Raw genomic sequence first — 97,670 nt, 5'->3', positions numbered from 1 at the left:
TTTGGAAACTGACGTTGACGGCCGATCTGCGATTCTCAGAAAAAACACCCTAAAAGTACAGTTTGTTTTGCGTCTTTTTCGGCAACTTCATCTGGAAAACGGTCTAACGAGTCACCGACACGTATTCCAAGAAATCCCACATCGCTCAAGCTACCGAAAACCGGCTTAATGCAGTGCCATTCGGGTCAGTCCACGCATCCGAACAGTTTTAGATATTCTTAGATTCTTCGGCTCCCGTAACCAAGGTTTTGGGAGTGGTGACGGACGACGGTGACTTTGAATTGGGGCGGCTCGGTGCAGCACAAGAGGAGGTCAGGAAAGTGGGTAAGTTGTCTTGGTTTGGTGTGTGGACGGCTTGCCTCCGCTTTCGTCTTTCGCGTCTTGGAATAGGGTGGGGGCTAGCCCGCCTGACGAACTTTCCACTTAGCCTTGTCTCGGTTTTAGGATGTTTCAGTAGTGCTGAAGAATTTCTTAGATTTGAGGGGGTCATGGGGAGGGAAGGTCTTTTGACCAGCTCCTAAATATTTGAGGCCTTGAGGTTGTGTTGACGAATCGGTGGGGCGGGCTGAAGACCCGCGCTCCGGTCCTTGTGAGAGGTTGCTTTGGAAGAAAAAAAACGGCGGACTCTTTCGAGGCCGCCGTTTTGGGTGTAAAAGGTTGTTTGGTGCTTACTTGCCCCAGGCTTCCATGAGCGAGCGGCCCATGTCGGCGGGGGTTTCGGCGACGACGAGTCCGCACTCGGCGAGGATACGCTTCTTGGCTTGCGCGGTGTCGTCTTCGCCACCAACGATGGCTCCGGCGTGACCCATGCGGCGTCCGGGAGGCGCGGTCGCTCCGGCGATGAAGGCGGCTACGGGCTTTTTGCAGTTGTCCTTGATCCAACGTCCGGCTTCGACCTCGGCGTCGCCGCCGATTTCGCCAATCAAGATGATGGCTTCGGTCTCTTCGTCGTCGTTAAACATCTTGACGATGTCGAGGTGGGAAGTGCCGTTGATGGGGTCGCCACCGATGCCGACGCAGGTGCTCTGTCCTTCGCCAACCTGGCTGACCTGCCAGACGGCTTCGTAGGTGAGAGTTCCGGAGCGGGAGACGATGCCCACTTTACCGCGCTTGTGAATGTGTCCGGGGGCGATGCCGATGCGGCAACCACCGTGGGAACCTTCGCCGTGACCGGGAGTGACCAGGCCGGGGCAGTTGGGTCCGATGAGGCGGGTCTTGCAGCCCTCGGCCATGATGGACTTGACCTTCATCATGTCCATGACGGGGATGCCTTCGGTGATGGCGACGGCGAGCTCGAGCTCGGCATCGACGGCCTCCAGAATCGCGTCTGCCGCGAAGGGTGGGGGAACGAAGATGGCGCTGGCGGTGGCTCCGGTCTCCTTGGCGGCCTCGGCCACAGTGTCGAAGATGGGCACTTTGGCTCCGTTGTGTTCAAAGAATTGTCCGCCCTTACCAGGAGTGACGCCCGCGACGAGCTGGGTGCCGTAGTCGAGGCTGAGTCCCGCGTGACGGCCTCCGAAGCCGCCCGTGATTCCCTGCACCAGGACCTTTGTGTTTTCGTCTACTAGAATAGCCATTACTTTAAGAAATTAGAGATTTGGAAATTGAGTGATTAGGTTTGTTAGGCGGCTTGGGTGGCGGCGACGACTTTCTTGGCGGCGTCGAGGATGTCGTCGCCGGTGATGAGGTTGAGCCCGCTTTCCTGCAGGGTCTTCTTGCCCGCTTCCACGTTGTTGCCTTCGAGGCGCACGACGAGGGGGATGTTGAGGCCGACTTCCTTGGAAGCCGCAACCACGCCTTCGGCGATGACGTTGCAGTCCATGATGCCACCGAAGATGTTGATCAGGATGGCTTCCACGTTCGGGTCGCCGGTGATGATCTTGAAGGCTGCTGCCACCTGCTCCTTGGTCGCGCCACCTCCTACGTCGAGGAAGTTGGCCGGGTCACCGCCCGCGTGCTTGATGATGTCCATGGTGGCCATGGCGAGACCGGCACCGTTGACGAGACAAGCGATGTTGCCATCGAGGCCGATGTAGTTGAGGTCGTATTCGCCGGCCGCCACTTCGCGGGGGTCTTCCTCATCCTTGTCACGGTAGGCCATGATGTCGGGGTGGCGGTAGAGGGCGTTGTCGTCGAAGCCGAACTTGGCATCGAGGGCGAGGATGCGTCCGTCGGTGGTCTCCACCAGCGGGTTGATCTCGACCATCGCGCAATCGCTTTCGATGAAGAGCTTGTAGAGATTGGTGAGGAGCTTGGCGAATTGCTTGCCGGCGTCCTTGCTGAGGCCGAGGCCTTTGATGAGCTTGCGCACCTCGTAGCCTTGCAGGCCGGCGAGGGGGTGGATGAACTGCTTGAGGATTTTCTCGGGGCGGTTCTCAGCCACTTCCTCGATGTCCATGCCGCCTTCCACTGAAGCCACGATGACGGGGCGGGAAGTGGCGCGGTCCATGAGGATGGAGAGGTAGTATTCGTGCACGATGTCGACGGACTCGGCGACCATGACCTTGCGGACGAGCTTGCCTTCCTCACCGGTTTGCTTGGTGACGAGGGTTTCGCCAATCATCTGACCAGCGATTTCGCCGATTTTCACCGGATCGCTGTCGAGGTGGACGCCTCCCTGGAAGCCGTTTTTGAAGGTTCCCTTGCCGCGACCGCCGGCGTGAACCTGCGCTTTGACGACGTAGTTGCCTCCCCCGATTTCCTCGGCGACGGCCTGGGCTTCAGCCGCGCTTCCGGCTACTTTTCCATTTGGGCTCGGCACGCCGAACTTTTCGAACAACTCTTTCGCTTGGTATTCGTGAATATTCATTTCTCTCGCGGACGCGGGAGGCTAACCTGTGAGCGCCTAGGCGCAACCTCGAAAAGGTTCGGAAAATGGGGTATTTGTCGGATCTGAGAAGTCTCCTTCATCCTCGCGATGAATTCTGGGCAAAATGCTGCCGCTTTGCGGAACTCAATGATGAACAAACAACTGGGATATCTCGGGATCAGTGGCCTGGCGGTGGCGGCCGGGGCGGTCGCCGTGCTGCTAGTGATGATGAAAAAGACGCAACCCTTGAAAATCGATGAAGCGCTGTCCCCCACGGGAGTTCCGGCGCGCGAAGGACAGTCCAGCGCTCCCGCCATCCGCATTGCGGCTCCGGTCTTCTTGCAAAAGGATCCGAGTTGGGGCGTCAAACCGTTGGGGCCGAGTGGCGACAGCATCGCGAGTCACGGCTGCACCTTGTGCTCGATGGCGATGGCTCTCGGGTCGCAGGGCTTTGCGATTGCACCCGACGAGTTGAATGACCGGCTGGAGGAGAATGGCGGCTTCACGGAGTCGAGCCTGCTCATCTGGGGAGCGATCGAAAGGGTCACCGGCGGGAAGTTCACGGTCGAAATTCACAACGGGCCTTCCCACGACCTCATCGACCGCGAGCTCGCGCAAGGCAATCCGGTCATCGCGAAAGTCCTCTACGACAATCGCATCTACCACTGGGTGCTCGTGACCGGCAAAGATTCCTCCGGCTACCTCATCGCCGACCCCCTTGGCAACGGCGATGCCCACCAGCCCATGACCAACTACCCCAGCGGGATTTACGCGGTGCGGTTCCTGCGGGCGAAGGGGTAGGTTTTTCCAAGGAAGAGGGGGCCGCCTGAAGTGGTCGGGTTACGGCTCAATGGAAACACTCACCCGGAAGAAGCGCGCGGTCTCGCCCTCAAGCAAAGGGGCGTAAGGAAGGCTCAAGACCTCATAGTTGCCTTCCTCGACCAAAACCGTTGGCGGGGTGTCGTCATCTTCCCACGTGACCAAATCATGGCTGAACTGGGGAGTGTAGGTGAGGCCGGCGGTGAGGTGGTCCTTGCGCCGGACAAAAAGCGCCGCGATTTCGCCGGGTTCAACGACTGCGATTGGTGAACCCGTGCTGTTGAGCGAACCACCACCGGACAAGGTGCCGGCATATTCCAAACCTGTCACACCGCTTCCGCTGAGGGTCGGGTCGGTGCCGAAGGCGAACTCCAGGAGGTTCGCGATGCCGTCGCCGTCGAAGTCAGCGAGGTCGGCCTGGCTGGAGTCGCCAGTGGGATTGCCAAAGAATTCAGAACGCCAGTCTTCCAAGAGGCTTTGTAGGGTGAGGCGCTCGCTATAGAGTTCGAAGACCTCATCCACGTCTCCGTCAGCAATATAGACAGCTCGTCGTGAATCGGGGCTGATATCGAACTCTCCAACATTTCCACCCTCCGGCAGGCTGGGATTGAGCTTCAGCTGCGCATCGCTCCCGTCAATGGCTCTACTGTAAAGTTCAAAGACCTCATCGGTATCTCCGTCCGCCCTCCAAACGACTCGGCTGGAATCCGAGCTGACCAAAAACCGATATAAAACGTTCCCGCCTGCAGGCAGGGTATCGTTGAGCTTTACCTGTGGGCCACTTCCATCAATGGCTCGACTATAGACCTCCTCAACACCATCGAGGTCGCCATCTGCCAACCACACAACTCGGCTAGAATCGGGGCTGATCTGAACGCTTAAATATCGTTGATTAACATTACCCCCAGCGGGGAGAGTCTCGTTGAGCTTCACCTGAGCGCTGCTGCCGTCGATGGGGCGGCTGTAAAGTTCAAAGACCCCATCGGAATCACCATCTGCGCGCCAAACGACCCACTGTGAATCAGGACTTACCTGAAAGAAGGTGATGCTTCTGTTAGAGGGGAGCGGGTTGTTGATTTTGGTCTGAATACTGTCGTCGCCGACCGGTCGAGTATAGAGTTCGACTACCCCTTCCACGTCTCCGACAGCTCTCCAGAGGATGTGGTTGGAATCTGGCGTCGTTGCAAAGTTTATCACTCCTCCGCCAGCGGGAAGAGCATTATTGACTTTTGTTTGGAGGCTACTTCGGTCCAGCGCACGCTGGTATAGCTCAAACATCCCATCGGTTTCTGCGTCTGCAGTCCAGAGAACCAAGCTAGAATCCGCGCTGATTGCGTGTGCCACCACGTCTCCATTGGGAGGTAGGGGCTCATTGAGTTTTACTGTGCCATATCCATCAATCGCCCATCTGTAGAGCTCAAATTTTTCATGGACGTCTTTATCTGCTATTGCCACCACCCAGTTGGAATCTGAGCTAATTTGAGGAATCCCCTTCACCTCCCGACTGGTTCCTTGCCAACTGGTGATTCGGTTCGGAAATCGGCTGTCGGCTACCTTTGCGCTGTATACTTGATTGTCCAAGGAGCCCGCAACCATCCATGTAGAATCAGGGCTAAACTGGAATACCGAATCGCGGCTAAACCGGATATAATCTCTTCCGTAACGATGTCCCATCTGGCTGGAGTTTCCATCGATCGCTTGGCTGAACAAAATTTGCTCGCCATAGTTGTTGACCCGTTGAGTCCAATATACCCGGCTGGAATCCGGGGTAATATTGATGGACCCTGAGGCCACCTGTCGGCTATAGGGCAGATTAATTTTGATTTGAGCATTGCTGCCGTCAAGAGCCCGACCGTAGAGATCTGCGAAACCTTCCTGATTCCCATCAGCAACCCACACCACCCGCTGTGAATTCGGGCTGATTTTGAATGCAGAGACATCACCGGTGAGGGCTAGAATATCATTGTTCAGGTTGAATTCTTCACCGCTGCCATCAATCGTTCTGGTAAAGAGCTTGAAGGCCCCGTCGATTTCTGAATAAGCGTTCCACACGACTCTGCTCGAATCCGGACTAATTTTGAAAGATGAAACATAATCGGTAGGATGAAGTGAGTTGTTGAGTTTGACTTCTACTCCGCTGCCGTCGATCGGCCGAGCGTAGAGCTCTCTTACTCCATCGATATCTCCATCCCCGTTCCATACCACTTGATTGGAGTCAGGGCTGATTTGAAATACCGACACATCTCCCGACGGAGTCAAAGAGTCATTGAGTTTGGCTTCCAACCCGCTGCCGTCAATTGCTCGACTGTAGAGTTCGTAGACTCCATCCTCATCGCCATCCGCGCGCCATACCACTCGGCTCGAGTCTGGACTAATTGAGAAGTAAGCAATTTGCCCATTGGCTGGAAGGTCAGAGTTAATCCGAACTTGGAGGCCGCTTTCGTCAATCTGACTGCTGTAGAGCCCCGCCTGTTGCCCGCCGTGTATACTCCACACCACACGGCTAGAGTCAGGACTGCAGGAAAAGGCCCACCATGTATCTCCGTCAATGGGGACCGTGTCACTGATTAGGACCGAAGCGCTACTGCCGTCAACCGCCCGAGAATAGAGTTTGAATGTTCCGCCTTTGTTGCTGACCCAAATCACCCAGCTGGAATCTCCACTAATTAAAAATCTTTCGTAGACATCACTACGGACTTCTTGTTCTTGGGTGAGCTTTGCCTGGTCTCCACTGCCGTCAATGTTCCTGCTATAAATTTCACTTGGGTATTTCGTAGGTCCAAGATCTCCTTTCGCTCGCCAAACGACCCGACTCGAATCTGGAGTGATGGAATAAAGAGCTGTAACCTCACCATAGTCGGGAAGAAGATCATTCAGGACTGTGGCAACACCCGTGCCGTCGATTGATTGACTATACAAATTTGTTTGGGTTGAACCGCCATTCATTCGCCACACCACTCGGCTCGAGTCGGGGCTGATCTGGAAGTCATATACATCTTGGGAGAGAGAGCCATCGATAGTTTTCACCTCTCCGCTGCCGTCAATCGCTCTACTATAGAGATCCAATTTGCCTTGCGTTGTAGCGTCGGAACGCCAAACAACCCTGTTTGAGTCGGAGCTGATATGAAAGTCTTCTATCTCTGCTCCATTGGGTGGAGCCTCATAGAGCAGTGTTGCAGATTCGCTCCCGTCAATTGGTCTGCTATAAAGCTGATAAGAACGGAACGCATATCCGTTTCCAGAATAACCTCGCAGTCCAACTGTCCAAACGACATGACTCGAATCTGGACTAATAGACAACGGCCCAACGATGTAGGGGCTATCGACAGAGCCGGCAGGCAAAGTGTCATTGAGCTTCAGGGTGGAATCGCTGCCATCCAATGCTCGGCAATAGAGTTCGGTAACTTCGTTCTCTCCTACTGCGGTCCAAACTACACGGCTTGAATCAGGACTAATTTGGAAAATCGAAACGCTCGGAGCGTGGGCCAAGGAATCATTGAGTTTGATGAATGCTTCTTCCTTAATGCTTCCGGGCAAGGCATGGGCCGCTTGGTTCAGTCTCGGCAGGCGCCGCTCGCTGGGTGCAAGCTGCCCGAACATCAGTCCCTCATTGATGTTCGTGCTATCTGGCATTCCCAAAACATGTCCCTGCTCGTGCAGAATGACTGTTAATAGATCGATGCCGCCCCAAGCTGGGCCTTGCTGCCGTGCCACTTGGTTGTATTGTCTCTCTAAAGATAGAAATTCGGAGTTTTCATCTGGAGTCAAGTCGATGAACCAATGGGAGCCTGCGGCATTGTCGTCAATCGTGACGATTGTGTCTTTGGCCGAACCCAAGTTTTCTCCGCCCAAATCTGAAATGCGGTAGGAAATTTCATCGAGGGCGGCGATTTGCTCTTCATTCAGTCCGCTCTTCTTCCAAAGGCCTTTGGCGATTTCGCCGATCGCTTTTAAGTTTTGCTGGGATAAGTCAGCAACGTTCTTAGACCGCTGGCTCTCCATGGATGTAGGAGTGACTTTGTTGAGCGTTGTCGGGTTAAGTTTCGAAATCGTCGGAGCGGAGGACAGGGTCGCCAGCGCGGTGAGGGAGAATAACGAGAGCGTAAGGTTCATGCTGAAACTGAAAGTATTGTCTCTATGTAGATGTTAGTAACCATCCTTAAGATACAAAAAGTGACGATTCGGAGCTTTTCTGTGGGCCTAGTGTTCAGAATTGGAGTATTCGTCTCACTGGGAGTCGGTTAGATCGATTCCTGCGGGATAAGGGGTAGGAGTTTGCAGGCATCGCTCGGGGAGGTTTGCTTGTGAGTGATTTTGCAAGGGTTGCCCCAGAATCTTAACGGAATGCGGCAAAGCCTGGCTGAAGGGCTTCTGCTTTTTGACGAAAAGCGACTATCGGGCGTTTCGATAGGCGTGGAGATGAGGGTGATGGCTTGGTCGCAGACTCTTTGAAAAATCAGGGGTTTGAGCGGACTGGAACCACTTGGAGAGGTGGGGGTAGGGGGCTCTGGAGTCGCCGTGATTTGAGGGGCCGGGAGTCGGTTTCTCCTGTTCTAGTGCGAAAGCTAAGGGCTTGACCTCCAACAGCGGCTGAGGCTTTTTCTTATCTCCTAAGCTGGTGCATTTTGCCGTTGCTCTGGTTGTTCAGAGGAGGCTGGCCATCCAGTGAACCCGCCCGAGCTGCATATCAGGCTTCTTTCCCCCAACTCCTCCCGAACCCTATAGAAAAATGACCCTTCAGACTTCGATTGTTTCCACAATCGCCCGGCGACTGATCCTTTCGCTAGGAATTCTAACCGTGGCAAATGCCGACCCAATCGACCTGACCGTGGGGACTGCCGCGCAAAGCACGACTTTGGATTCTTTTTCCGCAGATCTTGGCATTGATGGGCAATCCAACTTCACCCACACCTTGGGCACGGATTCCGATCCGACTTGGCAGGTGCTTTTGCCCGCGAGCAAGAGGTTCCAGACCATCACCATTGTGAACCGCACGGGCAGCACGGGGCATCGCCTCCGCGACATCACGGTGCAGGTGGTGGATTTCAGCGGCAATGTGAACTCGGACTTCAATGGCGGCACCATTGTCCATACCTCCGAGCTGTTGAACCCGGGCAATGTCCTTTCCAGCCCTTCGAGCATTACGGTGGACGTGGGGGGAGTGACGGGGAACATGATCCGGATCAAGCGCACGCCGGAAGCTCCCCTCGATAACAATTCGCGCACGCTCTCCATCAATGAGGTGACCGCCGAGGGGCCGGAAAAGATTGCCTCCTTTTATTCACCCCGGCCGACGGTGACTCCGGGGGACGAGGTGCAGCTCGCTTGGGAAGTGACGGACGATTTGCTCTCCCTGCAAATCAACAACGGGGTGGGCAATGTGCTGCCGTTGACCAGTGATGGGACTGGCAGCATCACCTTTTCTCCCGGGCCGGTCGCGACCACGGATTACCAATTGACTGCGGTGGACGTGAATGGATCCGCGAGTACCCTGACCACGATTGAGGTGGTCAATGATCCTCTCATCTATTCGTTTACCACCGGGAGTGGGTTTGTCGAGGCGGGCACCAGTGCGGTCTTGGCTTGGGAAGTGGGAGGGAATGCGACTACTCTGACTTTGAATGGTACGAGTGTGTTAGGGAGTAGCTCGCTCACGGTCACGCCAACGGAGACTACCGAGTATCTGTTAGAGGCTGCCAATGCCAATGGTTCGGTGAGCCGTCTGGTGGTATTGCGCCCGGTGGAAGCGGCGGTGCCGGTGTTGACTGAGTTCCTGGCCTCCAGTGATGAGGGCTTGCTCGATGCGGATGGCGATGTTTCCGATTGGATCGAGCTACACAATCCGGGTTCCAGTCCCCTGGCAGTGGGCGGATTTTATCTCACGGATGAGGTAACCAACCTCGCGAAATGGGCGCTGCCCGACGTCACCATTGCACCCGGTGGTTATCTGGTGATTTTTGCTTCGGGAAAAAATCGGGTCGCTCCGGCGGGTGAGCTCCACACCAACTTTTCGCTTTCCACCGAAGGGGAGTATCTCGCGTTGGTGAAGCCCGATGGCGTGTCGGTTGTCTTCGAATACAGTCCGGCGTATCCCGAGCAGCGGACGGATGTGGCCTATGGTTATGATGGGGGCCGGACGACCGAGGGCTATCTGCAGTCGCCGACTCCGGGGGCGGGCAACGGGTCTTCGGTGGACGGCTTCGTGGCGGATACGGACTTTACTCTCGACCGGGGCTTTTACTCGGCCCCGATTCAGGTGGGGATTTCCTCGCTCACGCCGGATGCTGAGATTCGCTATACTCTCGATGGCACGAAACCGACCGCGACCACTGGTCTGGTCTACTCCGCGCCCATCGCGATTGCGCAAACCACCGTGCTGCGGGCGGCGGCTTACAAGGAGGGCTTTCAGCCCACGAATGTGGACACGCACACCTACATTTTCCCCGCGGATGTGATCAGCGATCCGCTGATGGACACGGACATCACGCAGGCCCCCGAGTATGCTTCGCAGATGGAGGCTGCTTTGACCTCGGTACCGAGCATTTCGGTCAACTTTGCGGAAGATCTGGACTATACCGAGCAGGAGGTGTCGGTGGAGATGATCAACTTTGAGGCGGGCGACAAGCAAGTGGACGCCGGGGTCGAGCGCTTCGGGGGGCATGTCACCAACTTCGCCAAGCGCAGCATGAGATTTACCTTCCGCAGCGAGTATGGCCCCGGGAAGTTGGATTTTCCTCTTTTCGCAGATCAGGACTACGCGAGCTTTCAGCCTGCAGGGAAATACAACTCCTTCGACCTGCGAGCTGGCAACCACGACATGCAGCAGCGGGGGGCCTACCTTTCCAATCGCTACGCTGACGATGCCCTGTTAGATATGGGGCAGATCGCTCCGCACGGGCGCTTTGTTCATGTCTATATGAACGGAAAATACTGGGGCCAGTATCACCTGCGCGAGGGCTGGGACGCGTCCATGTTTTCGGAATACTTTGGAGGAAGCAAAGAGGACTACGAGGCGGTGGATGCCAACGACCGCTTCGAGCAAGACCTCTCGGTCTACGACGGGAGTGGCGACTTCTGGGCGGAAGCGACGGCATTGGCGGCAGGCCCCGCGCCCTTTACAAATGTCCGGAGTCACGTCGATATCATCAACGAGATCGACTTCATCCTTCTCTATGTGAACGGCAATTGCGAAAGCGAGTTTCGCGCCGGAGGCTCGGCCAGCCAAGAGGTGCCATTTAAGTTTTTCCTGAAGGATGCCGATGGATATCTGAGGGATCCGGGCGGGCGTAGTGTGCTCGATGATGGTCCGCTGGACTTGATGAAGGCGCTTCGCGAGGAGGGCGATCCAGACTTCGCCATGCTGGTGGCGGACCGGATTCATAGGCACTTTTTCAACGACGGGGCCCTCTCGCCGAATGGAAGTATCGAGCGGTTGCAGAGTCGGGTGGATGAGACCACCTTGTCAATTTTGACCGAGTGCGCGCGTTGGGGATATCGCTCTCCGGCCTCGTTCTTTTCTTATCACGAAAATCTCACTGAAAACTTCCTGCCCTTCCAGGCCTCTACCATGATTGGCAAGTTTCAGTCCGCTGGCATGTATCCCAACCAGGAGGCTCCGGTCTATAGTGAGCACGGTGGAGTGGTGGCGAGTGGCGGTGGGCCCACCCTCTCGGTGAACGACCCGAGTCTGAAGGTCTATTACCTTTTTGATTCTGCGGATACGAATTCGGATGATTATGTCCATTCGCTTGATCCCCGACTACCGGGAGGTGCCATCAATCCGGTGGCCACGGAATTGACTTTTGATGGCGAAGGAAGTGTTCCGGTGACCTTTGTGGCGACGGGGGATATTTGGTCTTATCTGGATGATGGATCCGACCAGGGAACCGCTTGGAGGGAGGAGGGGTTCAACGCCGCTTCGTGGAGCAGTGGCCCTTCCCAACTGGGATACGGCGATGGGGATGAAGCCACCGTGGTGGGGTCGGTTGACACCGATCCGGGGACGGGTGGCAATCAAAAGAATGCCACCACCTACTTCCGAAAGTCCGGCATTTCGATCCCGAATCCCCTGGCCTTTGAGAACTTCACCCTCAACTACATCTTCGATGACGGGGTCGTGATTTACGTCAACGGGCAGGAAGTGGTTCGGCAGAATGTGGCGGCGAATGCGGGCCACGATGATTTCTCTTCGGCTACTAGCTCTGACAATCAGTTTGGGTCCATCACCTTGTCCTCTTCTCTCTTTTCGGCCGGGAGCAATACCATCGCGGCTGAGATCCACAATCGTTCGGCAACCAGCACTGACATCAGCTTTGACCTCCAGCTGATCGGGAATCCGATGGGAGGCAGCTCGACCTCGCCCATTGTGCCGGTGACCTTTCCCGGATGGCTGCTTTCGCGCACTTACAATTCCGCCACTGGAGAATGGAGTGCTCTCAACATGGCCTTCTTCACCCCCGAGCCCATTCCGGCGGATGCGGACAATCTGGTGGTTTCGGAGTTTCACTACAATCCGGTGGGACCTGCGACTCCGGCAGAGTTGGCGGCCGCAGCCGATGGAGATGAGTTTGAGTTCATGGAGTTCCTCAACGTGGGCGGTCAGCCGGTGGACCTGGAAGGGGTCACGGTTTCGGAGGGGATTAGCTTCACCTTCGGGCCTAACAACATTCTGCCCGCAGGCGGGAGAATGGTCATTGTTGAAAATCAAGAGGCCTTCGTGGCGAGATATGGCGGCTTGAACGGGGGCGCAATCTTCGGAACCGATAGCGCGGGGAGTAGTCAGTATGGGGGCAAGCTGTCCAACGGGGGCGAGCGGATCCTGATTCAGGATGCTTCGGGTGGATTGATTCAGGACTTTACCTACGACGACTTGTTACCGTGGCCTCCGGCTTCGGATGGTCCGGGGTTCTCGCTGGTCTTGATTTCGCCCACCACGCTACCGGACCACAGTGTGGCGTCCAACTGGGCCGCGAGCAGTCAATCGGGAGGCAGTCCGGGGGCGGTGGATTCCTTCGGCTATGCTGGTGACCCCAACGAAGACGCGGATGGCGACGGGCTTTCAGCTCTGCTGGAATACGCGCTCAGTTCGAGTGACTCGGTTGCGGGCGACTCCACCATCGACGCGAGTATCGAACCGTTTGTGGTGGAAGGCGCGACAGAACAGTATCTGAAGGTGAGCTATCGACGGAATCTTCATTCGGTCAATTCTCTTTCCATCATTGCGGAAGTCTCCGAAGACTTGGAGAACTGGACCAGCACCCCCGACGTGGTTCTCGTTTCCGAAATCGACAATGAAGACGGCACCAGCACGGTGACCTATCGCAGTGCTCTGCCAGTGGGAGCGGCCGAATTCGGTAAAGAGTTTATCCGGCTTAAGGTTGTCCCTTAGCATCTGCGTGTGGACGCGTTCCCTCGCTTATAGCCGCTCTGCTGAGCGGCGAGCTAGCGACGGCGGCGGAGCAGGAAGCTACTTCCAAGGGAGGCGAGCAAGGCGACCGATGGCTCGGGGACGATGGTGACGGAGAAAGGGGTATGTGCTCCGGGGAAAGTCGCTGTTCCTTGATCGGCGAACTGCTGGGTGGGGGTGAAGAAGTCCACCTCTTCGCTGCCAGTAACTGCATAGGTCCCCGGGGTGGCATCCAAGGGGACGGTCCAGTCGATTTGAAAAACCCAATCGGCATCCCAAGTGGTGACGCCTGCTTCGGGTCGATCGAGGGTATCGTCAGCTCGCAGGATTCCGAAGTCTTTATCCGAGGTTGACGGGATGAACTCGTTGTCGGCATCAGCGGCATCAACCATGAAGCCTGAGATCGAGCCGTTGGTGCTGGTCAGCCCTTGCAAGAAGGAGCCATCCGCGTTCACTCCTTCGAAAGCAATGGTCGAGATTCCCAAGTCGAAACTGTAATCAATATTTCCAAACCCCAGACTGGTGTTTCCGCCGGCACCAAGTCGGGTGATGACCTCAAAGGAAAAGATGTCACCTGGTTCCAGCGTGGTGCTGGTAAGCGGGATGATGTCGATGTTGAATAGGGGAGTTTGAGAGTCGACAAGGTTCTGAGCTTCGAGGAGAGCGCCCGAAGAAAGAAGAAGGAGGGGGATCGTCTTCATAAATTACGTTAGGCGGATATTTGAGCGAACTGAACTTGTTGGGCGACTCTCTATTGTGACTGCGGAAGCTTAGGTCTGTCAGTGGACTGAAGGTTGATGGCTGTTAAGCTTTCCACGAGGCGTTGTAGCCTCGGGTGTCGATGTGGATGAAGCCGGAATAGAGGCCCACTCCCCCCCGGAAGAAGCCTTCTTTGCGCAATTGCATAGCCACCTTGTGCGCGGCCTCCGGTCCGGCTTCGTAAACCAGATCGAGGGCATTGTTGCGGGTGTGATGGGAGCGGCTTGCTCCCCCGCACATCGAGTTGTAAGCTGGGGTGCGGTAGGCGGAGGTGATGTAGCTCAGGGGTGTTCCCAAGCGATGGCGAATCTCGTCTGCGACCTTCAACGTGGCAGGCAGGTTGTGCCAGAGTGAGGAGGGCGGAAGTCCGTTGGTGACCCCGCCGCGCGTGCGCAGATGAGGAGTGATGACCTCATGGGCTTGGATGTAGCGGAAAGAATGTTGGGCGAGAAAGTGGGCATAGTCGCCCTCGTAGAGTTCGGGATGGAGCTCGCGCAGAGTCGGTCTCGGTGGGGGTGGCGGAGACGGTTGGGGGGAGAATTCTTCTGCCTGTTCGGCAAGGTTCTCCTGCAGTGAAGACCAGCCTTTTTCCAACTGAGCCAATCTGTTGTCGAAATCCTCGCGCTCAAAATTTTCCAAAGCTTTCGCCGAAACCAGACCCGCACCACACCAACGTCCCAAGTTCCAGAGCCAACGACGGCGAGTGAGGGAGGGTGGCTTTGACATGGGGGAGTGGGAAGACGCGGGGGACAACAACCCATTAGCGTAGCGCACCTTTGCCAGTTGTGCAGAAATTTTTTTCCGCAGCGGTCAGCCGCGAGGTTGGATGAACTTGGCTTAAACAGTGAGTGAACGAGTTGTTCGGCTCAAAGGTGGCTGATGATGGCTTGCCCGGCGGTGGCGATGTCCTCGGCGAGGAGGAGGTCGGAGACTACGACGACGCGTTGGGCTCCGGCGGCTTTGACTTCGGGCAAATTGTCGCGCCGGATTCCGCCGATGCAGAAGACTGGGATCTTGCTGCCGACCGTTTCTTGCACGCCCACGATGTTCTCGAGGCCGATTCCGGGACGGCCCTTTTTGGTGGGAGTGGGAAAGAGCGGGCCGAAACCGATGTAATCCGCCCCTTCTGCCAGGGCGGCTTGCGCTTGCTCGGGGGAGTGGGTCGAACGACCGACGATTTTGGGTTCGTTGAATTGTTCGCGGGCGGCGGAGAGCGGTCCGTCGTCCTGCCCGAGGTGAACCCCGTCCGCATCGACCGCGACCGCGATGTCGATGAAGTCGTTCACGATGAAGGGCACGTCCGCTTCGCGACAGATGGGCAAAAGCTCTTTCGCCCAAGCGAGAATCTCATCCTTGGTGCGATCTTTCGCTCGCAGTTGGATGATTCCCGCGCCGCCAGCGATGAGGGCGCGGGTGACTTCCGGCAAGCGGTCTTCCGGAGCATAGCCGAGGTCGACGATGCCGTAGAGGGTTGCCTCCAGCCAGTTGTTTGACATCTGTTAGAGTCCCTTTTCTTCCAAAAAGCGACCGACCCAACCGATGTCGTAGGTGCCCTTGATGAAGTCGGGGTGGTCGATGATTTCCTGTTGGAAAGGAATCGTGGTTTTGATTCCGGAGATCATGAACTCGCCCAAGGCTCGCTTCATGCGTGCGATGGCCACGGTGCGGGAGGCGCCCGTGACGATCAGCTTGGCAATCATGGAGTCATAGTGGGGAGGGACGGTGTAGCCGGAGTAGACGTGGGTATCGACGCGGACGCCTTTGCCACCTGGGGCATACCACAAGTCGATGGTGCCGGGGCTGGGGCGGAAACCGTTGTAGGGATCCTCCGCATTGATGCGGCACTCGATGGAATGGCCACGGGGCTCGGCGTTGCGGACATGGTCGGAAAGGGCTTCACCCGCGGCGATGCGGATTTGCTCCTTGATGAGCTCGCAGCCCATCACTTCCTCGGTTACGGGATGCTCCACCTGAATCCGGGTGTTCATTTCCATGAAGTAGAAGTTCTCGTCCTCATCGACGAGATACTCGATGGTGCCCGCGTTCTCATAACCGATGGCGGAGATGAGATCGACGGAGGCTTTGCCCATCTTTTCCCGCAATTTGGGGGTCAGAAGGGGGCTGGGGCACTCCTCGATGATCTTCTGGTTGCGGCGCTGCATGGAGCAATCGCGCTCGCCAAGATGGATGTAATTGCCGTGGCTGTCGCCCATCACCTGGAATTCCACGTGGTGGGGATTGAGCACGAGCTTTTCCAGGTAGCAGGCTCCGTTTCCGAAGCAGGCGACGGCCTCATTGCTGGCCGCTTGGAACTGGCTGATGAATTCTTCTTCTTTAAAGACCGGGCGCATGCCGCGACCTCCTCCACCGGCGGTGGCCTTGACCATCACGGGGAAACCGATCTTCTTGGCCGCTGCCAATCCTTCTTCCGGTGTAGCGAGCAGTCCGGTGCCGGGGGTCACGGGGACTCCGTTGGCGAGAGCGGTGTTGCGGGCGGTGTCCTTGTCACCCATTTGGCGGATGACGTCGGCCGAGGGCCCGATGAACTTGACGTTGCAGCTGGCGCAGATCTCGGCAAAGCGAGGATTCTCCGACAAAAAGCCGTAGCCGGGGTGAATGGCGTCCGCTTCGGTGATCTCAGCGGCCGCGAGGATGCGGTCGGGCTTGAGGTAGCTGTCTTTACTGGAAGCGCCACCGATGCAGACCGCTTCGTCGGCGAGCTGGACGTGCATGGAATCCACGTCGGCCTCCGAGTAAACTGCGACTGAGGCGACCCCCAACTCACGACAAGCGCGGATGATGCGGAGCGCGATTTCCCCACGGTTCGCGACGAGAACTTTCGAAAACATGATGGCTTTTTAAATTACTGGATGCGGAAAAGGGCGTCTCCATATTGCACCGGGCTGGCGTCCGCGACGCAAACTTCGGTGATGGTGCCGGAGCGTTCGGCCTTGATTTCGTTCATCACCTTCATGGCCTCGATGATGCAGAGGGTCTGGCCTTCGCTGACGGTGCTGCCGACCTCAACAAAGGAGGGGGAGTCCGGAGAAGGCTTGGTGTAGAAGGTGCCGACCATGGGCGAGGTGATCTCGTCGCCCGCCGAGACGGGAGCCGCGCTTTCCGCCGGGGCGGCTGCAGGAGCCGCAGGGGCAGGTGCTGCCATCTGGTATCCCCCTCCGCCGCTTGGCATGCTGCCAAAGGCTTCGCGAATGGCCTCGGCATCGAGTCCTTTCTTCAATTTCACGTTCACCCCTTCTTCTTCGAGGTGAAAATAACTCAGTCCATGCTCATTCATGAGCTCTACGATTTTACGAATTTCTTGCAGGTCCACAGCGTCCTCCCGAGGGTTAGATTGATTGGGGAGAATAAAGGACCGCGCCGACTGGTCAAGCTTGGTAAACGACCTCTCTTATTCAGGCTCAAACTGTGCCGTCTTGTTCGGAGAGGCGGTCTGTCCCACTATTATAGAAGGAAATTCGCCTGGTAGCGTGGCCTCGGGGTTGGCCGTTTTTCAGACTTTTATGAAAAGATGTTGGCAGACGAGCTTTCCCGCCGGGTGCGCTGTGGAGGAGGGCGGCAAAGGGGTTAGGGAAGCCTTCGTTGAAAGAATTGTCCGCTTTTGACCATCGAGTGTCCGGTGGTCACCTTTCCGGAAAGGGAAAAAAGTGTAGGGTGGAGAAGTCTGCCGGAGAAAGTCTGGCCGACCGCAACCTTCGCCTCAATCCACATGAAAAAAACAAAAGACATCGCCATTTTGGGAGCCACTGGACAAGTGGGGACGCCTCTAACCCGCAGCCTCCTTCGCGAGGGACACCGCGTGCGGGCGCTGGTGCGGAGTCGCTCGGAGCGGAATGAAAAGTTACTGGCCGAATACGAGGAGGCGGGCGCGGAGATTCGGCTGTGTCCCGAGATGGACGATGTTTCGGCCATGGCCCGGGAGCTCGAGGGGAGTGAGACCCTGATTGCTTCGGTTTCGGCCACCGAGGATGTCATCACGCGGCTGGAGCCAATTTGGTTGCAGGCGGCGATGGCGGCAGGGCTGCAGCGCTTTGTGCCCAACGAGTTTGGGGCTCATACCCAAAACCTGTCCTACGGCGACGGGGTGCTTTTTGACCACAAAAAGCGCCTTCATGAGAAAATTTTCGAGTCCGGTATCGGTTGGACCTTCTTCTACAACGGCGGTATTTTTGACTACCTCCTGCCGAACCTGCGTTTCTTTGAAGAAGTGACTACTTTCGGGAATCTCGATCTTCCAATCTACACCCATCAGATCGAGGACATCGGGCGCTTTGCAGCCCTGGCGCTGACTGATGACCGAACCCTGAACCGTTGTGTGCAGATGGACTTCAACCATCTCACCCAGCGCGAGATGCTGGACTTGGTTGGAAAGTTCTGGCCGGAGGAGCCACTCGTCTACAAGCACTACTCCTCGCCCTACATCATCAAGATGAAGTCCGAGGCCGGAGACGAAGTGAGCGCCAAGAAGGGAGCGGAGACCGACCAAGAGCGATGGGGAATCAACTACGTGATCTATGTCGCCGGCAAACTGGCGGCCTTCACCGACGAAACGCTACGCGGAAGCGAACTCTACCCCGACTTCCAATGTCTGTCTCCCGTAGACGCTCTCCGCGACCCGGCCTTTTTCCTCGAAGCGAAATAGGCTTCATCTCAAGAGAGCTACTCAAAATACCCGAGAGATGGCGCGATTCTCATCCTCGCCGCACTTTCTTTGTCCCATAATTCGGAGCTTGTTAGACGATGGGGTAACCCTCGGTCTCTGTTAGATTCTGATAGAGGGCGGCGAGGCGCTGGGTGACGGGGCCGGGTTGGCCTTCGTTGTAGATGGTGTCGTCGATTCGATTGACCGCGACGATTTCACCCATGGTGCCGGTGCAGAAGACCTCGTCGGCGGTGTGGATTTCGGCTTCGGGAATGCCTCGGATATCGAGGGGAATTTCATTTTCCTCACAAAGGCTGAAGACGGTGGCGCGGGTGATGCCGGTGGGGCAGGCCTTGGTGGTGGAGGTGAGGACGGTGCCGTCCTTTACCAGAAAGACGTGGGTGGCGTTGGTCTCCGCGAGGTTGCCTTCCGTATCCAGCATCAGCGCGTCGTCAGCTCCCGCGTCGGTGGCTTCCAGCTTGGCCAGGATGGAGGTCAGTTGGTTGCACGAGTGGATGCGTTGATCGAGGACGTCGGCAAAGGGGCGCCGCTGTTTGGTGGTGGCGAGGAAGAGTCCGCTGGTGTCGTAGACCGGCGCCTTGTGTTCGGCGAGGACGAAGAGGGAGCAGCCCTTGGTATTGATTCGGGGATCGAGTCCGGAGGTGTATTTGACTCCGCGCGAAACGGTAAGGCGGATGTGCACGTTGTCGAACATCTCGTTGGCAGCGAGGGTCTCCTTGATGGCGGAAATGATTTCCTCGCGAGTGGGCAGGCCCTCATAGCGCAGCATTTCCATGCTCTTGAAAAGACGGTCGAGATGCTCCTCGAGCTTGAAGATTTTTCCCTTGTAGACGCGCAGGCCTTCCCAGCAGGCGTCGCCATTTTGCACCGAGGAATCGAAAGGGCTCACCCCGGCTTCGTCGCGGTGAACCAATTTGCCGTTGATGAAGACGATGAGGTTTTCGTTCTTGGGATTGTATTGTTGCAGCATGGGGTGTGGTTAGAAGTTGAGCTCGAGCAGGTCTTTGCTCTGACGGGTGATGTTTTTGGGGCTTTCTTCGCCGATGATGAGGACGTCCTCGGTGCGGACTCCGAATTCGTTCTCCAGATAGATGCCGGGCTCGACGGTGAATGCCATGCCGGCTGTAAGAACTTCGTTGGGAGTGAAGGGGGAAAGATTGAGGCCCGGGTCGTGGGTCTCCAGTCCGATGCTGTGTCCCAGTCCGTGGGTAAAGCCCCGGGCATGACCGGCGCGGGTGATGACCTCGCGGGCTGTTTGATCGATATCGTGGGTCTGGGCCCCCGGCTGCATCAGGGCGATGGCTGCGTCTTGGGCTTCTCTCACGGTGTCGTAGACCTCCCGCATTCGGGCGGTGGCCTTTCCCATGCAAAGGGTGCGGGTCATGTCGGAGGCGTAGCCCTGATAGACGATGCCGAGATCGAGGAGCACTATGGAGTCCTTCTGAATCCGGGTGTTGTCTGGCAGGTGATGGATTTCCCAAGCATTGCCATCGACCGCCACAATGGGATTGAAGGAGTAGCCGTCGATCTCTTCTCGCTTGGCCATTTCCGCGAGCATCAGTCCCTGCACCGCTCGTTCGCTCAGGGCCGGTTGAATCTGGGGGATGACGGCGGCGAAAACTTCTTCGTTGAGGCGTTGGGACGCTTCCAAGAGTGAGATCTCGGCGGGAGATTTTTCCCTGCGGGCGTGCTCGATTGGATCGGCGGGTTGCAGGGTGTGCGAGGCAAATTGTTGGCTGAGCTTGAGAAAGGCCGAGTGACTGAGTCCTTGCTCCACACCGATAGTGAGCGACTGACCGGCAAGCCGTTGCTGGATATTTTCCAAGGGCGGGGCTTGGGTGCTGAGCTCGAGTGAGGTTTGAAGACTAGCGGTTTGTTCTGTCGCCCAAGGCAGGGTGCGAAAGGAGGTGTAGAGCACCGCGTCGCTGGCTGTTAGAAGGAGAGTGTGGGGCTCCCCACGGAAGCCGGTGGCGTAGCGGACGTTGGCCTGATTGGTGGCGATGTAAGCGTCAAGATGGCGGGCGGCCATCTCCGAGCGAATACGTGCAAGACGGCCCTGCATTTCTTGCGGGCTGAACGGGGAGGAGTGGGACATGGTGGATGCGGCGCGCTGCACTTAGTGTTCCAAAGCGTCCCACTCGGCCTCAGTTCCGCGCGATTTTTGGTATTCCATCAGCATCAGCCACTGACCCTCTTTTTTAATCAGCAAGCCCTCGAAGTGAATGAACTCGTGCTTCGCTTCTTCGCCGGGATTTTGCGAGGTGTAGAGAAACATCCCCGACTCATGGGCGGTGCTTTCGTCTCCATAGCGGTGGCCGAAGCGGAACTCCACACTGGCCTTCACCTTGCCTGCCCGGGTGTTGTCGAACTCCTCTTTCCAGCGCACAAGGGCTTGGGCGAGGGGGTAACTTGTTTCTTTGGTGCCACTCACGAGCACGGCTTCGGGATGACAGGTCTCGCTATAACTCTCGAAGTCCCCCTCCTTCACCGCCAGCGAGACTTTGGCCCAAAAGGCATCGAGCTCAGTGAATCGCGGGTCTTCTTTTTCGGCAAAAAGCGGGATAGCGAGCAGGAGAATGGTGAGAAGGGAAAGAAGTCGGTTCATCATTGTGGGCGTCAGAGTAAATTTCGAAGAGCAAGCGGTCTTGTGACCCAGTTCGGTCGTGGAACAACTTGAGGGAGGAAAGAGACGAAAATCTCGCCTTTTTTGCAACAAATACGAAATATCCAGTCCAATTTCGATTCAGCGGAAGTATATCTCTTTACCCTGGTTTCGAAGGCGATGGAATTGCTCTCTATCGTTTCTGAATAAAGGGATTAGAAGCTTTTTTGGGTGAAAGGGTCCACTCTAATTTTTCGTTTGATCGGCTCGTGGATATTCAACGTTCCATTGCTCTTTTTCTGGGGTCGGCTTCTTTCGTTTTGGGGTCGGCTTCGGACCGTGATCAGTTCTTTATCGAGACCATCGCCCCCATCTTGCAAACGGCCTGCTACGATTGCCACTCGCATGTGGGCGAGGAGGCCAAGGGCGGCTTGGTGGTCGACTCTCTGGCGGGACTTTTGAAAGGCGGAGATAGTGGCACGGCCATTGTCCCGGGCGACCCCAAGGCCAGCGGACTGATCAAAGCGGTCTCCCGCAAGGACAAGGAGACGCAGATGCCGCCCAAGGACTCATCCGCTCTTTCCAAGGAAGAGGTGGCCCATCTCACCAAGTGGGTGGCGGATGGTGCCCATTGGCCGGAGAGCGCGCGCACGGCGCCGGAACCTCTCAGCGAGGCCGAAAAAGGAGCCTCGCATTGGGCCTATCAGCCCCTTGCCAAAGTGGAGGTTCCCAAGCTGAAGTCACCGGTGTGGGAGCAGTGGGCCCGCACTGATATCGACCGGTTCATTGCCTCGAAACTGGAGGAATATTCGGTCGATCCGGGACAGAAAGCGAAGCCGCATGAATTGGTGCGTCGCCTGAGCTACGGACTCACCGGCCTGCCTCCAACTGAGGCTGAGATGGAGTTGGGCCAGCAAAATCAAGAGGCCGCACTCATCGAGCAATATCTGGCCTCGCCCGAGTATGGACGCAAGTGGGGACGGCACTGGTTGGATGTGGCGCGCTACTCCGATACCGCGGGAGACAATGCCGACTTTCCCATTCCCCAAATGTCGCTCTATCGCGATTATGTCATTCGGGCTTTCAATGAGGATCTGCCCTTCGACGAGTTTATCAAAGAGCAGTTGGCGGGGGACTTGATGGACTCCGGAGAGGACGAAGACCTCTATCGGCGGAGGGTGATCGCCACGAGCTTCATCGCCAATTCGGTGCGCTTTTGTGACGATCTGAAAAACGATATCCCGCTGGTGATTGGGGATACCATCGACGCGATGGGGCAGGCGTTTCTCGGGATGCAAATGTCCTGCGCCAAGTGCCACAACCACAAGTTCGATCCTATCCCAGCCTCGGACTACTATGGCTTCTACGGATACTTCGACTCCATCCGCTATCCCTACGCGGGGCGGGAGGGGCGGCAGGTTCCTTTCAACCTGGTCCCGACGACTTCCGACCCCGCGATCAATGAACGGGTTGATGAGATTAACAAGTCGGTGTATGAAAGGATTCTGGAAGCGGGTCGCATCAGTTTGACCAAGGGGGTGGGGAAAGAGATCGTGGAGGATCTGAAGGAGCAAGAGAGTCTGGCCGAACTGGCCTTTGGGGTGCGCGAGACTGGCAAGGGGCACGACGTGCCAATCCATCTGAAGGGCAATCCCAAGCGCCGGGGACCGGTCGTTCCGCGAGGCTTTCTCACTGTCATTTCTGGAGGAAAAACACCGCAAATCCCCGAGGGCGAGAGCGGGCGCTTGCAGCTTGCGGAGTGGATTGCTTCCGACGAAAATCCTCTCACTGCGCGGGTGATCGTGAACCGGGTCTGGGGCTGGCACTTTGGTCCGGCGCTGGCTGCCACTCCGAACAATGTCGGGATGTCGGGAGCGTTGCCGACTCACCCCGAGCTGTTGGATTACCTTACGGGGGTCTTCATTGAGTCGGGTTGGTCGATCAAGGCGCTGAACCGAATGATTCTGCAATCCGCGACCTACCAACAGGCATGGCGTCCCGATGAAGAGGGGCCGGTGACCGATACCGCAAACACTCTGTGGTGGCGCTTCGACCGTCGTCGTCTCACTGCCGAAGAGTTGCGCGATTCGGCCCTCACCGTCGCTGGCCAGCTGGACCTCAAGAATCCGGGACGCCATCCTTTCCCGAAATTAGGTGAGGCGAACTTTACCCAGCACAAGCCATTCGAAGACAGCTTCGAGCACAATTTCCGCAGTATCTTCCTGATGACCTCGCGCATCCGGCAGCAGGAATTTCTTTCCTTGTTCGATGCTGCTGATCCCACTCAATCGACCGGGATGCGGCGCACCAGCACGGTGCCAGTGCAAGCGCTCTATCTCCTCAATAATCCCCGCATGCACAGCTTTGCCGATGACTTTGCGAAGCGCATCATGGCGGCGGGGGAGAACGACTCCGAGCGAGTCGCTGCCGCCTACCGCCTCGCCTATTTGCGCGACCCGAATGAAGACGAGCGCAATTTTTTAACAAAGAGTCTTCAAGAGCTCGAGGGAGAGAGTGAAGCCGCAAAGTGGCAGACGGTCGCGCAGGCCCTTCTGCTCAGTAACGAGTTTGCTTACCTCGAATAAAATCAATTTCATCTCATGAAACATCTCCAAGCCAGTCCTCACTTTTCCCGTCGTTCCTTCCTCCGTTCCGGTGGTGCCGCTGCTGCGGCCATGGGTTTCGGAGGGCATGCCTTCGCGCGTATGGGGCCGAAGCCCGAGCTCGTTCCGCACTTTGCGCCCCGGGCGAAGAATGTGATTATGATCTTTCTCTCAGGAGGAGTTTCGCATGTGGATTCCTTCGATCCCAAGCCCGACTTGGACAAGTTGGAGGGCAAGTATTTGCCGAGTCCTTGGGAAGCTTCGCGCAAAGGAAAGAACGGCACCCTCACCACCGACCTGTTTCCCGAGGTCTCCAATTGTATTGACGATATCACCTTGATTCGTTCCATGCACGGGGACCACAACAACCACACTGCTGCGACCCTCGGGATGCACACGGGATCGGTGACTTCGCCTCGGCCGAGTTTAGGTTCATGGATTAGTTATGCCTTGGGGACCTCCAATCCCAACTTGCCCGGGCACATCGTGCTGTCGAAGGAGCCTTCCTATGCGGGGTCGCTGGCGTGGGACTCCAACTTTCTGCCCGCCAGTCACCAGGGCGTGCATGCCCGCCCCGGGGTGGAGCCTATTCGCAATCTCAAGCCCATCCGGGGGGCGACCCAACCGGCCTTGTTGAACATGCTGGCGGGTCTCAATGCCAGCCATGCCGCCACCCGTCCGGACAATGATCTGCTGGCCCGGCAACAATCCTTCGAGACTGCGGCCAGCATGGAGTTGGCGGCTCCCACTATTTTCGACTTTGCCCGCGAGAGTCAGGCCACCAAGGAGCTCTACGGATTAACCAACTCCGCGACCGAAACCTTTGCCTGGCAGTGCCTCGCCGCGCGGCGTCTGGTTGAATCGGGGGTGCGTTTTGTGGAGCTTTTCGATACCGGATCCCACAACAACTGGGATGGGGCTCATGGCAATATCCTGAGCCACCAACCTTTGGCCAATGCCATCGATCGACCCATTGCCGGTCTCTTGAAGGATCTAAAGCAGCGTGGTCTGTTAGATGAGACGCTGGTGATTTGGTGCTCGGAATTCGGCCGCACTCCGCGCGCCGAAGGGAGCAAGGGGCGCAATCACCACAGCAAGGCCTTCACCACTTGGCTGGCTGGCGGTGGAACCAAGCGCGGCTATGTCCATGGGGCCACTGACGAGAGTGGTAGCAAGGTCATCGAAGGACATGTTCACACCCACGACTTTCACGCGACTATTCTGCATGCACTCGGTCTGGATCACAAACGCCTGACCTATCGTCACAATGGTCGCGACTTCCGGCTGACTGATGTGGCTGGCAATGTGGCGCACGAGGTGTTTGCTTAGGGGTCGCATGACTCTACCTGATCGTCTCCAGCTTCAACTTCAGTTTTCGCCCGCAAAGCTTCTTGAGGATTTGCAGCGGTTGGAGGCCTCGGATTGGATCGCCCATTTTGTCACGCAGAACTACGAGGGCTCGTGGGATGTGCTTCCGCTGCGCGGTCCGGCCCATGCGGAGCATCCCGTGATGATGGCCTACTCCGATCCGACGTGTGAGGACTGGGCGGATACTCCCTTTCTTGCATCTTGTCCCTACATCCAATCGGTGCTCGCGGAGTTTCCCTTTGAGCTCTCGGCAGTCCGCCTGATGTCTCTTTCGCCCGGTTCGAAAATTAAGGAGCATTGCGATCATGACCTTTCCTTGGAAGACGGAACCATCCGGTTGCACATCCCGGTTCGCACCAGCGAGTTGGTGGAATTCCGTCTCAATGGTTCTCTCGTGAGGATGAAGGCTGGCGAATGCTGGTATCTTCGCCTGAGCGAACCTCACTCCGTTTTCAATGGCAGCGACATTTCACGAGTCCACCTCGTCATCGATGCCTTGGTAACGCCAGCGGTGGTGCAATTCTTGGCGAAACAGGGAAGTGATGGGGTGCAAGCGGTGATCAATCACTAAGGTTGCCGTCCGGTGGACGAGAGAGTCCGTTGATGCCGCTGATAGCGTGTGATTTGCACGGCGCAGAATTCAGAACGCACGGTAAGAGGGTATTATAGGAGGTTGAGGAAAGCGATTGGTTGATGCCATTCGCCTCCGTTTTCGTTGAAACGACAAGGGTTGGCGCGCCTTGGAACGAGGGTTGGCACTATTCAGGCTAAAAGAGTTGATATGAAAATCGCAGCATATCTCATTGGCTCTCTTCTTGTTATCGTCGGAATTCTTTATGGAGCAATGGCTCTGGGAGTTCCTCAGATCTGGCTAGTCGTGATCGGTCTCATCACCACCGGAATCGCCATCACTTCAGTCGCGGGAAAGGTCGTCCAAACCCGCAAGACCGAAGCGTCCGGTGGCGAAAGCACCACCGAGACCGAAACGGTAGTGCAATAGCCTCAACTCTTTCTGCTGCATGAAACACAAAAGCCGTCCCCTTCGCGGGGGGCGGCTTTGTCATAGATAGTGAGCAAAGGCTGAGCCAACGACCACAAGGGGTGCGGAGTCATTTGGCATGGGGGACGCTAGAGTCAATTTCGTCACGGTGGGAATGGCTCTTTGCCAAAACTGCCCTAGCCCGTTAGAACACCTCTATGACTTCACACCCCGCACTTGCCAATTGGATCCAGAAGATGACCGACCTTTGCCAACCCGCCAACGTCGAGTGGTGCGATGGCTCGCAGGAAGAGTGGGATCGGCTGACCAATCTCTTGGTTAAAAAAGGCACTTTCACCCGGCTCAATCCCGAGTTGCGGCCGAACTCATTCCTAGCTCGTTCCAGTCCCGGTGACGTTGCCCGGGTCGAGGACCGGACCTTCATCTGCACGCGTCGTCCGGTGCAGGCAGGACCTACGAACAACTGGGCGGAGTCCCGGGAGATGCTGGCCAAGATGCATGAAAAGTTCGCGGGCAGCATGGAAGGGCGCACCATGTATGTGATTCCGTTTTGCATGGGTCCACCGAGCTCGCCCCTCGCCAAGATTGGAGTGCAGGTGACCGACTCGCCTTACGTGGTGACCAACATGCGCATCATGACCCATATGGGCAGCCATATCCTGAAGCAGTTGGAGGATGAAAAGGCCGGCACCGCTCCGGAAGTTCGTCACGGGCATGGCATGTTCATCCCCTGTGCACACTCCAGTGGGATGCCGCTGACCGAGGGCGTGGAGGACATTCCCTGGCCCTGCAACGACGACAAATACATCTGTCACTTCCCCGAAACCCGCGAGATTTGGTCTTATGGTTCAGGCTATGGCGGGAATGCGCTGTTAGGGAAAAAGTGCCTCGCGCTTCGCATTGCTTCAGTCATCGCGCAGGAGCACAACTGGATGGCCGAGCACATGTTGATTCTGGGACTGGAGTCTCCCGAGGGAGAAAAGACTTATGTCACGGGTGCTTTCCCAAGTGCCTGCGGAAAGACCAATTTGGCCATGCTCGTTCCACCCGAAAGTTACGCCAAGAAGGGTTGGAAGACCACCATCGTGGGCGACGACATTGCCTGGCTTTGGCCGCATGAGGACGGTTCCTTGCATGCCATCAATCCCGAGACCGGGTACTTCGGCGTGGCCCCCGGCACTTCCTATCAAACGAATCCCATCGCGATGGACTCGATGAAGGAGAACTGCATCTTTACCAACGTGGCGCTCACTGATGACGGTGACGTCTGGTGGGAAGGGTTGACCAAGGAGAAGCCGGCGCATCTCATCGACTGGAAAGGCAATGACTGGACGCCCGAGAGCGAAACTCCGGCCGCCCACCCGAACTCACGTTTCACCGCCCCCGCCGAGCAATGTCCCACCATTGATCCCAAGTGGCAGGATCCGGATGGGGTTCCGGTTTCCGCCATCATCTTCGGTGGCCGCCGTCCCTCGACCATGCCGCTCGTTTTCCAAGCCTTCAACTGGTCGCACGGCGTCTATCTCGGCGCCACCATGGGATCGGAAACCACCGCAGCAGCCATTGGCCTGAAAAAGCAGGTGCGCCGCGACCCGATGGCGATGCTTCCTTTCATCGGTTACAACGCCGGGGAGTATCTCCATCACTGGCTCGACATGCGCGGACAGATGAAAAATGTTCCCCGCCTCTTCCACGTCAACTGGTTCCGTCTCGATGACGAGGGCAATTTCCTTTGGCCCGGGTTTGGTGAAAACATGCGGGTCCTGGAGTGGATTACGGAGCGTTGCCACGGTCGCATCCCAGGCCACGAGACCCAGATTGGGTGGACTCCTCGCTTTGCGGATTTCAATACCGAAGACCTCGATGGTTTCTCCGAGGAACAATTTGAGGCCGTGATGCGCTACGACTCGGAAGAGTGGAAATCGGAACTCGCTTCCCAGGCGGAGCACTACCTCAATCTCTACGATCACCTCCCGAAAGAACTCGTCTTCCAGAAGGAGTTGGCCACCGCGCGTTTGGCGTAATTGGAGGCAAAGTTCCGGAGCGCAGAGAGCTTGCGAAAGCTCTCTCGCCTTGGCCTTCCCTCAGCTCTTTTGAGTGAGGCCTTTCACGAGGTTCTTCAACTCGTTGTAGGCGCTGATGGCGCGGCGGGGATGATTTTCGCGCGCGGTGATGAGAAGCGCTCGGCAACCGTTTTCCGACACTGCTTTGGCGTGGAGGGTGTTGGGGTCGTGGCGCAGATAATCTCCTGCTACCAGCCGGCGTCCCAGAGTATCCAAGTCGCCACTCAGCAGCACGATTTCCTCCATCCCTTCGTGGGCGTGGGGGAGAAAGACGGCGCCGGGATCGGCTTCTAACAGAATGGTAGTGTGGCTGGCCTCGGGGAGGTCGGAGAGGGTCTTGAGACGAATCTTGCCACCCGGGAGGGTTTTCCATTCGCCTTCTTCGTTGCCAATGAAGTGATAGCCGCCGCCTTCCTGCTTCTTGGGCGCTTCGGGTTCGGTGCCGGGTTCTTGTTCGCCGATGGCGGCAAAGATTTGACTCTTAAGACTGGGGGAGGGTTGAACGGGGGGGTAGTAGGTTGCAGTCATAGTAGCTACGCATTCATCGAAACCTTGCGAAGCGAGGATGGCCTGGCCGAGGGGGCATTGATGGCAATTCGCCAACGCTGCGGAGTCGGTCCCATCGAGGGCATTGAGCCCGGTCAGCGCAGAGAGCTCTGCGGCGTGATCGCTTGGGGGGGTGGGGTTTGTTTCGTTTGTGCTCATCAGATTGTTAGGCTTCGGTGCGGTAATCGGAGATATCGGTTAAAGTGGTGCGAACCCGTTCCATCGCCCGGCGGATGCGCGATTTGACCGTGCCGAGGGGTTGGTTCAGGTATTCGGAGATTTCGCTCTGGGTGAGACTGTGGAAGAAGGCGAGCTCCAGTACGGTGCGCATGTCTTCAGGGAGGGTTTTCAGGCTTTGGCGAACCCGCTCGCTCAATTCGGCTGCGATGAGAGGGGTCTCGGGGGATTCCTCATCGATGTTCTTAAAGCCTTCCTCACTGACTGCTTCCACCAGCTTGTCGCGTCGTTTCCGGCTTCGCAGCCGATCGATGGCGCGGTTGCGGGTGAGGCTGATGAGCCAGGTGCTCGCTTTGCCCAGTTCGGGACGATATTTGTCCGCGCTTTTCCAAATCGTCACGAAGATGTCTTGGAGGGCTTCTTCAGCCTCAGCCCGATTTTTCAGGATACCGAGAGTGATTCCCAGAAGGGCGCTCGAGAACTCGTCATAGAGCTGGGAGAAGGCCTCGGTCGAGCCCCCTGCAACGGCAGCAAGGAGGTCTTCGGGCGTGGATGGGTTGCTCATCGGTGATGGGGCGGTGGAAGTTTACGACTTCGAAGCCATCTTGGAAAGGATGACTCGCGCGGCGGGAGCGTGGCGGGGGTGAAAGGAAGGACTGAGAGTCAGGGCGTGGGAGAGGTGCTTGCGGGCGGCAGCCTCGTTACCGAGTCCTTTTTCAATCATGCCGGCGTGAAAGTGGAAGAGAGGCTCGGAGGTGCCGAGTCGCAAGGCCAATTGCGAGTAACGCTGGGCTTCGGAAAGCTTTCCTTGTTGAAAATAGCACCAAGCGAGAGAATCAGCCGCGTGCAGGTTGGGGAAAGCTTTGTAGGCCGCCTCGCCCTGCTCGGTTGCGAGGTTCAAGCTTTGTTGGTGGTCGGCCAGGAAGAGGGCCAGCTGACTGCTGGCCTCGTGATGATGACCGTGGTCGTGATGATGATGGTGATGCCCGCCTTCGTGGCCGTGATGATGCGCGCCGGGGAGATGGAATTTGACCACGCCTTCGATTTGGGCTTTGGCTTTTTCGGTTTCTCCGGTTTGTAGAAACAGTTCAGCCAAGGGGGCCAGCGCATCGTGGGTGGGGGTGATGGCAGCGGATTGCTGAAAGCTCTCGATCGCTTTTTCATACTTTTCGTCAGCTTGATAGACGCGACCTCTTGCGATGAGAGCCCGGGGATTCTGGGGGGCGAGTTTGACGGCGGCTTCGGCCTCCCTGCGGGCGTGGGGCAGGTCATTCACCTTCAGGAGCATCATGGCCAATTCAGCTCGGCACCACGCGACATTCTCGAGGTGAGGTCCCCCGGATTTGATGGCTTGCCGCATTAGCGTGTGGGCTTGGTCATCATCGCCATTGAGCCAAAGAAGGTGGGCGGCGCGGCTGTAGGTGGAAAGGTCGCCGCGAATGTCGAGAGCAGCCTGAAAATGGTCGAAGGCTTCTTCGTAGTCACCCAGCTCAACTGCTCCATCGCCCATCAGGGCATAGGCTTCCAAGGCGCGCGGGTCTTCGGCGAGGGCTTTTTGCGCCCAGACTTTTCCCGCAGGAAAATCGTGATTGGAGTTCGATACCCACGCCATGCCCACGAGGGCCTCGGGGTTCTTTTCATCTATGGCAAGAGCCCGGCGATAGGCCTCCTCGGCGGCATCGAAATCGTGGCTCAGGGTATTGCGCGCTTCCTGCATCAAGGCATCGCCTTGGCGAATGAGGTCACGGGCGGAAAGGGATTGTTGGGGTTGCGCAGAGGCTTGATTGAGAGCCCAAACTGCGATCGCGGCAACCGTTGGGACAATGAGGGAACGTGTGGTCATGGTGGAAAGAAGGATGGGGTTGGGGTAGTTGAAAAAAGAAAGCCAACCGAAGAGTGACCTCAAGATGAGGGGGAGGTGACTCTCCGGTTGGTTGGGTCTCCCGAATGCTCTCCTAGCGAGAACGAGTCGCTCTTTTGGTGCGGGCGTTTTGTTTAGCTGGAGAACGCTCGGGGGTGGCCGCGGGGGCTGGCTCGGTCGATGAAGCTTCATCTTCAGGAGCCGCAGCACTTCGGGCCGGTGGGGGGGAGGAAAGAGCTGCTTGGCGCTGGCTCACCGTGGTGCCTGCATGAGGGGTTCCCAGATAAGGGAATACCGTGTTGTAAGCCTGATCGTTGTTCGCAACATTGTCACCAACGAGGGTGATGGTCTCGAAAGTCGGACCGCTGGCAATCGCGGACAGGGCGATGTCGACGACGTCATCACCGATGCGGCGACCGTTGGGCCAACCCGCAGCGTCACCACCCACCACGCTCAGGCGATTGAAGCCTTCTTGTCCGGGGAGAGGGACGGGGCCCGTGGTGGTATCAACCCGAACAACATCAGGGATGAAAATGGCAGCCAAGTCGGCGCGCCCAGTTGTCGGCAAGGGACCGTCTCCTTCCGCATCGCCAAAGACGACGACGTTGATGAGAAATGCGAGGTGTGAATTCTCGGCATAGGTCGAGAAAGCGGCATCTCCAGAGGGGGACTTCAAGTTGTAGTTGTCCTTGTCCTTGTTGTGAACGAGCACCTCGTTGAAGAGAGGGTTACCCAAGCGATTGACCTGAATCCAAGGACCCGAGCCCCGAGGCTTTCTACCTGTTGAACGCAAAGTGTATCGCTGGCGACTCACCGAGGCATAGACGCCGACTCCGGTTTGCGCTCCAAGAAGAGGATTGCTGAAACCTGAGGCGGGAAGGGTATTGATGGGAATCTGAAGGGCGTAAGTCAGGACATTGAATCCCTTAAAGCCATCAATGCCATTGCCATCCTGGCCGAAGCCGTCTTCGAGATCATCGTCATTGTCGAGAATGCGGGGATTGAGGAAGTCGAAGATTCCCGGGGTATCCGCGTAGAAGCCGTCTTCACGTGGACCTGCCCAAGCGACCACGCCGGAGGGAAGGGGCGAGATGCCTTGTGCGGTGAGAGGGTCGAGACTGGCGAAGTCTGCCGCGCCCGAGATCGCAAAACCATTGGCATCATTGTAGCCCGGGGTCGTTCGCGCGCCAGCATTGGGAGGCGGCACCGGAAGATCACTTCCGATTACGATTCCGTTTTTCCTAACAGTATAGGTTTGGGTGAAGTTCTGCTGGCTGTCTCCAATCATCTCAATGAGACCAGCGGCGGTGCCGAGACCGTAGGAGAGAATCGTGTTGGGATTCTTAACGGCAGTGACGTCAGAAAACTCGAAGTCGTAGCTGTCGATAACGCTCCCAGTGACGGGGTTGGTGATGTGGATGCTGTATTGCGCGTCGTCTGCGAAGCGTTCGTAGATCACGCCGTCGCCGGGCTCGGAAAAGGGGCGGACACTCACGAGAACGTTGAGGACATTTTGATTGGGATCATCATACTTCGTCCCCACGAATGCGTAGACGTCTGTCAGGTTGGCCTGGGGGTCTTGTTTGATGAGGGGGGCGTCACTGTGGCTGGAGGCGAAGGTGACGCCGGAGCTGAGGATGAGAGCTGCGGAAGCAACTGCGGTGGATCGATATTTCATGATGGATTGGTTTTTTGAGGTTAGGCTTGGCGGCGACGGCGAAGACCGAAGAGGCCAAGAGAGAGGATGGAAAGAAGGGCGGCAGTCGGCTCGGGAATCGCAACCTGATTGACTGACCCCGTAGCGAAGTCCGTATCAGTGAGTCCCTCAAAAAGGGTGAAAGCGGTGCCGGGGGCAGCTGAACTGACGAAGCTGAATCCGTCGTAACTTTGCCCTGCGGCAAAGACTTCCGTATCTCCAAAGAAGCCGAGCGCGGGTGCACTGGCATCGTAGTCTCCGTCGAACCCAGGCCGAATCGTCAGCGAAGGTCCGAGCAGGGAATCGTCTGTGGGAGCGTCGACGAAGTCGAAGGTGAAGAGATCCTCGGGGCAGTTGTTAGTAATCGTGAGCTCGTAAAGATACGTGCCATCGCCTTGGTCGGTGTAGAACAGATCAGCGATGATGGTGGTCGCGAAAGAGTGGGGGACAGCGAGCAGGGTCGCGAGGAGTGCAATTCGCAATGGTCGGGTTGGGGTTCGTTTCATGGCTTTCGAAGGTTGGCGACACGCAACACATTGCGTCTCTCTCCTTCAGCAACGCTGGGTCCCCTTTGATTGGATTCATGAAATTCAATTTTTTCCTCCCCACCTATTCTCGACACTGCCCCGGAATGTCTTTAGTCAGTCAAACATGATTTCAGTTTCCTCTATCCCAAGAGCTATGGTGCTGGGGACCTGGGCCTTTGGGTTGGGGGTCCTCACTGTCTCCGGCAATGGAGTCTTGCGGTGGGGATTCGGCGCGGCGGATTCTGGAGCGGCAGGGGTTTTTGGCGGAACGGGAGGAGATTCTCTTTCGACCATGCAGTTGAATCCGGCGGCTTTGACGAGCTTGCAATCATCGGAGTGGTCCTTGACGGGGCGGGCTCTCATTGGACAAGGAGACTTCGAGAGGAGCGCGGGCGGCAGTTCCCTGGACCGCAGCCTGGGCGCTTTTCCGGAGGCTGCCATCGTCTGGCGCTTGCCCGAGCAGCCCTTGTGGTTCGGTGTTTCCTTTGCTCCCACTTCCGCGCTCCAGGCCGAGTGGAACTATCTGGATATCCCGGCCGAAGGCAGTGGGGTGAGCTATGGCGCGGTGGGGCACGAGAGTGGCTTTCTCGCCCTCAAGACGAATGCGGCTTTGGCTTGGAAAATCAATTCCCAGTGGTCGGTGGGTGCCAGTTTGGGGGCGGTCTACAGTCGGGTCGACTTCGATGCTCCCTTTATCTTCCAAACCAATCCTGCATTGGCGGGGGCCAAGGTGGACCTGGACCTGGAGACTGATGGCTGGGCACTCAGCTGGGATGTTGGGGTGCTCTATGAGCCGACTGAGAGCTTGTCCTTTGGCCTGCGGCTTCGGCCTGAGGTGGAGCTGGATAACGAGGGTTCAGCCTACGCTGACTTTTCAGCGCAGGCGCCCGGGCTCACCGACCCGTTCAACAACTACGATGCTTCTAGTAGAAACGTGCTGCCCCTGATGGTAGGAGTTGGCTTTTCCTGGCAAGCCACCGAGCGCTTGCGCGTGGGTGGCTGGGGGGAATGGTTCCATTGGAAAGATTCCTTCAATGAGTTTGCGGTTGCGCTATCCGATGGCAGCAATGACGAGATCAACGGCGCCATTGGGACCGACTCCCCCGACGACGGGGTTCCGCTGGAGTGGGAGGACCGCATTGTGGTGGCCTTTGGTGCGGAGTATCGTCTTAACGAGCAATGGCTGTTGCGCGGAGGCTGGCGCTATGGGGCCTCTCCGATTCCGAGCAATCTGGTGACTCCGCTCAATGCTTCCATCAATGAGCACGCGGTGACCCTGGGCCTTGGCTGGCAGCGGGAAGACTGGCGCATCGATGCCAGTTACGCAGTCGAGTTTGGCTCCAAGCAAAAGGTCGGAACGAGTGGTTACCGTGCGGCGGAATACTCGAACAGCTCGGTGGACCTAACCGTATATAGCATAGGAGTCGGGGTGACCCGATCGTTCTGATTCGTTCAGGACCGCAGGCGAATCAGGTTGCGGATGCGCTGATGGTCACCCTTTGGAATGGCCTGCGAGAAAGAGACCGAGCCATCTTTCTTGATGACGATGGAGCCTTTTTCACAGGCGCTACTGGCGAGGACCTCTTGAATCTCCCGCAAGGTTGCGGCGCTCATCTTGTCTCCCTTCCAGCGTAGTTCTTTCCCCGCCACCGTGAGCTTGGTGGAGTAGTTGCGAGGGAAGACCCTGTTCCAAAAGCCTTCCATCACGGTGCGGGGTTCGGAGTGGGGGTCTACTGTCCGAGTTCGTCCGCAGTGTAGACCCGACCATTGCGGTCTTTGGTCTGGGCGCGGATTTCGCTCACTGTTTTTTCCAGAACGAGAGGAGCAGAGTTGGACCACTCGGCCCGGAGGTAGGTCATGATATCGGCGATCTTCTTGTCGTCGATGGTGGGGTTCATCCCGAGGCCCGGCATTGCGGCGAGGGGAGTGTATTTCTTGCCATTGACGGTGATGGGACCCTGAAGACCGTGTAGGAGAATCTTGGCGAGACGCTCGGAGTCAGCTGTGACCCACTCGGATTCATCCAAGGGAGGTCCCAAGTTGGGAAGACCCTGACCATCGGCTCCGTGGCAGCCCACACAAGCCGCTTCACCCAAATAGAGTTCTTTCCCGCGAAGGAAAGAGGCGAGGTGCTCGCCATGGAGACGCTTTTCAGCAGGGATGTTTTTTGAGTTCTTGGCAAAGGTGGCCAAGTAGCTGTCCACCTTGGTCTTCGTCTTGGGGAAGGTGGTGACGCTTTGCTTGAGCAGGCCGGTGGTAACGGCCTCGGTAGCGAAGCGGGCTTTGCCAGCCTTTTTCAAGGATTCAACGAGCAAAGGATATTGCTTGGCAGGCAGGGAGCTGAGCAGGCGCAGGGCGTAGGGGCTGGTTGCCAAGTCTGGGCCAACCAAATGGGATGCCGCTTGGGCGAGCTCCGTGCGGTTGACTGCCGGCAGGGTGAGGGCGGCAGCGAGAGCGTGGCTTTGCAAATCGGCGCTCACTCCTTTTTGCAAGAGGGGTAGAAGGTCGGTGGTCTCCAATTGACGGAGGCCGGACAAGGTCCAGAGAATGTGGATGCGGGCGATCTCGTTCTCGTGTTTGGCCAAGCCGTTCTTGAGGGCATCGAAGGTTTCGGGATCGGCGCGTTCGATGAGGAGACGTTGGGCGGTGTCGCGCCACCAACCGTTGGGGTGGGCGAGGGTTCGGAGGAGCTCCTGGGAGCTCGCCTCCGCAAGTTTGGGCTGCGGCCCGCGGGGAGTGTCGGTGTGACGGATGCGATAGATACGACCGAGCTCATAGGATGGAGCCTGCAAACCACGCGACTCATATTGCGCGCGGAGGTAGGACGTCATGTAGGTCTTGTGCTGAATGATACCGTGGTAGTAGTCGACCAGATAGAGGCAGCCGTCGGGGGCGGTGTAGATGTTGACGGGGCGGAAGCGTTCGTCGGTGGAAGCGAGAAATTCGGTGTCCTTGAGAAGATGTTCGCCTTTGAGATCCAGACCGGTGGCTTCAACGCGGGTGGCTTTCACAAGATTGACCACGGACTCGGTGGTGAAACCGACTCCCCGATAGCTTTCGGGAAAGTTGTCGCCGCGATAGATGGCGGGGCCGGCAGCGGCGGTGGTGTTGATGAGCTTGTGAGTCTTGGGATCGATGGTGTCCTGATCGTAGCCATTGGCTTTGGAAATATATCCCCGGTTCACCCCGGGCGTGACGCGGGTGGGGTAGACTCTGTTAGAGCCCAGTTGGGTCGAGCTGTCGGGCTTGAACTTGGCGCTTGAAAAGGCGTCGAGGATATCAGGCAGGAGGCGGTCCCCACGCAGGATGGTGGAGTTGTTGTTGTGATAAAGACGGCCAAAGTCGTCCATGGTGATGCCCCATTGACCTCGGAACTGGGTCGTGTCCTTGGTCAGCTGACCATTTTCCCAGTAGTAGCGCGTGTCGGACTTGGCATTGTAGAACCAGTTGTTGAGATGGCGCATCATGCCGTTGGTGCGGTGCTCGACGTTGCCGGAGGGGGCGTATTGTTCGTCGATGACCCGGGGTTCACCCGTGCGTTCGATGCCGTTGCGGGGAACGAAGAAAAGTCGGGTGTGATCCGCGATGAGGGCACCGCCATCGACCAGCGCGACACTGCGGGGGAGGAGGATGTTGTCCCAAAAGACGGTCCGCTTGTCGACCTGCCCGTCGTTGTCGGTGTCCTGGAGAACGGAGATGCGACCCTGCGGCTTGTCTTCATCATTTCCGTCCAAGTCGGGCATATAACCGCGCATTTCCACCACCCACATATTGCCATTCTCGTCAAAGCTGAGCGCGACGGGCTTTTCGACCAAGGGCTCGGCAGCGACAGGTTCGATCACGAAGCCGTCGGCTAAGGTGAAGGTCTTGAGCGCTTTCTCAACCGTGAGAACGGGCGCGGGGGGAATCAGATCCTCCGGAACCACGGGATTCATGTTGTCGTGGCCGTCCCGATTCCCTTGCTGTGCGAGGAGGGGGGCGGCGAGGAGGCTGGTGGTGAGAAAAATAGCTTTCACTTGGCAGAATCTACAGGTCTTTACGGGATTATCTATCGAAAATTGCCCCCGCTTGTTGGCGAACGCATGCTTTCTGATCCATGCCGCTTCTCCGGGCCTAAGGAGCGATTCTTAGGCGGCCGAGAAAAGTGTGGGTATTTTGCGCGAGAAGTTGCTCCAAATCGGCCACCGGGAGCGCGCGGATTTCGGCAAGGGCGGGGAGGCATCGAGCGAGATTGGCGGGGTGATTCTGCTCGTCGGGCAAGGGGTATTCCAAGAATTCTGGTGGGGGCAGCATGGCGGGGGCATCGCTCTCGATCAGCAGTCTCTCGCTTGGAACCGCCTGGTAGGTCTCTCGAACAGCGGTCTTTCGCTCATGAAGAAAATAGCCGTTGAAGGAGAAGTAGGCGCCGAGTTGGGCGAGGCGGTGCATCATCTCGGTGCTGCCGGAAAAGGCGTGCACGAGGAAGCGAGGCAGCTGTGTCTGCTTTTGCAGAAACTCCAACAGATGTCCCCAAGCCTGCAGGCAATGAATGGTTAGGGGGCGGTCGAGCTCATTGGCGAGGTCGAGTTGGGCTTGCAGGCAGGAGAGTTGGGCGGGGAAATCGTAGGGCTTTTTCCATCGGTCCAAGCCGCATTCCCCGACGGCTGCTCGCGGATTGGCCGTCAGGTGGGAGCGCAGTCTCTCAAGCCATTGAGGGGAGCGGTCCCCGACCAACCAGGGATGGAGGCCAAAGGAAGGAATCAGGGACTCGGGGTGTTTGTTGCAAAGACCCTCGACCGTAGCCCAATCGTTCTCGTGAGTGCCGTTGACCAGCATGTGCCGCACGCCGGAGCCTTCGCACTCTTTTAGAACTTGCCCGGGATTCGCGAGTTGATGGAGGTGATTGTGCGCGTCGATCATGGGGCGCTTTAGGGATTGAGCAGTTGCTTCACGGCTTTCTCAAAATCAGCCTGGTGATGAGAGGGGAGGTGGAATTGGGCGCTTGGCTTTTGATAATTCGACTTTTCGCTTCCAGCCGGGCGGTAGCAGAGGTCGTAGTGATCGCGGAGGATGGATTGCAGGAAGTTCGCCCAGTCTCCGGCATGAATTTGCTCGTGCCAGGCGTCGACCTGCTGATGCCCGCGGAGGGAGCGGAGCCGATCCAAGAGCGCGCACAGGTCTGCGGGCTCGTCGAGGAATCGAGGGTAATCTTCCAAGAGGAGCTGGGCGCGGCTAGGGAGAGGGAGTTGAACCTCGGTGACGGTGGCAGTGGAGAGCTTTTTCCAAAGAGGGGCAGGCAGGCTCAGCGCGCCGATGCGATTGGATTCTGCTTCGACAAAGACGGGCTTGCCGGGTTGGAAGCGGCTGATGGCTTGATGGATGCGATTCTCGAACAGTTTTTGGGCTGGCTGGGGGCCGACATTGCCCAAGAGAGAGCCGCGGTGGTTGGCGAGTTCTTCCAAATCGAGGACTTGGGCCCCAGCTTCGCGCAGATGGTGGAGGAGGCGGGTTTTTCCGGTTCCCGTCAAGCCGCAGATGACGTGAAAGGGGGGGAGGGGCTCCGCGAGTTGGGCCTTGAGATCGTTGAGGACAAATTTCCGGTAGCTCTTGTAACCTCCGTCGACCAGCCGGGCGCGCCAACCCACCGAGCGGAGAATATGCGCGAAAGAGCGGGAGCGCAGTCCGCCACGCCAGCAGTAGAGGAGGGGTTGCTCTTTGCGGTCCCACGTCTTTTCCAGCGTGATGAGGTGATCTGCTACGTTGATGGAAAGGTAGCGGGCACCCAGAATGCGGGCGGCAAAGGGGTCCTGCTTGTAGAGGGTGCCGACTTCCACCCGTTGCTCGTTGGAGAGCACGGGCAAGTTGATTGCGCCGGGCAAATGATCTTCCGCGAATTCCAACGGGGTGCGTACGTCGACGATGCTGGAGAATTCCTCCAGCGGGTAAGGGAGGGCAATGGTTTCAATTTCCTGCATCAGCGAAGGGCTCTTGTGCCACGGTTTGCGGCAAAGGCAAATCCCTAGGCCCAAAATTAAAGGCACCCGGAGAATCCGAAGATCCCACCGGGTGCCATCTCTGCCTTGCCGTTAGAGAATGTTGTGTTCCGTGCGCTTAGCTACCGGGAACGTAAATTTCCGAACCCTTCGCCAAAATGGTGGTGGGCTTAAGCGACCAACCATTGAGCTCGTTGAGCTGCTTGGTTGAGGTGCGGTGCTGGCTGGCCAAGGCACCGAAGGAGATTTCTTTGCTCACCATCACGGAAGAGATGGTCGCGGGGGTTTCCGGCCGCTTTTCCGCAATCATCAGGGGCTTGGGTTGAGGCGCCGGGGTAGGTGCTGCTTTGGGAGCGGGTTGGGTCGAAGCGAGGGCGGGAGAGGGGGTCGGAGCCGGCTTGCTGACCTTGGGGGCAGGAGCCGGGGTCTTGGCAATCACGGGCTTCGGTGCGGGTGCAGGAGTCTTGGCCTTGGGCTTGGGAGCGGATCCAGAGGTCACAATCTTCTGGCCGACCTTGAGCTTGGCAGGATCGAGACCGGGATTGAGGCCGGTGAGCTGCGAAACCGACATGCCATGACGGCGGGCGATAGAGTAAAGGGTCTCACCAGCTTTCACCGTGTAATTGCCGGATGAAGAAGAAGTGCGGGCGGGCTTGGTGCTGGTGGGCTTGGCCTTGGGGGTCGAGCCGGAACCAATCTTGAGAACTTGTCCCACCATCAACATGTTGGGATTGGTAATGCCGTTGTCGGACATCAACTTGCTGGGGGTCGTCCCGTTCTTGCGAGCGATGGACGAGAGAGTGTCGCCTGATTGAACCTTGTAGGTGCTCGCGGCGTTGAGGGAGACTGCCAGAAGAGGCAGCAGGGCGATTTTGAGAAGCTTTGGCAAGGCGTTCATGACGTGGAAGGTTATGACAGAAGTATTTTATACGGTCAAATAAATTTTTAACATTTCCGAATCTTTGTTCAAAAGTTTTTAAAATTGTTCTCCTTGGCCTCAAAAATCGGGCGGGATTCGAGCTCGGGCACCGGGTGGGGCACCGGGTGGGGTGCCGATTGGAATAGCCGTGGGATGGGGAAAAAATCGAGAATTTTATTCCGATAAGTCCGACGGAAGAGAAAGAACGCGGTTGCAGATGAGCTGAGATGTGCGCGCTCTCGAATTTTGGGCGAAAAAGCCTGGGTTGGTCTTTGCCCAGCTCCCGGAATGTCCTGGTGGGCGAGCTGTCGCTTTTTCGCAAACGCGCCAAGGCCGACTTGCCGTCCGTGGAATGGGGCAATGTCCGGCAACCACCGCCGGAGACTTGGCCTGTGGGGGAGTTTGCCCGCGATGAGTGAACTAGGACTTGGGTTCCTCGAACTGAGGCAGGCGCCAGGGCGGAACTTCCTGATAGCAGTTCACCGAGGTGCGGCCATTCTTGGGATTCTGGTAGGCGATGGCGAGATTGCGTAATTCGGGCAGGATTCTCCAAGTGGTGGAGGAGACCGGACGCCATTTGCGGGGTCCTTCCATGGGGACGAAGATGCGTACGGTAGCCTGCTTCAGGTCGTTGACATTGGTGGCCATGGGGATCTTCTCCATTTTGCCCGGAGGAATGGTCATATCATGTTCGCCCAAGGTGATGCGGGTCGGTTCGGGGGCAAGATTGACCAAGATGGTGGAGCCCAGAGGAAAGGCCTTTTCGGTCTCATCCAGCACCAGGATTTGGTAGGGCTTGTCGGCATCGCCCGAGGGAATGAAGATGGCCGCCAGACGATTCCCTGAAGGAAGGGCACCTTCGCCGACTGGTTTGTAAACGGTTTCTCCGGTCTTGCTCGTGACAGGGAGGGAAAAGGTGAGCTTGTCGCCGGACACCTCGGCTTCGATCTGGTCCGAGTAGATGGACTGATACAAGGGGACCGGGGTCGGGACCGGCTTTTCCTTGGTTCCGCCCATGAGCATGACCTCCTTCACGTCGCCAACGCGCTTGAAGCAGAGGGTGCGGAGAGAGATTTGCCGTAGGTCTTGGGCTGGAAGCCATCCGGCCAGAATTAAGAGAAAAGTGAGAGCTCGCATAGGGGAGATAGGGTGATGGGCTTGTGAAGGAGGGTCAAACTTCCTCTTCCGAAAGCCAGCGGAAGGAGCGGACGACAAAGCGGCGGCCAAACTTCTCGTTGATGTCGCTCTTCATTGATTCCTTTTCGCTTTGCGCAAAGTCCTTGGGCTTGGCGTAGAGCGAGTCCTGAGGATCGACGTAGTCGGGGAGGCGCTGGACCACGGCCTCGCAGGTGGCACGGGCGACAATTTGACCGGACTTGTTCTTGGAGTCCCCGTAGGCTCGAACGACGAAGGTGTCTCCGCGCACGGTGAGGGCATTGCCGATTGCTCCAAGGAGATCCGATTGGGTGAGAAAGGCTGCCGATGCGGCCTCGGTATCTCCCACTGCGGCATCCGGATTGGCATACTCGAAGTCGCTGGCCTCATCCTCGGAAACGTAGCGGTCGGAGACTAGCTGTGAGTTCAATCCGGCTTCCTCGATCGCCTGTTGCAGGGTGCCGCGCAGGCTCATGCTGGTTGAGCCGGTCTCGAGGCGTCGGTTTACGAATTCCGAAAGGGAAGTGAAGGGACCACGCAAGCGCACATTTTCCACAATCGATTCGGCGAGGCTTTCAATCTCGCTTTCGCTGAGTTCGCGGAAGCCTGTCCAGCGGGTTTGATTTTCGATGAAGGCTTCGTCGGCGTGAATCGCACCTGAAGGACCGTCGAGCACTCGTGGGAACGCCGCATCGGCACTTTTGACAACATCGGTCTGGAGGCTCGCCGGGTTGAGAAGCGGAATGTCGGCTCCCACATTGGCGCGGAGAAGAGCTTTCCACGCCTCAACGGAAGTAGAATTGACGTTGAAGGCTCCCTTCACGAGTTGGAACGCGGCCGTAGAGGCCCATCCCTGGTCTCGATCCTGATAAAGGTCTACCGCCGAGTCCAAGTCCTGGCTGACAGGCATGTAGGCTTCGGAGCGCGAGTTGTAGGGGATGTCTTGTCCGTTGAGAAAATTTACGAATTCGTCACTCTCGCGCATACCTGAGAGGAAGAAGCGATCGTAGAGGGCATTGTTGGCCAACCAAGCATGGTCCAGGGTGGAGTAGTCGAAGCTAGAATTCGTGCCCACGGCCTGGCCGCTGGGAATGAGCGGGTGGGCGTGGGAATCACCCACGGTCTGCGCAGGCATGGGGAGATGACCGGAGGATGCGAGGTGGGCATTGCGGAACTGTGTCAGGTTCGTGACCGGAGTGCGGGGAATCTCGATGCTGGGATAGTTGGTGAAACCCTTGTCCACGGTCCAACCGGAGAAGAAGAAGGTGCGGGGGTCGTCCTTGGACCAAACCTCTACCGAGCCCACATTATTCGTGGAGCCAGCGGAGGAAAGTGTCGGAAGGAAAGAGATCTCCATCGGCATCTGTGCGGGGTGCGCGGAAGTGATGTCCATATCCAAAACGTTGTGAACAAAAGAAGTCTCAAGGCCGGGACGCGCGGGGTAGAGAGAATCATGGGAAGTGCGGGTCGCCATCGTGAAGACCGCGAACTGCTTGGGTCCGGTCCAGTCCTCCACCGCCGCACTTTCCACATTGGGTTGGAAGAGCTCGTTGTAGCGCCAGGCCTTCTCCCGGGCGTAGGGGAAGGTGATCCCTCCGAGTTCCGGATGTTCTCCTTCTTCAAAAGCTTCCTTCAAGCGCTGTTCGCTTCCGTAGGTGTAGCGATACGCTCCGATCTGCTGGGGACGGCGCGAGCCATTGATGGAGGCGGCAATATTGATGCTGAAGTTGGTCATCGCTTTCCCAGAGCTATCGGTCGGGACCTTGGGGGTGAACTCCACGTTGATGGCGTCCGTGGTGCGGACTCCGAAGGTGCCAGTCTTGGCATCCGGAGCTTGGCCCGCACCGGCGGGGACCAACCAGTCTACGACAAATCCAGAGTTCTGATTATAGCCTTGGCCAGTGGTGATATCGAGGGTCTTGCTTTGGCTGAGCGAGCCTTCGGTCCAGAGGTAATTTGACATTTCACCCCATCGGGTGCCGGCAGGATGATTCAGGCCAAAGACCCGGGATTCGCCGGGAGAGAGAGTAACGGCGGAAGCCGCGGAGCCTCCGGCTGTTTCGGAGAGGGTGCATTGGAAGGAGTCCTCCCAATCCGTCCGGCTTTGGGACGGAATATGCATCTGCGACAAGAGAGCGGGCCTCACGTTCTGAGGAGAGCCATTCCTGAAAAAGCGGAAAGCCAGAGGAAGGTGTTTGAAAGAAACTTGCAGGTTCTGAACCGTGATCGGCTTGGTGTAGGGATTGTAGAGCGTCACCACGGGGGTGTAGATGAGGTAGACCATCTGGTTGCGGCGGGGGTCTCCGGTTTGATTGGGGATAGTTGTTGCCCAGTGATCGTGGGCCTGACGCCCCACCAGGGAAAAGACCACATTGACGCGGGAGACGACCGGGGCGATCACCACTCCGTCTACTGGCACTGGATCGGGAACGTATTCGCGTGTGCGACGGTCTCTGATGAAGGGGCTGTAACCGTCAGGAATGGAAAGGCCAAGAGGAGTGGTTGGCTCGGAATTCGTCCGGTAGAGACGATAGTATTCCCGCAAGGTCGACATGTAGGGTTCCCCTTCGGCCAGAGGCTCGCTGGTCTGCGTGTAGACGAAGCTGCCGGAAGTGGGGTCATTCTCACTTTCGAAAGCGACTGTGAGGTCCTTCTTCAATCCGCCATCCACTGGGTTGGAGAGGACGCCCAGAGACCAGGAGGTCAGGTCGTGGTAGAATTCGCGAAAACGCTGGGAGCTTTGGCCCGTGAAGAGAGAACCTTGCTCAAATGAGGCAATCTTACCCGCTTCCCGCTCTGTCGGAACCCGGCCAACCACGGAGATGGTCTCAGTGCTTGTGCGTTCCGGGTTGCGCAGCCGGTCGCGTTTCACATTCGCCTCGCTATCTCCCTGGTTGGCTAAGTCTGAGGTTTCCGGGAGGTTGAAACGAGCTTTTACGGATTCGTCGATGGTCATCCAGGCTACGCCTCCCTCGCCATTGTTCACTGAGAGAACGCGGGCAGTCACTTCTTCCGGCGCGGCCGAACCCGGGGTGTGGAGTAGTCTGACTTGCTGGGAGTCGCTTCGATCCGTGGGACTATCGGGGGTTGGGCTTTGTCCGTAGGAATCGGAGTTCAGCCAAGTGACGAATTCCCCGTCAGGACTCGTTCCGCCTTGGGAACGATTCTTGATGCTATCCAAATTCTGTCCACCGTTGGGGTCCAGCTTGAGGGACTCCCAGACTCCGGTGAGTGCGGGCGAATCTCCCGGATTTCTCAGGTTGGCTGGGGCTGTAATGCGCTGGTCCGGTCCCGCCGCTTCCTGAAGTTGGCCGATTGCCAGTTGCAGGGCAAGTCGGGCATTGGCGCGGGCCTCAAGTTGGGCCAGGTCGGCTGAACTCGAGCGCAGCACGGTGGCGGACAGGGAAAGAAGCCCTACCGCAATCAGTGACAGGAGGACCATCATCGTGATAGTCGCGATCAGTGAAAAACCGTTTCTTTTCTTTTTTTCTAAGAAGCGTTTCATGAGAGTGGTGGTTTTGGTGTCCAAAGTGTGGGGAGAAAATGCAAATCGTTGAATTACTGCTTTTGTTGGCAGCAAGTGAACTCAAAGAATATCGTTTGTAAATACAAAGGTGTCAAGGTCGGCGTCCGGTGATAAAAGGATGCCTCTCTTATCTCTGAGGATGAGATTTCTGTAAACAGGTCGAAATTCTCAATCGTGTTACCTCAATTTTGAAAAGAAGGAAGGTGAGGATGAGTCTCTGAAGCCCCTCCCTTGTTGGATTTTTGGAGATCTGAGGTGGGAAGCCATGAGATGGAATCGAGGGATGGGCCGCACGCAACAATCACCAAAGAATCGTCCCTTTTCCCACCCGTGGGGAGAGATGGCTCGATTTTGTTTTTGTCTTTGTGGGGCATTTCCAAGACTTTTTGCGGTTAATGAAAAGGGGGAGGTGGTAGTTGTAGCGCCGGGCTATAGCCGAGCGGCGAGACCTTCTGATGCAGATTTGGCTGAGTGCCGTGCAAGGCTATCTGTTTTGGGGGCGTAGCAATTCGAGTGCCTGCAGGGTAGAAATCTGGCGAAAATTTTCGAACTATGAGTGAGAACGACAAACAGGCAGTCGAGAGGCTTCATGAGACCTACCAGCAGATGAAGGCTGGAGTGGGGAAGGTGATCGTTGGACAGGAGGAGGTGGTGGAGCAGACCCTCATGGCAATTTTCTGCCGGGGACACGCCCTTCTGGTCGGAGTGCCGGGGCTGGCGAAGACTTTGCTCGTGTCTACTTTGGCGAAATCCTTGGACCTGGGTTACAAACGCATTCAGTTCACGCCCGACCTGATGCCTGCCGACATCACGGGAACAGACATTTTGGAAGTGGATCCCGAGACGGGTCGCCGCGGCTTTCGCTTCGTTCATGGCCCGCTTTTTTCCAACCTGGTACTCGCCGACGAGATCAACCGCACACCTCCCAAGACTCAGGCTGCTCTTTTGGAAGCGATGCAGGAGCATCATGTGACGGTGGGGGAGCGCACCATGGATTTGCCCAAGCCCTTCTTCGTTCTCGCAACCCAGAACCCGATTGAGCAGGAGGGGACCTATCCTTTGCCGGAGGCTCAACTCGACCGCTTTCTCTTTAATATAGTCGTGGGATACCCGTCTGCCGAAGAGGAACGCGAAATCATCCGTCGGGTGACCAACCCCAGTGGGGCCCTGGTGGAGCCCCTGATGACGGGGGACGACATTCTGCGGATTCAGGATGTCGTGCGCCGCGTGCCGGTGGGTGACCACGTCATCGACTTTGCCGCCAATCTCGCGAGGGCCACTCGACCTGATAGTGCCGAGGCACCGGACTTTGTGAAGGAGATGGTGGGCTGGGGGGCCGGACCGCGTGCCGGCATCAGCCTGATTGCGGCGGCCAAGGCCCATGCCGTGCTGCGGGGACGATTCCATGCCACCACCGGCGATGTTGCCGCCATTGCCAAGCCGGTCTTGCGCCATCGCGTGCTCACTACCTTCAATGCCGAGGCGGCGGGCGTGAATAGTGATGAAATCATTACGCGGTTGATCCAAAATCTCGCGCCCAAGGAGGAAATCGCGCTCTAATCCGCGATGAGTGACGACCTCAAGCTTCCCGACTGCCTTTCTCTTCTTTCCGAAGAGACCATGGGAGCTTTGCGTCGCATCGAGTGGCAGGCACGCAAACGAAAGCAGGGCACTCTAACCGGCCGCCACTCCTCGCCCGACAAGGGAGCTTCCGTGGAGTTCGCGGAACACCGCGAATACGCGCCCGGTGATGATACCCGTAATCTCGATTGGCGGGTGATGGCCAAGAGCGACCGAAATGTCATTCGCCAATACATCGAGGAGACCAATTTGCGCGCGACTCTAGCAGTCGATCTCTCCGGCTCAATGGGCTACCAGGGCGACCAGGCGGAACTCTCCAAAGTCGACTACGCCAAACAGCTAGCCGCCGCCCTGGCCTACATTTTTGTCAAGCAGGGGGATGGCGCCGGGCTGGTAACTTTCGATTCCTCGGTGAAGACCTTTCTGCGTTCAGGCAGTCGTCCCAGTCAGGTGCGCCAGATTCTGGAAGAGCTCTACCCCGCAGAGGCTGGAAGTGACACGGATCTGGGTGGGGTCTTGCATGAGGTGGCCGAGCGAATTCCCCGACGCGGACTGGTGGTGCTGGTGAGCGATCTCTTCGATGAGCCTGATAAAATTGTAGAGGCGCTCCATCACTTCGACTATCGGCAGCACGAGTTGGTAGTCTTCCATTTGTTAGCTGAAGAAGAGCTCACCTTTCCGTTTAAGAAGTTTCAGCGTTTTAAAGATTTGGAAGGAGTGGAAGAAATGCTTCGCATCGATCCCCAGGCCGTCCGGGCTGCTTATCTTGAGCGATTGCGAGCTTTTGTGAAACGCATTGAGAGTGCTTGCGGGAAAATGCGGGCCGACTATGTCGCGGTCAATACCAAGACCCCGGTGCGTGATACCCTGTTGGAATACTTTGGAGGACGGCGATAGAAACTGGTAATGCTTTTTTTAAGTCCATGGTTATTGTTCGGATTGCTGGGAGTGGGAATTCCGATCCTGATCCATCTGGCGCGGCAACAGGCGGCCAAGCCGATTGAGTGGGGCGCGATGCGCTTTCTCTTCGATACGGTTGCCGTGCGCCGACGCCGCATTGAGTGGGAAGACTGGCTGCTCATGGCCTGCCGTTGTCTTTTGCTGGCCCTCATTGCGCTGGCCATTGCCATGCCCTTTTTGCCCCCGGATTCCCAAGTGCCTTGGCTCTTTGTTTTGCCCTTGCTTTTGCTGGGGGTGGCCCTCTTTGGAGGCTCATTTGTGGTGCTGCGACCCAAGTGGCGTTGGCTTCTTCGTTTGATGGGTATCGCTTTGCTAGTTGTGGCAGGGGCTCTGGTCTGGATGGAGAATGTTTTCAATCTCAAGCGCTTCCAGGCGAGCGAACGTCGTGACGTGGCGCTGATTATTGATGCCTCCACTTCCATGGCCTTGCGGGAAAAGGGAGTGACGTCCTTTGAGCGGGCGGTAGAGGAGGCACGCGAAGTGGTGCGGGAGGCTCCCCGGGGGACTGCCTTCACTGTGGTGCTGGGAGGTCCGGCCCCGGAGGCGGTCACCGCTGAGCCGCTCACCCATCGGGCAGATGTCCTGGGGGTTCTCGACAAATTGGCGGTCGTGGGAGGAAGCTTCCGTGCGCACGAGGCCCTGGGAATGGCCACCCTTGCGCTGGCGGAGGGGCGGAACGGGCGCAAGGAGATCATCGTGTGGACTGACGATCAGCGTCATGGCTGGCGGCTGGAAAACCCCAATGCTTGGAAGAGCCTTGCCGATGCTTGGGAGGCATTGCCTGCACCACCCAAGCTCATTGTGCGCAATCTGGCCCATCCTAAAGCTTATCACAATGTTGCGGTGGAGGAGCTTTCGTTCTCGCGGGCTTTGGTCGGGACCGACCGGCCGGTGACGATCTCGCACACCGTTGCCAACCGGGGCAGCGAACCGGTGACTCCGGGACGGCTCAAGCTGAAGGTCGGAGGAAGGGCGATTGCGGAGCGCTCGGTGGGCTTGCTCATGCCTGGGCAGCGCGAGCGATTCGATTTCTCACATCGCTTCGCCAGTTCAGGTCCGATTAGCGTGGAGGCCAGTCTCGATGCGGCCGATGACCTATTGGAGGACAACCGTTTGTCCAGAGTGCTGATTGTTCGCAAAGGAGTGAGAGTCCTAATTGTGGACGGCAATCCCTCGGCGGGATTTTTCGAGCGTGCGGGGGGATATTTGGCTCTGGCTTTGGCTCCGTCGAAAGACCGCAACTTGATGGACCCCGAGGTCATTCCCATTACCCGATTGCTCGCTGATTCCGTCGCTGATCGAGATGTGATCATTCTCGCGGATGTTGCCCGCTTGCCGGGTCCCATTGCTGATGCGCTGGCCAATGCGGTCAATGCGGGAACGGGATTGATGGTTGTTGCCGGTCCGCGTTCCGAGAGCGCCTTCTACAATAGTTGGAGGAGTGGTGAGGAAGCAGTTCTCCCTGCGCTGTTAGAAGAGGGGCAGGGAGATTTGCAGGGGGTCTCTCCAGCGCCCGCAACCTTTGCCCACGAGTCGCTCCAGCACTTTCGCGAACAAGGCGATCTATCCAAATCAGTCTTCCATCGCTGGTGTGAGGTGGGTGAGCTTGGGGATCGGGCTGTCCTCGGGGCCTCGCTTGCCAATGGGGAACCGTGGCTAATATCGCAAAGTCTGGGCCAGGGGCGCTGCCTCCTGGTGACGACTCTTTTCGATTCGAGGGCGGGGAACTTGCCGGCGAAAAGTAGCTTCGTTCCCCTCGTTCACGAATTGGTGACTTGGTTGGGTGGGTCGGGCGCCGATTTGAACGTGGAGGCTTCGTGGAGTCCTCGCTTTCGCCTGGCTCCTGCAAGCGGAGGTTTGAAGGGCAGGTATTTTCGCCGGAGCGATAGTGAAGCGGTGATGACCCGGGTGGACCCTGTGATCGATTTCGACTGGGGGAGTGGATCCCCCGATCAGACCCTGCCGGGAGACCAATTCAAGGTGCGGTGGGAGGGAGAGATTGTGGCTCCTCGTTCGGGAAAATACCGCTTGCGATGCGAGGTGGATGATGACCTGCGCTTGCAAATCGGTAGGAACTTTCGAGCTCAATCAACGACCGGCGCGCGCCAGCTCGGTGAGTGCGAATTGGTGGCTGGCGAGCGCACACCGATCCTGATCGAATATGGCGAAGATGGGGGAGAGGCCTTCCTGCGACTATACTGGACGCCGCCGGGGGGGGAGGAGCAAATCATTCCGGCCTCGGCCTTTCGGAATAACATTGCTTCGAACGGGGAAGAGCTGGGGGCAGTTGACCCACGGGGAAAAGCTCGCCTGGGAACCGTCCACACCAGTTCCAAGGGTCAAGAACTAGCCATCCAGGGTTCGGCCGTTCCGGGTCTCTATCAGGTGGAGGTGGATGAATGGGGGGAAAAGTGGTTTCCGGGTTGGGAGGGCACCAGTCTACCCGTGGCTGTGACGGCCGACCCGGAAGAGAGTGCTTTCGTTCCTTTTGAAAAAGATGACTTCCGCTTGATGCGGGCGCATACCGACGTCGTTCTTCCTCCCTCTTCCGCTGATACTCTGGCCGTGCTGCAGGGCAAAGGATTTGGACGGGGGATCTGGCGCTGGTTGGCGATTGCGGCGTTTCTCTTTTTTCTTTTAGAAAGTGCTCTCGCGCGTTGGGTTTCCAAGTCGCGCCGGGCAGGGGAAGAGGTTCGGGTTGAGTTTGGAGAGAGTCCGGCGTGGAAGGAGGGCGGGCGATGAAGGTGATCTTGCGGTTCGTTTTGGTCTTTTGCCTTGTTTGGGCTGTTCTTGCGGGGCTGGCGCAGTTTGTTCGTCTGGCACCGGACTGGCCGATCTGGACGGTGGCGGTCGGGGTTTCCTTGAGTGTGGAGGCGATTCTTGGTCTGTATCGTTACGAGCGGTCTGCGGTGGCTCCCGGGCGTTCGCGGACTCTGATCAGTCTTCGCTTTGCGGCCTTGGCGGTTTTGGTCTGGATCCTGGTCGAACCGACCTGGGTTCGCACAGTGACGCGCGACCGCGAGCAAGAGATCGTCGTGGTCCTGGATGACTCGGCTTCGATGGATTTGCAGGATGAGGGCGAGGAACTCACCCGTGGCGAAATCGCTGAAAAGGTTTTGGCGGATAGCGGCTTGATGGAAAAGTTAGAGGAGAACTTTCGGGTCAGGCAGGTCCGGGCCGCGCGAAGCGTATTGGCGCACAATGCCAAGAGGGAAGATGGCTGGAAGCAAGCGACGGACCTCGCGGCAGCTCTGGGGAGTGTGTTGGAGCAAGTGCCGCCGGATGAGCTTGGGGGAGTGGTTTTGTTAAGTGATGGCCGCCACAACCGTCCTGCCCAAGTCGAGGAGACGGCGCGACGATTCGGGATTTTGGATGCACCTATAGGAAGCGTGGCGATCGGGCGGGCTGAACCTCCCAAGGATGCCGCGGTCTTGCGAGTGAGTGCCCCGGAGGCAATTCATTTGGGGGACCGCATGCGGGTGAGTGCCGGGTTGAAATTCGATGGCTATTCGGGGCAAAAGGCGAAGGTCTTGCTCACGCGGGCCGGTGAGCTGTTGGAGGAGCGGGAGATCTCCGTTCCCCAGAAAAATCATCGGGAGGAAGTCCGCTTCGTCCTGACCCCCGAGGCGGGCGGGGTTGGCGACTTCCGGATCGAAATTGCTCCTCTCGAGGGGGAACGTTTCAGTGATAACAATGGGTGGGATTTTGAGACTTCCATTACCGATGCGCGCACCAATGTCTTGCTCATCGATCGTCATCCGCGGTGGGAATTTCGTTACCTGCGTAATCTGTTCTATGGTCGCGACAAGTCGGTCCATCTCCAATGGCTTCTCTTGAATCCCGATCGCATTGAGGGGGAGGAACCGGAGAAAGTCCCCGCCTCCGCGGCACGACCCTTTGGAGAAGCTCAGGCCACCTCGCTGCCGGTTAACGAGGAGGAGTGGCGCAAGTTTGATGTCATCATCTTGGGCGATCTTTCGGCTGCGGATTTGGATGGGGAGACTTGGGCGATTATCAATCGGTGTGTGAGCGAGCGGGCTGCCATGCTGGTGCTGGTCGCTGGCCCCGAGTCGATGCCGCATGCGCTGTCGCCGGAAGCCCGGCAGCTGGTGCCTGTGGAGATGGAGTGGGGGAATGCCACCTACTATGGCACTCGTAGTCAGCCATTCCGCATTGGGCTGGGTTCATCCGGGGTAGGCCATCCGGTTGTGAAGCAGTCGCAGGGCGCGGTGGATGATGGCGCGATGTGGCGAAGTTTCCCTGAGATGAGATGGCGCCATTCGGTTCGCTCGCTGAAGGAAGGCGCGGAGGTCTTGCTGGTGGCGGAGGAGGGCGATACCGCTCGACAGGCGAGTGCCGAGGGGTTGCGGGATGCTCTGCGGGATTTGGCCAACCGGAGACAAAAGGAAGCGGAGTCCGCCCTGCTGGTCACTCGCCAGACGGGGCGGGGTAAGGTTGCTCTGCTTCTGACTGATCGGACCTGGCGGCTGCGCGAAGGGTCGGGCGATGTCTATCACCACCGCTTTTGGGGGAATCTCGTGCGCTGGGGAGCGGGACCGATTCTGCGTTCGGGCAGCCCCCAGGTTCGTCTGGGGACGGACCAACTGACCTACACTCCCGATGACCCCGTGCGTCTGCAGGCCCGATTGCGCGAGAAGGATTTGGCCCCCGTATGGGATGAAAGCCTGAGGGCCGAGGTGTTGCGTGGTGGCTCGGTAGTCGCCACGGTCGACCTTTCTCCTTTCAAAGATTCCAACGGGTTGCATGAGGGTGTGTCCGGTCCGTTTAGCCAACCGGGTCTTTATCAAGTGCGATTGCGGGGCTCTGAGCTTGCGCGCCTTTCTCCGGAAGAACAGATCACAACTGGATTTCGGGTCGTCGGTTCGCGTGGACCAATCGAACTTGCGGACACCACCTTGAACCTTCCGCTGCTACAAACCCTCGCGGATCTTTCCGGAGGTGAAGTGGTCAGTTCGACCGAGATAGACTCCTTGGCCTCGCTCTTTCGCCGCGACGAAGGAGAGCGGGAGGAAGTTCGCGAAACCTCGCTCTGGAGTCAGTGGCCTGTGCTGCTGCTGCTGTTCGCAATCTTGAGCGCCGAGTGGATTCTGCGAAGGGGTGCGGGGCTGCCTTGAGGAGAACTGCGCGCTACCAATTTGCAACAATTCCGGTAGTCTGCCAAAGGCGATGAGCGATTTACCGAATTGGGCCAGTGAGGTCATTAGTGGATATGAGAGTGGAGTGGCGGGGTGTTTTCTCCTGCACGGCAATACTGGTGATCGGTTGTTGATGCCGGGGGGAGAGAGCTTTCCCGAGGGCGAGCAACTGGGTTCGTTGCGTGACTTTTTAGGCGAAGTCCTTTTGCCTCGCTTCGAGATCGTGCTCACCTACGACCTCGGGGAAGGTCTGCGGGTTCAGCGCGGTGATGAGAAGTTCGAGGAGTGGGCTGGTGATCGCGAAGTGCCGAGCCAGCCCCTTGCGACCATGCGCTATGTGGGGAAGTTCCTTCGCTATCAGCGGAATACCCGGGCCTTGACGGGGAAAAGTCCGCGCGTGGCCTTTGTGGTTCGGGAAGCGCATCTGGTCTGTCCATCTCTCCCCAATGCGCTCAACTATGAGCTTAATGCCTTGGCCAGTCTGTTGCGGGGTTGGGCGACTGGCGGATTGTTGCAGGAAAATGATCAAGCGGTGTTTCTCGTCGCCGATCGTTCGGCCAATTTGCATCCCCTATTATTAAGGGAGACTTCTATCAGGGTGCTGGAAATTCCGCTCCCCGATGGAGATGAAGTGGGGCGGGCCCTGGCGGCACTGCAGCCGGAGGCTCCCATTGCGCTTAAAAACTTCGAAGGCCGGTTGCCCGAGCTCGGCATGGCACTGCGGGGCACAACCCTGGGTTCGGTCGAGACCCTGGTGCGCCGCCGTCAGTTCGACCGTCTCGCATTGGAGGAAGAAGACGTAGGCCGATTGAAGCGGGAATTGGTCGAAAAAGATTGTGAGGGGCTCATCGAATTCATCGAGCCCGACCGCGATCTTTCCAAAGTCATCGGGCTGGAAGCGGCGAAGGCATGGTTGCGTGACGACCTCGCGCTTTGGCGTCGTGGTGAGTTGGAAGCCATGCCGATGGGCTACCTGTTCTGCGGTCCCGTTGGCACGGGAAAGACCTACCTCGCGGAGTGTCTGGCGGGAGAGGCCGGGGTGCCGATGGTGGTCTTGCGCAACTTTCGCGACAAGTGGGTGGGTAGCACCGAGGCCAACCTCGAGAAGATTTTCGCCCTCCTCCACGCCCTCGGGCGCTGCCTGGTCTTTGTCGACGAAGCCGATCAGGCTCTCGGCAAGCGCGAGGGTGGAAGCGGTGACAGCGGGGTTTCCAGCCGGGTCTATTCCATGATGGCTGCCGAGATGTCCGATACCCGCAATCGCGGGAAGATTGTCTGGGTTCTGGCTTCCAGCCGCCCCGACCTCATCGAGGTGGACCTCAAGCGTCCAGGGCGGGTTGATGTGAAAATCCCTCTTTTCCCCAGCACCAATCCCGCAGAGGGCTTTGCTTTGCTACGGGCCCTCTGTGGTTCGCGTGGGGTGAAGATCGAAAAAGACACCTTCCCGTCCTTGGAGCCGATCATCCCCAACCTGCTCACTCCGGGTGCGGCCGAGGCGATCGCGGTGAAGGTTTTTCGCGGAGTGAAGGCCAAGTCACTCGCCCCCGATGAGGCTCTTCGGGGTGCTTTGACCGGCTACCTTCCCCCCATCGACCCCGAAATTTTGCGTCATCAGATGAATTTGGCCGCGGCTGAATCGACCGAGCCGAGCTTTCTGGATGCGGAGGTTCGGGCCTTACTGGGCCTTGATTAGAGGGTTATGAAAAGGCTCAGAAAAATGTGACATTTTCTGAAAGATTGAGAAATCCGTGGCAAAAAAGAGTTTACAGGGCGCGAAATTCCCTCAGTTTTGCCCCTGGTTCGCTTGATTAACGAAAGTTAATAAAGTGTTCCACGAACAAAATCATCTATGAGAATCCTCCAAACCGCGTCCGCTCTTGCCGGACTCACCGTCGTTTTGCTCTCAAGTTGTTCCTCCACGGGTGTTGCCCAGAAGGAAGCAAAAGCACCCGCTTCGTCCGCATGGACCCAAACCGTTGGCAACAATCTGCCCGCTGAAGCCAACGTCGCTCTTCTCAACGAAGTGGCCCATCTCCCCAAGGACAAACATGGCTTTCCCAGCTACACCGACGACCAGACCCACCGTGTTGTCCGTGCCACTGCCTACTCGCACATGCAGAACGAGCCCGGCGCCCCCGGTCGCATGAATGCCGCTGGCGGTATCCTCAAGTATGGCCAAGTCCGCAGCGCGGCTGCTGATTGGTCGAAGTATCCTGTCGGCACCAAGTTCCGCATCAAGGGACTTCCTTACCTCTACGTTGTTGACGACTACGGTTCTGCGTTGACCGGCACCAACACCATCGACATTTTCCACCCCACCCTCGGCGGAATCAAGAAGTGGGGCCTTCGCACCATCGAGATTGACATCGTGCAGTGGGGTTCTTGGGAGCGCACCCTCGCTCTGCTCAAAGGCCGCCAGGGCTACTGGCACACCCGCGACATGTATTTCGCCGCCAAGAAGAAGATCGACAATGGTCAAGCAGTTGCTGGCTACAGCACTCCGGGTCGCAACACCCAGGGTTAATCACTTTTTAGTCGCTCCCTGATGCTCAAGCAGGAACGGGCCGACTTCATTCTCAGGCGTCTCGAGGAATTGTATCCCGAGACGCCTGTTCCTTTGGATCATACCAGTCCCTTCACCCTCCTCGTCGCGGTTCTGCTCTCAGCGCAGTGCACCGACGCCCGGGTCAATCTGGTGACTCCCCGTCTTTTTGCTCTGGCGGATGAGCCTCAGGCGATGTCGCAGTTGGAGGTGCCGGTGATTCAGGAGGCAATCAAGTCCTGTGGACTCGCTCCCAAAAAGGCAAAGGCCATCAGCGGCCTTTCCCACATCCTGATGGAAAAGTTCGATGGCCAAGTGCCGAGAACACTGGCGGAATTGGAAACGCTACCCGGGGTCGGTCACAAGACTGCCTCGGTGGTTGTGGCGCAGGCTTTTGGCGAACCCGCCTTTCCGGTCGATACCCATATTCATCGGCTGGCCCAGCGTTGGAAGCTGACCTCGGGGAAGAACGTGGTCGAAACCGAGCGGGACCTGAAAAAGCTCTTTCCGAGGGAGAGCTGGAACAAGCTGCACCTGCAGATCATTTTCTACGGTCGGGATGCCTGCACCGCACGAGGGTGCGACGGGACCGTATGTGAAATCTGCCGCACCCTTTTTCCGAAAAGGAAAAAGGGTATTGAAACCAAGAAGTCGTGAGCCGGGCTTAGGCGCGGCGGCGACGGACGAGGAAGAGTCCTGCCAAAGAAACCAAAAGGGCGGAGGAAGGCTCGGGAATGGAGGCGGCAACCACATTCCCCTTGTCATCAATGAAAATACCGTTGGTGGCGGGCTCGCCACCGATTCGGATGAAGCTGGAGGCACGCTCGGTATCCCAATTGACCTCGTCGATGTCATTGCTGTCCGTTAGTGGAGAGCCGCCATCGCTGCTAAAGATGATCACCATGTCGTCGACTGCACCGAAGAGTGAATCAAAGGTCCCGAAGCCATTGGTGAAATAGGTCAGGCCGTTCATTGCGAAGGAACCCGTGGTGTCCCAAGTGTCGGCGTCAATAATGGTGGCGCTCCACGAAAAACCACCGTCCACCAAGCTGAATCCCCCGAAGGAAGGTGCGGCTGGGTTGTGTTGAAAGGAGAAAGCGGCGGCGAAGATGCTGACGTCACTGATGATGTCGACGTAATAGGCAACCGTGCCAGCATCAGGAGTTTCGTATTCACCAAATGTGATCGCTCCGTTGGTAGCCTCGAAACGCTCAATTACGGATTCTTGGCCAAGTGTGGTCTGGGCGCAGCCAAGCGAAAGGGCCGCCAAGAGAATTGATGTTTGAGGACGTTGCATAAGAGGACTGAATCTTTAAACCCAAACATCGCGTCTAACAATCAAATAATTAATAAAGCTTAACCATTTCGCTTTTGTGCGTATCTTTCTGTCTTTGTGAGGCTTGACTCACCTTGTATAGAAAAACTCCCCGTGCCCACTGCGGGAACGAGGAGTGTCGGAGGGAAATTTTTTGCATATCAGTTAGCTGGCGGCGATGGATTCTTCCAGTTGATCCGCGCCATTGTTGATCGCGGTTTCGGCTCGGTGCTCAAGCCCTTGGGCGTCCAATTGCTTTTCCCGGATCTGCTCGCGGGTGTTTTCGAGCGCCTTGCGGCACGCGGTGGTTGCCTTGGTTTTCACCTTGTTGGCGGCGCGGCCATAAAGCTTTTCCTCCTGCTCGGATTTCGGGAAAAGAAGTCCCAAGGCAAAACCGGAAACAAGAGCTCCCGCACAGATGGCCAATGGGTTGGTGCGTGTGGTCGCGCCCACCTTCTCGGCGGTTTTCTGTGCAATTTCGTTCACGTGTTCGCCTGTTTGATGAGTGGCCTCTTGAACTTTTCCAAGGGCTTTATCGGCAGACTCCCGGACTTGGGCGGCCTTTTCTGAAGCAACAGTCTTCGCCTGCTCTGCAGTGCCGGAGAGTTTTTCCCGACCTTGTTCCAGCCTCTCTTGGCTTGTTTCCCTGAGGTTGGCGAAACGGTTCGAGTGGTCATCATTCACTGGCGAAGACGCATCATGTCGATCTGACGAGGAAGGGAGCAGGGTACTACCTAATGCGGCGACTCCCAGCGCTACAGGCACGGGATTGTCGCGAATGATGCGGCCCGCCCGGTTGCCGGCTTCTTTGAGATGATCGGCAGTTGCGGTGTGATCGAGGTGATCGAGCTTGTCCTTCATCCAGTCATAGAGACTTCCGAAGAGTTCGTTGGGTTCGGCCTTTTCAGTCAGCTTCTGCCAGGTTTCATCCATCCGGTTACGAGTGGTTGCAATATCCTGTTCAATGGCTTCGGAATGATAATCCGATTCGGTCGTGTTTGTATTTGTAGAGTTCATAATTTTAATTTGTAGGCCCACCGTTTGAGTTATTTGAATTGATTGACGGTTCTCGTGGGCATGAGGCTTCCGTCCATCAGTTTGTTCTTTGCGTAAAGTGACGCGGCTATCCCGCTCGCCATAATCAGTGCTCCAAAAAAGAGGAATCCCATTGAGTTGGCTAACAAGCGTCCAACCCCCAAAAGGAGAAAGAGCTGGGCAATTCCGTAGGAAAGACCTGCCATCGCAATGATGATTCCGTTGCACAGAATGAAAATTCCGGCGAAGAGAATCGCCACATGTCGCGCGGCTTGTGAGACCTTCTCCCCCACCTCGGCCTTTGCTAAGGCAACTTCCTGTCGAAAGAGGTGGGAGGCGTCAGCAGTGAGGTCTCCCAGCAAGCTGGCGAGGGGATTCTTTGAAGTCGCTCGCTGCTGAGCGGGACTCGCGGTGTTGTTGAGTGTGACCATAGCTTTACCGGAATAGATTGATTAAGCCGCAGTGCGTGAGCTTTCGCCGACGCGGAGAATGCGTCCCATCAGGAATCCGGTGAGAACCAGTCCACCGGCGACCATGGCAGGGTGGTCCCGGACCACACCTCGAACATCTTCCAGCAACTCTTCGGAGTCCTTGCTCTCCAGATAGCTGGCAACTTTTTCCAATCCATCGGAAAGGGTGCTGGTTCCAGTTTTCAGCGATTCGGGCTGTTGTTCATTGAGCCGGTTCCCCGCAGAGTCCACAGCACGTTGAAGATTGCGAACTTGGGAAGATGCCGCGTGAAGACCACGGTCTGCCTCGTCCTTGACGCGGGTGCCGGTCTTTTCCATCAATTCCTGTCCGCGCTCCTTAACAGTGTCCTTTACCTTGTCGACTACTGCCGTGCCTTTGTTGCCGGCTTCCTCAACCTGACTTTCATCTTGTGGAATGTAGTGGGGAGTGAAGTCCGAGGTGTCGTGGGGGAGAGGAGTTCCAAGCTCCACCTTCGAATTTTGAGACCCGTTTTGCTGGTATTTGGTTTCTTGTGTATTCATAGCACCCTTTACTTTGCAGAAGCGGTGCCAGAGCAGCTTTTCCCCGCCGTTGCAGGGATAGACGAGAATAAGGACGCCTCCTCTAAATGGAAAGAGTGCAACTTGAGCTCTTTGCAAACGCAAATCTTGCAGCCTGCATTCAGAAGGATGTTCGTGGCAAGTGGGCGCGTAAGGAGCTCCCCAGGCCGGCTATCCTGAAGGAAAGATTCAGCACCTTGGGCGCTGTTGAGACAATTGGCGACTTCAGCTTGTTAGCTGCCACTCCGCTCTATCCTTCTGATGGATCAGTTGGTTGGCCGCTTCATTGTTCGTCACTTTCATCGTCTCGGGATCGAATTCCAGATTACTGTTGAGGCGATGGGCGATTTTGCCAAGATTGACGAGGCAGCAAGAGTTGAATCCGTTTTCCTCGTTTAAGGCGAATTTCTTCTTCTCTTTGATTGCCAGATGAAAGTCAGTCACTTGCGCGGGAGGCTCGGGAAGAGAGTCGACTTTTTTTGCAAAGCCCGTGATGTCCGACTTGAAGCCTTTGAAGATCTTTCCTTCGGAACCTTCGATGAAGGCGGCGTCTTTGTCTTTGTTTTCCCCATCCAGTATGATCTGGCTTCCGTCGGCGTAGGTATAGGTAATGCGGCGCCACGTTCCGACGGCGTCGTCGTCTTGCTTGTCGGCATCGATTTCCACCGAGACAGGGAGCTCCTCATCTTTCCCAAGAATGTATTGTACTGGATCCAGATAGTGCTGCCCCATGTCGCCGAGCCCTCCGCCATCATAGTCCCAATAGCCACGAAAGGTACCGTGAGTGCGGTGTGGGTGATAGGGCTTGTAGGGAGCCGGCCCCAACCAGAAATCGTAGTCGAAGTGGGAAGGAATTTTTTCTTCTGTTAGGTCGGTGCGGCCCACCCAGTGGAACTTCCAATTGAAGCCCGTAACCCCGCTCAGGGTGACCTTGTAGGGGCCATCGCCTAACAGACCACCCATGACTGCCTTGCGAACTCGACGCGCCGAGGTGCCCATTCCGTAGAAATTGTCTTTAAAGCGGAACCAGGTGTTGACCCGGTAGGCCACCTCAGCGTCGGCGATGGCTTTCTTCATCGCGATGCCTTCCCCGATGGTCCGGGTCATTGGCTTCTCACCCCAGATGGCCTTGCCTGCTTTGGCTGCCTCAATTGCCATATAGGCGTGCCAGTGGGGAGGGGTGGCAATGTGAATGATATCAATGTCATTGCGGGCAATAACTTCACGGAAATCATGATAGCCTTTCACATCCGGATTGCCGCCGTCTTTGACCTGCTTCATGCGATTGGCCAAATGCTTGGAGTCCACATCACAGAGAGCCAGCAGCTTGCCCGGCATGTTCAGATGGGCGGCGCTAATTCCACCACAACCAATGATGGCCCGCGTCAACTGATTGCTCGGCGCGGTTGATGCCGCCAAAAGGTGGCGGGGAGTGAAGGAGACAGTTGCCATCGCCGCGAGGCTCTTGATGGAACGACGACGCGAGAGCGAGTGATCGGAAAGATTCATTCTCTCTTCCCTAGCGGAAAATCGTTTGGACCGCAAACTTCCTCCGCAGTCAATTGAACCAGATAGTGGTGAGGAATCAGGCGCTCAACTTTTCCAGCTGCTGTTCCCGCCATGCCGAGGGGGAGCAACCGTTGATCTTGGCAAAGGAGCGGTTGAATTGGGATAGGGATTGGAAGCCGACCTGAAAGGCGATCTCAGAGACCCGGGTTGCTGGTCTCAGCAACTCCTTGCGTGCCCATGCGATGCGCGCCCGAGTGACGTAGTCTGTGAGAGTGAGGCCCGTGATCTCCTTGAAGACCCGGCAAAAGTGGCTTTCGGAGAGTCCTGCCTGGCGAGCGACGATTCCCAGGGGGAGCGGTTCGTCGAGATGCTGGTGGATGAAGGTCCGGGCCTTGAGAATGGCGGCAGGTTCCTTTCCCTCCTCGACCATTGCGAGCTCCTCGGCGTGCTGGGAGAGTTGTTTTGAAAAGGAATCCAGCAGCGAGATCATCGAGTCGTAGCGTTTGGGATCAACGGTTTGGGTCTCGAAGTATGCGGTTTTGAGGTCCTTCAATTCCTTGCTTTTCACTCCGTTGGAGGAAAGCTTTTCCGACAGAATTTGAAACTGTTGTTCGGTTGGCTGACGGTGGAAGACCTGTCCGGTCTTGAGATACCCAATCGTCGTCGCCCCCATTCGGATCGGCACGGCAGTTGCGCAAAGGCCCGCGAAGCATCCGCACGACGCAGGCCCCTTGACCTCGGCCTCTTTCATCAGGCGATGGTTGATGGTTTTGCAATCGTGACAGGCTACGCTGCAATGATGGAGCATTTCGCAGAAGGGCGATTGATTCTGGCGATGCTCGTTGAGGCACCATTCCTCATCCGCCCGCATAAACCTCAACGGAAGCCCGGTGGCCATACGAAAGGCATCGCAATATCCCTTGAAGAGATCGGACTCCTGCAAACGCAAAAACAGAGCTTGTTCAAAGCTCGGCAATTTCAGGGCGCTCGAAGTTTCGGGAGAAGCCATCGTCATGTTCAATACGGTGGGAAATTGGGTTTTCTAACAAACGGGACAGCGGGGGATTCCTCGCTGGAGAACAGCGCTTTCACGAGAGGAGGGAGGTGTTTGATCGTCACGGAAAGAGGAGAGATAGGCTTGGAGGAGTTGCTAGGATTGGACGGGAAGGGTGAGAGCTTTGATCGAGGTCGGGGCTGGTTTGCTGCTTGAGGAACGGGTCTTGCCCAAACGGGCTGAAGCGAGCGCGAGGGAGGCGAGGCTGGAGAGCGGCATCAAGATGGCGGCGAGCAGGGGATTCATGTGTCCCATCAGGCAAATGGTGATGGCGATGCTGTTGTAGACGATGGCAAAGATCAGAACCCGCCGAACAATACGATGACGCCAACGGGAGGTCGCGAGGAGATGGGGGAGGAAGCCCAACCCGGGTTGGGTGAAGAGGAAGTCGGCTTTGGTATCCAACAGGGAGCGATCCGCGACCGGGCTGCCGGTGGCGAGGGCGGCATCAAAGGCCAGGGAGTCGTTCGCCCCGTCGCCCAAGAAGAGGGCGGGATTGAGCTCGTGGATGTGGGTGGCCTTGTCCTCCGGGGAGAGGTCACCATGCGCGAGCGCGGGGTCCAGTTGCAAGGAGCGGGCAAGGTCGCGGACCCGCTGGCCCTCGTCACCCGAGAGAATGTGCACCGGAAGACCCGAAGCGGCCAGGGCGCGCGCGGCGTCGGGACGGGCAGACTCCGAGAAGTGAAAGCGGGCGATGGCCTGGCCGTCGCGAGTGAACTCGACCTCGGGTCCGGTGGCTTTTCCTGCTTCCCAGAGGGCAGGCTTGCCCAGTCGGTATTCGACCCCCTCGATCGTGGTGGTCAGTCCTTGGCCCGGCGTATCGACGACCGCAGTATCGAAGGGAAGGGTGGTGCCGGCCTTGGCCAAATGCTGGTGCAAAGTCCGCGAGAGAGGGTGGAGCGAGGTGGCGGTGAGGTGAAGGAGGACTCCGCGTTCCGAGGCGGTCAGCAGGTCTAACAGTTCGGGGTCTTTCAGGGTGGGATGCTCCAGCGTCAGGGTGCCAGTCTTGTCGAGGACCAGCGCCTTGATCTGCATCAGGCGCTGCCAGAGAGCGGAGTTTTGCACAAAAACTCCGTAGGTTTGCAAATGGGTAGCGGCACGCCGATCCGCCAGTGGAATCGCCACCCCGAGGGCGCAAGGGCACGAGACGATGAAGATGGAGATGGAGACCTGCAACGCGTCCACCAGACTGCCCGTGACGAAAAGCCAACCGAGGCCACCCGCGACTCCCACAACGAGGACGGTGAGGAGATAGATTCGGAGAAGCTTTTGCAGGAGAGCCGAGGATTGCGTGCGGTCGGAGGACTGGGTGAGCTTGGCCACCAGAGAGTCCGCGAAGTCCTCGTCCGCTTGCAGGGTGAGCGCTTGGTTGGCGAGATTGACCGCGCCGGAAGGCACCCGTTGCCCGGCCTCGAACTGGCGGGGCTCGGGTTCGCCATTGATCCAGGCGAGCGAAAGGGAAGCCGCGTCCTTTTGCAAAATGGCGGTGACGGGAAGAGGTTGTCCGGTTGGCAGGAGGAAGACTTCGCCGGAGGAGAGCGAACGGGTGGGCTTCTCGCTGGTGGTGCCGTCGGTCTCTAACAGAGTGATGTTTTCGGGGAGGGCGCTGGTTCTGGTGAGGTTGGAGCGGGCCTTTTCCGAAGCCGCCAGGTGCAGGTAGCGTCCCCCGAGCATGAGGGTGGTGAAGATGGCCACGAAGTCGAAGTAGAGGAGCCGTTCCTCACCGATGAAGTAGCCGATCAGCGAGCCCGCGAAGGCCAGAAGCAAGCCGAGCGAAATCGGCAGATCGATGTGCAAGGTGCGCTGCCGCAAAGCCGCGAGGGCTCTGGTGAAAAAGTAAGTGCCGCCGATGAGGAGGGCGAAGGTGGCCGAGAGCAGGGTGACGATCTCGAAGATTTGCGCGAAGGCAAAGGTCGGCTCCATCCCCAGATAGCGCGGCAGGGTGAAGGCCATGGCATTGAGGGCGAAGGCGGAGGTGATGCCGAGGCGGGCGAGCAAGCGGGAGGACTCGCTGGCGGTCTTCTTCGAGCTGTCGAGCGCTCCGAGGGCATAGCCATAGCGCGGGAGTTCCTCCGCGAGGGTCTGTAAGGGATGAGTACCTTCGTCCCACGAAAAGGTGGCCTGACCGGTGTCGGGGAAGAGGGCGCAAGTCCGTGCGCCCTCAAGCTGGAGAAAGAGTTTCTCGATCAACCAGACGCAGCCAATGCAGGTCACTCCATTCACCGCCACCTCGAGGGTGGTCTTTCCATCGGTAGCCTTTTCCAGCCAATCCAGATCCTGGGGTTGGAAGGGGCGGTCTTTCACGGGGATGCCTGTGGCCTTGCCCTTCAAATCATAAAAGCGATCCAAGCCTTCCGCGGTGAGAGTTTCGTATACGAACTCGCAGCCCGAGCAGCAAAAGCGCGCGGTTGGGTTAGGGTTCGGTGTTCCGCAATGGAGGCAGTCGCTCACTTTAGGTGTTTGGGGTTGTTTGGTTTTGCTGGGGTGGGTTTTGCTGGCAGGTCTTTGAGAGACTAAATAGTCAAAGACTCAGAAACCAAAGTTCAACCTTTGGGGGAAGGGACAGCAGCAAACTTCCTCTGGTTTCTGAGTTTTTGATCATTCGGTCTCTCTTTCCGGTTTAGTGGCAGCAGCTTGGTAGTTCGTCCGTTGGCTTGGCCATCTCGACCTCTTTGTTGAGTGGCAGGGTGTCTTGCAGGCGGAAGATCATCACGGCGGCGGCCACGACAGCGAGGGTCCGTTGCAGGTGGGTGAAGGTGGCGGCGGGGAGGGCCTTCTTGATCTGGGTGAGGGACTGTTGGGCGGCCCAAAGGAGAGGAATGGTTCCCAACCCGAAGGCCAATGCGAACTCGGCTCCACGGATCGGTGAGCCAGTGAGCAGGCACGCCGCAAAGAGCAGATAAAGTGGTCCGCAGGGCAAGATGGGCGTTGCGAGGCCCAGCAGGAAACCGCCGTGGGTGGAGGACATGCGAAAGGCCTTCATGCGGGCTTGGGCAAAGAGCCGGTCGATGAACTTGGGGCGGGGGAGCTTTTTCCAAAGCCCCAGCGCCGTCACCAGAAAGACCGCAATCATGAACCAGGGCAGAAGCACGGCGGGGCTGTTGAAGATCCACTTCAGGGGCTGTTGTCCGAGGAATCCGCACAGCGCCCCGATGCTGCCGTAGGAAATCAGTCGACCCAGGTGGTAGGCGGTGGCGCCTACCAGTCGCGAGGTTTCCCCGCCCTTCATCGACGACACCGTGCAGGCCAGCGGTCCACACATCCCCACGCAATGCACACTGGTAACCAGTCCTGCAACCAGCGCGGCGGAGATGGTGGTAACGGATTCCATGACGGTGACCTACGGGTGTTCGCTTTGCTGGGTCAGGGGGGCAGGTTCGGGACGGAACTTGACCGCGATGGTGATGAGGGAGCTCCAGGCTGTGATCAGAATTCCGAAGCAGAGCACGAGCAGAAGCCAGGGGTGTTTGATAAGAATTTTGGTCATTGCGAGAGAGAGGATGAGGGATGGGGGGATAAAAGACTCCGCACCTAATACGGGAGAGTCAGCGAATTTTGCGGCGTTACTTGAGGGAGTTGGGGTTCGGGCCGATGAAGCGGATGGTCTGCAGCAAAGTCGTGTTGCCAGGATTGGCTGTCGCACGGAGTTGAAGCTCAACCGGTCCAGTGAAGTTTCCGTAATCGCAGACGATGATGGCGGGACGTTCCAGCTCGCTTTTGGGCTCCATCGGGAGGGGCTCGTTTTCGCCCGAGAGATTGAATCCGGCGGGTGGGTTGACAAGGTCGAAGGTGACCGTGGCGGGTTGGTTGCGCTTGTTGATCAGGAGGACCTGATAGTGGTTCCGCACCGCATTGCCATCGGTGTAGTAGGGTGGGCCTTGCATCCGGGTCACTGACCAAGTGTAGGGACGGGCCCGCTGGGTCACGGCCCCAATCAGGGCGGCGGTGCCGAGTCCGGCAAGACCGAGATAGAGGAAGATGCGGGGGCGCAGGATGCGTCGCTTCAGCCCGGCCAGACCATTGAGGGAGTCATAGCGCACGAGGCCTTTCGGGCGGCCCACTTTGACCATGATTTCATCGCAGGCATCCACGCAGGCCGAGCAGCCAATGCACTCGATCTGCAGCCCGTTGCGGATGTCGATTCCGGTGGGGCAGACGTTCACGCAGCGGCGGCAGTCGATGCAATCGCCCTCGACCTTGCCCTTGGCGCCCCGGGGTTCACCCCGCTTCTCGTCGTAGCCAATGATCATGGTGTCGTCATCTGTTAGAACAGATTGGATGCGACCATAGGGGCACATGATGATGCAGAATTGTTCGCGGAAAAAGGCGAAGCATCCGTAGAGGACCACAGTTAGAAAGGCCGCCACGGCAAAGGGCGTGAAGTGGGCCAGAGGGTTCTCGCGCATATATCCGTAGAGGCTTTTCAGCGAGACAAAGTAGGAGAGAAAGATGTGTGCGATGAGGAAGGCCGAGAGAATGTAGATCCCGTGCTTGAGCACCCGCTTCCAGATTTTTTCAAAGTTCCAGGGAGCCGCCGCCAGCTTGCGACGAGCGGGTGCGTCGCCATCGATGAGTCTTTCCACCCGACGAAAGATGTGCTCCAGAAAGATGGTGTAGGGACAGGCCCATCCACACCAGAGACGACCTAACAGCGAGGTCACAAAGAAGAGCGTGAACCCCAATCCGGAGATGAGGAAGAAGAGCACCCACAAGTCCTGGGGAGCCAAGGTGAGGCCGAAGAGGTGGAAGCGGCGGTGGGCGACATCGAGGAAGACCGCCGGATTGCCGTTGATCTGAATCCAGGGCAAAGCGACATACACAAAGAGCATCACCGCAGCCACCAGGCGGCGCATCACGGTGAACTTGCCCCGGACATCGGCCGGATGGAGGACGTAGTGCGAGCCATCGTCGTTGATGGTGGTGACGGTCTCGAGGTTCGGGGACTTTTTGGAAGGATTGGCCATGAGCGTGCGGAGACTATATGCCTAAGCAGGAATATTCGCCCCGCATATCGTCGCGTTCGGTGCGCATGGGTTGCGAAAGAAGGGTCAAATCCGTCGCGAGTCGCGCTTCTCCAATTTTTAGTCGATTCGATTTACTCATGGGTTCGATTTCAACAATCAATTTCCGAAATAGTTGGCCTTGAGGTAATCTGATCGCAAGTCGGTGAAAGCCGCATCCTCAACACAACCCAAAAACGAAAGACGATTATGAAAGCAATGCTCATTCAAGCCTATGGTGAAGACGCGAAATTCGAAGCTGCCGAGGTAGCCAAGCCAGCGGTGAAGGCTGGCCACGTGCTGGTCAAGATCGCGGCCTCCAGTGTCAACACCGTCGACACTATGATTCGCAATATGGGGAAAGAGTTGCCGCTCTCGCCCGAAACTCCCGCCCTTCTGGGCATGGACTTTGCCGGCACCGTGGAAGAGGTCGGAGAAGGGGTCGATGGCTATGCCGTCGGGGACGAGGTCTACGGTTGCGCTGGTGGTCTGGCGGACTTGCCGGGAACCCTCACCGAATACATTGTCGCCGATGCCCAGTTGATGGCGAAAAAGCCTTCCAACCTCAGCATGCGCGAAGCGGCGGCGCTCCCTCTGGTGGCCATCACCGCCTACGAGGGGCTTAAGCGAGCAGGTATCTCCGCAGGGCAGAAAGTGCTCGTCCACGGTGGTTCCGGTGGGGTGGGACACGTGGCTGTGCAACTGGCCAAATACTGGGGCGCGGAGGTCGTGGCCACTGGTGGAGGTGAGAAGCAGCTGGCACTCATCAACGAACTCGGAGCGCAGGCGATCAACTACAAGACCGAAGCGGTGGAAGATTATGTGGCAGCGCACACCGGCGGTGCGGGATTCGACATCGTGTTCGATTCCGTAGGCGGGCAGAATTTGCTGAAGTCCTTTGAAGCGGCCGCGCTCAATGGCAACGTCGCGACGACGGTGACTCTGTGCGAATTGGACCTCAGCGGAGCGCACTTCAAGGGGCTCTCGCTGCATGTCGTCTTCATGTTGATTCCGATGTTGCACAACTATCAGCGTGGTCAGCATCACGCGATTCTGAGCGACCTCGCCACCATCGCCGAAGCCGGTGGCTTCAAAGTGGTTCTCGACGAAAACCGCTATTCCCTGGAGCAAGCGGGAGAAGCCCACGCCCGGCTGGAGAGCGGTCAGGGTATGGGCAAGGTTGTCATCGACCACGAATAACAACGCGGATTAACCGCCGAACCGTAGCGCATTCCATGAATCCGAAACCGTCAGTCCCCGCGACTTCCTTTCCCACAATCAACCGGGCTTACAACTCCGTGTTCCAACCGAACCGGATGAGTCTGGGGCTGGTGGTGCCCTTGGAAGAATATTCCCAGTCTCCCGTGCCGACCATGAATCGGCATCTGGAGCGCGTGCAGCTGGCGGAGGAACTGGGATTCGCGGCGGTTTGGATTCGCGATGTGCCTTTCAATGTCCCCAGTTTCGGGGACGCGGGGCAGACCTTCGATCCTTTTGTCTATTTGGGGTTGTTAGCGGGGGCGACGAGCGAGATTGCCCTCGGCGTGGCAAGCATGGTGCTGCCCTTGCGGCACCCCGCCCATGTCGCCAAAGCTGCCGCGACTGCGGATGTCCTGTCGGGCGGCCGACTTCTCCTGGGCATCGCCTCGGGAGACCGGCCCGATGAATATCCCGCGATGAAGATGAGCTTCGAGGACCGGGGAGCGCGCTTTCGCGAGAGCTTTCAATACATTCGACGCATGAGCGAAAGCTTCCCGCGCTTCGAGAACTCCCACGGTCAGCTCGACGGGCAGATGGATCTTTTGCCCAAACCCTTCGGCCAGGGACTCCCCTTGCTCATCACCGGAGGGAGCCAACAGGACATGAACTGGGTGGCGGACAATGGCGATGGCTGGCTGACCTATCCCCGCAACTTCACCATCCAGTCACAGGCCATCGAGCACTATCGCAAGCGCTCGCGCGAGGCCGGTCTGGCGGAGAAGCCGGTCACCCAACCCTTTCATATCGACCTCGCCGATGACCCGAAGGAAGGCCCTCGTCCGATTCACCTCGGCTTCCGGCTCGGGATGAACCACCTGCGGGACTATCTCCAGACCGTGCAGTCCATCGGGGTCAATCACGTGGCTCTAAACTTGAGATTCAATCAAAACGATACAGAGGATACCATGCGAAGAATCGCAGATGAGATCCTGCCCGAATTTACAAACCCCCAAATCAAACAATGAAAAAAACAATTCTCATCACCGGCTCGACCGATGGCATCGGGCTGGCCACCGCCCGCCAATTGCAGCAAGAAGGACACGAGGTTCTCCTCCATGGTCGAAATCCGAACAAGTTGGAGAAGTTAAAGAGCGAGTTGGGGCTCGTGGGCTTCGTGGCGGATCTTTCCAAGTTCGAGGACGTGCGCTCCTTGGCAGACTCCGTGATTGCCCACGGGCCGCTGGATATCTTGATCAACAATGCGGGAGTTCTTCGCATGGCTGATGCCAGAACGGAGTCGGGTCTCGATGCGCGCTTCGTGGTCAATACCCTCGCACCCTATCTCCTGACGCGTAGTCTTTTGCCCGTTCTGGCCAAGGATGGACGAGTAGTGAACCTCTCTTCGGCTGCGCAAGCACCGGTCAATTTGCGGGCTTTGCAGGGAGAAGGGGAACTCTCGGATAGTGAAGCTTACGCCCAGAGCAAACTGGCCCTGACGATGTGGTCCCGACATTTGGCCGACAAGTTGGGGCCGGATGGACCGGTCATTGTCGCGGTGAATCCAAAATCGTTTTTGGGTAGTAAAATGGTGAAGGACGCCTACGGGGTCGATGGCAGTGACCTGAGTATTGGGGCAGATATCCTCGTCCGCGCGGCTCTTTCTGACGAATTTGCGGGCGCGACGGGTCTCTACTTCGACAATGACATTGGACGTTTTTCCCAGCCTCACCCCGATGCCTTGGACGCCAAGAAAAATGCCCGCTTGGTTAAGACCATCGAACAGATGTTAGAAGACTATTGAACCCGTCGCGGCTAGGCTACGGTTTCGACCTCGACCTCAGACTCGTCCTGAACCCCGAGGAGGTCCTTCCACTGTTCCTTGTTCGTAGTCACCAAGGTTAGACGGGCGATAGCGCGGGTGAGGGCAACATAAATGAGCCGGGTCTGGGCGGCCCGAAGTTCGTCCGCCGATTCGGGGCTCAAGGTCGGGTCCTTTTCCTTTTCTAACAACGAGTCCAGTCCGAGCAAGATCACGCTGGTGGCCTCCAGTCCGGTCGCGGCATGCAGCGAGGCCACCTGACAAAGGGGCTCCTTCGGTTGTCGTTCTCCGGGCTTTGGTTTGAGGTTGCGGACCGTGTTGGGGCCGAGATGTTTTTCGAGGTTTTCCCGGAGGTTGTAAGCTTTGGCTGGGTCGGCTTCAATCACGAGAATGTGGCCACGCAGGTGTGGGGAGACCTCAAGGTGCCGCGTCACCAGCTCTGCGGTGTATTGATGCAGTCTGTTGGGGGAACCGATCTGGAGGATGTGGACGGGTTCTCCGGATGGGAGGCTCTTCAAGTTTTCGCTGGGAAGCAGGTCGGGTAGCGTTGAAAAATCATTGACCCTATCGCTGGCCTGCCTGGTTAGGAAAAAGTTGCGGGCACAGCGGGCGACCTCCTGAGTGGAACGATAGACGCGCGCCAAGCGAGTCGCTCGCCCGACCACATCGATGCCCAAATCGCGCCAAGACTGGCGACGCTTCAAGAAGCCTTGGGTGTGATCGGCGGAGAGGAAGAGCTGTCCGGTTGGCTTGAGCGCGGTGAGCACGGGCGCGAACCAAATCTTGGCGAAGAATTGGGCTTCATCAATGAAGATGAAGTCATAGCCGGGGTGAAAGCTGCCCGGTTTCTCTCCCGCAAACTCATCAAAGCGCAGCGCCACTTCGTGCCAGTCGAGGAGCTTTTCGCGGGCGAGTTCCGCCCGGTAATCGAGGAGAAGCTGCCAGATGGCCTCGCGGGCTTCCCCCCGCAAGGCGGTGAGCCGACCCGTACGCTCGAGTTCCAGATACTCCTCCAAACTGGAGATGCCGAGGTCGCGCAGGTAGTCGATCTCGTCAGTGAGAAAGTCCGGTTGAAAGTCCGCCAAACGGGGACTCTGGGCTTGGAGGGACGCAATGCGACGTCTCACCACGTGGTCGCTGATGATGTCTTCGTCAGGACGAAGATAGCTGGTAGCCCAAGCGAAAAAAGTCTTCCAATTGACGGTCGAGTTTTTAGGTGCAATCTCTTGAAATCTCTGTTGCAACTGGGTGCTGATCGGTCGGTTGTGGGTGAGGACCAGCAGACGGGCTCCGGTGTGGAGTTGGGCTGCGAGGATGGCCCGATGAAGAAGCACGAGGGACTTGCCCGAGCCGGCCGGACCAGTGACCAAGCGGGAAGTCGCGGAGAGCTGTTCTCCCGGAGGAGGGGCGAGGAGATCTTGTTTGAAGAGACGCTCTTGGTCCAGATCGAGAAAGGCGGGAATGTCGCAGCCGTCTTTCGCCTGTTCAATGAGCGTAGGACGATGGGATGAGGGAATGACGGTTTCGGGAGTGAAGTCCGCCCGTAGGGTATAAAGTGCCGGTTCGGGAAGAGGAGTCCCTGCCAAGTTCTCTAACAGTGATAAAAAGTTCTCCGGCGTGGACTGCTTGAGGCTCAAAAAATTGACCTGGGTTTCTTGCGAACGCTGTAAAACAATCTGGTCGAGAGTGCCTTGCGAAGCGTTGGGAAAGACTAGCAGGCGACGGACCTGAGCGTCGGAGGAGAGCGGGAATTGATCGAGCAACGCCAGTTCGTCAGCAGCCACCGTGTCAGGAGTGAGAGCTTGCGAACCATTTAACAGGTCGAGCTGAATCGCGGACTGGGCCAATTCCTCAGTCGTCTCAGCGACATGAATCAGAAACGCGTTTCGTGTTGGGGAGACGACGAGAAAATGCGGTTTGGCTGAACTGAAGTTGTGCCAGACAGTGTAGTCATCCGGAAGTTTCTTTAGGATGCGAAAGAGACGAAGGATGGCTGGGGTGCTCTGGCCGCTTGGCTTTTCTGGAATAAGAATGGACATGGACGATGGTTGTTGTTTCGCGGGAGACTGAAGATTACTAGGATTCTAGTAGTGAGCAGAAGGTGGTGGCTCCGGCGCTACCGGAGTCGGCTAAAGATTGCGCGACCTTGAGAAGGGTTTTGGAATGGAGCAAGATGGTCTTTCGCCGGGCCCGGGTGATGGCGACATTGAGGCGGCGGGGCTCGAAGAGGAAGTCTTCGAGACGCATGATGAATTCATCCCGCGAGGCCGCCATGGAAACCAGAATGACCTCTCTTTCCTGCCCCTGCAGGCGTTCCACGGTGTCGGCCAGAAGCTCTTCGACTGGCCAAGGGGTAAACTCTTCGCGATTCCGCAGGGAGCGACGAATCAAAGCCGCTTGGGCGCGGAAGGGAGTGACCACCGCAATATCAGAGGGAGCCAAGCCGCCCCGAAGGAGGTCGAGAATGAGCTCCAGAACTCTCTCTGCTTCTTCCGGAGAACGCGTCGAGGACTGACGATCATCATGCTGGATGGAGACGAATCCCGGGCGTGCTTGCAGAGCGGGGAGACTGGAAGCGGGTGCGAGGGAAAGGACTCGATCGTGTCGAGCGGTCAGCTGGTTGCCGTAGAAAGTCGCCGACGGCCATTCCGCAAGGTCGGCATTCAAGCGCCACGATTCTGTGAGCATGGTGGTGGAGGAGGACTTGCGCAGCTTGTTGAAGATGGAGTCGTCGAGGGTGCTGTCGGGATTCGGAGCCAGTCGCACTGGAGGGAGCTGGCAATGGTCGCCGAAGAAGAGAAACTTCTCCGCGCGCAGCATGGCCAGGGTCGCGAGCATCAGGGTGAGCTGCGAAGACTCGTCGAGCAAGACGGTGTCGAACGATTGGTCGACGAGGCCGCTGCTGTTCGACCAAAGGTTCAAGGTGGTGGAGCCCAGGAGAAAGGGTTCGTCGAAACTGAGTTCGGCATCTCCGAGGTGGTCGAAGTGTTCCACCGGAGAGTCGGAATCGAAGCGAGCCCGGCTAATCTTGACCACTCGAACTCCAGCAGGGAGACGCTTGCGACAGGACCGGAGGGCATGATCAATGGCGCGATGGGTGGGCCCTGTTAGAAGGACGCGATGTCCTTTTTCGATCAGACGGCAGGCAATCTCGGCCAAGACATGGGTCTTCCCCGTTCCGGGAGGACCTTGTACCAGATGAAAGCGCGAGGCCGCCAGGCTCAGGGCGATGGCATCGTTCTGGGCGGGGTGAAAGGCTTCCTCTGTGGGGAGGTCTTCCAACTGGTCCAGCACTTCGTCGAAGGTTTCTGAATCCGACCCGCTGTCGCCTTCACCCATCAGAATGGGAAGCACCACATCCGTGCCATGGACCGTCGTTCGCAAGGCATCCAGTGCGGCAAGAAAGCGATCAGTGGGATCGAAGAAATCGGGGTCGAGGGTGAGGCCGCTGAGAGGCTCGTCAAAGGGCAGGGGAGCATCCGAAAGCATCTGCACCACAACGAGTTCGCCATCGTCGTGCAGGAAAAAACAGGAGGGCCCGTTTGCGAGTGGTTCGTTGCGAGTCATCCGCAGGAGGTCTCCCTCCCGGATACGCGAAAAAGATTCCTGCGACAAACTGGTCTCATGGGCCAGGGTCACGATGGCGCCTTTTTGGGACACCACTCTCAACGGTCCCAAGGCATGACCCTTCTCCACCCGCTGGGCCAGGGATAGGCTCCAAATCTCAACCAAGGCCGCCTTACTGGCCGCAATCTCGCGCAGCGTGTCCTCGCGAAGAGTGGTCAGGAATCTGTTAGATGATGAAGGGGCGGTCATGAAAAGATATTAGTTAATGTAGTTTAACTAACTTTTCCAGACCTTTATCTTGGCTTTTTCTGCCGGGATAAGTGTTATCGTGCGTCGAGTTGCTCTTTCGCGTAAGGCTCCGCAGGGTCAGCTGGGAGGCGGGCGCTGTGCTTGGGCAAGAGTTCGAGCTCGTGATGCGAAACGGGAAACAGAAAGCTCACTGGGTCGCCAGCCCGCCAAAAGGGCAGTGAGCCCCTTGTCGGATAAGACGCTCTATTGGAGCCGCCGCCGGTAGGTGAACAGGCCTAAAAGTGATAGGCCCAAGAGCATTGATGAGCTGGGCTCGGGGACGAATAGGTCATCCCAGTCGGTTGCGACTGAGAGATTGTCGATGAGGACCACGTCGTCCGAATCCAGGTTGGCTGACCGGATTCCAATGTCTTGAAATTCTGAAAAGGAAATGGAACCGGTGGAGACGGCTTCCGGGGTGCTCTCATCACCCGAGCCGGGATTGACCCAGAACTCGACTTGGTTGTAGGTGTTGGAAGAGCCCGTCTTGGAAACCTTTGCAACGAGGTAGTAGCTTTCTCCCACCACCAATTGTTCCGGAGCGTAGGCTTCCTGGTTGCCGGAGATGCGACCCATCAAGTCCGTATTGCCAACTCCCAACTCGGCTTTGATGCCGATGGCAGGCGCTCCGATATGGGTCCCTTCGCCAAACCAAAGGGTGGCGAAGTCGTTGGTTTGGATACTACCGGCTTGCAACTGAATCAGAAAGGAAACGAAGAAGGTGCCGCTCTGGGGGCTTGAGAGGCTGGCGGAGATGGCTGTGTTGCTGTTTCCGGTCAGTTGGAGGGCCTGGTTGCCGCCCGAGATGACTTCTCCGGTAGGCAGGGTGACCTCCAGATTCGCGGGTGCGGAAACGACTTCGGTGATTGCTTCATTCGATTGCCAATTCCCAGAGATCCCAAGAGTGCCGCTTTGTCCGTTGAGTTCACCAGCGGTCAAAGATTCATAGTCTTCCATGAAAACTACGGCCGCTTGGAGGGCGGGCGCGAGTGACAGGAAGACCGACAAGTAGGAATATCGTAGCAACAAGGGAAACACGAGCGGGGGCAGGGATATCATACCCTGTTTTTTATTTAGAGCAATTGATTATCTGGTTAAGCCTGTTAGTTTTTGGGCTCGCCTGAGATTGCGCTTTTCGAGCGGCTGCGGTGTTCGAGGGGAAGGGGCCCGAACGGCGCGGGGATATTAGGAGACGACTTCTTCCAATGCAGAACAGAAGAGTTCCATTTGGTCCGGGGTGGACATGCTGAGGCGGCACCAGTCGAGATAGGGAGGGAAAGGGCGGCCCACACGGAAACCCTTTTGCAGCATCTTTTGCTGAAACTCCTGGATGGGCATTCCGGTGTGGAAGAAGACGAAGTTGCCTTCCGAGGGCGCGGCCTTGAGACCGAGGTCGGCGAGCTTGCGGAGAAAGATCTCTTTCGCCTGCACATTGTTTTTCAGGCTGGCTGCTTGGAATTCTTGATCGGCTAGCCCGGCCATGGCTGCGCGGAGGGCGACGATGTTGACGGTGCCGGTGAGTGAGGCCTCCAGTTGGGCGACGAGTTTGGGGTTTGCGATTCCGTAGCCGATGCGGAGTCCGGCGAGGGCAAAGAGTTTGGAAAAGGTGCGGGTGACCATCACCTGATGGCCTTCTTTAACCAGAGGGAGCATGGTGCGGTAGTTCGGGTCGGTGACGAACTCGTGATAGGCTTCGTCGACGAAGACGAAGGTCTCCTGGGCCATCTCCCGGCAGAAAGGGGTGAGGGTCTTCTCGGGGACGATGACTGCGGTGGGGTTGTTCGGGTTGCAGAGGTTGAGGAAAGTGGCTCCCTTTTTGACCTCCTTGGCGAGACCGGCGAGGTCGGGGGACAGATCGTCGAGAACGGGGACCCGCACGATTTCGGCCCCGAGGTTTTCGGCGTAGGTGTTCATGGACTCATAGCCCGGGCTGTTGGCAATGACCCGGCCGGGGCCCGAGGATGAGTTGCGAATGAGTTGCAGGGCGGTGACGCGGAGGATCTCGGTGGAACCCGCGCCGACGACGATTTCTTCCGGAGAGACTCCTTCTTTTTCGGCCAGGATTTTTTTGAAGTCGGCTAACAACTCGAAGTAGGAATACGTGTTGGCTTCTTCGAGCGCGGCGGTCATCGCGGCTTTGACCTTGGGGGAGGCGGGCAGGGGATTTTCGTTATACATCATCCGAACGGGCTGTTGGGATGATGGTTTGACGAGGGCAGGGGTGGTGACTTCTGCTGTTGCCCGGGTGCTACAAATGCTTGCGCCGAGGATGGCACCGGTTTTTTTGAGCCAGTTTCGGCGGGTGTCGCTTGAGGGAGGGGTTCGTTCTGTGTGGGTTACTTTGTCCATGCTGGATGGATAGCAGACTGGGTGCCACGGGTCACTCACTCGATGGATGGGGGATTTTTGGACAGGATGAACAGGATGGGACAGGATTGACGGGGTTTTGGGAAATTTGGACAGAATGAACGGAATCGGACAGAATTTTGACGAGTGAGTGGGACTGGGAATTTGTTTTTATGTTGGGAAGAGGGGGGTGGCTTTTTGGAGTGCGTGCGGCTTGCCGCCGCTTTGGGGTGGATGGGTTTGTTCTTTGGCGTTCGTTGGAGGAGCAAAGCTTGCTTGCTCGACGATGGGGGCGCAGCGAACTAGGGAGTGAGGATGGTCGAATGGGGGGGGGACCCGCTTTTCTTGTTGGTGGGTGAGGATGGAGCGGGAGGCTGTGATGAGGGCGCAGGTCGGCCTTGGTCTGCCGAGGGACGGGGCTGTGAGGGGACCGAATGGTGGGTTGAACAGGATGGGACAGGATTGACGGGGGTTCTGTGGGACTTGGACAGAATGAACGGAATTGGACAGAATTTTGACGAGTGAGTGGGACTGGGAATTTGTTTTTATGTTGGGAAGGGCGGGGTGGCTTTTTGGAGTGTGTGCGGCTTGCCGCCGCTTTGGGGTGGATGGGTTTGTTCTTTGGCGTTCGTGGGAGGAGCAAAGCTTGCTTGCTCGACGATGGGGGCACTGCGAATTAGGGAGTGAGGATGGTCGATTGGATGGGTGGCATGCTTCTCTTGTTGGTGGGTAATGGTGGCACGGGAGGGTGTGATGAGGGCGCAGGTCGACCTTGGGCCGTCGAGGGACGGGGCTTTGAGGGGACGGAATGGTGGGGCGAGTGAGGGCACTCGCGGTCCGACGGGAGACCTTTTGGAGTGCGTGCGGCTTGCCGCCGCTTTGGGGTGGATGGGTTTGTTCTTTGGTGTTCGTGGGAGGAGCAAAGCTTGCTTGCTTGACGATGGGGGCACTGCGAATTAGGGAGTGAGGATGGTCGATTGGGGGGACCCGCTGTTCTTGATGGTGGGTGATGGTGGCGCGGGAGGCTGTGATGAGGGCACAGGTCGGCCTTGGGCCGCCTAGGGACGGGGCTGTGAGGGGACGGAATGGTGGGGCGAGTGGGGGCACTCGCGGTCCGTGTGGCCTACTTCTTTTTGGCGTTTTTCATGGCCATGGAGAACCAGTCGTCGCTGCTCTGCGGGGGGGCGTTGTTGCCGCGACGATTGCGGTCTCCGCGCTGGTTGCGTCCGCCATCGGAGTTGCGGGGGCCGGGGCTGGTGCGCTTGTTAGAATCGCGACGCTCGGAACCAATCTCGGGCTGGGCCTTCATGGATAGGGAGATGCGGTTGCGATTGAGGTCGACCTCGGTGACGGTGACGTGAACCTTTTGCCCGACTTTGACAATCTCGGCCGGGTCGCTCACGAACTTGTCAGCGAGTTGACTGACGTGAACCAGTCCGTCCTGGTGAACACCGACATCCACGAAAGCTCCAAAGGCGGTGACGTTGGTGACGATGCCGGGAAGCTTCATTCCTGCGATCAGGTCGGAGGGCTTTTCGACTCCTTCGGTGAAAGAGAAAATCTCGAACTGCTTGCGCGGGTCGCGGCCGGGCTTGGCGAGTTCCGCAACGATGTCTTCCAGAGTGGGGAGGCCGACTGCTTCGCTGACGTATTTACGCAGGTCGATTTTTTTGCGTGCAGCGGGATTGTTCAGGATATCCTTGAGCTCGCAGCCGACATCTTTGGCCATTTGCTCAACCAGCTGGTAGCGCTCGGGGTGAACGGCGGAGGAGTCGAGAGGATGTGCACCGCCACGGACTCGCAGGAAACCGGCCGCTTGTTCGAAGGCTTTGGGTCCCAGGCGGGGCACTTTGTTGAGCTCGCTTCGGGATTGGAAAGGTCCGTTGCTGTCGCGATAGGCGACGATGTTTTGCGCCAGGCTGCTGTTGAGTCCGGAAACGTAGGAGAGGAGTTGCTTGGAAGCGGTGTTCACTTCCACCCCCACCGCGTTCACGCTGGAGATCACGGTGTCATCGAGGCTCTTTTTCAAGGCGCGTTCGTCGACGTCGTGTTGGTATTGCCCAACCCCAATGGACTTGGGATCGATTTTGACCAACTCGGCCAAGGGGTCCATCAGGCGACGACCGATGGAGACGGCGCCGCGCACGGTGACGTCCTCGTTGGGGAATTCTTCCCGCGCGACCTCCGAGGCGGAGTAAATGGAAGCCCCGCTCTCGTTGACCATCACGATGGGGATGGTGACCTTGAGCTTGCGGATAAAGGTTTCGGTCTCGCGCGAGGCGGTTCCGTTGCCGATGGCGATGGCTTCGATTTGGTATTTCTTAAGAAGCTGGGTCACCTCTTCCGCGGCTGCCAGCACCTGTCCGTGTGAGCCTGCGGTGCAGTGGAGCACGGTGTGGTGCAGGAGCTTGCCGGAGGCGTCGAGGACGACGGTCTTGCAACCGGTGCGGAACCCGGGGTCGATGGCGAGGAGGCGCTTTTCGCCCAGCGGGGAAGCCAGCAGGAGCTCGCGCAAGTTGTCGGCAAAGACGGTGATCGCGGTTTCGTCGGCGCGGCGCTTGGACTGCAGGCGGGCCTCGGTTTCCATGGAAGACATCAGGAGGCGCTTGCATCCGTCCTCAACGGCCTTTTGCACTTCCTCGCTGGCAGGGCCTTTGCCCGTGACCCAGTAGGGGACGGCGAGGTCGGCGATTTGTTCGGCCGGCACGGTCACGCGCATGAAGAGGAAGCCTTCTTTTTCGCCCCGACGAATGGCGAGGAGGCGGTGGGAGGGGATTTTGGCCAAAGGCTCGCTCCAGTCGAAGTAGTCGCGGAACTTCTGCGCGTCGGTCTCTTCCTCTTTTCCGTAAAGAACCTTGGAAGCGAGGATGGCGTCGTTCTCGTAGACCTTGCGCGCGCGACCACGCAGCTCGGCGTCGTCTGCGACGCGTTCGGCGATGATGTCGCGGGCCCCGGCGAGGGCGTTGTCGAGGGTGGCGACGTCTTTTTCTTCCGAGACAAACTTGCCGGCTTCTTCGGTGACTTCTGCGTCTTGATTTTCTAACAACCAGTCGGCGAGGGGCTCCAATCCGCGGTCGATGGCCTTGGTGGCGCGGGTTTGGCGTTTGGGACGGAAGGGGGCAAAGACGTCCTCCAAGGCACTGAGAGTCTTGGCGGCGAGGACCTTTTTTTTGAGGTCTTCGGTGAGCAACTTGCGCTCCTCGAGGGACTTGAGGATGGCCTCGCGTCGCTTGTCGAGCTCGGCCAACTGGTTCAGACGATCACGGATGGTCGTGATCTGGACTTCATCGAGGGAGCCGGTTTGTTCTTTGCGATAGCGGGAGATGAAGGGGACGGTGCCTCCTTCTTCGAGAAGCTTGGCGGTGGCGGCGACAGAACTGAGCTTGAGGCCAGTCTCTTGGGCGATGATCTCGATGTGCGAACTCATGAAAAATGCGGGGTGCGAAGGAGAGCATTTTTCGCGAATTGAGCAAGAAACGAACGGGTCTTTCCTCACCCAATGGGCGGGTGCGCTGGCCCGGAAGGCGTGAGGGCTTGGCGGGGAAGGGTTTGCGGGAGGTCGCCGTTGATTTGACGGAGGGAGGGGATTGCGGGCAACCCCCTCCGGTCGTGCTTGTTAGAGAGTCGTTTCTTTACTGGTTGGCGTCCTTCGCCGCCTGGAGGAGGTCCTCGATGGGCAGGCGTTCGCGGTAGTTGGGATCGGTGTGGACGAAGGCCACTTTCCCGTCTTTGCCAATGATATAGACCGCAGGGACGGGTAGCCAATAGCGGCCCTCGTGCTTACTTGGGAGCTTGAAGCGACCTTCGTAGCGCTTGCTGGTGGCTTCATCGAGGTAGAAGGCGAGACCAAAGGCATCGGAGGCCTTCATCTCGGCGTCGGAGAGAAGAGTGTAGCCGAGGTCGAATTTCTCAGCAGTGGCAGGCAGGTCCCCCGCCGCGTCCGCGCCGATGGCGAGGATTTGGTAGCCCATATCGGTGAGCTTTTGCTGGGATTGGGCGAGCTCGGCCATCTGCCGGGTGCAGAAGGGGCACCAGCCACCGCGATAAAAGATGAGCACGGTGGGCTGCTTGGCAGTTTCTTCTTTCAGGAGAAAATCTTTTCCGTCGTCAGTCTTGAGAGTGACGGCAGGGACGGCTTCGCCTTTGCCAAGTGGTTTGGCCTGTTCGGCTGATTCTGCGGGAGCGGCGAAGCTGGTGGAGGCGAGCAAAAGGCTGGAGCCCAAGGCGAGGATGGCGGTGGCGAAGTTCGGTTTTCTGAACGGGTTCATGGATGCGGCAAGCTTGGTTGGCATTGGGTGGTAGGACATCCTGAGCACTCCTTTATTCCCTCTTTTTTCCCACGAAGGCAACCTGGCAATCGAGCTCAACCCGATAAGCTGTTAGAGAGCTTCCCCGCAATCGCGAGCAACACTCTCTAGCGTAGAAACTGCACCGTCCCGATGAGCCCGTCGCGCAGGCGATAGCGCACCAGCACGGTTCCGCGCTTTTCCTCTCCATCGCGGAAGCGGTGCCAGTGCTCGAGGTCGACGCAGTGGTCCTTGAACTGGATGCGGGTCTCGACGGTGGCTCCGAAGTTGCCCTTGGCGAACATCTCCTCGTAGTTCTTGCGAAAGGCTTCCAGCCCCTTGGTGGTGACCTTTCCATCGGTATCGAGCACCATGACCTCCTGGTGATAACAGGCCACAAAGGCATCGAGGTCGTGGTTGTTGTAGGCGGTGAGTTGTTTCTCGGCGAGGAGCGCGATCTCGCTTTTGGCTTCGTCGTTCATGGATGGGAGCTATTTGAGGATTCGGGTGAAGAAAGCGAGGGTAAGGGACCAGACTTGGGCCGCGATTTCGGGGTCGTGGCGATGACCGATATCCCTCATGAAGGCGTGCTGACCATTGAACTCGTGCCACGAGAGAGAGACCTCGGCATCGGTCATCGCGTCGTAGATTTCGCGTCGGCCTTCGCGGGAGATATGGGGATCCTGTCGGCCCCAGATCATGAGCATCTCGGCTTCGATTTCCTCCGCCCGATCGAGGGTCCCGTCGTTACCGCCTTTGCCCAAGGAGCGTTGATGGAGGTCGGTGCCATAGAAACAGGCTCCTGCTGTAATCTCCGGTTGGGTGACGCAGGCGCGGAAGCTGAGGTGACCGCCCAGACAGATGCCGAGCGCTCCGATTTTGCCGCTGCAGGCCTCGTGGCTTTGGAGAAAGTTAACCAGGGTGGCGGCATCGTCGTCGAAGGAAGCGACCTCCTTGGTGACCTTCAACTCGTTCCCCCGATCGGTGCCCGGCTTGTCGTATTCGAAGACCGTGCCCGCCTCTTCGAACTCGTGGTAGACCTCCGGCGCAACAATCAGAAAGCCGTGCCCCGCCAGGTATTCTGCCGCCCGGCGGATGGGAGCCGTGACCTGATAGATCTCCGAGTAAAGGATGATGGCAGGATACCGGCCCTCCGCCACGGGGCGAAAGAGGTGGCTGCGCATGGGGCCACGTGGAGTGGCGAGGTCAACGTGCTCATCGTTGCGATAGATCATGATGAGAGAGGACGAAATTTCCCGTTTGCAGGCAAGTGGGAACGGGGTTGGTCTGGGGCCTTTCTCAAATTTCGGCTTCAATACTTCCTGCGAAATTCGCCTTTTCTTTAGCTGAAACCGGAACTGGAGCGAATGACCTTTCAAGGCGAGGGCGGATAACGAATAGTCAGCAATCCCCTTGGACTGGGGTTGGGAACCGACTTATGAGAATCACTACACTCTTGGCCGCATTGTTCTGGGGCCTCACAAATGGGCTTCTAACAGCAGAATCTTCGCTGGGGGAAGACGTTCCGCTCAACTGGCCGGCTTTCTCCTGGGATACGGTGCCACTCTACATGCATGTGCGAAAGGACACGGCCTACACCCAGGATGAGATCGACTACCTCGCCACTTTTCCGCTTTTGACCTTCGAGAAAAGCAATGGTCATCGCGACTCGGGTTCGACTGAGGAGGGCACTTTGAAAGCAGCGCGGGCGGTCAAGGCGGTGAATCCTGAGACCCGTATTCTCTACTATCGGAACGTCATCGTGGAATATGGAGGCTATGCCGCTAGTCAGTCGCTGAAGGGAATTTCCAAACCGTTTTTAGTCGGGGAGAATGGAAAAAAGAATCTGATTCGCAATCGCCTGCCAGCCTACGATCTTTCTAACAAAGCGGTGCGCGATTGGTGGGTCGATTCGGCAGAAGGAGTCTGTGCGGACTCTTCCATTGATGGGCTGTTTCTCGATGGAGTGGTCAAGGTGGTGGAACAGGGCTATCTGCGCCGCGAAATCGGACCTGAGAAAAAGCTAAGGCTTCTCTCTGGCTATACCCGATTGGTCAAGGAGACCCGCGAGATGTTGGGGCCGAACAAGATGATGGTGGCAAATATTCTGCGGGCTCGCTTCCCGGATTCAGGGGCGAGTTATTTGCGGATGTTGGACGGTTCCTATATTGAAGGATTCGAGGGGTCGGTGGGAAAGATGTCTCGCGAGGATTATGTCGCCAAGGGCATGGAAGCTTTTCAAAAGGCGGCCCGAGAGGGTTCGCTGATTGCCTTTACCTGCCGATTGGGTGAGAATCTGCAGGATGCGGACGAGGCACCCGAGATGGCAGGGGGAGCGAACAAGTTGGTGGATGAAAATCACCGCGCCAATTACCTCTTGGCGATGTTCTTGGTCTGTGCCGAGGAACACAGTTACTTCTGTTTGCACGATGGATACGACGCCAAGACGAGTAAGCTTTGGCTAAAGCGGCGACCTGAATTCGAGCGCCCCCTTGGCCCGCCTCAAGGTCCCGCGACGCGTGATGGTTATCGTTTCAGTCGTGACTTTGCCCATGCTTCCGTTCGTCTTGATGTTGAAAGTGAAGAGGCCAAAATCATCTGGAAGCAGCCTGCCGGGAAGTGAGAAATCCAATCCACCTCATTTTTCTAACATGAAGTATCTTACCCGAATCCTTGCAGTGTTCGTAGCGAGCTGCTTTCTCTTGGCGCAAGGCGAACCCGTCTCCCGCGCCGAGTCAAAACCGCGGAGATATCTGGAGACTGGTGGTGAGCGAAAGTTGGATTTGGTCTATAAGAAAGTTCTGCAAAAGCAGCTGGCTCTCGACCTCTATTACCCCATCGCAAATCGCGAGAGTTCCAGCCCGGTCGTCATCTATACCCACGGCGGAGGTTGGGCTGCGGGGAGCAAGTTGAACATTTCCCGCGGTGTGCATTCCAAAGTGGCCTTGAAGCTTCTGGAAGCTGGGTTTTGTGTCGCATCGGTGGACTACCGTCTTTGCAAAAAGGGGACCGGAGTCATGATGCGCGATTGCGTAATCGACTCCAAAGATGCCGTGCGTTATCTGGCGAATCATGCTGAATCGCTAGGCTTGGATCCCCAACGTTTTTTCGCTTTCGGTGACTCGGCGGGTGGGCAAATCGCGCAGATGATTCTTCTGACAGACTCCGGGGCCTTGCCGGGGGATCCTCAACTGGTGGAGGCGACTTACCGAATGGTGGCGGGTGTTTCCTTCTACGGGCCTTGCGATTTTGAGAAAGAGGAACTTTTCAATCACGATGATAGGCCGGACTTTCGAGACCGCTTCGGGCCCCGAATTCTCGGATCGCAGACCGACCCAGCTGACAAGCTCAGACTTTATCGCGAGATGAGTCCAGTGCGGTATCTTGAGAAGGACAGCGCTCCCTTGCTGATGATCCAAGGGGATCAAGATACCACCATTCCTGTCAAACATGCCCGTTATATGAAGGAGAAGGCGGATGAAGTGCAGGCACCGGTTGAAGTCTTGATCATCGAAAACGCAGGGCACAACTGGCGTAGAGTCAACGCACCAATTAAGCCCACAACGGAACAGATCGTGGAGCAAACAGTTCAGTTTTTCACCCGCCAGTTGGAGGAAAAGGAGTGAGCAAGCGGGAAGCACGCAAATCGTGATCGGCGCTCGCCATCGGTGGGAAGTTCGGTGATGGTGGAGGCACTCCAAGACCGAATATCTCCCATGACTACCGAGGAAATCCAGCAATACATCGAGTCCGCCATCAGTTCCAATTTCCAAAACTACGTGACCGAGTCAGGCGAGATGATGACGAGCGAGGGGGGAGACGGGCGTTTTTTCGGCAAGGTCTATGCGACCCGTTACTCCGGATTGCCGGATGATCGGATGCTGTTTCTTGTCGTGGGTGAGACTGAGAAGAAAATTCAGATCATCAAGTTCGGCAACAGCGAAAGCCTGACCCCCAGCACCACCGACCTCGACCTCTTACTCTTGAAAGAGCTGGGAATTCAGAGCGAGGAGGAATAGTTCCTTTGGTTCTGCCAAATATGATCCCCACGACATGCCCATGATTCGATTGTTTCAAGAAGGTGACTGGCAAGCAGTATGGGGGATGCTCGAACCTGTTTTCCGCGCGGGACAGACTTACGTTTACTCACCCGAAATCACGGAGCAGGAGGCCCGCGGCGTCTGGGTTGACGAGCCGCGAGCAACCTACGTGGTTGAGGACGGTGGCGAGCTTCTCGGGACTTATTACCTCAAGGCCAATCAGCCTGGACTTGGAGCGCATATCTGCAATTGCGGTTACATTGTTTCCGAGAACGCGCGTGCGCGAGGCGTTGCATCCTCCATGTGCGAGCATTCACAAGCGGAAGCTGTATCAAAAGGGTTTCGAGGGATGCAGTTCAATTTGGTCGTGTCCACGAATAAGGGTGCTATCCGCCTGTGGGAGCGACTTGGCTTTAAGATCGTCGGAACAGTCCCCGGAGCATTTTGCCACCCAGAAATGGGCTATGTAGACGCTCACATCATGTTCAAGAATCTAAAGACAGAACAAGGCGTCGCTCCTAAGGCCTAACCCGTCGCCAGTTCATTCCGTTATGACCGTACCAACCTCAACCCGCAGTCGAAGCCGCGCCCTCAGTCAGGCGTAGGAGGACTTTAACGTTCTCAGGCTGAGCTGCCCGGGAGTTGGGGAGTGATCTTGCGATTGACCAGGGCCAGGACGGTCATGGAGGAGGCGAGCATGAGAAAGGCTGCCACGACGGGATGAGGTCGATTGTGAATTCGCCGAAGCTCGGAAGTATTGGGAAGTTTCGACCCAGATTTTGGGGTGAGATGGTTTCCAAGTCCGCGCATTCTGGAGTTGGAAGTTTTGAAAGATATCTACAGAGTTCTCCTATGCCAATGCCACCTGAAGTCGAACGCCTTTGCGAAACCTTCGCTAACAATTTCGAGTTCTATAAATCTCCCGGCTATAACGAGACTCAACTCCGTCGCGAGTTTCTCGACCCATTTTGGGAAGCCCTTGGCTGGGACATCAACAATAAGTCTGGCCACGCCCCCGCCTATACTGATGTTATCCATGAGGCCTCGATCAAAATTCGGGGTGGCACCAAGGCTCCAGACTACGCCTTTTCGATCAACGGAGGCCCCAATCCCTCTGCTTGGAAGTTCTTCCTCGAGGCCAAGAAGCCTGCCGTCAATATTCACGACAATCCCGAGCCTGCCCGCCAAGTGCGACGCTACGGTTGGTCGGCCAAGCTCCCGCTTTGCGTCCTTTCCGACTTCGAGGAGTTAGCCGTTTACGATACCCGCATTCGTCCGGCTGTGAACGACAAGCCAACGGTGGCGCGGACCAAGTATCTCACCTTCGAGCAATACGCCGATCAGTGGGACAGCTTCATCGCCCCTACCTTTTCCCGCGAGGCGGTGCTGAAAGGGTCCTTTGATAAGTTCGCCGCGACCAAGCGCAAGAAAGGCACTGAGGAAGTCGACGACGCCTTTCTCAGGGAGATCGAGCATTGGCGTCAAATCCTCGCTACCAATGTCGTCCTTCGCAATCCGCAGCTGACCAACGTCCGCGACTTCAACTATGTTGTTCAGATCACCATTGATCGCATCATTTTCCTGCGCATGGCCGAGGATCGCGGGACCGAGGACCACGGGCGCCTCCAAAAGGCAGCCACTGGTAAAGGGGTCTTTGCGCGCCTCCTCAAGCTCTTCCAAGCGGCGGATGATCGCTACAATTCAGGCTTATTCCACTTCCAGTTGGAGAAAGGGCGTCCCTCCTTCCACGATGGACTCACCCCTAGCCTGACCATCGATGATCAGCCCCTCAAGGACATCATCCTCTCGACTTACCCGCCCAAGTCGGCCTACGAGTTTTCGGTTCTTCCCGCCGATATTCTCGGTCAAGTTTACGAGCAGTTCCTCGGCAAAACGATCCAACTCGGCGGAGGGGAGAAGCGGCGCACCGTTCGTATTGAGGAAAAGCCCGAAGTCCGCAAGGCCGGCGGCGTCTACTACACCCCCAAGTATATCGTTGATTACATTGTGGAGAATACCGTGGGCCGTTTGCTCAATGGTGAGAAGGACGCTCCCAAGCCTCTCTCCCTCGCCAAGGCCGCCAAGCTCAAGGTTCTCGACCCCGCTTGTGGCTCCGGTTCCTTCCTGATTGTGGCCTATCAATACCTTCTCGATTGGCACCGGGATCAATACACCCTCGACCCGAGCACCCGTCAGCCCGACCCCGCACGCATCAAGAAGCACGCTGGTGGTAAGACCCCCACCATCTATCGGAACGATGCGGGGGAATATCGTCTCACCACCCCCGAGCGCAAACGCATCCTGCTCAATAATATTCACGGCGTCGATATCGACCACCAAGCGGTGGAAGTGACCAAGCTGTCCCTTCTGTTGAAAGTGCTCGAAGGCGAGACCCAGCAACAACTCCAGCGCGACTTCTTGACCGAGCGCCAGCGCATCCTCCCTGACTTGGCGGCAAATATTCAGTGCGGCAACTCTCTCATCGGTCCCGATTTTTATGACCAGCCGGAGTTACCCGAACTAGATGGTGAAACCAAAGAGCGCATCAACGTCTTCGATTGGGAATGCTCGTTTCCGCAGGTGTTCGAGCAAGGGGGATTCGATGCGGTGATTGGGAATCCTCCGTATATTAGGATACAGTCATTGCGCGAATTTGCACCTGAGGAAGCTGATTTTTATGTGAAAAATTATCAATCCGCCTCTGTTGGAAATTTTGATATCTATGTCTGCTTTATCGAAAAAGTGACCAGCCTTCTAAGCAGTAGAGGATTTTCTGGTCAAATTGTTCCGCACAAGTTTCTCAATGCAGAGTATGGAAAGAATTTGAGAAGCCTTTTAGGGAAATCCAAGAGTCTTTGTGAAATAATTAGCTTTGGAGCTGAACAAGTCTTTGCGCAAGCGACTACTTATACTTGCCTTTGCTTTACTTCAGAGACTAAAAACCAAAGAACCTTGTTTCAGAGAGCTTATAATTTGGAGCATTGGCGTTACGAATTCATGCCTTCGCAGGATTCAATGGATACAAATTTTCTTAGTCAAGGTTCATGGTATCTTCTGAACGATTCCGAGAGAAAATTTTTCGATAAAGTAGTTTCTGGAAAACCGGCGCTTACTGACTTTACCACAAGTATAACTCAAGGGTTAAAGACAGGAGCGGATACTGTGTTTCTCTTGCACAACACCACGAGAAAGTCAGGATTTTTAACCGGTTATTCCAAGCATTTGAAAAAAGATGTGGAGATTGAAGAGTCGTGTTGCCTCTCCGTGGCAAAGTCGGGCGACATGAGGCGGTTCCGCACCCCGGAGCCAGTGCGTTCGATGATTTTCCCATACGATAAGTCAGGTAGTTTACTAGCAGAATCAAGCATGGTTGGACGGCCAAAGCTTTGGGCGTATTTGGAGGAATGTAAGGCGAAGCTTGAAGCAAGAGAACGTGGAAGATTTGCAGGGAAACAGTTTTATCAATACAGTCGCTCTCAGTGCCTAACCCAGTCCTATTCAAAAAAATTATTAGTACCCGATATTGCTCCAAAGCCTCATTTTGGTTGCGACTTGGATGGAAGTTTTGCCTATCTTGGCGGAGCATCAGGGGGGTATGGTCTAATTTTTAAGAAGGATGTAGATCCTTTATACTTTCTTGGAGTCCTTAACTCGAAGGTGATGTCTTGGTTTATCTATATTACTTCAACGGTTTTTCGGGGGAATTGGGCCAGCTACGAAAAGCGGTATATTCAGCATTTTCCCATCCGCCCCATCGATTTCTCCAACCCCTCCGACGTCGTCCTTCACGACAAGCTGGTTTCACATGTTGAATCAATGCTTGGTCTCCATAAAAAGTTACAGGAGGAGCAAAATCCCCAGATCCTCCGCCGCATCGAAAGCGATATCGCCAACACTGACCGTCAAATTGATCGGCTCGTCTATCAGCTCTACGATCTCACCCCCGAGGAGATCGCCATTGTGGAGGCGAGTCAGTAGGAGCGTTCTCCCGCTGTCCTTTGGTGGAAGTTTTGAAATTGACTTTTTACGTTCTTTTGAACACTAATGATTCGTGACCAATCAGCGTAGCAAAGTCTTTCGAGATGCCGTTCATGGCTTGATCCAGCTGGATCAGGACCGGGACCTTCTCTTGGACCTGATTGATACGCCGGAGTTCCAGCGTTTGCGGAGGGTTCGCCAACTGGGGGTGAGCAACATCACCTATCCCAATGCCGAGCACACCCGCTTTGTTCACAGTCTGGGTGTTTTGCACCTCACCAATCGCATCCTGGCGGTTCTTGAGCGTCGCTATCAGGGTGATGAGAAGGTGGCACATTGGCTCCACAAGTCGCGCTTCGTCCGTATCGCAGCTCTTCTCCACGATCTCGGCCACGGCCCGTTTTCGCACATGATGGAGCGGGCCTTCGAGAGCGGGAAGGACCACGAGGAGCGCAGCAAGTCCATGCTTACGGATCCCGAGTCGGGGATTAACAAGGTCCTAGTCGCCCACAACCTGACCGCGAATGAGATTGAGGAGATTCGGAACCTTCTCGATTTTCATGAGATTCCTTTCCTGCACGACATCATCAGTAGCAGTCTCGACGCAGATCGGATGGACTACTTGCTCCGTGATTCTTTATTCACCGGCGTGGCCTATGGGAGTTATGATGTGGAGTGGGTCATCAATAGCTTTTGTCTGGGGCTGGATCCGTCACCTGATGTTCCTAATACGCAGGTTCGTTTGTGTCTCGATGAGAAGCGTGGGCGACACGCTGCCGAGCAACTGATCATCGCCCGGGCCCACATGTCGATGCAGGTCTACTTCCACCAAACGACCAGACTGTGGGAAGCCCATCTCCTGATGCTTTTTGCGGAAGCGGCACGGTTGGCGGAAGACGGAAAATTGCCTGACGCAACTCCCGCCCACGTGCAGCATTTTCTCAAGGAAAAGGGGAAGGTCTCCCATCGCGAATTTCTTTTGATGGACGAGCCGTCATTCATCGCAGCGATGGTCTTGTGGGGCCAGGCCGAGGATTCATCCGACCTCCTGCGCAAGCTTGCTGCCAACTTTCTTAACCGGAAGAAGACGCTCGAATCCCGGGAGCTGAAGGGGAAGCAGACGACTCTCGCCTTTCAGAGTGTACTGAGATTGAAGCTGACAGCAGAGAGTGGTCCTGAAGGAGGCTCTTGGCTAATCGATCACTCCGATTTCTCCGCATACAAGGCCCCGGCGGAGGCCATGAAGGAAAGGGATGCCGAGACCTATTGGGAAACGGTATCGAGGAAAGCAATCCTCCTTTCCGATGGAGACTACTCGCGTCCAGCGATAGCGATTGAGCGCGACTCAGTCCTTTTCCAGAGTCTGGGAACTGCGAGTTTTCCAATTTCGCGAATCTTTTTTATGCCTGAGGTTGCCACACAAATTGACCGTCATTTAGCCTGAATTCTGAACAAACTCTTACCCCGCTCTTGCCATGTCCGACTCGTTTATCCCGCTCCTACAATTTTTCGTCACTCTCGAAGAGGTTACCGGCCGGAAGAAGTGCCAAAAGATGATTCACATTCTTCAAGAATGTGGACACGACTTTGGTTTCGATTTCAAGCTAGCTCTCTATGGGGCGTATTCTTCGGAGTTGCAGACGGTGTTGGAGCGCTTTGTTGATGAGGAATACATCGACGAGAATTCGGAACGAACTCCTTACGCCGGTTTTCCGACCAGTGTTTTTAAGCCTAGCGCAAGAGGGCAACAAATTTTTGAGCTATTCGAAGTCGGGGGCTCGCCATCTTGGCTGTCGCTCGCAACTAAACTGAACGAGAAATCGACCCGAGATTTGGAGGCCACGAGCACGATATTTTTACTTCGATCTTCAGGAGTTTCGGAAGCGGATCTCCAGTCTCGCTTTGAAGGATTGAAGCCTCATCTTAAAGCCAATTTTGAGAAGGCTAAGGAGTTGGCTGAGGAGTTGCGAGCAGTATCGCAAAACTGAAGCATCCATTGAGAAGCCTTCAAATCACAACTGCAAGTGCGCTCCTTCGATGATGGAGTGAGCTTCGAAGCCGTTGTTTTGGAGGATGAGGAGAGCGGTCAAGGACTCGGGCGTCTGGACGGCAAGGTCGTCCCGGTCCGGGATCTCCCCACCGAGGTGATAGGGGAGACCGCAATTGGCGAACGAGACGTCGTAGCCGCGCTCGATGACGGTGATGGTGGCGGATTCGGAATGACGGCGAGCACGGGCGGCAGCGGAAGCTCCTCCGGCGACGCCGCCGATGATAACGATGTTCACAGTTGAGGGAGGGTTAGTTGTTAGCAGAAGGGAGAGAGGGCTCCAAGTTGACGAGGACGCGGAAGACGCCCCGGAGGTCGCCTTCCTGAAAACCCGTGGCTTGGTCTTGCGGGTAGGCCTCTTTGATTTTGGCCGCGAGGGCTGGCGAGAAGGTTGCGGGGTCGCCGTGGCACTTCAGGCAAATGGCTTCGGTTGGAATGGGTTTGTAAAAGAGAGCCTGATGCTCATCGATTGGGAAGATGCGATGGGGTGGCAGCTCTTTGCCTTGCGAGATCATCTTTTCCCACTCGGCGAGAACCATTTTGTCAGTGGCATCGGGTTGGTTGAGAGGATTGCGAAAGCGGGAGGCCGTGCGGGTCACGGTCGCTCGTGCTTGGGTCTCGCTGGTCTGGGCGGTGAGAGGTTGGGCCACGCTTTGGCAGACCTGAAGGGCGTTTTCGGGTCCACCGCTTTGCAATGCGGCCTTGAGCTGCCCGCCAAGAGTTTTCATCAAGGCTTGGGAAGCGGCGGTTCCCTGCTGGACAACGGCTTGTTCTTGCGCGGGAGAGAGACTGGTTGCCACGATCGTGGGCTCTTCTTTGCGACAGGAAAAAAGGCTGAGACAGGCGAGTCCTAACAGAAGCGGTATCTTCTGGAAAGGAGGCTTTGCAGTGGGGCGAGCTCTCATTGCGAAAGAGCAAAAACCAACTCGATATAAATTGCAATAAATATCTATTGCAATATTCCTAAAAAGGAATAAATAAGAAAGGTAAGCGGTCGATGGAGGACGACTCATCGACAAATTTCGAAAAACACGAACCAACCGAAACCATGTATTTGAAGCAAATTACCGACCCCTCTTTGGCTCAGAACGCCTACTTGATTGGGTGTCAGCGCACGGGGGAAGCGATTGTGATCGATCCCGAGCGCGATGTGGATCGCTACCTCAACCTCGCGAAGGAAGAGGGTCTCAAGATTGTCGCGGTGGCCGACACGCACATTCATGCCGACTATCTCAGCGGAGTTCGGGAACTGGTGGAGCATCACGGAGCGAAGGCCTACGTTACTGCCGAGGGGGGACCCGATTGGCAGATGGAATGGGCGAAGGGTGATCCGCGCGCGCAGGAGATTCGGCACGGCGACACCATTGCGATTGGCAAGGTTGAGCTCAAAGTTCTTCTCACTCCGGGGCATACCCCGGAGCACGTGAGTTATCTTCTCACTGACTACGGTGGGGGAGCGAGCGAGCCCATTGCGCTGTTGAGTGGCGACTTCATCTTTGTCGGGGATGTGGGGCGGCCGGACTTGTTAGAAAGTGCGGCCGGACAGGTGGGGGCGATGGAAGAATCGGCAAAGGTGCTCTACGATAGCCTGAGGGAGACCGAAGGACTGCCTGACTTTCTTCAGGTTCTACCAGCTCACGGGGCGGGAAGTGCCTGTGGCAAAGCCTTGGGCGCGATTCCTACCAGCGTGATGGGATATGAGCGCAAATTCAATGGCGCGTTTCATGAAGCCCTCACTGCTTCTCGCGAGGAGTTTGTGGAAAGCATTCTAACAGGTCAACCCGAGCCCCCGGTTTACTTTGCCCGCATGAAGCGGGACAACCGGGCGGGACAGGCTCTTTTGCCCGATGGAAAATTGCCAGCGCCCGCCCGCTATGGCGAAGGCGATTTGGTGGAATTCATCAACGGGGGCCAGGGCGTGGTTTTGGATCTCCGCTTTGATAAGCAGGACTTTATTGCGAATCACCTCAAGGGTTCTCTCTATGCTCCTTTGAGAGGAACCGAGTTCCTGGAGGTGGTGGGTTCTTTCGTCGAAGATGAGAAGACCCCCATCCTTCTGTTAGTAAATAAAGCGGATGAGGTGGAGCAGGCGGTTCGGGAATTGGTGCGAATTGGCTACGACTCCATCGCGGGTTGGATGCCGGTGGCGGAAGCACTCGCATCTGCGGCCCCGACTGAGGCCTTCGCAACAATCGTAACCAGTGACCTTCCCGCGACCCTCGAACAAAAGCCCGGCTTCGTGCTGGACGTTCGGAAGGCGAGTGAATTTCAGGAAGGCCATATGGAGGGCGCGAAGCAGATTGCGCATACCCGGCTGGCGAAGCACCTCGACGAATTGCCGCGTGAGGAAACCATTTATGTGCATTGTCGCAGCGGAATGCGGGCGGCGAAGTCTGCAGCATTGTTGGCGCGCGAAGGCTTCGATATCGTTCACGTCGACGGGTCGTCCGACGCCCTGTTAGGAACCTCTTGCTCGATGTGCTCATGAAAAAGCGGCTTCTCATTATCGGCGGAGGAACGGCGGGTATCAGCGTGGCGGCACGGGTGCGCCGGGGGATGCCGGAGGTCGAGGTCACGCTGTTGGAGCCTTCCGAGAAACACTTCTATCAGCCGATGTGGACTCTGGTGGGAGGAGGGATTTTCCCGAAGGAGCGTTCCATGCGGGATGAAGCCTCGGTGATTCCAGATGGCGTTATTTGGAAAAAGGACGCCGCGCAAAAGATTGATCCTGTAACCAAATCGGTCTCCACGCAAAAGGGCGATACCATTGGATACGACTATCTTGTGGTTGCGACTGGCCTAGTCTGCAATTGGTCCGCCATTCCGGGCCTTGCGGAGTCGCTGGGCACGAAGCAAGTGTGCTCCAACTATTCCTATCAGCACGTCGACTACACCTGGGACACGATTCAGAATTTTAAGGGAGGGAAGGCGATCTTCACCCATCCCAGTGGAGCGGTGAAGTGCGGGGGAGCGCCGCAAAAGATCATGTGGCTGGCCGAGGATTGGTGGAGCCGCGAAGGAACGCGCGCGAAGATGGACGTTCATTTCTATCTCGCCCTTCCCAAACTCTTTGCGGTGGAAAAGTATCGCAAGACCTTGGAGGACGAAGTGGCCCGCCGGGAGATTCATTGCTCCTTTGAAAAGAACCTCATCTCCATTGATGCCGACAAGAAAGAGGCGGTCTTTGCCGACCTCAAGGGCGGGGACGAAGAGCGGGTGAGTTACGATATGATTCACGTCACTCCCCCGATGGGTCCGCCTCCCTTTCTGAAAGACTCGGGACTGGTGAATGAGGAGGGCTGGGTTGCGGTCGATCCATCCACCTTGCGTCATGGCACCTACAGCGAGGTCTTTGCGCTCGGCGATGTCTCGAGTTTACCCACCTCGAAGACGGGGGCCGCGATTCGCAAGCAAGCCCCAGTGGTGGTGGCGAACCTGGAATCCGTGATGAATGGTCGTGAGCCGACGGCAAAGTATGATGGCTACACCTCCTGCCCCATTGTCACCGCCCGGGGTCGGCTCGTGCTGGCGGAATTCGATTACGACAAGACGCCCAAGGAGACCTTTCCCTTCGACCAGGCCAAGCCGCGCTACAGCATGTATCTACTGAAGAAGTGGGCTCTGCCGGCCTTCTACTGGCATGGGATGTTGAAAGGGAAAATGTAACCACCGGAATGACGATCTACGCCATAGTGGGAGCTCTTGTCATCGGCTTGACGCTGGGCCTGACGGGGGCTGGAGGCAGCATCATCACCTTGCCAGTGCTGGTCTATCTTGCGAAAATTTCGCCCCTGGAGGCGGTGCCGATGAGCCTTTTGATCGTGGGGGCGGCTGCTCTCACGGGGGCTCTGCAGCGACTTTCTAACAAAGAGATCTGCCTGCCGACTGCGGGAGTCTTTGCGGTTTCGGGAATGGTGGGCGCGGTGGGAGGGGCGCGTTTGACACCCTTGGTTTCGCCGCAGGTTCTCATGCTTATTTTTGCGGCCTTGATGTTGTTCGTCGCCATTCAAATGTTTCGCCCCAAGTCCGAAGCCTCGGAAAGGACGGAGAAGTCCTGGCAGTCCAAGGCGGCTGCGGGTCTCGGGGTCGGAGTGCTCACCGGCTTCATCGGCGTGGGCGGTGGCTTTCTCCTGGTGCCTGCTTTGTTGAAGTTCGGGGGCTTGAAGATGAAGGAGGCCGTCGGGTCGTCGTTGGCGATCATTTTCTTCAATTGCATCGCGGGGTTTCTCTCCCACCTCGGGCAGACCAGCTTGAACTGGACGCTCTCCGGGACCTATGCCGGATTGGCTGTGATTGGGGTGCTGTTAGGAACACACTTTTCGACCAAGCTGCCCGCGCGGGTCTTGCGACGGGGCTTTGCGACCATGGTGGTCATCACCGGTGGCTTCGTTCTTTGGAAAAATCTCGGTAGTTAGTGTTGTTGTTGAAACCAGAGGCACCCCCGCGATACCGAGTTCGCGGGGGTGCTTTTTCTATTTTGATTCTCGAATAACGGGCTGCCTTAGTTCGCGACGCAGCAGGACGCTTTCGCGGGGGCGTCGGTCTTGTTCCAAGGCATCTTGGCCAAGAGGAGCGCCAAGCCACACCAGCCAGTCGCGCCGGCCATGGTGAGTCCGGCCCCGAAGAAGGCGGCCCCGAAGACGAAGGCGGGGTGAACGAAGTAAGCGAGCAGCGAGAAGGTGAGAACTCCCAAGCCGATGGCGAGTTGCACCTGGCGCATGAGGGGAAGGACTTTGCGATCCGAGCGGTTGAGAGGGAGTCCGGCTTGTTCCCAGGCCCCGACTCCTCCTGCGAGAATCGTCAAATCGCCAAAGCCCTTTTCCGCAAGGATCTGGTGGGCCTTCTCCGCGCGCTTGCCGGATTGGCAGACGAGATAATACTTTTTCGAAGGATCCAACTGACCACACTGGGCGGGCAGCTCGTCGACTGGAATGTGTTTGGCTCCATCGATGTGTTTTTCTTCGAATTCGACCGGCGTGCGCACATCGAGGGCTTCCGCGTTCGATTCGGTCAGGAGTTTCTGGATGTCGTGGGGGTGGAGTGTCTTCATCGGTTTAATTTGTAAATATTCCTATACAGCGAAAAAGAGATTGATGCAATTGAAAAGTCTCTCGTTACCCGCATACTCTGTGGAGGTTGCCTCATCTGGACGTAGTCCCAGAAAGGTCTTGATTGGAAAAATCGCGATATCAGAATAGAATGATAGAGAAAGTCATGAGCGCGAAGAAGAAAGCCGGAGGGCAAATCACTCCAGAAGGTCTCGAGAAGCTGGCATCAGTCTTCCGGGTCTTCTCGGAAGCGGGTCGTCTTGCGCTCTTGCAGGAATTGAAGAATCGCGAGATGACGGTCGGGGAATTGGTTGATTCCGCCGGCATCGGACAAGCGGGGGTTTCCAAGCATCTGAAGATGATGTTCGACGCGGGGATCCTCAGCCGCCGTAAAGACGGGACCAAGGTTTATTACGCGGTCAGCGATCCAATGGTCTACGAGCTCTGTGATCTGGTGTGCGGCAAGCTGGTCCGCGAGCAGGAAGCGATGAAGGCCATCGAGTATGTAATCTGATGGCTTCGAGAAGGGGTGGGACCTCCCTTTTTCTCGTTTAAAGATTCCGTGTAGCGAGCACCTCTTTCGCCGGGCTACGGTCGCCATTGCAGGAGATGCGGCGAGGTGCGTCCAAGGCGAGGAGGTCGAAACCAAGGTCGCGATAAAGCTCTTCGATCCGGGGCGTCAGTTGATTGGAAAGCGCGACCGGTCCCGGATGTTGAGCCAGCCAATGGGCGAGTCTCACCTGATCGTCCCAATCGAATCCACCCGACGAGTATTGGGTGAACTCCACGTCGTAGGGAGGATCGGCATAGAGAAAGTCCTCCGGCTTCAAATCCAACTGGTCGAAGTCTCCCAGTTGAAAGTCCCACTCCGCGAACACCGCTTGGAATGAGAGGAAGTCGGAAGGATAATTGATGTTGGCGTAGCGGCCGAAGGGGACGTTGAAGAAGCCCGACTTGTTGAAGCGACAGAGTCCGTTGAATCCCGTGCGATTGAGGTAATAGAAGAGTTGCGCTGCTTCCGGAGTTTCAGCTTTGCCCTCGGCAATGAGGGCGTTGAACCGTTCGCGATGCGCGTAGAATTGCTCGGAGTCGTTTTCCATCGCTAGGTCGACCGACAAGCCTCGTTGCAACTGGCGGTAAAAGTTGACCAGGTGCGGATTGACGTCGTTGAGCAAAGCGCGCTGAGGTCGCAGGCCCAAGGCAACGGCCAAACCTCCGCAAAAGGGTTCCACCAACCGGCGATGAGCTTGCTCTTTCCAAAGCTCGGACAAGGTAGGCACCAGCCAGCGCTTTCCGCCCGCCCACTTCAGGGGAGGGGTGGCTTTGGAAGCGGGTGAGGAGGCGGCCATCAGGAAAGCAACGATGATCGCAGATCGGGGAGAGGCAAGACTTTCTCAAGTCTGAGCACTTTTGGGAATTGAAACCTGGTGAAGAAATCCGGAACGCTTGAGTCCCCCGTGGCGGGGCTGTTGGCGGTCGAACGAATGGAGTTGGCTCGACGCAGGCGGCGGTAGGCAAGAGCTCAGCCGAGGTCAGAAAGACTCATCTTGCGGGTTTGGCCGCGCTCGTTGCTTTGCCAAATCCGGCCGGTATCGAGGTCCAGAGCGCTTAACCATCCTCCGCCGTAGGCGCATGTGTCCAGACAGATGGCGTGGCCGAGATTGGTGGGGAGGTCGCCTTGAATGGTGTGGCCGCACACGATGGTCTTCCCCGAACAGTGAGGCTCTTGCTCGTAGAAGCGCTGATAATAGAAAGTTTCCTGATCCTGTTGGTCGATGGAAAGGTTGGCTTGGAGCCCGGCGTGGACGAGGATGTGATCGTCGAGTTCGTGATAGAGCTCCGCCGAGCGCATGAACTCCCAGTGGCTCTCCGGCACATCGACGAAGCTGCCACCGTAGGAGCGCAAAGTGTCTTTTCCTCCGCAGAGGTCGCTCAGGAAGCGGTCGCGGTGGACCTTCCCTTCCAACGCGCGCAACATCTGGATTTCGTGATTGCCCATTAGGTGCACGAGCTGATGTTCCTTTCGAAATTCTAACAAGAAATCAATTACGCCCTTGGAGTTCGGGCCGCGGTCAACGTAGTCGCCAAGGGTCACGACCAAGTCGTCTTTGTCCGGCTGCACCGTCTCTAACAGAGTGGTGAGGGAAGTGAGGCAGCCGTGGATATCGCCAATTGCCAATCGCATGTTCTGCTAGTTGTCGTAGAGGTTTTGCACCGCGTTGAGGTAACGATCCACGGGACCGGGGTGGGGTGGATTTTTCGATTCCAGATCTTGTTTCAAGCGCTGGTAGTCCTTGAACTCGCCGGTCAACCGGGAGGCGTTGGTGATCTGATACCAGTCGAGATAATCGCGAGTGCGGATGCCGACCTCGTGAAGAGCATTCCGCTTCTCCTCCAATATCATCAACAGATCGGCGACGTCCTCTTCCTCTCCTTCGATCAGTTGGGCGGTGATCCGTTCGTAGCCGGCGAGGAGTGGGCGGTAGGAGGGGAAGGCGCGGAAAGAAAGCAGCTTGATGCGTTCCGACATCGGGCCGAGCAGCATTTTGCGATCCTCCTCGGGCAGGGCGAGGATGTCTTGAAAGGCCATGAGGCGGTAGGTGCGGACGAGTCCGTTCTCACCTTCCAAATCGCCGCGCAGTATCTCGGCGAGCGCGGTTTCGGTTTCCAATGGCGAGAGGGTCTCGGTGACGAATTCCTGGGTCAAGTTGGCCAATTGCAGGGCCCACCATTTGGCGAGTCCTTCCTCCGAAAGGCCTGCGGTGAAAAAGGTGTTTCGGAAGAGCAAAAAGGGCTCTCCCTCGTAGGATGGCGCCACGGAAAGATAATCGAAGAAGGTGCGCTCGCCGCCTTCCTGATTGAGCATGGCCATGAGGAATGCTCCGGCGGAGACCCGGAAGGTGGTTCGTTCCGCGGCATCCAGTTTGTCCGGCTCGGTGAGGGTGACCATCTCCTCGATGTCCATCATCATTCCGTTTTTGAAGAGCGCCTTGTAGAGCCCCCGGTCCGCCTCCCCATTCCGCCAGTTCATTCGTTCCAGCAATCCTGTGATCAGCCAGGGAGCGACCTGCACGGGTTGATCGTCGCGAATGGAGTTGTTCAAGCAGCGGTCCATGAGGAGGGCTTCGAGGGCGGTCTCGCGGAGACGTTGGCGGTTGAGTCCTTTGGCCAAATGAACTGCGAGGTCGATACGGAAGCGGGAAGTGCCGTCCACTTTGCGGGGCTGGATTGCGAAGAGCTTCTCCGGAACAGGATCGCCGACTTCGCCATAGAGTGTGATGATGAGGTCGTTCTGGAGGGGGAACACCGTGTTGCCGGATTTGGCGTCGGGGTCCTTGACTACAAAGTTGAGTTCCTGGCGTAACTCCGTGACTTGGGAGAGCACTGCCGAGATGGACTT

At 57.2% G+C, this 97,670-nt stretch carries 76 protein-coding genes and 1 pseudogene (1 of these 77 running past the window's edge); 30 read left to right on the top strand and 47 right to left on the bottom strand.

The genetic code is table 11. The features are described from left to right. Positions 1 to 668 precede the first annotated feature (668 nt). Both sucD and sucC read right to left on the bottom strand, forming a co-directional pair. Complete coding sequence (sucD, locus tag IE099_RS05650; protein ID WP_189568140.1) at positions 669 to 1,577, bottom strand: succinate--CoA ligase subunit alpha; 909 nt, start codon at positions 1,575 to 1,577, stop codon at positions 669 to 671. Positions 1,578 to 1,621: 44 nt separating this feature from the next. Further along, the gene (sucC, locus tag IE099_RS05645; protein WP_189568138.1) at positions 1,622 to 2,809 is read right to left on the bottom strand and encodes an ADP-forming succinate--CoA ligase subunit beta; all 1,188 of its coding nucleotides are present in this window, start codon (positions 2,807 to 2,809) and stop codon (positions 1,622 to 1,624) included. A gap of 147 nt (positions 2,810 to 2,956) precedes the next feature. Here sucC and IE099_RS05640 point away from each other — a divergent pair, with 147 nt between their 5' ends. Then, entirely contained in the window at positions 2,957 to 3,610 is a 654-nt protein-coding gene (locus tag IE099_RS05640; RefSeq protein ID WP_189568136.1) for a C39 family peptidase, read from the top strand. Positions 3,611 to 3,649: 39 nt separating this feature from the next. On the opposite strand, the gene IE099_RS05635 is transcribed toward IE099_RS05640, so the two are convergent. Beyond that, complete coding sequence (locus tag IE099_RS05635; RefSeq protein WP_189568134.1) at positions 3,650 to 7,741, bottom strand: WD40 repeat domain-containing protein; 4,092 nt, start codon at positions 7,739 to 7,741, stop codon at positions 3,650 to 3,652. Between the two features lie 616 nt (positions 7,742 to 8,357). Here IE099_RS05635 and IE099_RS05630 point away from each other — a divergent pair. After that, positions 8,358 to 13,016, top strand: a complete 4,659-nt coding sequence (locus IE099_RS05630; RefSeq protein ID WP_189568132.1) for a lamin tail domain-containing protein — start codon at positions 8,358 to 8,360, stop codon at positions 13,014 to 13,016. Positions 13,017 to 13,069: 53 nt separating this feature from the next. Here IE099_RS05630 and IE099_RS05625 read toward each other — a convergent pair whose 3' ends face one another. The 5 genes from IE099_RS05625 to accB form a co-directional block, all read right to left on the bottom strand. Further along, positions 13,070 to 13,735, bottom strand: coding sequence for a hypothetical protein (locus tag IE099_RS05625; RefSeq protein WP_189568130.1), 666 nt, complete (start codon positions 13,733 to 13,735; stop codon positions 13,070 to 13,072). A gap of 103 nt (positions 13,736 to 13,838) precedes the next feature. Then, on the bottom strand, positions 13,839 to 14,519 hold the full coding sequence (locus IE099_RS05620; RefSeq protein WP_189568128.1) for a YcbK family protein: 681 nt from the start codon (positions 14,517 to 14,519) through the stop codon (positions 13,839 to 13,841). A gap of 140 nt (positions 14,520 to 14,659) precedes the next feature. Then, positions 14,660 to 15,289, bottom strand: a complete 630-nt coding sequence (gene thiE / locus IE099_RS05615; RefSeq protein WP_189568126.1) for a thiamine phosphate synthase — start codon at positions 15,287 to 15,289, stop codon at positions 14,660 to 14,662. Between the two features lie 3 nt (positions 15,290 to 15,292). Then, positions 15,293 to 16,642: an acetyl-CoA carboxylase biotin carboxylase subunit gene (gene accC, locus IE099_RS05610; RefSeq protein WP_189568124.1), complete on the bottom strand. Its 1,350-nt coding sequence runs from the start codon at positions 16,640 to 16,642 to the stop codon at positions 15,293 to 15,295. Positions 16,643 to 16,656: 14 nt separating this feature from the next. Next, positions 16,657 to 17,124 carry an acetyl-CoA carboxylase biotin carboxyl carrier protein gene (gene accB / locus IE099_RS05605; protein ID WP_189568122.1) on the bottom strand — a complete coding sequence of 156 codons (468 nt, stop codon included), beginning with the start codon at positions 17,122 to 17,124 and terminating at the stop codon, positions 16,657 to 16,659. A 396-nt stretch (positions 17,125 to 17,520) separates the two neighbouring features. Between accB and IE099_RS05600 the strand changes: the two genes are divergently transcribed. After that, positions 17,521 to 18,453, top strand: a complete 933-nt coding sequence (locus IE099_RS05600) for an NmrA family NAD(P)-binding protein (protein ID WP_229809403.1) — start codon at positions 17,521 to 17,523, stop codon at positions 18,451 to 18,453. A 91-nt stretch (positions 18,454 to 18,544) separates the two neighbouring features. On the opposite strand, the gene IE099_RS05595 is transcribed toward IE099_RS05600, so the two are convergent. Genes IE099_RS05595 through IE099_RS05585 form a run of 3 tightly spaced genes read right to left on the bottom strand, consistent with a single transcriptional unit; the run spans position 18,545 to position 21,082 of the window. After that, positions 18,545 to 19,444, bottom strand: a complete 900-nt coding sequence (locus tag IE099_RS05595; protein WP_189568120.1) for an aminotransferase class IV — start codon at positions 19,442 to 19,444, stop codon at positions 18,545 to 18,547. 9 nt (positions 19,445 to 19,453) lie between these two features. Then, on the bottom strand, positions 19,454 to 20,569 hold the full coding sequence (locus tag IE099_RS05590) for a M24 family metallopeptidase (protein ID WP_194598370.1): 1,116 nt from the start codon (positions 20,567 to 20,569) through the stop codon (positions 19,454 to 19,456). Between the two features lie 21 nt (positions 20,570 to 20,590). Continuing rightward, complete coding sequence (locus IE099_RS05585; protein ID WP_189568118.1) at positions 20,591 to 21,082, bottom strand: hypothetical protein; 492 nt, start codon at positions 21,080 to 21,082, stop codon at positions 20,591 to 20,593. A gap of 263 nt (positions 21,083 to 21,345) precedes the next feature. On the opposite strand from IE099_RS05585, the gene IE099_RS05580 reads away from it, so the two are divergent. The 5 genes from IE099_RS05580 (at position 21,346) to IE099_RS05560 (ending at position 28,071) form a co-directional block, all read left to right on the top strand. Then, positions 21,346 to 23,661, top strand: coding sequence for a PSD1 and planctomycete cytochrome C domain-containing protein (locus tag IE099_RS05580; protein WP_189568117.1), 2,316 nt, complete (start codon positions 21,346 to 21,348; stop codon positions 23,659 to 23,661). Between the two features lie 15 nt (positions 23,662 to 23,676). Next, positions 23,677 to 25,008 carry a DUF1501 domain-containing protein gene (locus tag IE099_RS05575; protein ID WP_189568116.1) on the top strand — a complete coding sequence of 444 codons (1,332 nt, stop codon included), beginning with the start codon at positions 23,677 to 23,679 and terminating at the stop codon, positions 25,006 to 25,008. Between the two features lie 7 nt (positions 25,009 to 25,015). Then, positions 25,016 to 25,618, top strand: a complete 603-nt coding sequence (locus IE099_RS05570) for an aspartyl/asparaginyl beta-hydroxylase domain-containing protein (RefSeq protein ID WP_189568115.1) — start codon at positions 25,016 to 25,018, stop codon at positions 25,616 to 25,618. Between the two features lie 210 nt (positions 25,619 to 25,828). Continuing rightward, positions 25,829 to 26,047, top strand: a complete 219-nt coding sequence (locus IE099_RS05565; RefSeq protein WP_189568114.1) for a hypothetical protein — start codon at positions 25,829 to 25,831, stop codon at positions 26,045 to 26,047. A gap of 197 nt (positions 26,048 to 26,244) precedes the next feature. Further along, positions 26,245 to 28,071, top strand: a complete 1,827-nt coding sequence (locus tag IE099_RS05560; protein ID WP_189568113.1) for a phosphoenolpyruvate carboxykinase (GTP) — start codon at positions 26,245 to 26,247, stop codon at positions 28,069 to 28,071. Between the two features lie 60 nt (positions 28,072 to 28,131). Here IE099_RS05560 and IE099_RS05555 read toward each other — a convergent pair whose 3' ends face one another. Genes IE099_RS05555 through IE099_RS05535 form a run of 5 tightly spaced genes read right to left on the bottom strand, consistent with a single transcriptional unit; the run spans position 28,132 to position 32,896 of the window. Next, the gene (locus IE099_RS05555) at positions 28,132 to 28,815 is read right to left on the bottom strand and encodes a cupin domain-containing protein (RefSeq protein ID WP_189568112.1); all 684 of its coding nucleotides are present in this window, start codon (positions 28,813 to 28,815) and stop codon (positions 28,132 to 28,134) included. 7 nt (positions 28,816 to 28,822) lie between these two features. Beyond that, positions 28,823 to 29,398: a sigma-70 family RNA polymerase sigma factor gene (locus IE099_RS05550; RefSeq protein ID WP_189568110.1), complete on the bottom strand. Its 576-nt coding sequence runs from the start codon at positions 29,396 to 29,398 to the stop codon at positions 28,823 to 28,825. Between the two features lie 21 nt (positions 29,399 to 29,419). Beyond that, the gene (locus IE099_RS05545; RefSeq protein ID WP_229809402.1) at positions 29,420 to 30,739 is read right to left on the bottom strand and encodes a tetratricopeptide repeat protein; all 1,320 of its coding nucleotides are present in this window, start codon (positions 30,737 to 30,739) and stop codon (positions 29,420 to 29,422) included. Between the two features lie 49 nt (positions 30,740 to 30,788). Next, positions 30,789 to 32,372, bottom strand: a complete 1,584-nt coding sequence (locus IE099_RS05540; protein WP_189568106.1) for a DUF4331 domain-containing protein — start codon at positions 32,370 to 32,372, stop codon at positions 30,789 to 30,791. 20 nt (positions 32,373 to 32,392) lie between these two features. Then, positions 32,393 to 32,896, bottom strand: coding sequence for a PEP-CTERM sorting domain-containing protein (locus tag IE099_RS05535; RefSeq protein WP_189568104.1), 504 nt, complete (start codon positions 32,894 to 32,896; stop codon positions 32,393 to 32,395). 145 nt (positions 32,897 to 33,041) lie between these two features. Here IE099_RS05535 and IE099_RS05530 point away from each other — a divergent pair, with 145 nt between their 5' ends. Further along, positions 33,042 to 34,364 carry an OmpP1/FadL family transporter gene (locus tag IE099_RS05530; protein ID WP_189568102.1) on the top strand — a complete coding sequence of 441 codons (1,323 nt, stop codon included), beginning with the start codon at positions 33,042 to 33,044 and terminating at the stop codon, positions 34,362 to 34,364. A gap of 5 nt (positions 34,365 to 34,369) precedes the next feature. Here IE099_RS05530 and IE099_RS05525 read toward each other — a convergent pair whose 3' ends face one another. From IE099_RS05525 to IE099_RS05495, 7 genes are all read right to left on the bottom strand, one after another. Next, complete coding sequence (locus IE099_RS05525) at positions 34,370 to 34,621, bottom strand: hypothetical protein (protein ID WP_194598369.1); 252 nt, start codon at positions 34,619 to 34,621, stop codon at positions 34,370 to 34,372. A gap of 26 nt (positions 34,622 to 34,647) precedes the next feature. Beyond that, on the bottom strand, positions 34,648 to 36,933 hold the full coding sequence (locus IE099_RS05520; protein ID WP_189568098.1) for a DUF7133 domain-containing protein: 2,286 nt from the start codon (positions 36,931 to 36,933) through the stop codon (positions 34,648 to 34,650). Between the two features lie 97 nt (positions 36,934 to 37,030). After that, positions 37,031 to 37,816: a TatD family hydrolase gene (locus IE099_RS05515; protein WP_189568096.1), complete on the bottom strand. Its 786-nt coding sequence runs from the start codon at positions 37,814 to 37,816 to the stop codon at positions 37,031 to 37,033. An 8-nt stretch (positions 37,817 to 37,824) separates the two neighbouring features. Next, positions 37,825 to 38,871 carry a tRNA 2-selenouridine(34) synthase MnmH gene (gene mnmH, locus IE099_RS05510; RefSeq protein WP_189568094.1) on the bottom strand — a complete coding sequence of 349 codons (1,047 nt, stop codon included), beginning with the start codon at positions 38,869 to 38,871 and terminating at the stop codon, positions 37,825 to 37,827. Between the two features lie 136 nt (positions 38,872 to 39,007). Then, complete coding sequence (locus IE099_RS20995; RefSeq protein ID WP_189568092.1) at positions 39,008 to 39,787, bottom strand: LysM peptidoglycan-binding domain-containing protein; 780 nt, start codon at positions 39,785 to 39,787, stop codon at positions 39,008 to 39,010. Between the two features lie 441 nt (positions 39,788 to 40,228). After that, positions 40,229 to 40,945: a hypothetical protein gene (locus IE099_RS05500; protein ID WP_189568090.1), complete on the bottom strand. Its 717-nt coding sequence runs from the start codon at positions 40,943 to 40,945 to the stop codon at positions 40,229 to 40,231. 34 nt (positions 40,946 to 40,979) lie between these two features. Then, entirely contained in the window at positions 40,980 to 44,468 is a 3,489-nt protein-coding gene (locus tag IE099_RS05495) for a type IV pilus modification PilV family protein (protein ID WP_189568089.1), read from the bottom strand. Between the two features lie 573 nt (positions 44,469 to 45,041). Between IE099_RS05495 and IE099_RS05490 the strand changes: the two genes are divergently transcribed. From IE099_RS05490 to nth, 7 genes are all read left to right on the top strand, one after another. Then, positions 45,042 to 46,049, top strand: a complete 1,008-nt coding sequence (locus IE099_RS05490) for an AAA family ATPase (protein ID WP_189568086.1) — start codon at positions 45,042 to 45,044, stop codon at positions 46,047 to 46,049. A 6-nt stretch (positions 46,050 to 46,055) separates the two neighbouring features. Beyond that, complete coding sequence (locus IE099_RS05485; protein WP_189568084.1) at positions 46,056 to 46,967, top strand: DUF58 domain-containing protein; 912 nt, start codon at positions 46,056 to 46,058, stop codon at positions 46,965 to 46,967. Positions 46,968 to 46,976: 9 nt separating this feature from the next. Further along, positions 46,977 to 49,772: a PA14 domain-containing protein gene (locus tag IE099_RS05480; RefSeq protein WP_189568082.1), complete on the top strand. Its 2,796-nt coding sequence runs from the start codon at positions 46,977 to 46,979 to the stop codon at positions 49,770 to 49,772. Further along, positions 49,769 to 52,165 carry a hypothetical protein gene (locus tag IE099_RS05475; RefSeq protein ID WP_189568080.1) on the top strand — a complete coding sequence of 799 codons (2,397 nt, stop codon included), beginning with the start codon at positions 49,769 to 49,771 and terminating at the stop codon, positions 52,163 to 52,165. The genes IE099_RS05480 and IE099_RS05475 overlap by 4 nt, the downstream gene beginning before the upstream one ends. Before the next feature lie 52 nt (positions 52,166 to 52,217). After that, entirely contained in the window at positions 52,218 to 53,879 is a 1,662-nt protein-coding gene (locus tag IE099_RS05470) for an AAA family ATPase (RefSeq protein ID WP_189568079.1), read from the top strand. Between the two features lie 156 nt (positions 53,880 to 54,035). Beyond that, on the top strand, positions 54,036 to 54,710 hold the full coding sequence (locus tag IE099_RS05465) for a 3D domain-containing protein (protein ID WP_189568077.1): 675 nt from the start codon (positions 54,036 to 54,038) through the stop codon (positions 54,708 to 54,710). Between the two features lie 21 nt (positions 54,711 to 54,731). After that, complete coding sequence (gene nth, locus IE099_RS05460) at positions 54,732 to 55,385, top strand: endonuclease III (protein ID WP_189568075.1); 654 nt, start codon at positions 54,732 to 54,734, stop codon at positions 55,383 to 55,385. A gap of 7 nt (positions 55,386 to 55,392) precedes the next feature. On the opposite strand, the gene IE099_RS05455 is transcribed toward nth, so the two are convergent. The 10 genes from IE099_RS05455 to ccoG all read right to left on the bottom strand — a co-directional run bounded on the left by IE099_RS05455 (position 55,393) and on the right by ccoG (position 65,615). Continuing rightward, positions 55,393 to 56,025, bottom strand: a complete 633-nt coding sequence (locus IE099_RS05455) for a PEP-CTERM sorting domain-containing protein (RefSeq protein ID WP_189568073.1) — start codon at positions 56,023 to 56,025, stop codon at positions 55,393 to 55,395. 183 nt (positions 56,026 to 56,208) lie between these two features. After that, entirely contained in the window at positions 56,209 to 57,060 is an 852-nt protein-coding gene (locus tag IE099_RS05450; RefSeq protein WP_189568071.1) for a DUF3618 domain-containing protein, read from the bottom strand. A 29-nt stretch (positions 57,061 to 57,089) separates the two neighbouring features. Next, complete coding sequence (locus IE099_RS05445) at positions 57,090 to 57,509, bottom strand: phage holin family protein (RefSeq protein ID WP_189568069.1); 420 nt, start codon at positions 57,507 to 57,509, stop codon at positions 57,090 to 57,092. 21 nt (positions 57,510 to 57,530) lie between these two features. Beyond that, the gene (locus IE099_RS05440) at positions 57,531 to 58,070 is read right to left on the bottom strand and encodes a hypothetical protein (protein ID WP_189568067.1); all 540 of its coding nucleotides are present in this window, start codon (positions 58,068 to 58,070) and stop codon (positions 57,531 to 57,533) included. Positions 58,071 to 58,313: 243 nt separating this feature from the next. Beyond that, positions 58,314 to 59,597: a Gfo/Idh/MocA family oxidoreductase gene (locus IE099_RS05435; RefSeq protein WP_189568066.1), complete on the bottom strand. Its 1,284-nt coding sequence runs from the start codon at positions 59,595 to 59,597 to the stop codon at positions 58,314 to 58,316. A 76-nt stretch (positions 59,598 to 59,673) separates the two neighbouring features. Next, positions 59,674 to 60,606, bottom strand: coding sequence for a helix-turn-helix domain-containing protein (locus tag IE099_RS05430; protein WP_189568065.1), 933 nt, complete (start codon positions 60,604 to 60,606; stop codon positions 59,674 to 59,676). A 141-nt stretch (positions 60,607 to 60,747) separates the two neighbouring features. Further along, positions 60,748 to 63,102, bottom strand: coding sequence for a heavy metal translocating P-type ATPase (locus tag IE099_RS05425; RefSeq protein ID WP_189568064.1), 2,355 nt, complete (start codon positions 63,100 to 63,102; stop codon positions 60,748 to 60,750). A gap of 169 nt (positions 63,103 to 63,271) precedes the next feature. Then, on the bottom strand, positions 63,272 to 63,982 hold the full coding sequence (locus tag IE099_RS05420) for a sulfite exporter TauE/SafE family protein (protein ID WP_189568062.1): 711 nt from the start codon (positions 63,980 to 63,982) through the stop codon (positions 63,272 to 63,274). Between the two features lie 9 nt (positions 63,983 to 63,991). After that, positions 63,992 to 64,138, bottom strand: a complete 147-nt coding sequence (locus IE099_RS05415; RefSeq protein ID WP_189568060.1) for a hypothetical protein — start codon at positions 64,136 to 64,138, stop codon at positions 63,992 to 63,994. 76 nt (positions 64,139 to 64,214) lie between these two features. Further along, a complete protein-coding gene (gene ccoG / locus IE099_RS05410; RefSeq protein ID WP_189568058.1) occupies positions 64,215 to 65,615 on the bottom strand; it encodes a cytochrome c oxidase accessory protein CcoG in 1,401 nt (466 codons plus the stop codon). 246 nt (positions 65,616 to 65,861) lie between these two features. On the opposite strand from ccoG, the gene IE099_RS05405 reads away from it, so the two are divergent. The 3 genes from IE099_RS05405 to IE099_RS05395 are packed head-to-tail and all read left to right on the top strand — an operon-like array spanning position 65,862 to position 68,652. Continuing rightward, on the top strand, positions 65,862 to 66,851 hold the full coding sequence (locus tag IE099_RS05405) for a zinc-dependent alcohol dehydrogenase family protein (protein ID WP_189568056.1): 990 nt from the start codon (positions 65,862 to 65,864) through the stop codon (positions 66,849 to 66,851). 35 nt (positions 66,852 to 66,886) lie between these two features. Beyond that, positions 66,887 to 67,876, top strand: a complete 990-nt coding sequence (locus IE099_RS05400) for an LLM class oxidoreductase (protein WP_189568054.1) — start codon at positions 66,887 to 66,889, stop codon at positions 67,874 to 67,876. Beyond that, positions 67,873 to 68,652, top strand: coding sequence for an SDR family NAD(P)-dependent oxidoreductase (locus IE099_RS05395; RefSeq protein ID WP_189568052.1), 780 nt, complete (start codon positions 67,873 to 67,875; stop codon positions 68,650 to 68,652). The genes IE099_RS05400 and IE099_RS05395 overlap by 4 nt, the downstream gene beginning before the upstream one ends. 11 nt (positions 68,653 to 68,663) lie before the next feature. On the opposite strand, the gene IE099_RS05390 is transcribed toward IE099_RS05395, so the two are convergent. The 8 genes from IE099_RS05390 to IE099_RS05355 all read right to left on the bottom strand — a co-directional run bounded on the left by IE099_RS05390 (position 68,664) and on the right by IE099_RS05355 (position 80,392). Continuing rightward, positions 68,664 to 70,709, bottom strand: coding sequence for a UvrD-helicase domain-containing protein (locus IE099_RS05390; RefSeq protein ID WP_189568050.1), 2,046 nt, complete (start codon positions 70,707 to 70,709; stop codon positions 68,664 to 68,666). 37 nt (positions 70,710 to 70,746) lie between these two features. Then, on the bottom strand, positions 70,747 to 72,486 hold the full coding sequence (locus IE099_RS05385) for a DEAD/DEAH box helicase (RefSeq protein ID WP_189568049.1): 1,740 nt from the start codon (positions 72,484 to 72,486) through the stop codon (positions 70,747 to 70,749). A 243-nt stretch (positions 72,487 to 72,729) separates the two neighbouring features. Further along, positions 72,730 to 73,584 carry a PEP-CTERM sorting domain-containing protein gene (locus tag IE099_RS05380; protein ID WP_189568047.1) on the bottom strand — a complete coding sequence of 285 codons (855 nt, stop codon included), beginning with the start codon at positions 73,582 to 73,584 and terminating at the stop codon, positions 72,730 to 72,732. A gap of 126 nt (positions 73,585 to 73,710) precedes the next feature. Further along, positions 73,711 to 74,874: a pyridoxal phosphate-dependent aminotransferase gene (locus tag IE099_RS05375; protein ID WP_189568045.1), complete on the bottom strand. Its 1,164-nt coding sequence runs from the start codon at positions 74,872 to 74,874 to the stop codon at positions 73,711 to 73,713. Between the two features lie 1,120 nt (positions 74,875 to 75,994). After that, positions 75,995 to 78,298, bottom strand: coding sequence for a Tex family protein (locus IE099_RS05370; RefSeq protein ID WP_189568043.1), 2,304 nt, complete (start codon positions 78,296 to 78,298; stop codon positions 75,995 to 75,997). A gap of 205 nt (positions 78,299 to 78,503) precedes the next feature. Continuing rightward, entirely contained in the window at positions 78,504 to 79,178 is a 675-nt protein-coding gene (locus IE099_RS05365; RefSeq protein ID WP_229809401.1) for a peroxiredoxin-like family protein, read from the bottom strand. A 107-nt stretch (positions 79,179 to 79,285) separates the two neighbouring features. Further along, positions 79,286 to 79,639, bottom strand: a complete 354-nt coding sequence (locus IE099_RS05360) for a nuclear transport factor 2 family protein (protein ID WP_189568039.1) — start codon at positions 79,637 to 79,639, stop codon at positions 79,286 to 79,288. Positions 79,640 to 79,648: 9 nt separating this feature from the next. Continuing rightward, positions 79,649 to 80,392: a dienelactone hydrolase family protein gene (locus IE099_RS05355; protein ID WP_189568038.1), complete on the bottom strand. Its 744-nt coding sequence runs from the start codon at positions 80,390 to 80,392 to the stop codon at positions 79,649 to 79,651. Between the two features lie 203 nt (positions 80,393 to 80,595). Here IE099_RS05355 and IE099_RS05350 point away from each other — a divergent pair, with 203 nt between their 5' ends. The 7 genes from IE099_RS05350 to IE099_RS05320 all read left to right on the top strand — a co-directional run bounded on the left by IE099_RS05350 (position 80,596) and on the right by IE099_RS05320 (position 89,163). Next, positions 80,596 to 81,780, top strand: coding sequence for a putative glycoside hydrolase (locus IE099_RS05350; protein ID WP_189568035.1), 1,185 nt, complete (start codon positions 80,596 to 80,598; stop codon positions 81,778 to 81,780). A 28-nt stretch (positions 81,781 to 81,808) separates the two neighbouring features. Then, positions 81,809 to 82,783 carry an alpha/beta hydrolase gene (locus tag IE099_RS05345; protein ID WP_229809400.1) on the top strand — a complete coding sequence of 325 codons (975 nt, stop codon included), beginning with the start codon at positions 81,809 to 81,811 and terminating at the stop codon, positions 82,781 to 82,783. 90 nt (positions 82,784 to 82,873) lie between these two features. Beyond that, on the top strand, positions 82,874 to 83,176 hold the full coding sequence (locus IE099_RS05340; RefSeq protein ID WP_189568031.1) for a hypothetical protein: 303 nt from the start codon (positions 82,874 to 82,876) through the stop codon (positions 83,174 to 83,176). Between the two features lie 34 nt (positions 83,177 to 83,210). After that, complete coding sequence (locus IE099_RS05335; protein ID WP_189568029.1) at positions 83,211 to 83,726, top strand: GNAT family N-acetyltransferase; 516 nt, start codon at positions 83,211 to 83,213, stop codon at positions 83,724 to 83,726. Between the two features lie 329 nt (positions 83,727 to 84,055). After that, complete coding sequence (locus IE099_RS05330) at positions 84,056 to 87,175, top strand: Eco57I restriction-modification methylase domain-containing protein (RefSeq protein WP_189568027.1); 3,120 nt, start codon at positions 84,056 to 84,058, stop codon at positions 87,173 to 87,175. A 73-nt stretch (positions 87,176 to 87,248) separates the two neighbouring features. Continuing rightward, positions 87,249 to 88,619, top strand: a complete 1,371-nt coding sequence (locus IE099_RS05325; protein ID WP_189568025.1) for an HD domain-containing protein — start codon at positions 87,249 to 87,251, stop codon at positions 88,617 to 88,619. 109 nt (positions 88,620 to 88,728) lie between these two features. Next, positions 88,729 to 89,163, top strand: coding sequence for a hypothetical protein (locus IE099_RS05320; RefSeq protein WP_189568023.1), 435 nt, complete (start codon positions 88,729 to 88,731; stop codon positions 89,161 to 89,163). Between the two features lie 81 nt (positions 89,164 to 89,244). Here IE099_RS05320 and IE099_RS05315 read toward each other — a convergent pair. Both IE099_RS05315 and IE099_RS05310 read right to left on the bottom strand, forming a co-directional pair. Further along, a pseudogene (locus IE099_RS05315) lies at positions 89,245 to 89,460 on the bottom strand (FAD-dependent oxidoreductase); the annotation flags it as partial. Between the two features lie 13 nt (positions 89,461 to 89,473). Further along, complete coding sequence (locus tag IE099_RS05310) at positions 89,474 to 90,127, bottom strand: Tll0287-like domain-containing protein (RefSeq protein WP_189568021.1); 654 nt, start codon at positions 90,125 to 90,127, stop codon at positions 89,474 to 89,476. Positions 90,128 to 90,270: 143 nt separating this feature from the next. Here IE099_RS05310 and IE099_RS05305 point away from each other — a divergent pair, with 143 nt between their 5' ends. Genes IE099_RS05305 through IE099_RS05295 form a run of 3 tightly spaced genes read left to right on the top strand, consistent with a single transcriptional unit; the run spans position 90,271 to position 93,637 of the window. Beyond that, positions 90,271 to 91,710 carry an MBL fold metallo-hydrolase gene (locus tag IE099_RS05305; RefSeq protein WP_189568019.1) on the top strand — a complete coding sequence of 480 codons (1,440 nt, stop codon included), beginning with the start codon at positions 90,271 to 90,273 and terminating at the stop codon, positions 91,708 to 91,710. Beyond that, positions 91,707 to 92,888: an NAD(P)/FAD-dependent oxidoreductase gene (locus IE099_RS05300; protein WP_189568017.1), complete on the top strand. Its 1,182-nt coding sequence runs from the start codon at positions 91,707 to 91,709 to the stop codon at positions 92,886 to 92,888. Before IE099_RS05305 ends, IE099_RS05300 begins: the two co-directional genes overlap by 4 nt. Positions 92,889 to 92,896: 8 nt before the next feature. Then, positions 92,897 to 93,637: a sulfite exporter TauE/SafE family protein gene (locus tag IE099_RS05295; RefSeq protein ID WP_189568015.1), complete on the top strand. Its 741-nt coding sequence runs from the start codon at positions 92,897 to 92,899 to the stop codon at positions 93,635 to 93,637. 86 nt (positions 93,638 to 93,723) lie between these two features. On the opposite strand, the gene IE099_RS05290 is transcribed toward IE099_RS05295, so the two are convergent. Next, complete coding sequence (locus tag IE099_RS05290; protein ID WP_189568013.1) at positions 93,724 to 94,272, bottom strand: rhodanese-like domain-containing protein; 549 nt, start codon at positions 94,270 to 94,272, stop codon at positions 93,724 to 93,726. A gap of 164 nt (positions 94,273 to 94,436) precedes the next feature. On the opposite strand from IE099_RS05290, the gene IE099_RS05285 reads away from it, so the two are divergent. Beyond that, positions 94,437 to 94,784 carry an ArsR/SmtB family transcription factor gene (locus tag IE099_RS05285; protein WP_189568011.1) on the top strand — a complete coding sequence of 116 codons (348 nt, stop codon included), beginning with the start codon at positions 94,437 to 94,439 and terminating at the stop codon, positions 94,782 to 94,784. A gap of 37 nt (positions 94,785 to 94,821) precedes the next feature. On the opposite strand, the gene IE099_RS05280 is transcribed toward IE099_RS05285, so the two are convergent. From IE099_RS05280 to IE099_RS05270, 3 genes are all read right to left on the bottom strand, one after another. Then, the gene (locus IE099_RS05280; RefSeq protein ID WP_189568009.1) at positions 94,822 to 95,619 is read right to left on the bottom strand and encodes a DNA adenine methylase; all 798 of its coding nucleotides are present in this window, start codon (positions 95,617 to 95,619) and stop codon (positions 94,822 to 94,824) included. 173 nt (positions 95,620 to 95,792) lie between these two features. Beyond that, complete coding sequence (locus IE099_RS05275; protein WP_189568008.1) at positions 95,793 to 96,455, bottom strand: metallophosphoesterase family protein; 663 nt, start codon at positions 96,453 to 96,455, stop codon at positions 95,793 to 95,795. Positions 96,456 to 96,461: 6 nt separating this feature from the next. Further along, positions 96,462 to 97,670, bottom strand: the 3' portion of a protein-coding gene (locus tag IE099_RS05270; RefSeq protein WP_189568006.1) for a hypothetical protein. 135 nt of this gene lie beyond the right edge of the window; 1,209 of the gene's 1,344 nt are visible here — the last part of the coding sequence; its start codon lies off the right edge, out of view — the gene reads right to left on this strand; its stop codon occupies positions 96,462 to 96,464.

This window comes from Roseibacillus persicicus, assembly GCF_014651675.1.
GTDB classification, from domain to species: Bacteria; Verrucomicrobiota; Verrucomicrobiia; order Verrucomicrobiales; family Akkermansiaceae; genus Roseibacillus; species Roseibacillus persicicus.
Note: the sequence above shows the minus strand (reverse complement) of the source record. Positions and strands in the feature narration are given on the sequence as shown.

Coding starts and splice junctions, on each gene's coding strand:
- IE099_RS05400 (WP_189568054.1), top strand. CDS start 66,887: ATGAATCCGAAACCGTCAGTCCCCGCGACTTCCTTTCCCACAATCAAC.
- IE099_RS05640 (WP_189568136.1), top strand. CDS start 2,957: ATGATGAACAAACAACTGGGATATCTCGGGATCAGTGGCCTGGCGGTG.
- IE099_RS05570 (WP_189568115.1), top strand. CDS start 25,016: ATGACTCTACCTGATCGTCTCCAGCTTCAACTTCAGTTTTCGCCCGCA.
- IE099_RS05515 (WP_189568096.1), bottom strand. CDS start 37,816: ATGATCGACGCGCACAATCACCTCCATCAACTCGCGAATCCCGGGCAA.
- IE099_RS05305 (WP_189568019.1), top strand. CDS start 90,271: ATGTATTTGAAGCAAATTACCGACCCCTCTTTGGCTCAGAACGCCTAC.
- IE099_RS05375 (WP_189568045.1), bottom strand. CDS start 74,874: ATGGACAAAGTAACCCACACAGAACGAACCCCTCCCTCAAGCGACACC.
- IE099_RS05535 (WP_189568104.1), bottom strand. CDS start 32,896: ATGAAACGAACCCCAACCCGACCATTGCGAATTGCACTCCTCGCGACC.
- IE099_RS05595 (WP_189568120.1), bottom strand. CDS start 19,444: ATGCTGCAACAATACAATCCCAAGAACGAAAACCTCATCGTCTTCATC.
- IE099_RS05455 (WP_189568073.1), bottom strand. CDS start 56,025: ATGCAACGTCCTCAAACATCAATTCTCTTGGCGGCCCTTTCGCTTGGC.
- IE099_RS05450 (WP_189568071.1), bottom strand. CDS start 57,060: ATGAACTCTACAAATACAAACACGACCGAATCGGATTATCATTCCGAA.
- ccoG (WP_189568058.1), bottom strand. CDS start 65,615: ATGGCCAATCCTTCCAAAAAGTCCCCGAACCTCGAGACCGTCACCACC.
- IE099_RS05340 (WP_189568031.1), top strand. CDS start 82,874: ATGACTACCGAGGAAATCCAGCAATACATCGAGTCCGCCATCAGTTCC.
- IE099_RS05320 (WP_189568023.1), top strand. CDS start 88,729: ATGATTCACATTCTTCAAGAATGTGGACACGACTTTGGTTTCGATTTC.
- IE099_RS05620 (WP_189568128.1), bottom strand. CDS start 14,519: ATGTCAAAGCCACCCTCCCTCACTCGCCGTCGTTGGCTCTGGAACTTG.
- IE099_RS05560 (WP_189568113.1), top strand. CDS start 26,245: ATGACTTCACACCCCGCACTTGCCAATTGGATCCAGAAGATGACCGAC.
- IE099_RS05440 (WP_189568067.1), bottom strand. CDS start 58,070: ATGAATACACAAGAAACCAAATACCAGCAAAACGGGTCTCAAAATTCG.
- IE099_RS20995 (WP_189568092.1), bottom strand. CDS start 39,787: ATGAACGCCTTGCCAAAGCTTCTCAAAATCGCCCTGCTGCCTCTTCTG.
- IE099_RS05630 (WP_189568132.1), top strand. CDS start 8,358: ATGACCCTTCAGACTTCGATTGTTTCCACAATCGCCCGGCGACTGATC.
- IE099_RS05470 (WP_189568079.1), top strand. CDS start 52,218: ATGAGCGATTTACCGAATTGGGCCAGTGAGGTCATTAGTGGATATGAG.
- mnmH (WP_189568094.1), bottom strand. CDS start 38,871: ATGCAGGAAATTGAAACCATTGCCCTCCCTTACCCGCTGGAGGAATTC.
- IE099_RS05275 (WP_189568008.1), bottom strand. CDS start 96,455: ATGCGATTGGCAATTGGCGATATCCACGGCTGCCTCACTTCCCTCACC.
- IE099_RS05600 (WP_229809403.1), top strand. CDS start 17,521: ATGAAAAAAACAAAAGACATCGCCATTTTGGGAGCCACTGGACAAGTG.
- IE099_RS05310 (WP_189568021.1), bottom strand. CDS start 90,127: ATGAGAGCTCGCCCCACTGCAAAGCCTCCTTTCCAGAAGATACCGCTT.
- IE099_RS05415 (WP_189568060.1), bottom strand. CDS start 64,138: ATGACCAAAATTCTTATCAAACACCCCTGGCTTCTGCTCGTGCTCTGC.
- IE099_RS05330 (WP_189568027.1), top strand. CDS start 84,056: ATGCCACCTGAAGTCGAACGCCTTTGCGAAACCTTCGCTAACAATTTC.
- IE099_RS05385 (WP_189568049.1), bottom strand. CDS start 72,486: ATGACCGCCCCTTCATCATCTAACAGATTCCTGACCACTCTTCGCGAG.
- IE099_RS05590 (WP_194598370.1), bottom strand. CDS start 20,569: ATGTCCCACTCCTCCCCGTTCAGCCCGCAAGAAATGCAGGGCCGTCTT.
- IE099_RS05395 (WP_189568052.1), top strand. CDS start 67,873: ATGAAAAAAACAATTCTCATCACCGGCTCGACCGATGGCATCGGGCTG.
- IE099_RS05350 (WP_189568035.1), top strand. CDS start 80,596: ATGAGAATCACTACACTCTTGGCCGCATTGTTCTGGGGCCTCACAAAT.
- IE099_RS05530 (WP_189568102.1), top strand. CDS start 33,042: ATGATTTCAGTTTCCTCTATCCCAAGAGCTATGGTGCTGGGGACCTGG.
- IE099_RS05585 (WP_189568118.1), bottom strand. CDS start 21,082: ATGATGAACCGACTTCTTTCCCTTCTCACCATTCTCCTGCTCGCTATC.
- IE099_RS05365 (WP_229809401.1), bottom strand. CDS start 79,178: ATGTCCTACCACCCAATGCCAACCAAGCTTGCCGCATCCATGAACCCG.
- IE099_RS05435 (WP_189568066.1), bottom strand. CDS start 59,597: ATGAATCTTTCCGATCACTCGCTCTCGCGTCGTCGTTCCATCAAGAGC.
- IE099_RS05480 (WP_189568082.1), top strand. CDS start 46,977: ATGCTTTTTTTAAGTCCATGGTTATTGTTCGGATTGCTGGGAGTGGGA.
- IE099_RS05525 (WP_194598369.1), bottom strand. CDS start 34,621: ATGGAAGGCTTTTGGAACAGGGTCTTCCCTCGCAACTACTCCACCAAG.
- IE099_RS05555 (WP_189568112.1), bottom strand. CDS start 28,815: ATGAGCACAAACGAAACAAACCCCACCCCCCCAAGCGATCACGCCGCA.
- IE099_RS05390 (WP_189568050.1), bottom strand. CDS start 70,709: ATGTCCATTCTTATTCCAGAAAAGCCAAGCGGCCAGAGCACCCCAGCC.
- IE099_RS05485 (WP_189568084.1), top strand. CDS start 46,056: ATGAGTGACGACCTCAAGCTTCCCGACTGCCTTTCTCTTCTTTCCGAA.
- IE099_RS05575 (WP_189568116.1), top strand. CDS start 23,677: ATGAAACATCTCCAAGCCAGTCCTCACTTTTCCCGTCGTTCCTTCCTC.
- IE099_RS05430 (WP_189568065.1), bottom strand. CDS start 60,606: ATGGCTTCTCCCGAAACTTCGAGCGCCCTGAAATTGCCGAGCTTTGAA.
- IE099_RS05465 (WP_189568077.1), top strand. CDS start 54,036: ATGAGAATCCTCCAAACCGCGTCCGCTCTTGCCGGACTCACCGTCGTT.
- accC (WP_189568124.1), bottom strand. CDS start 16,642: ATGTTTTCGAAAGTTCTCGTCGCGAACCGTGGGGAAATCGCGCTCCGC.
- IE099_RS05540 (WP_189568106.1), bottom strand. CDS start 32,372: ATGAAATATCGATCCACCGCAGTTGCTTCCGCAGCTCTCATCCTCAGC.
- sucC (WP_189568138.1), bottom strand. CDS start 2,809: ATGAATATTCACGAATACCAAGCGAAAGAGTTGTTCGAAAAGTTCGGC.
- IE099_RS05625 (WP_189568130.1), bottom strand. CDS start 13,735: ATGAAGACGATCCCCCTCCTTCTTCTTTCTTCGGGCGCTCTCCTCGAA.
- IE099_RS05355 (WP_189568038.1), bottom strand. CDS start 80,392: ATGATCTATCGCAACGATGAGCACGTTGACCTCGCCACTCCACGTGGC.
- nth (WP_189568075.1), top strand. CDS start 54,732: ATGCTCAAGCAGGAACGGGCCGACTTCATTCTCAGGCGTCTCGAGGAA.
- IE099_RS05635 (WP_189568134.1), bottom strand. CDS start 7,741: ATGAACCTTACGCTCTCGTTATTCTCCCTCACCGCGCTGGCGACCCTG.
- IE099_RS05280 (WP_189568009.1), bottom strand. CDS start 95,619: ATGGCCGCCTCCTCACCCGCTTCCAAAGCCACCCCTCCCCTGAAGTGG.
- IE099_RS05285 (WP_189568011.1), top strand. CDS start 94,437: ATGAGCGCGAAGAAGAAAGCCGGAGGGCAAATCACTCCAGAAGGTCTC.
- IE099_RS05360 (WP_189568039.1), bottom strand. CDS start 79,639: ATGAACGACGAAGCCAAAAGCGAGATCGCGCTCCTCGCCGAGAAACAA.
- IE099_RS05490 (WP_189568086.1), top strand. CDS start 45,042: ATGAGTGAGAACGACAAACAGGCAGTCGAGAGGCTTCATGAGACCTAC.
- IE099_RS05290 (WP_189568013.1), bottom strand. CDS start 94,272: ATGAAGACACTCCACCCCCACGACATCCAGAAACTCCTGACCGAATCG.
- IE099_RS05550 (WP_189568110.1), bottom strand. CDS start 29,398: ATGAGCAACCCATCCACGCCCGAAGACCTCCTTGCTGCCGTTGCAGGG.
- IE099_RS05565 (WP_189568114.1), top strand. CDS start 25,829: ATGAAAATCGCAGCATATCTCATTGGCTCTCTTCTTGTTATCGTCGGA.
- IE099_RS05370 (WP_189568043.1), bottom strand. CDS start 78,298: ATGAGTTCGCACATCGAGATCATCGCCCAAGAGACTGGCCTCAAGCTC.
- thiE (WP_189568126.1), bottom strand. CDS start 15,289: ATGTCAAACAACTGGCTGGAGGCAACCCTCTACGGCATCGTCGACCTC.
- IE099_RS05345 (WP_229809400.1), top strand. CDS start 81,809: ATGAAGTATCTTACCCGAATCCTTGCAGTGTTCGTAGCGAGCTGCTTT.
- IE099_RS05420 (WP_189568062.1), bottom strand. CDS start 63,982: ATGGAATCCGTTACCACCATCTCCGCCGCGCTGGTTGCAGGACTGGTT.
- IE099_RS05500 (WP_189568090.1), bottom strand. CDS start 40,945: ATGCGAGCTCTCACTTTTCTCTTAATTCTGGCCGGATGGCTTCCAGCC.
- sucD (WP_189568140.1), bottom strand. CDS start 1,577: ATGGCTATTCTAGTAGACGAAAACACAAAGGTCCTGGTGCAGGGAATC.
- IE099_RS05295 (WP_189568015.1), top strand. CDS start 92,897: ATGACGATCTACGCCATAGTGGGAGCTCTTGTCATCGGCTTGACGCTG.
- IE099_RS05380 (WP_189568047.1), bottom strand. CDS start 73,584: ATGATATCCCTGCCCCCGCTCGTGTTTCCCTTGTTGCTACGATATTCC.
- IE099_RS05475 (WP_189568080.1), top strand. CDS start 49,769: ATGAAGGTGATCTTGCGGTTCGTTTTGGTCTTTTGCCTTGTTTGGGCT.
- IE099_RS05335 (WP_189568029.1), top strand. CDS start 83,211: ATGCCCATGATTCGATTGTTTCAAGAAGGTGACTGGCAAGCAGTATGG.
- IE099_RS05405 (WP_189568056.1), top strand. CDS start 65,862: ATGAAAGCAATGCTCATTCAAGCCTATGGTGAAGACGCGAAATTCGAA.
- IE099_RS05300 (WP_189568017.1), top strand. CDS start 91,707: ATGAAAAAGCGGCTTCTCATTATCGGCGGAGGAACGGCGGGTATCAGC.
- IE099_RS05495 (WP_189568089.1), bottom strand. CDS start 44,468: ATGAAACGCTTCTTAGAAAAAAAGAAAAGAAACGGTTTTTCACTGATC.
- IE099_RS05445 (WP_189568069.1), bottom strand. CDS start 57,509: ATGGTCACACTCAACAACACCGCGAGTCCCGCTCAGCAGCGAGCGACT.